Source organism: Janthinobacterium leeuwenhoeki, from assembly GCF_051380795.1.
Lineage (GTDB): Bacteria > Pseudomonadota > Gammaproteobacteria > Burkholderiales > Burkholderiaceae_D > Janthinobacterium.
On record NZ_JBNYXT010000004.1, the window covers coordinates 55871 to 169058 of the forward strand.

A 113188-nucleotide genomic window follows, 5' to 3' on the forward strand; every position below is an offset into this window, starting at 1 on the left:
TGACCACGATCGTGCTGGGCATTATCGCCGTGGTGCTGGGCATCGCCTTTGAAAAGCAGAACATCGCCTTCATGGTCTCGCTGGCGTTCGCCATCGCCGCTTCGGCCAACTTCCCCGTGCTGTTCATGTCGGTGCTGTGGAAGGATTGCACCACGCGGGGCGCCACCATCGGCGGCTTCCTGGGCTTGACCACGGCTGTCGCGCTGACGGTGGTGTCGAAGTCCGTGTGGGTCGACGTGCTCGGTCATCCGGCGGCGCTGTTCCCTTACGCCTCGCCGGCGCTGTTCTCGATGACGGCCGGCTTCGTTGGCATCTGGCTGTTCTCGGTGCTCGACAAGAGCCCCCGCGCGCGCATCGACCGCGCCGGTTACGAAGCGCAGCAAATGCGTTCGGAGACGGGCATCGGCGCCGCTGGTGCCAGCGCGCACTAAGCTGATCCTCTAGCGCCAGAAATGCACAATGCCCGGCTTGCCGGGCATTGTTGTTTTCGCGCACCGCCTGGCGTGCTTGCTTTCGGACTTACTTGGCCAGATGCAGGGGAATCACGCCCGCCGCCAGCGCGGGCACATTGCCTGCGGGCTCCAGGATGGCTGCCAGGGTCACCGTGTCGAGCACGGCCAGGAAGGCGCCCGTGGCCTGGCCCAGCTTGGCCTTCAGCAGGCAATCGGGCGTCAGCGGGCAAGTATTGTTTTCCTTGTTGAAACATTCCGCCATGAAAAAATCGTTTTCCGTTTCGCGCACCACGGTGCCGATATTGATCTCGGCCGGGTCGCGCGCCAGGCGCAGGCCGCCGTTGCGTCCACGCACCGTTTCCACAATGCCTGACAGGCCCAGCTGGTGCACCACCTTCATCAGGTGATTCTTCGAAATCGCATGCAGTTCGGCGATGTCCTGGATGGTCACGAGTCGGTCGCGGTGCACGCCCAGGTACATCAGGGTGCGCAGGGTATAGTCGGTATAGGCAGTCAGTCGCATGGGGTATCGTTTCTAAACATGTGGATTACATCCTTGTTTCAGTCGCCAGCATACAGCAGAGCGCCTGGCCATGTGTGTTGTGCCGTCACTTTTCAGCGTCGAAAGACAAATTTGATTGCCTTTCGCTTAAATGCGTAGTAAATTTTCATATTGTTGCTCTGGTAAACAGCTCGCAAGCCCTTGTCATCCCTTTGGATAGGATTTTTATTGATGGAAATCAAAAGGATGGTGTAGCAATAAGGTAAATTTACTACAAATTCGACGATGGGCGTTTCCCGGGCCGGGAAGCGCGTACTACGCAATCTGTGCGGTGCCGCCGTGGCCGCCCCAGGAAATGAATACCATGCAAATGAATGAAGTGAAAGACGAGCTGCTGAGCAGCGATATCCGCCAACTGGGCCGTCTGCTGGGCGACGCCATCCGCAACCACCTGGGTGATCCCGCCTTCGAGCGCATCGAACATGTGCGCCAGCTGGCCATCCGTTTCCGCCGCGACAATGATGAAGCGGCGCGCGCGCAACTGTCGGACGCGCTGCAAGCGCTGTCGCAGGAAGAAACCACGCAATTGACGCGCGCTTTCAGCTATTTCTCGCTGCTGGCCAATATTGCAGAAGATCAACACCACATCCGCCGCACGCGCGCCCATTTGATCGCCGGTTCGCCGCCGCGCCAGGGTAGCCTCAGCCATGCCGTCGGCAACGTATTTGACGCGGGCAAGGCCGATGCGCTGGAAACCTTCTTTGAAGATGCCTTCGTCAGTCCCGTGTTCACGGCGCACCCGACGGAAGTGCAGCGCAAGAGCATCCAGAATTGCCAGATGGCTATCGCGCGCCTGTTGAGCGAGCGCGACCGCGTGCAAATGACGCCGGAAGAGGCGGAACAGAACGAAGAAGCGCTGGGGCGCGGCATCGTTACCCTGTGGCAGACCCGTCTGCTGCGCACCAGCAAACTGTCCGTCATGGATGAAGTGGCCAATGGCCTGTCGTTCTACGACCACACGATTTTGCGCGAATTGCCGAAATTGTATTCCTCGCTGGAAACCATGCTGGCCCAGCGCGATGCCCGCTGGGAAGATGCGGAATTGCCCAATTTCATGAAAGTCGGCAGCTGGATAGGCGGCGACCGCGATGGCAACCCGTTCGTCACGGCCGACATCCTGCGCAGCACCCTGCAGACGCAGGCCGACAAGGTACTCGACTTTTACCTCGGTGAATTGCGCAAGCTCGCTTCGCAACTGTCGCTGGCGCAAATACTCAATGCATGCAGCGAGCCGCTGCGCGCGCTGGCCGAACGCTCGGCCGATGCGTCGCCGCACCGCGTCGACGAGCCGTACCGCCGCGCCCTGCATGGCATCCATGCGCGCCTGGATGCCACGCGCGTGGTGCTCTCTGGCAAGGGCAAGCAAGCCGAAGGCGTGCAACCCTACGCTGCGGCAGCCGAACTGCTGGCCGACCTGGACGTGGTTCAGCATTCGCTGGTCAGCAATGGCTTGCGCGCGCTGGCGCGTGGCCGGCTGCGCCAACTGCGCCGCGCCGTCAAGGTGTTCGGTTTCTCGCTGGCGCCGCTCGATCTGCGCCAGAATTCCGACGTGCATGAGCGTGTCGTGGGTGAACTGTTCGCCGGCGCCCAGCCGGGCCTGGTCTATCTGGACCTGGACGAAGAGCAGCGCATCGCCGTGCTGCTGGCCGAACTGGAGTCGCCACGCCTGCTGACGTCGCCGTATGCGCAGTATTCGGAAGAAACCACGTCCGAACTCGACATCTTCCGCGCCGTGCGCGCAGCCCACGTCAAATACGGCCGCGAATCGGTGCCGAACTGCATCATCTCGAAGGCCGCCAGCGTCTCGGACTTGCTGGAAGTGGCTTTGCTGCTGAAAGAAGTGGGCTTGCTGCGCCAGGACAGCCGCGAAGTGGACGTCAATATCATTCCCCTGTTCGAAACGATCGACGACTTGCGCGCCGGCCCCGCCATCATGGCGCGTGCCTTCGGCTTGCCGTTCTACCGTGGCTTGCTGGCGTCGCGCGCGGACCAACAGGAAGTCATGCTGGGCTATTCGGACAGCAACAAGGACGGCGGTTTCCTGACCTCCGGCTGGGAACTCTACAAGGCCGAGATCGAGCTGGTGACGGTCTTCAAGCAAGAACAGATCAAGCTGCGCTTGTTCCACGGCCGCGGCGGTTCCGTCGGCCGCGGTGGCGGACCCAGCTACGAAGCTATCCTGGCCCAGCCGGCGGGCGCCGTGCAGGGACAGATACGCCTGACGGAGCAGGGCGAAGTCATCACGGCCAAGTATGCGAACCCCGAAGTGGGGCGCCGCAACCTGGAAGTGCTGGTGGCCGCCACCATCCAGTCGACCCTGCTGCCGCAGGCACAGCTGCAAGCGAAGGTCTCGGCCGGTGCGGGCCACCTGGCCGCGATGGAAGAGCTGTCCGGCACGGCTTTGAACGCTTACCGCGACCTGGTCTACGGCACGGAAGGTTTCGAACAGTATTTCTGGGAATCGACGGTGATCGCGGAAATTGCCGCCCTGAACATCGGCAGCCGTCCCGCCTCGCGCAAAAAATCCACGTCCATCGAGGATTTGCGCGCCATTCCCTGGGTCTTGAGCTGGGCCCAATGCCGCTTGATGCTGCCGGGCTGGTTCGGTTTCGGTTCCGCCGTGCAAGCCTACCTGGCCGCCCATCCCACCGATGGCGCGGACGTGCTGCGCGGCATGTACACGGACTGGCCCTTCTTCACATCCTTGCTGTCGAACATGGATATGGTCCTGGCCAAGAGCGACATCGCCATCGCCGGCAAGTATGCGGAACTGGTCAAGGACAAGGCCTTGCGCGACGCCATCTTTACCCGCATCCGCGCCGAATACGCGGCCACGCTGGACGCCTTGAAGCTGATCACGGGCCAGGAAGAGTTGCAGCAAGCCAATCCACTGATGCAGCGTTCGATACGCAACCGTTTCCCGTATATCGACCCGCTCAACCACGTGCAGGTGGAGCTGTTGAAACGCTTCCGCGAAGGCAAGCAGGATGCGGCGGCGCGCACGGGCATCCATTTGTCGATCAATGGTATTGCGGCAGGGTTGCGGAATAGTGGTTAATTCTTTTTAACCCAATGGCAAATGCTGGGGTCGGACCTGAAGGTCTGACCCCGGATTTTGCACTTGGGTTAGTTTCAAGCAAAACATCAAGGAGACAGCATGACCATCAAAGTTGCCATCAATGGCTATGGCCGCATCGGCCGCAATGTCTTGCGCGCGTTTTATGAAGGCGGCAAGCAGCAGGATATCGAGATCGTCGCCATCAATGACCTGGGCGACGCCAAGTCGAATGCGCATTTGACGCGCTACGACACGGTGCACGGCAAGTTTCCTGGCGTCGTCACCATCGATGGCGACAATATGCTCGTCAATGGCGACCGCATCCGCGTCTTCGCGCAGCGCGATCCGGCCTTGATCCCGTGGGGCGAGCTGGGCGTCGATGTGGTGCTCGAATGCACGGGTTTCTTCACGACCAAGGAAAAAGCCTCGGCCCACCTGAAGGGCGGGGCGAAAAAAGTCATCATTTCCGCGCCGGGCGGCAAGGACGTGGACGCCACCATCGTGTTCGGCGTCAACCAGCACGTGCTGAAAGCATCCGATACGGTCATTTCGAATGCCTCGTGCACGACGAATTGCCTGGCGCCACTGGTAAAGCCGCTCAACGACGCCATCGGCATCGAATCGGGTCTGATGACCACCGTGCACGCCTACACGAATGACCAGGTGCTGTCCGACGTGATGCATGAAGACTTGCGCCGCGCCCGTTCGGCCACGCATTCGATGATCCCTACCAAGACGGGCGCGGCGGCCGCTGTCGGTCTGGTCTTGCCGGAACTGAACGGCAAGCTGGATGGCTTTGCCATCCGCGTGCCGACGATTAACGTCTCCTTGGTCGACCTGTCCTTCATCGCCAAACGCGACACCAGCGTCGAGGAAGTCAACGCCTTGCTGAAAACGGCGTCGGAAGGCGCGCTGAAGGGTATTTTGACGTACCAGACGGAGCCGCTCGTTTCCATCGATTTCAATCACAACCCCGCCTCGTCGAACTTCGATGCGACCCTGACCAAGGTCTCGGGCCGCCTCGTGAAAGTGTCATCGTGGTACGACAACGAGTGGGGCTTCTCGAACCGCATGTTGGACACCACGGTCGCCCTGATGGCGGCCAAGTAAGAAAGAACCACCGCTGATCCAGCGCACCAGGACGGCCGGCCCACAAGGCTGGCCCTTGTAGTAACTCATTATAGAAAGCAGCACACCATGACCATGCAAGTACAGCAACGCGCTACCAAGATCGTTTCCACCATCGGCCCCGCTTCGAACGATATCGATACCCTGGTCCGCATGTTCAAGGCCGGCGTCGACGTCGTGCGCCTGAACTTTTCGCATGGCAAGGCGCAAGACCATATCGACCGCGCCCGCATGGTGCGCGAAGCGGCAGCCCTGTGCGGCCGCGAAGTGGCCATCATGGCCGACTTGCAAGGCCCAAAGATTCGCGTCGGCAAGTTTGAAGAAGGCAAAATTTTCCTGGAAAACGGCGCTTCCTTCATCCTCGACGCGAAATGGGGCGAAAACGGCGAGCTGGGCAATATCGAGCGCTGCGGCCTCGACTACAAGGAATTGCCGCGCGATTTGCGCACGGCCGATGTATTGTTGCTCAATGATGGTCTCATCGTCTTGACGGTCGACAAAGTCGTCGGCAGCGAAATCCACACCACCGTCAAGATCGGCGGCGAATTGTCGAACAACAAGGGCATCAACCGCCAGGGCGGCGGCCTGTCGGCGCCGGCCCTGACGGCGAAAGACATGGAAGACGTGAAGACGGCGATGAGTTTTCAGGCCGATTACGTGGCCGTGTCCTTCCCGAAAAACGCCACCGACATGGTGATGGCGCGCCAGTTGGCCAATATCGCCGGTGAAGCGTGGGACCACAAGCCGATGATGATCGCCAAGATCGAGCGCGCGGAAGCCATTCCTGCGCTGCAAGAAATCCTCGACGCTTCCGACGGCATCATGGTGGCACGCGGCGATCTGGCCGTGGAAGTGGGCAATGCGGCCGTGCCGGCCTTGCAAAAGCGCATGATCAAGATGGCGCGCGCGTCGAATAAACTGGCGATCACGGCCACGCAGATGATGGAATCGATGATCGTCAACGCCGTGCCGACCCGCGCGGAAGTGTCCGACGTGGCCAATGCCGTGCTCGATGGCACGGACGCCGTCATGACGTCGGCGGAAACGGCCTCTGGGCGTTACCCGATTGAAACGGTGGAAGCGATGGCCGCCATCTGCCTGGACGCGGAAAAGTGGGATACCTGCAAGCTGGACGCCGATTTCCTCAACGCCACGTTCTCGCGCATCGACCAGTCGATCGCCTACGGCGCCCTGTTTACGGCCCATCACCTGCGCGTCAAAGCCATTGCCACCCTGACGGAATCGGGCTCCACGGCACTGTGGATGAGCCGTTGCAATATCGATATCCCCATCGTCGCCCTGACCCCGAGCGTGGGCACGCGCCGCAAGCTGGCCCTGTACCGCAACGTCAGCACCCTGGAACTGACCTCCGGCACGGACCGCGACAAGGTCTTGCAGCAGGCGGAAGACTTGCTGGTGGAACATAAAGTCGTGGCCAAGGGCGACACGGTCGTACTTACCTGGGGCGAGCCGATGGGCAAGGTCGGTGGCACGAACGCGCTGAAAATCATGAAGATCGGCCAGCATTGACCGTGTATTATTGAGCACATCGCTGGCCAGCCGCCGCCCGCAGCCTTAAGACTGGCTGAAAGGGCGGCCGTTGGCCTGGCAGATGCCCAATCTGCCATTGTGGTGGCCACATTTCCGTGTCAGCATGGTTTTCCTGCCTTTCAGGGCGCATCCGGAGTTCATGATGACTGCATACCTGCCTGCCTTGATCTGGTCGCTGTCGGCCTTCGCTTGCCTCTTCATTGCCAAACGCCGCTCCTTGAAAACAACTGCTGTCAGGGCCATCCTGGTGGTGTTTCTGGGGCCGCTAGCCATTCCCTTCGTGCTGGCCGCAAAGCCCGTAACATCTACTCTGGCATAATCGCCCGCGACCACCTGGTGACGGCGTTAGTATATAAAGCGCTGGCAGCCACGCTGAAACAACAGTTTCCGAGGAGAGGCAGGCGCCGGCATTGACGCCGGAGGCAATGATTTGTGATAATGAGAATTATTATCAATTAGCCGCGCCCTGCCTTGAGCGCATCGGAATCCCTAGTGAACATTGCGCAGTCCAGCGAATCGATCGCAGTCATTTACAGCAGCCACCACGGCTGGCTGATGCGCTGGCTGCGCGCCAAGCTGCAGTGCGCCGACCATGCGGCGGACCTGGCGCAGGATACGTTCGTGCGTCTGCTGACGGCGCCGCCTGAGGGCCGGCAAACCTTGCGCGAACCGCGCGCCTACCTGACGACGGTGGCGCAGCGCCTGCTGATCGACCATTACCGGCGCCTGTCGCTGGAGCAGGCCTGGCTGGAAACCCTGGCGCAGCAGCCCGATCTGCTGATGCAGTCGCCGGAAGAGCGCTTGCTGGTGCGCGAAGCCTTGCAGCGCATCGATGCCATGCTTGACGGCTTGCCGCCGCTGGTGCGCAGCGCCTTCCTGCTGGCGCATGTGGACGGCCTCGCGTATGGGGAAATCGCCCGGCGCCTGGACGTGAGCGAGCGCAGCATCAAGCGCTACATGGTGCAGGCGTTTGAGCGCTGCATCCTGCTGATCCTGTGAATGCCAGCATGACCGCCATCGATCCCCGCGTCGCGCGGGCGGCGGCGCAATGGCTGGTGCGCCTGCACGGGGGCGCCTTGACTCCCGATGAGCAGCAAGCCTTCCTGGCCTGGCGCGCCAGCGATCCCGCGCACGAAGCGGCTTGGCAGAGGGCCGAGCTGGTCTGCAGCACCCTGGCCAGCGTGCCGCCCGCGCTGCGCCAGACGGCGGACGCGGTGCCAACATCGCCACACCGGCGTGCCGTGCTCTACGGCCTGGCCGGGCTGATCGCGGCCGGGCCGGCGCTGTGGCTGGCCAGCCAGTCGGCGCCATGGCAAGCGTGGCGCGCCGCCATCCGTACGGGCAGGGGGGAAATCCGCCATATGGCATTGCCTGACGGCACGCAACTGGCGCTCAACACGGACACGGCCATCGACGTGCATTTTGACGGCGTGGCGCGGCTGCTCGTGCTGCATGCCGGGGAAATCCATGTCGCCACGGCGCACGACGGGGCCGTGCCGGCGCGCCCGTTCCTCGTGCGCAGCAGCAATGGCACCGTGCGCGCGCTGGGTACACACTTCAGCGTGCGCCACGCCGGCACTGTGCTGGCACCGCGCACCGAGGTGAGTGTCAGCGAAGGCGCCGTCGAGATCCAGCCAGCGCAGGCCCCCGGCGCCTTGCGCACGGTCGATGCGGGCCGGCAGGGCAGTTTCGATGATCATGCCGTTTCTGCCTTGGCGCCGCTGGCGCCGCACGCTGCCGGCTGGCTGCAGGGCGTGCTGATCGCCGAGCGCATGCCGCTGGGTAAGGTGCTGGAACAGGTGGCGCGCTATCGCTATGGCGTGCTGCGCTGCGATCCGGCACTGGCGGCCATGCCCGTGGACGGCATCTTCCAGCTGAACGACCCGGACAACATCCTGCTCTTGCTGCAGCGCTCCTTGCCGATCCGGCTGGCGCGCCGCACGCGCTACTGGATCAGTGTCGAGGCGGCTTGAAATTGTCGGCTTACGCGTGGCCTTGCCACGCTAAGCCGACCTACGCCTGTCGGGTATGGTAGGTCGGCTTAGCCCGCAGGGCGTAAGCCGACATGCTCCAATTTACTTCTTGCCTGTCCCTTTTTGCGGATTGCTTCGTCATACAAGGTAGAGAACGAACAATCCGAACCATCGAAAGGGTCCACATGGCTTTGCAGCACCGCATTACCGCAGCACGAATGACGCTCCATCCCACCACCGGCGCCGTGCGCGCCGCGCTGGTCTTGCTTCTCGCCGTGGGCGCGACCGGCACCGGCTTGCCGCAGGCGGCGGTGGCTGCCGAGTCCGGCGCGGCCGCCAGCGTGCGCGACTTTCATATTCCCGCCGGCAGCTTGCGCGATGCGCTGCACGCGTTCGCCATCGCCGCTGGCGTCAACCTGTCCACCCAGGGCGTGGCGCTCGACGGCCTGGTGACGCCGGGCTTGCAGGGGCGCCATGGCGTCTCCGCCGGCTTGCAACAATTGCTGCAAGGCAGCGGCCTCGAAGTGCTTGAAAACGGCAATGGCAATTACCTGGTGCGCAAGATCAATACCAGCATGGCCGATGGCGGCCTGGCCAGCATGCCGGCCGTGGTTGTCAGCGCCGAGGCGGACCGTGCCACGGAAGGCACGGGCTTATATACGGCGCGCGCCATGTCGACGGCCACCGGGCTGAATTTGTCGCAGCGCCACACGCCGCAAACGGTCAGTGTCATTTCGCGCCAGCAAATGGAAGATTTTGATTTGACCACCTTGCAGGACGTGGCGCGCGCCACACCCGGCCTGTATGGCAAGACGCAAGGCGTGTCCGACCAGGAAACCACGTATTTTGCGCGCGGTTTTGCCTTGAGCCACGTCAACGTGGATGGCTTGCCGCTCGATGTGACGGGTTTTAATGAGCGCAACGTCTCCGCCGACATGCTGATGTACGACCGCGTGGAAGTGGTGCGCGGCGCCACCGGCCTGATGGAAGGGGCGGGCGCGCCGTCAGGCAGCATCAATATGATACGCAAGCGCCCCACGGCCACGCCCTTGCTGAACGCATCCATCCACCTTGGCAGCTGGAAGGACCGGCAATTGACGGTGGACGCCAGCAATGCCCTGAACGCGTCGGGCAGCGTGCGGGGGCGTGTGGCGGCCAGCTGGCGCGATAGCGACAGTTTTGTCGACGTGGTCAACAATACCAACGGCACCGTGTATGCGATCGTGGAAGCGGACCTGACGCCATCGACCACGGCCGGCATCGGTTTTTCGCGTCAGCACAGCCGCACCGACGGCGTCTTCGTCGGCTTGCCGACCTTGCTTGACGGCCGTCACATGGACTTGCCCCGCTCGACTTTCCTGAATAATGCCGATTCCTTCCAGAAACGCGACAACAACGTCGTCTTCGCCGACCTGGAAACAAAGCTGGAGAAGGGCTGGCGCAGCCGCTTCGCCATCATGCGCATCGATGCCTCGTCGAGTACGCGCAACACCACCAACAGCCGCATCGATGGCGAAACGTTTCTGCTGGAACAGTCGGAAACGGGCTGGAAGTACAACACACAACAAGTGGTGGCGGACTGGCGCTTGAGCGGCCCCGTCAGCTGGTTTGGCCGCCAGCATGACGTCATCATCGGCGCCAGCTACCGCCATGACGATTCGGACGCGGCGCAGAGCTGGGAAGGTGCCGGAAAGCGCGTGATCGACATCCGCAGCTGGAATCCCCGCGCCTACCCGATGCGCGGCGGGCCATTCGAGCCGTACAACTGGGGCCGCAAGACGGATGAGAAGGGCCTGTATGCGGCCGGCAACTTCAGCCTGGCCGATCCGCTGCGCCTGGTGCTGGGCGGGCGCTTCGGTTGGTATGCGCAGGACGTCACGGGCTGGTATGCCACCAACCCCGCATGGCGCCGCGACCTGACGGAAAACGCGAAGTTCACGCCGTACGCGGGCCTGGTCTACGACCTGGACCGGCACCATTCCGTGTATGCGAGCGGCACGCAGATCTTCCAGCCGCAAAGCGTGCTCGATGTAAAGGGCAATACCTTGCCGGCTTTGAGCGGCACCAACCTGGAAGCGGGCGTCAAGGGCGAGTATTTCGGCGGCAGGCTCAACGCCAGCGGCGCCTTGTTCCGCATCCGGCAAAACAACCGCGCCATGGCTGATGAAGTCAATTGCCCCACGGGCGGCGCCATCTATTGCGCCCGCGCGGCCGGGCAGGTGCAGAGCGAAGGCGTCGATCTGCAATTGTCGGGCTCGCCGTTGCCGGGCTGGCAGATCGCGGGCGGCTACACCTATGTGCTGGCCAAATATACGAAGGACAGCGTGTCCGCCAACATCGGCCAGCGCATCGCCACCGATGAACCGAAGCAATTGTTCAAGCTTTACACGAATGTGCAGCTGAGTGGCAGCCTGGCGCGATGGAATCTGGGCGCTTCCGTCTACGCGCAGGATAAAATCTACCGCCGCGAAACGCGCTTCGAGACGCGGCAGGGCGCTTACGCCATCGTCGGGCTGACGGCCGGCTACCGGATCAGCGAGCAGCTGCAGCTGCGCGTGAATGTCGACAATGTGCTCGACCGCCGCTATTACCAGGGACTCGGCTATTCCTGGTCGGGCGGGCTGGAGCGCTACGGCGCGCCGCGCAGCGTGCTGCTGTCCTTGAACTACAAGCTGTAGCCGTGGCGCCAGCGGAGCGCGCCCGTCGGGGCGCCTCTGCTACACTGCCGCCGTCTTCACTTTCACACTGTTCCCATGTCCGCCACGCCTGTCCTCACGCCCCTGAAAAACGCCTTCCAGCTATCGCGCGCCGAGAATAACATCGAGCTGATCTTGCCCGAACTGCTGGCCGCGCAATTGCACGTCGTCATCGGCGGGCAGAGCGAGCAGATCGACCTGTTCCTCGTGCCGTCGCCTAATCCCGAGCGCCGCTGCGTGACGGTGGCGGAAGACCCGGCCTTCCTGGCCGGCATCGCGTTCCCCAACATTCCCGTGACGGGCGCGCAATTGCTCGCCTCGATTCCGTCCGAGATCGAGATCGTCATCCTGCATGGCGACGGCGCCAACTACCTGACGCGCGAGCAACTGGCGTGGTTCCGTGGCATGCTGACGCCCGGCGCTTGAAGCGGCGCGCGCCGGGTGGATTCGTTTTCGCCGGCCGACGATGCACGTTCTCATGCGGCGATGATGGCCGATCTGCGTCCCGTGCTGTGGCGCAGCGTGGCTCGCTGTGCCAGATCAAGGACGAACTGAGCCGCCGCTGTAGACTGGCCGGTATCGCTGTCAGCAAGACGACAGGCCCGATCGGCCAGCAATCCGGGGCCATCCGCGCACGCTGGCCGCAGGCACAGGCGGCCATTGTCGCATCGCCGCCGCAATAAATATCATTTTTGATAACTGTATTGCTGAAGTCCTATGAATATGTTCGCAAAGCAACTATACTCATGGCTCATTAAAAAATCATCGTCACGCTGGCGGCCAGACATCCGCGCCAGAGTTCGTACGCTTTCCGCTTTTTCACTCCGTAAAAAGCACCTTTCCCCCGCGCGGCAGGCGCGGGCGTGATGACCGAGCCTTGCCCTGGTCGACCGCTACCGTTGTCATTTCCGCTGTGTTGCCGCTTTAGTAAAAAGCGTGGCACCGGCGCGCGCGGTGCGCCGTCATGTTTTGCGACGTCACGTTTCACTCACCTTATGCCACGACAGTATGCTTAGTTCCATGTTTGATGTATCGAACAACACGCTTGCCTATATCTATGGCACGCACAATGCCTGGCTGGTGCTGTTTTCCATCGCTATCGCCATCTTCGCCTCGTTCATGGCCCTGCAGATCGCCGGCATGGCGCGCAGCAGCGAGCGCGGCTTCCAGCGCCAGACGGCCATCATCACGGGCGCCATCGCGCTCGGCGGCGGCATCTGGTCGATGCACTTCATCGGCATGCTGGCCTTCGACATCTGCACGCGCGTGTCCTTCGATCCCAGCCTGACCCTGCTGTCCATGCTGCCCGGCGTGGCCGCCTCGTGGGTGGCGTTGTACATGCTGGCGCGCCCGAGCATCAACTGGCGGCAACTGGTGGTGGGCGGCGTGCTGGTGGGGCTGGGCATCGGTTCCATGCATTACAGCGGCATGGCCGCCATGCAGACTTCGCTGACCCTGCATTATCAGCCCTGGTTGTTCGCCCTGTCGCTGCTGGTGGCTGTCGTCATGGCCATGCTGGCGCTGTGGATACGCTTCGGCCTGAGCGCCATGCGCCAGCGCCTCAGTCCACTGGCATCCTTGCTGGTCAGCAGCGTCGTCATGGGCCTGGCCATTTCTGGCATGCATTACACCGGCATGCTGGCGGCGCGCTTTTCCGGCACCCCCACGGCAGGCGAGAATACGATTACGGTGCAGGCCTCGTTCGTGGCCCTGGCCGTGGCCCTGATCACCGTCACACTGACCGTCTTCGTGGCCGCCGCGAACGGCTTGCTGCGCTACCGCCAGCTGCTGCGCCACGCCAGCGCCAGCGAATCGCGCCTGCGCGCCATTGTCGATACGGCGGCCGATGGTCTGATCACCATCGATGGCCAGGGCAAGGTGCGCTCCTTCAATCCCGCTGCGGAAAGCCTGTTTGGCTGGCGCGAAGCGGAGATCGTGGGGCGCGACGCCAGCGTGCTGCTGCAGCCGGCCGACGCGGCCGAGTACGAGGGCTTTCTGCGCGACTACCTGGAAACGGGCGCCTCGCGCATCCTCGATAGCGGACGCGAACTCGATGGCTGCCACAAGGAAGGCGCCGTGCTGCCCATGCGCGTGGCGATCGGCAAGATCGACACGCCGGGCCAGCCCCTGTTCGTGGCTTTTGTCACGGACATGCGCTCGTCGCGCAGCCTGGAGCAGGCGCTGAAGGATAGCGAGCGCCAGTACCGCACCCTGATCCGCAATATCCCCGGCGTGTCCTTCCACTGCAGCTTCGCGCCCGAATGGCAGATGATCTTCATCAGCGATGCCGTTTTCAACCTGACCGGCTGGATGCCGCAGGACTTCGCCGAAGGGCGGGTCAGGCTGTTCGACCTGGTGCACCCGGACGACCGCCAGCGTGTCAACGACACCTGCGTGCAGGCGGCCGGCGAGAAGCGCGACTTCGAGAACGTCTACCGCATGATTCACCGCGACGGGCGCGAGCGCTGGGTGCGCGAAAGCAGCGGCCCCGTGCTCGATAACGATGGCGTGGTGCGCTGGATTGACGGCGTCATCCTCGACATCACGGAAAGCGAATTGCGCAACGCCGAATACGAAGGCAAGGTGACAGCCATCTCGCGCGCGATGGCCGTCATCGAGTTCGACCTGCAAGGGCGCATCCTGGCAGCCAACGAGAACTTCCTCAACCTGGTCGGCTACCAGCTCGACGACGTGCTGGGCCTGCACCACAGCATCTTCTGCGAACCGGCTTATGTGACCTCGCCAGACTACATCGCGTTCTGGCAGCAGCTGGCGAGTGGCCAGTTCAATACCGGCGAGTACAAGCGCATCGACAAGGATGGCCGTGAAGTGTGGATACAGGCCTCGTACAACCCGATCTTCAACACGGACGGCAAGCCGTTCAAGGTGGTCAAGCTGGCCACCGACGTCAGCGAGCGGCGCGCCATGCAGGAAAATCTGCGCGCGGCAAAAGACCGCGCCGAGTTGGCCGCCGAATCGAAGACCAGCTTCCTGGCCAACATGAGCCATGAAATCCGCACGCCAATGAACGCCATCATCGGCTTTACGGAAGTGCTGCTGGGGACCGCCCTGGACAGCCTGCAGCGCCGCCATCTGGGCACGGTGCGCCAGTCCGCCCGTTCCCTGCTCGAGCTGCTTAACGACATCCTCGACATGGCCAAGCTGGAAAAAGGCGCCACCGAGCTGGAACTGGTGGACTTTTCGCTGCCCGACCTGGTCGACCATGTGGCCGCGTCGCTGCGTATCACGGCGCAGGCGCGCGACCTGGTGCTGCATGTCGATGCCGACCCGGGCATGGGCCAGTTCTTCCTGGGCGACGCGCGCCGGGTGCAGCAGGTGCTGACGAATCTGATCGGTAACGCCGTCAAGTTCACGGAAGTGGGCCATGTGCGCGTGGCCGTCGGCATGCAGGGCGAGCAGGTGCATATCGCCGTGCACGACACGGGCATCGGCATCCCCGCCGATCGCCTGGATAAAATCTTCGCCCCTTTTACGCAAGCCGATTCCTCGATGAGCCGCCGCTTTGGCGGCACGGGCCTGGGCACCACGATTTCGCTGCAACTGGTCGAACTGATGGGGGGCAGCATCACGGTGGAAAGCACCCTGGGCGTGGGCAGCGTGTTTCACGTGCTGCTGCCGCTGGCGCCGGGCAAGGCCGTGGCGCGCCGCAGCGAGCAGCCCGTGGTGGCCTTGCCGCCGCTGCGCATCCTGGCGGCCGACGACGTGCCGCAGAACGTGGAGCTGCTGCTGATCAGCCTGTGCGCTGCCGGCCACCAGGTGATCGCCGCCAGCGATGGCGAGAGCGCCGTGCGCGAGTTCAGCAAGGGCAGCTTCGACATCGTCCTGATGGACGTGCAGATGCCGCGCATGGATGGCCTGGAGGCGACGCGTCTGATCCGCGTGCACGAGCGCGAACAGGGTCTGAAGGCGACGCCCATCATCGCCCTGACGGCCAGCGTGCTGGAACAGGACCGACGCGCCGCGCAGACGGCGGGCATGAACGGCTTTGCCTCGAAGCCGCTGGAGATGCACAAGCTGACGGCGGAAATCGCCCGCCTGCTCGATATCGCCGTGGCCATGCCGCCGCCGGTGGCCGGCGCTGCGGCGCGTGCGGCGGCCGGCCAGGTGGACTGGCAGCGCGGCATCGCCCTGTGGGGCGGCCGCGACGCCTTGCAGCGGGCGATCAGCCGCTTCGTGCAGGCCAATGGCGATTGCGCCGCCATGCTGGCGGCGGAACTGGAACGCGGCGGCAGCAGCGTGGCGGGCCATTTGCTGCACCGTATCAAGGGCGCGGCGGGCAACCTGTGCCTGGTGCAGGTCGAAAGCCTGCTGGGACGCATCGAGCAAGCGATTGCGCGCCAGTTGCCGGTAACGGAATTGCTGGTGCAACTGGCGGCCGCCTTCATGGCGCTGGCCGGCGAGCTGGAGGCGGGCGTCGAGGCGCCTTTGGCGCCAGCGGGCGAGGCACTCGCCAGCGTGCCGCTTGATGTATCCGCTGCGGGCGCCTTGCTGCTGCAAGCCATCGCCAGCCTGGAAGGCGGGCAGCTGGACGACGCCCTGATGGCGCAGATCGCCGCCATGCTGGCGCCGCACGGCCAGCAGCCACGCCTGCAGGCGCTGGCCAGCGCCATTGACGACTTTGAATTTGCGCGCGCCGCGGGCGTGCTGCGCCAGCTGCTGGCGTGGCTGGAAGCGCCAGCGCCAGCCGACCTTTCCTGATATTGGGCCAACGATGACCTTACACGAAGACAAACCGATCCTGCTGCTGGTCGACGATGAAGCGACGAATCTGCAGGTGCTGCGCCAGGTGTTGCAGGACGATTACCGCCTGCTGTATGCCAAGGATGGCGAGAAGGCGCTGGAACTGGCGCAGAACAACCCCGTCGAGCTGATCCTGCTCGACATCATGATGCCCGCCATGACGGGCTATGAAGTGTGCCGCCAGCTCAAGGCCATGCCGGCCACCGCGTCCATTCCCGTCATTTTTGTGACCGCCCTGTGTGACGTGAAGGACGAGGCGGACGGTTTTGATGCCGGCGCCGTCGACTACATCACGAAGCCTGTCAGCCCGCCCATCGTGCGCGCCCGCGTGCGCACGCATTTGTCGCTGGTCGACGCCGAGGAATTGCGCCGCTCGCGCCTGCAAGTGATCCAGACCCTGGGCCAAGCGGCCGAATACAAGGATAACGAGACGGGCATGCACGTCATCCGCATGAGCTATTATGCGCGCCAGCTGGCGCTGGCGGCCGGCTACAGCGCGGGCCGGGCGGAAGATTTATTGAATGCGGCGCCGATGCACGACGTGGGCAAGATCGGCATCCCCGACGCCATCCTGCAAAAGCCGGGCAAGCTCGATGCGGACGAATGGCAAGTCATGCGCCGCCACGCGGAAATCGGCGCGGCCATCATCGGCGAGCACGCGGGTGGCTTGTTGAAAATGGCGCGCACCATCGCCTTGACGCACCACGAGAAATGGGATGGCAGCGGCTATCCGCACGGCTTGAAAGGCGAGGAGATCCCACACGAAGGCCGCATCGTCGCCATCGCTGACGTCTTCGACGCCCTCACCAGCGAACGCCCGTACAAGCCCGCCTGGACGGTGTCGGACGCGATCGCCACCATGCAGCGTGACAGCGGCACGCACTTCGATCCGGATTTGCTGGCGCTGTTTGTGGAACACTTGCCGGCCATGCTGGAGATCAAGGATCAGTGGCGCGAGCCGGTGTAGGGCGTATCAAGTCAGGGCGGGTTCACGCGCAGGTGATCGGCAAGCAGGCGCGCGTATGCATCAGTGTTGCCGAATTGCACGTTTGAGCATGCCATGCTTTTGCCCAATGTTGCCATATGGCGTGACGATATCGCATAGGCCAGTTTGCCGGGCTGGCGGCGCGATGGGTACATGAAGCCATGGATCTGGCCTTTCTCCCGTGCAATGATCTGATCCAGCTGCCAGCCCAGCCATTGGCACCAGGCGTGATCGGGACTGCGCGATTGATCGTAAATACCCAGCCGGCTGGCTGCCAGCCCTGTCAGGTCGAGCAATTGCAGCGGAACACTGAAGGACAAGGTTGCGATCAGGGCATGTTGCGCAGCGTGCGCGATATAAAACGTGCCCGGGCGCGTGACATCGTTGCAGCAAAGCTGAGCTTCCCAGGCCGCCGTGTAGGCATCGTCCGCGATATATACCCAGTGACAGGGGAAACCGTCCGGGCCGGCCAGATGGATGCCGCGTTCCACGCCGCGCGCATCAGGCGCTGGTCTGCTTGATGGGTGGCAAGATTGCTCAATAATTCAGCACGCAGCAAGGCCAGCGCCGGCAGGCGCGCAGCCATTTCTGGCGGGATAGGTGTTTCTTCCAGTTCAGGCCTCATGCCGGACTAGCCTACGATGTCAGCCATCCCCCTATGCTGCCACTTGGCCGCCGTCAGCACCTTGCGCAATCTCGCGTTTGCCGGCAGATCCAGCAGCGCTTGCTGGCTTGGATGGATCTCGGCTCGCGTCTCGAATGATTTGCCTGCAAGCATCTCTGCTGGCGACAGTTCGTTAAATTCGTCGACACTACTGACCCAGAAGGCATGGATTTCACTAGTCGGCTGGTCGGAAAGGACGGCCAGTACCGGTTCAATCAGTTCCGGCACGGGCTGGACAAATTGCCAGGCTGGAAATTCCTTGCCGATGCTGCGTCCCTTGGGCGTCACGCAATAAAACCGCCTGCTTTCCACTGCGCGATACAGCGACGCCTGCGACAGTTCCACCCATCCTTGTCCAATGACATCGGACACCTTGAGTTTTGACACGGGAAGCTGGAGCGGCGCGAGCGGCCGCGCGGCGCCCAGCGAGGCGCGCGCCTGATGGAGTGCGCGCGTGGCCAGGTCGATCAGGCGCTGGCGCTCGGGGCCTTGCGCCAATATGTCGAGTTGTGCGGTCACGAGCTGCGAGAATTGTTCCACCACCCGCAGGTCGCTATCTGTTGATGCCTGACGGTCGGGCGCCAGAGTATCGTGATGCAGATGCGCTGTCATGATGATTCCTTTGCAGTAGCATGGTAAAGAACATCTTATACAAGATTCTCATGTTTCGCAACTTTATCATGCGGCGCAACTTTCTTATCCAACGGTAAGCCATGCGGGGGAGAATGCCAAGTGCCTTAAGGCAAAGTGTCCGGCAGACGCAGAATGCGCCGTATCTCCAGGATCGCCTGCGGGCTTTCCTGCACGCTGTGCCAGGAGGGGATGACTTTTTCCGACAGGGCGCCGTCCAGGTGGGCGCTGGCGTAGGGCACCACGCCATCGCTCGATAGCGCCAGGGGTAGCTGCGGCGTGTCGTTGCCCATGATGGAGTAGTAGCGCACTTTCGGGCTGATCGGCAGGTCGGCCACCAGGCGCACGAACGGGTCTTTGTCGCTGAGGTTATCGATGCTGTTGGGGATGCGCAGTGGCTCGCTGCTGCCCGTGTCGAGCTGCGCCAGGCTGCCGGCCGCGTCGGACAACTGGTCGAGCATGTTGATGGGCAGTGTGATCAGGTTGGCGATCCAGCGCGCCACCTTGTGGTTGGCGAACGAGGTGCCGCGGTGCGGCGCGGCGATGAAGATGGCGCGGTTCACCTGCGGCATGGCCGTGAAATTGAGGTAGGGCGCCAGTCCGGCGCGTACGTTTTCCGCCTTCTTGCCCTTCAAATTGTATTCTTCCGTGATGGCGTCGAGCAGGGTGTTGCTGGCATCGGACACCATCAGACGCGCCAGCACGCCGCCCATGCTGTGGCCGATCAACACCATGTCGTTCGCGGCATCGGCCTTGGCCGAAGGGTCGAATTGCGCCAGCGTCGCGTTCAGCGCCTGGCGGATGGCGGCGTTGTTGGCCGCCAGTGGCGCATTGCTCGGGTAGTACACCTGCCATATCTGGTAGCGGCGGCGCAGCTGCTCGTCGCCCATCAGTTCATTCGCCACATTGATCCACGCTTCCGGGCTGCTGGCCAGGCCGTGCAGCATGACGATGGTGCGTTTGTTCGGGTCGTAGGGCTGCATCAGGTGCACCTGCGGGCGCGATATGCCGTCGGCGCGGCCGAACAGGGTGCGCAGCGCCTGCACGCCAAAGCCGGAACGGGCCAGCCACAGGCCATAGCCGGCCGTAAAATTGGCCGCCACGGGCAGTTCCTGGCCCGCCATGCGCGTCGATTCGCTGCGCGTCGGGTCGACCAGCATCACCAGCAGCTGCTGCGTGGCCAGCACTTCCTGCAGGCTGTTGCCGTCGAAGCGGATCAGCGCCGTGACGACGGGGAAGCGGGTTTCCTGGTAGGGTACATACTCGCCTTTCGACGCCCGGGGCTTGGGCATGACGGCCACCAGGTCGGCGCCGAAGCCGTCGCGCCGGTACACATTGCGCAGGCCGGAAAACGACAGCGAGGTGGCCGGCAGCAGTTCCTCGGGCAGGGTGCCGTCGTCGGGCAGGCGCAGGGCCGACAATTCGCTGTCGATTTCCCAGCCGGCGACGCGGATCACATGGCCGTCGGGACGGTATTCGCCGCGATGGCGGAACAGGTTGCCGACGGCCTTTTGCACGGCATAGTTATAGTAGTCGCGGATTTGCGTCTGGCGTTCCTCGAAGGCGCGCTGGCCCGGCGTGCGCGTGGTGTAGAACAGGTAGGCATATGCATAGCGGGCCGATTCGAGCCAGGCGGCCAGCGTTTCGGCACTCGGGTGGCCGCCCTGTTTTTCTTCCTCTAGCGCGCTTTCCAGCCACAATTCGGACAGTGTGGCCAGGCGCTGCTCGTCGCTGAGCAGCTGGGAGCGGGCCAGGTCTGCGCGGCAACTGCCCGTATTGGCTACACAGGCGGCGATGTCGCTGCCGATGATGCGTAGCACCTCGTTGGCCGAGGCACTGAGTTTGCCGGTGGTGAGGATGTCGCCGCGCCGCTGCTGCAGGTAGTCGGCTGGCGAGATTGCGCTGACGGTGACGGCGGCGCAGCCGCTCAGCAGCGCCGCCGCGCACAGGAGGGCGCATACGCGCAGACGCCGCATCAGCATGGCCGCTGCGCGCCTAGAACGAGTAGACCAGGGTCAGCGAGGTTTGCGTATCCGTGTTCTTCTTGTCGTCGGGTACGCGCGTATCGTTACGGGCGCTGAAGGCGGCCTTCATCTGCATGGTGCCGTTGATTTTCGTGCTGAGGGCCGTTTCGGCGATCGAGTGGGTGTTCGAGGTGCCCCGTTCCACGCTGACCGTCTGCGTAAACATGGCCGACTGGCTGATTTTCCATTTCATGGCGGCTGCGCCGCGCACCGTCAGGCCGTGTTCCGATTCGCCGGCATCATTGGTGCCGCTGAAATAGCCTGGACCGACTTCCACGTCGACGCTCTTGTCGCTCGACTGGTACCAGCGCGAACCATGACCGACGGCCAGGGTCGAGTACTTGGTGTAGGCGCCGAACTTGTCGTTCACGTGCGAGGCCAGCACGAACAGTTTTTCATGGTTGGCCATCAGCTTGTAGGCTGCCTTGGCAGAGGCGGAAAAGCGCTCGGCCGAGCGTTCGCGCACTTTTTCGCCGTCGTCGTTGGTCGTTTCGTCTTCCTTGAAGTAGCCGCTGAAGATGTACTGGTTGCTCCAGTCATCGAGTTCCTGGCGCGCGTCGATCTTGCCCGTGACAGAGGTGCCGACCGTATTGCCCGAGGTAGTGATGGCGCCCAGTTCGGCGGAAGTGCTCCAGCTGCCGATGGGGATTTCATCGAACAGCATGCTTTGCTTGGGGTCTTTGGTGTCTTTGGCGGCGGCGTTGCCGCAAGTGACGGCCATGGCCAGCGCCAGTGCGAGAGAGTGGATCGATTTCATGGCTGTATTTGTCTGTGGCGCGCGTCAGGCGTGCCTGCTGTTCGTTAATGGCAGTGGTGGCGATGCAGGCCGCAGCAAGCCGCGAGGCGCCAATAAAACCTGCGCATATGCGCGCGCGGGCGCGGCCAAAAATTGTCGAGGCTGTATTGTACCCGACCCTGTCATCGTGCGCCGCACGCCGCAGGGCTGGCACGTGGCGCGCGCCTGGCGTATGCTGCGCCTATTTGCTGCCTGATCTTTACAAGGAACTCCCGTGCGCTGCCTGGTCATCGAAGACGAAGCTGAAACTTCCCGCTATATCTGTGCCGGCCTGCGCGAGGCGGGCCACGACGTCACCGCCTGCGACAATGGCATCGACGGCATGCGCCTGGCCTGCGGCGAAGACTGGGATGCGCTGGTGCTCGACCGCCTGCTGCCTGGCGAGATCGATGGCCTGGCCATCGTCGCGCGCCTGCGCGGCATGGGCCGCAACACGCCCGTGCTGGTGCTGTCGGCCCTGTCCAGCGTCGACGAGCGCGTGCGCGGCTTGCGCAGCGGCGGCGACGATTACCTGTCAAAACCCTTCGCCATCGCCGAACTGCTGGCGCGCATCGAAGCGCTGCTGCGGCGCGCCGCGCCCGTGCCCGAAGCGACGCAGCTGCAGGTGGCCGACCTGGTGCTCGACATGCGCACCATGCGTGTGACGCGCGCCAACCGGCAGATCGCCCTGCAGCCGCGCGAATTTCGCCTGCTGGAATACCTGATGCGCCACCAGGGCCAGTCCGTCACGCGCGCCATGCTGCTCGAAGCCGTGTGGGACTACCATTTCGACCCGCAGACGAACGTCATCGACGTGCAGGTGAGCCGTTTGCGCACCAAGGTGGACAAGGAATTTTCGCCGCCGCTGATCCACACGGTGCGCGGCGTCGGCTACACCCTGGGCGTGATCGACAGTGCGTAACTGGCACCGCTCGATCGCGGCCCGCCTGGCGCTCGGCTATGGCGTGCTGGTGGTCGTGTCGATCAGCATCGTCTGCGCCGTCTTCTATTTCGGTACCATCGGCGTACTCGATCGCAGCGTGGACCGCAAGCTGACCCTGCTCTCGGAACGCCTCGCCGCGCTATACGAGCAGGGCGACAGCAGCCGCACGACGGCGGAAATTGCCCATTTGCTGACCGATCGCACCGACAGCGACACGGAGATCTTTTTGCTGGTGGGCGCCGATGGCAGCCGCGTGGCGGGCAATCTGTCGTCCTGGCCTGACCTTGGCAGCCCCGTGGGCCGCTTGCTGCACCGCGACGTCACGCGCGAAGGGCGCCGGGTGCCCGCGCGCATGCTGATCCGCGACCTGGCGGGCGGCGCGCGCCTGTTCGTCGGACGCGACATGGAAGAGGGCAAGTCCATCCGTACCTTGGTGCTGCGTTCGCTGGCCTATGGCGGCGGCGTGGCCATCTTGCTGGTGGTGGCGGGCGCGTGGCTGTTCCGCCGCCAGCTCGAAGCGCGCATCGGGAAAATCCGCCGCACGGCGGGCGAGATCGAGGCCGGCGACCTGAGCCAGCGCATTCCCGTCTCCAGCGAAGATGAATTCGGCTTGCTGAGCCGTGACATCAACCGCATGCTCGACCGCATCGAGCACTTGATGGAAGGCGTGCGCCACGTGTCGAACGCCATCGCGCACGACCTGCGTACGCCGCTGGGCCGTATCCGCAACAAGCTCGATGGCGCTCTGCGCCAGCAGCAGGGCGTGGCCGGCTATGAGAGCGCGGCGCAGGCGGCCATCGACGACATCGACGACCTGACGCGCGTGTTCGACAAGCTGCTGCAGATTGCGGCGGCCGAATCGGGCATGCGTCCCGAAAATTTCGACGACATTGATCTGCAGCAGATCGGTGCCGACATCGTGGACATGTACGAGGCCACGGCCGACGAGCAGGGCGTGCTGCTGGTGCAGATGGTTGGCGAGGGCGTCCCGGCGCGCGGCGACCGCAACCTGCTGGGCAGCGCCCTGGCCAGCCTGGTCGACAACGCCATCAAGTATGCGGGGCGGGGCGCCACGGTGGAAGTGTCGGCCGGCAGCGATGAACAGGGCAACTGGCTGGCCGTGCGTGACAACGGCCCCGGCGTGCCGACGGAAGAACTGCCGAAACTGACGCAGCGTTTTTACCGGCTCGACAAGAGCCGCCACCTGCCCGGTAATGGCCTGGGCTTGTCCATCGTGGCGGCCATCGCCGCCCTGCATGGCGGCAGCCTGGAGATCGAAGATGCGGCGCCGGGTTTGCGGCTGCGATTGCGGTTGCTGCGCTAGCGCGGTCAGGCAATGCCTTGGCAACTTGTAACCCTTTCATTTTCGTCTCGCCCATCATCCGCTGTGCCCGGCGTGGAGCGGCTGCCCCCTGTACGCGCTATGACGCTGCAGGGCGGCGTTTCTTGACCTGCGCGGCTTTTTTACCGGGCGGCCCGGCGCAAGCGGCGTGATCGGCGTATACTTATCGGCGTTGTTAACCTGAAGCCAGTCACCCCATGCCAGCACACTACCCAACTTCGCGCATGCGCCGCCTGCGCGCGACCCCGCAACTGCGCGAGCTGTTCCGCGAAACCGAGATCAATCCGCGCGACCTGGTCCTGCCGATCTTCGTCGACGAAGGCAGCAGCGATTTCATCGACATCAAGTCCATGCCCGGCGTGCGCCGCATTCCCGAAGCGAAGCTGGCGCAGGAAGTGGAGCGCTACGCGCGCGCCGGCCTGCGCTCCGTCATGACCTTCGGCATTTCGCACCACAAGGATAGCCACGGCACGGATACGCTGAACCCGGATGGCCTGGTGGCGCGCATGTCGCGCATCATCAAGGACGCCGTGCCGGAAATGGTGGTCATGTCCGACACCTGCTTCTGCGAATACACGGACCACGGCCATTGCGGCATCCTGCATGGCGACACGGTCGACAATGACAGCACGGTGCTGAACCTGGGCAAGCAAGCCGTCATCGCGGCCCAGGCGGGCGCCGACATCATCGCCCCATCGGCGGCCATGGATGGCCAGGTGGCGGCGATCCGCAGCGCGCTCGACGCAGCCGGTTTCCACGACACGCCCGTGATGGCGTATTCGACCAAGTTCGCCTCCGGCCTGTATGGCCCCTTCCGCGACGCTGCCGGCAGCACCCTCAAGGGCGACCGCAAGACGTACCAGATGGACCCGATGAACCGCCGCGAAGCGATCCGCGAGTCGCTGATCGACGAAGCCGAAGGCGCCGACGCGCTGATGGTGAAACCGGCCGGTGCCTACCTTGACATCATCCGCGACCTGCGTGAAGTGACGCGTTTACCGATCGGCGCCTACCAGGTCAGCGGCGAGTACGCGATGATCAAGTTCGCCGCGCAAGCCGGCGCCATCGACGAGCGCCGCGTGGTGCAGGAAACCCTCGGCGCCATCAAGCGCGCGGGCGCGGACATGATCTTTACGTATTTCGCGATGGATGTGCTGAATAATCCGTATTGAAGCTTGTCTCTGGCGCACAGCTAGCATCCTTTTTTACCCCAAAGGCAAAGTCTGGGGTCGGACCCTCAGGGTCCGACCCCGGTATTTCCGCCGCTGGGTTTATTTAGCTTATCTATGCCCCTGAAAATCTCCCGCATCCTGCACGCCGGCTATGTCTTCGAATGCGAAGGCACGGCCATCGCCTTCGATCCCATCGTCGAAAATCCGTTCAGCCGCAACTGCCACGCGTTTCCGTCCGTGCGCTTCGACCTCGACGCCGTGCGCCGGCTGCGCTGGGATGCCGTCTTCATTTCGCACTTCCACGACGACCACTGCTCGCTCGACAGCCTCGATGTGCTCGACCGCGCCACGCCCATCTACCTGTACTGCGTCTTCGACGAACTGTTTTCGATGCTGCGCGCGCTGGGTTTTACGCATGTGCAGCGGCTGCACGTGGACGTGCCCGTGCGGGTGGGCGCCATCGAGGTGATCCCGCGCCGGGCGCTGGACGACGATGTCGACTCGCTGTTCCAGGTGCGCGCGGCGGGCCTGAATGTGCTCAATGTCGTCGATTCCTGGATCGGCCCCGAGACGCTGGCGCAGCTGGCCGCCTTTGCGCCGTGGGACATGGTGCTGTGGCCATTCCAGACCATGCGCGAGATCGCCGTCATCGCGCCGTCGCAGGCCGAGCAGGGAGCTGTGGCACTCCCCGATGACTGGATTGCGCAGCTGCGCGCCTTGGCTCCCCGTTACCTCGTGCCCAGTTCCTGCCAGTTCGTGCAGGAAGACTGGTCCTGGTACAACCATGCGATGTTCCCGATTACCTACCGCCAGTTCGCGCAGGAGATCGGCGCCGCGCTGCCGGAGGCACACATCTTCCGCCTCGATCCATCGACGGCCGTGCGGCTCGATGCGCACGGCATGGCGCCGGCCGCGCCGCTGCCCTGGGTCATCCCCGTGGGCCCGCAAGACGTGGATTTCGACTACCGCCCGGAGCTTGTTCCGCCAGCGACCGCCGACATCGCCCGGCGTTTCGCTCCCTTGAGCGCCGCCGACACGGCGCTGGTGCTCGATTTTTGCCAGAACGGTTTACTTGAGCGCTACCGCGACATGGAACTGCCCGAGGACAGTTACTTCCAGGCCCCCCGTTTGTGGCGCCTGGCCCTGTACGGCCATGACGGCGCCGCCACGGTCTTACATTACCGCACGCATGGTGATTTGATCGATCTCGTGCCCGACACGGGCGAGGCGCCCTGCTGGACCACCGAGCTGCCGCTGGTGAAATGCCATGCGGCGCTGGTGCTGGGGGAATCGCTGACGTCGATGTACATGCGCATCAACGATGGCCCATTCGATGCGGCTACGCGGGCCGCACTGGAGGAAGCCGACATCGTCGACGACCCCTTGATACGCTGCCTGTTCAACGACGCCATCGGCGCCTACCAGGCGGCGCAGCTCAAACGCTTGCTGGCCCGCTGAAGAAAGTCGCGCGACAGAGTAAGATAGCTGCTTCTGACTAGAACGGGAAAGACACCATGGCACAAGACAATGAAACCGCGATCCTGGCCGGCGGCTGCTTTTGGGGCGTACAAGACTTGCTGCGTCGTTATCCGGGCGTGATCGCCACGCGCGTGGGCTATAGCGGCGGCGACGTGGCCAACGCCACCTACCGCAACCACGGCACGCACGCGGAAGCGATCGAGATCATCTTCGACCCGAACACCATCAGCTACCGCAAGATACTGGAATTCTTCTTCCAGATCCACGACCCCAGCACGCCGGACCGCCAGGGCAATGACCGGGGCACGAGTTACCGTTCGGCCATCTTTTACACCACCGAAGAGCAAAAACGGGTAGCGGAAGACACCATCCGCGACGTCGACGCTTCCGGCCTGTGGCCCGGCAAGGTGGTGACGGAAGTGGCGCCGGCCGGCCCGTTCTGGGAAGCGGAACCGGAGCACCAGGATTATCTGCAGCGCTTGCCGCATGGCTATACCTGCCACTACATCCGGCCCGACTGGGTCTTGCCGCAGCGCACGCAGTAAGCGAAGAGGAAGAGGGGGGAGCGGGCATGCGTTACTGGCGCGTCGAGCGGCGGCAGGCGGAAGGGCAGCTGGACTTCGGGCGTACCCTGGAGCTGATGGCGGCCATCGGCCATGCCGACGTGAATGCCGTCGCCGGGGCCATCCTGAAAACGGTCAGCACGGTCGCGCCCATTGCCCAGTGCACGATCTTTGCCTATGAATTTGGCAACCGCCCCCGCACTGTCGCCGTGGCCGACCGGCGCGGGGGCCGTTTCCTGCAAGACATTGCCGAGAGTTACGCGCGCCACTACTACGCGCTTGATGGCAACCAGCGCGTGATTGCTGCGGCGCCGGGGCGGAAACTCGATCCCGCCATTGTGCTGCACCAGCAGGCCAGCGACGAGATCGACCATCCGGGCTACCGCGCCACCTGCTATCAAAAACCGAATGTCTCGGACCGTTTATCCCTGCTGGTGCAGCCAGCCGGTGAAATCTGGCTGTCCGTCAATTTCTACCGCGACAGCAGCCAGGGCCAGTTCCAGCCCGGCGAAATCGCTGCCGTCGAAACCTTGTCGCCGCTGCTGGCGTATGCGGCGAAACACCACTACAGCCTGAAGGGCCAGCCCGCGCTGGGCGTCTCGCCCATGATGCTGGCCCGGCTGCGCCAGCATGGCCCGCAATTGAGCAAGCGCGAGCTTGACGTGTTGCGCGGTGTGCTCGAAGGGCTCACGGCTGTGGAAATTGCCGAGAGCATGGGCGTGCAGCCGTCCAGCGTCATCACTTATCAAAAACGCGCCTATAAACGCCTGGGCATTTCCAGCCAGCGTCAATTGTTTGCGCTATGTCTGGGGCCGCCAGCGATATAGATGCTGTGTACAGCATAAAATTTCTGAAATTCAAGGCAATAATGTGAGCATATTGGCACGAAAATAAGGGCTATGCTACTGGCAGAGTGTTGATGCGCCACCGAATAACGGCCATCGGCAAGGCTGATAGCCAGTGCCTGTCGCCGCGCGCGATCTCCACCTTTTCATGGCTCAGGAAGCATTCCCCGAAGGAGTCCATTGTGTCCTCATCTGAACTGAATGCGGTAGAACACGTCTATCTGATCGCCGGCAATCTCGGCCTGCCTGGCGCACCCATCCTGAATCTGGCCCTGTTTTACAATCCCGCTGACGGCAGCGTCAGCGGCGAAGCCCTGATCACGCAATCGATCGCGCCGCCGAATGGCCGCGTGGTGATCCGTCCCGTCAGCGGTCCCGTGCACGGCCTGGGCATCGGCGGCGCCACGCGCGTCTTCAGCCTGAGCGGCGAATACGTGGTGTCCGTGCCGCCACCGGCCATCGGCAGCTACCTGGCCAAGTTCGAAGCGACCTTTGTGACCGACAACAACTGGAGCGGCCACGGCTCCTTCATCTATGGCAACCAGAAGATTGACAACGTGCCCATCAAGAAACGCGGCTAGGCACGCCGGCTAGTTCTTTTGGCCAAAGGCTGTCCCAAAAATGGGGACAGCCTTTGGCGTAGTCGTCTGCATACTGTGTCTCAAGCCGGAGCATCCGGCAACTCTTACCCAATAAAATCAACAAGGGAAGAGTGACACCTTATGGAGACAAGCATGACCATCACCCAGGCGGCTACCCCCGCCATTTCCGCTACTACTGCGCCCGTTCCTGACGCGGCCACCGTCCAACTGGAACAGCAGGTGATGCGCAAGGTGTCGCGCCACCTGCTGGGATTTTTGTTCCTGCTGTTCGTGTTTTCCTTTCTTGATCGCATCAATATCGGCTTCGCCGGCCTGACCATGATGCAAGACCTGGGCCTGTCCGGCACCCAGTTCGGCTTTGCCACCACCCTGTTTTATATCGCCTATATCGCGTGCAGCATTCCCAGCAACATCGTGCTGGCCCGCATCGGCGCGCGTAAATGGATCGGCAGCATGATGATCGCCTGGGGCCTCGCCTCGACGGCGACCCTGTTCGCCAGCGGGCCCGCCAGCCTGTATGCGCTGCGCTTTCTCGTCGGCGTGACGGAGGCGGGCTTCCTGCCCGGCATGCTGCTGTACCTGACCTACTGGTTCCCCAGCGCCTACCGGGCGCGCGCCAATGCCCTGTTCATGATCGCCATGCCCGTCACGGCCGCCATCGGTTCGGCCTTGTCGGGCCTGATCCTGGGCCTCGATGGCCACTGGGGCTTGAAGGGCTGGCAATGGCTGTTCTTGCTCGAAGGCATGCCTTCCGTGCTGCTGGGCCTGGCCGTGTACGGCTACCTGGACGATTCTCCCAACAAGGCGAACTGGCTGGGCAGGCTGGAACAGCAAGTGCTGGCGCGCATGCTGGCGGCCGAGCACAAGCCTGCCGCAGTGCACATCGCGCCACAGCAAAAGATCTCGGTGCTGGCGGAAATGCTGTCTCCTACCGTGCTGAAATTCGGCATCGCCTATTTTTGCCTGGTCAATACCCTGGCCATGGTAGCCGTGTGGACGCCGCTGATCGTGAAAAGTTTTAATAGCAACGCCAGCAACACGCAGATCGGTTTGCTGGCCGCCATCCCGCAAGTATGTACCGTGATCGGCATGATTCTGTGGGGCCGCCGCTCGGACCGCCTGCAGGAGCGCCGCTGGCACATCGTCTGGCCCATGCTGCTGTCGGCCGCCGGCTGGCTCTTCACCGCGTATTCCGGCAATCCCGTGGTGCAGTTGCTGGGCGTGTGCATGGCCTCGACGGGCGCTTACACGGCCATGTCCGTCTTCTGGACGACACCGGACCGTGCGCTGAGCCTGGGCGCGCGCGCCATCGGTATCGCCGTCATCAATGCCACGGGCAATATCGGCTCGGCCCTGAACCCCGTCGTCGTGGGCTGGCTGAAGGATTTGACGCACAGCTTTGCCACCGGCTTGCTGTACGCCAGCGTGCTGCTGGTGGCAGGCGCGGCCATCGTGCTGACCCTGCCCATCGCGCGTGCCGGTAAAACACATTCTTGAAGAGGAACCCATCATGAGCGACACATTTCACCCTTATCCCCATGTGCCGAAGGTGTATCCGCCCGGCAAAGCAGTTGGTACCGGCACGCAGCATGTGCCGGTCCTGATCGTCGGCGGCGGTCCCGTGGGGCTGGTCACGGCCCTGGGCCTGGCGCGCCACGGCGTGCGCTGCGTGCTGATCGAAGCGGACGATGGCGTCTGCACGGGCAGCCGCGCCATCTGCATCTCGCGGCGCAGCCTGGAAATCATAGCCCGTCTGGGCGCGCTTGACGGTTTCCTGGCCAAGGGTTTGCCCTGGGCGGGCGGACGCAGCTTTTACCGCGATGCGGAAGTGCTGCACTTCACGATGCCGCAAGACGCGAACCAGAAGCTGCCGCCCATGGTCAACCTGGCGCAATACCATATCGAGCAATTCCTGCTCGACGCGGCTGAGCGCTTGCCGGAGCTGATCGATATCCGCTGGCAAACGCGGGTCACTGGCGTGGACCAGCGCGCCGACGGCGCCACCGTCACCGTGGCAACGTCCGATGAAACCTACAAAATCGAGACGGACTGGCTGGTGGCGGCCGATGGCGGGCGCAGCGTGGTGCGCGAGGCGTTGGGCCTTAAATTGCAAGGCACCAGCTATGAAGGGCGCTATGTGATCGTCGATATCCACCTGCAGAGCGATCGCCCGACGGAGCGCCTCGCGTATTTCGACCCGCCGTCGAATCCCGGCTCGACCGTGCTGGTGCACAAGCAGCCCGACGATATCTGGCGCATCGACTATCAATTGCGCGACGACGAGGATGCGCAGGCGGCTGTGCTGCTGGAAAGCGTGTCGCCCCGCGTGGACAGCCTGCTGGCCATGATGGGGGAAAAGGCGCCGTGGCATCCCGTGTGGATCACCATCTATAAAGCCAACGCGCTGACCCTGGAGAAATACCGGCATGGCCCCGTGCTGTTCGCGGGCGACGCGGCCCACCTGGTGCCCATCTTCGGCGTGCGCGGAGCGAACTCGGGCATCGACGATGCGGACAATCTGGCCTGGAAGCTCGCGTATGTCGTCAAGGGCCAGGCGCCGCATGCCTTGCTGGACAGCTATTCGGACGAGCGCGTGTACGCTGCCCGTGAAAACCTGCGCCACGGCACGAAAAGCACCGAATTCATGGCGCCGCCCACCTTTGCCTTCGAGCTGATGCGCACGGCCGTGCTGGGCCTGGCGGGCAAGCATGCGCACGTGCGCTCCCTGATCAACCCGCGCCAGACCAGCGCCATCGCCTATGCGCAGTCGCCCCTGAATGCGCCAGAGAGCGCGACGTTTGCCGCCGGCCCGGCGCCGGGTACGGTCTTGCCGGAATGTCCGCTGGCGCTGCCGCACAACGGCGCGCAAAAAGCGGGGTATATTACCGATCTGGTGCAGCGCGCCGACGGCGATTTTACGGGACTGTACTTCAGCGACGATGGTGCCGTGCCCGCGGAACTGCTGGCGCTGGGCGACATGTTACCGTTGACGACGGTGGCGATCGCCCGCAGCGGGGCGCAAGGGTGCGCCTGGGACCACACGGCGCAGGTATTCTCGCTGTTTGATGCGCTGCCAGGCACGTTTTACCTCGTGCGTCCCGATGGCCACGTGCTGGGCCGCTGGCGCGAGGTGCAGGCGGGGCAGGTGGCGGCGGCGCTGGCGGCGGCCGGCATCGCCCAATCAAAGTAACAAGGAGACAATATGACCGATATCGAACTGGACAATCTTTACACCGAGCTGTGCCACACCATGGGCGGCCTGGGCGAACAGCGTTCGCCCCTGTTCCTGGCCCGCTTCGCCTTGCTGGCCATGGGCGCCATCGGCAAGGCTGACGTGGTGCAGGGCTTGCTGCGCGACGCGGCCGACGGTTTGGGGGAGCGCGCATGATAGGCGCCGGCTACCAAAGCGGCTTCGGCAACGAATTTGCCACGGAAGCCGTGCCCGGCGCCTTGCCGCAGGGGCAAAATTCGCCGCAGCAGGCGCCGCTGGGCCTGTACGCGGAACAATTGTCGGGCACGGCCTTTACGGCGCCACGCGCGCAGAACCGGCGTTCATGGCTGTACCGCATCCGTCCCGCCAGCCAGCATCCGCCGTTTACCTTGTTGGCAAACACCCGCATCGTCAGCGATTTCCACGCCATGCCGCCCACGCCGCCGAACCAGCTGCGCTGGGACCCGCTGCCGCTGCCCGACAGCAGTACGCCGGTGGACTTCATCGATGGCTGGCAAACGATGGCCGGCAATGGCAGCGCCGAAGCGATGAGCGGTTGCGCCATCCACGTGTATGCGGCCAACCGCGCCATGCAGCGCTTCTTTTATTCGGCCGATGGCGAATTGCTGGTCGTGCCGCAGGAAGGCCGGCTGGCGATCGCCACGGAGCTGGGCTTGATCGAGCTGGAACCGCAGGAAATCGCCGTCATTCCCCGCGGCGTGCGCTTCCGCGTGACCCTGCCGGACGGCACGGCGCGCGGCTATGTGTGTGAAAACTTCGGCACGGCTTTCCGCCTGCCCGACATGGGCCCCATCGGCTCGAACGGCCTGGCCAATAGCCGCGACTTCCTCACGCCGCATGCGGCGTATGAAGACATCGATGGCGAGTGCGAACTGGTGGCCAAGTTCGGTGGCCATCTGTGGCGCACGACCCTCGACCATTCGCCGCTGGACGTGGTGGCCTGGCATGGCAATTACGCGCCCTACAAATACGATTTGCGCCGCTTTAACACCATCGGCTCGATCAGCTACGATCATCCTGACCCGTCGATCTTCCTCGTGCTGCAGGCGCCCAGCGAAAATCCTTTATTCGGCGCCATCGACTTCGCCATCTTCCCGCCGCGCTGGCTGGCCGCCGAACATACCTTCCGCCCACCCTGGTTTCACCGCAACGTGGCCAGCGAATTCATGGGCCTGATCCACGGCGTGTACGACGCCAAGGCGGCCGGTTTCGTGCCGGGCGGGGCCAGCCTGCACAACTGCATGTCCGGCCATGGTCCCGATGCGCAGACGTTCGAAAAAGCCTCGCGCAGCGACACGTCCGCGCCCGTCAAGGTGGGCGACACCATGGCCTTCATGTTCGAGACGCGCACCATCCTCAAGCCGACGCCGTTCGCCTTGAATGGAGGCCTGCTGCAAAACGATTACTTCGCATGCTGGCAAGGCTTGCGCAAGCATTTTGATCCGGATCCGCTGTGACCCCTTGGCTGCCTGGCAATAATCGTACGGCCCATATTGCCAGGCGTGCTCTACAATTACGGAATAAGAAACTGTCGGCGCACGTGCGCCGCCTTACTCCGTAGTTGAAGGGAAAAATAAGTCTGTGACTTCCAAGCCGATCAAGATCGCCGCCACCGTCGTCGTGGCTCTCGCCGCTGGGGCCGGCATTTATACCTACACCCGTCCCGCCGCCACCGCCACGCCGGGTGCTCCCGCTTCGGGCAGCCCGGCCGCCGCACCGCAGTCCACCGTTGATACGGCCGCCGTGGCCGCCCAGTTCCGCGACTTGCTGGGCAATTTCCGCAAGATTATCGTGCTGCTGGCCGACGAGCAAAGTCTGCCGGAAGGCGCGCGCGATGAAGCGCGTAAAGTGGGGCAGGCGCTGTTCCATGAAAACCAGGAACGCATCGCCAAGCTCGATCTTGCGCTGGATCAATTGACTGCGCCCACCAATCCGGGCCGCTTCGAGGCGCTCGACAGTTTATTGACGTATGTCGAATCCGACCCCGGTCTGTATGACGCGGACCGCCTGGCTTTCCGCGAGCTGCTGCAAAGCATGCTGGCCGACGTGGCCAAGGATACCTCCTTGCCGGCCATCAAGCTGCACAAGCGCATTTCCGAAGATATCGACGCGCTGGGCGAGATCGAGCGCAATTACGAGAAGGAAATCCGGCAAATCTTCGGCAACCTGGGCCAGCGTGCCATCGAACTCAAGCGCGAACGCTGGGACGATTACGTGGCGCAGCTGAAAAAGCTCTACAGCCGCGAACAGATTTTGAAGGAAAACGGCATCGTTGTACCGTATGCCGTGCCACCGGCCGCGCCGTCAGCTGGCACGATACCCGAAGCCAAGCCGGCGCCAAAAAAAGATGAGGCGGAAATCTTCGGCCTGGGCTTGCCGAAGAAAACCATCGTGCTGACCTTCGACGACGGCCCACACCGCCGCTACACGGAAGAAATCAGCGCCATTTTGAAACAATATGGCGTGCCGGCCGTGTTCTTCAACGTGGGCCGCAACCTGGGTTCGCTCGACGCGGAAGGCCACGCCAAGCTGAACGCGGGCGCGGAAGTGAGCCGCAAGCTGATGAAAGAGGGCTATGCCGTGGGCAACCACAGTTTCAGCCATGCACAGTTATCCAAGCAGACGGGCGACAAGCTGAAAGGCGAAATTCTCGGCACGGACACCCTGTTGAAAGCCATCAGCCCCGAGCGGGCTGCGCTGTTCCGCTTTCCGTATGGCGCGCGCAATAGCGAAGGCATGGCCGCGCTGGCCGATGCGCAGTTGAAATCCGTGATGTGGAATATCGATTCGCTGGACTGGGCCGACCCCGTGCCCAGCTCCATCACGAATCGCGTGCTGGCGTCCGTCGACAAGGCGGGACGCGGCATCATCTTGTTCCACGACATCCACGAACGCACGGTGAAAGCCTTGCCGGCCGTACTCGACAAGCTGATCGCGGAAGGCTACCAATTCGCGGGCTGGGATGGCACGAGCTTCCAGGTGGCAAAAAGCACGGCGCCCGCGCCGGAAAAAGTGCCTGTGACCACCGGTTATGCCAATTCCTGGGCCGTGGTGATCGGCATCGACGATTATGCAAAGTGGCCTAAATTGCAATATGCCGTGCGCGATGCGCAAGGCATCCGCGAAACCCTGATCGAAAAATTCGCATTCGCGCCCGAGCGTGTCGTGACCCTCAAAAATGGCGAAGCGACGCGCAACAATATCCTGGCCGCCTTCCACGACAAGCTGGCGCATGGCGGCGTGCAAAAGAATGACCGCATCTTCGTCTTCTTTGCCGGCCACGGCGCCACGCGCAAGCTCAGCTCCGGGCGCGACCTGGGCTACATCGTGCCCGTCGATTCCGATCCGGCGCAGTTCGCCACGGATGCGATCCCGATGACGGAAATCCAGAATATCGCCGAGTCCCTGACAGCCAAGCATGCGTTCTTTGTCATGGACGCCTGCTACAGCGGCCTGGGCCTGACGCGGGGCGCCGGTTCCAGCTCCTTCCTGCGTGACAACGCCAAGCGCATCGGCCGGCAAATGCTGACGGCTGGCGGCGGCGACCAATTGGTGGCCGATGGCGGGCCGAACGGCCACTCCGTATTTACCTGGACCCTGCTGCAGGGTCTGGCGGGCAAGGGTGACCTGAACGGTGATGGCCTGATCACGGCCACGGAACTGGCGGCTTACGTGGCGCCGGCCGTGTCCAGCGTCTCGAACCAGACGCCCGCGTTTGGCAGCCTGCCGGGATCGGAAGGGGGCGATTTCGTCTTTGAATTGCCGGGCGAGACGGAATTCCTCAGCCCGAACACGGCGCAGCTGTCGACGGAAGCCATCGCCCTGAACAGCAAACTGGACGCCAAGCCGCAAGCGGCCAGCGTGACGGTAAAGGACTTGCAGGGCGGCGAACAGAAGATAGTCACGCCGGGCGCCGTGCCGACGTCCACGCGCCAGCTGGCGCAGCGGGCCAACGACCGTGGCTTGCAGCTGTACAAGGAGAAACAATATGCGGCGGCGGAAGCGCAATTTACGGAAGCGCTGAAATTGCGCCCCGACTTCGCGCTGGCGGCCAACAACCTGGGCTTTGTCTTTTACAAGCAGGAAAAATACCGCGAAGCGGCCCGCTGGTTTGAAAACACCGTCAAGATGGACCCGTCGCGCGCCATTGCTTACCTAAACCTGGGCGACGCGTATGCCAGGGCTGGCGATGCCGCCAAGGCCAAGGCCGCGTACAAAACCTACCTGGAACTGGCGCCGACGGCCTCGACGGCCCCAGCCGTGCGGCAAAAGATGGAGAAGCTGTAGGCTTGTCTCGCACCGTGACCACCGTCCACGTGTTTGCCTGCAACGGCCACTTTGCCGGCTGGGAAGCGCTGCAGGCATATTTGGCGCCCACGTACACGGAGGATGGCGATGCCGTGCCATCGCCATTCTTCCTGGAAACGGGCCTCACCTGCTACGAGCCGGCCTGTGTTGAAAGCGCGATGCTGGCGTCGGCCGCGCCGCTGGCGCAATTGCTCGATGGCGTGTCGTATGGCGACAGCTGGCTGGCACAGGCGTGCGCGGATGCCGAGGTTCAGGGTGTGCTTGCCGACACGAGCGTGTGCGTGTTTGCGCCGAATCAGCTGGCGCACCCGCAGCGCAGTTCGCTCCATTACGTGGGCAGCTACCGTTACCGGCTGGATTGATCGGCGTCCCGGCGTTCTTCATGTAATAGCTTGTTGACGGCCGCCAGCAGGCTGGTGCCTGAGGTGGTGATGAAACGTGCGCCAGCCGCTTCCGCTTGCGTGCCGTAACTGGCGAGCGTATCCTTGCTGCAATACACGATGATGGGCAACGCGGGCTGGGCCTGCCGCACGTCGCGCACCGTGCGCACGCCCGCATCCTTGATGCGCCGGCGGTTCTCCACCCGTGCCATGTCCGTGATCAGCAGCGCATAGTGCTTCTGTTGCAACATGTCGAGTGCCTGGCGCGTCGACACTGCCTGGTCTACCTTGATGTTTTCCCGTTCCAGCTGTTCCACCAGCAAGGTATTGTTGCGCGGATGGTCGTCCAGCCACAGCACCAGGCTGGCGGGCTTTTTCTCTGCCGGCATGCCGGCCAGGGCCGTGGCTGCGGCGCCCCCGTCCGGGGGATGGGCCAGCAGCAGCTGCGTCACGGCTTCTTGCATGTCCTCGAGCGATTTTTGCTGTAAGCGGCTCAGTTCCGTCACTTCGATTTCCTTGCCGCTTTCGAGGCGCACGGATTCGTTCTTGACGAGGCTGTCGGCGCGCTTGATCATGATGGACAGATAAATGCGCGTGAGCAGGTAGCCGATCAAAAAACCATGCACGGAGAAGAACAGCATGATGCCGCCCACGACGGCCATGGCCGTACCCATAGCGGTGTCCAGGCTGGGTGCGATGAAGGCGGCCATGCTGCGCGCGCTGCCGGGCAGGCTTTTGAGCTCGATCAAGCCCACGCCGACGATGATTTTCGTCAGCCAGTCCGACACTTCCACCAGATTTGAATTGATTTCCATGGGCGTGGGCGTGCCCAGGAACAGGGTATTGCTGGCGTTGCCCGGCGCGGTATCAGCCCCGGCGGCGGGTGGCTCGTCCGTGGGCCGGCTCTTGCCATTGGTGCGCTCGTCGGGCGGCGCCAGGTTGACGGTGCCCGATGGCAGGGAGCGCGGTATGCCGAAAAGAAATCCCAGCAGCATGCCGCTGACGCAAAAGCCCAGGCTCCACAGCAGCGCCGGCACGGCGTGGTAGTAGGGTGGCAGCAGGGCGCCGGCCAGCACGGCCAGCAAGCCCGCCAGCAGGATGAGCAGCAGGATATACGGCAGCACATCGCGCTTGCGCACGGCGGCGTCAGTGCTGGTTGCCTTGCCGGCGCTGTCATTCAAGTCCACGGTCGCTCCTTGAAAAAAGCTGAATCCAGGCAGCCAGCCTGCCGCGTATATAGTCCTTGGGAGCCTGTACTGACATCATAAAAAGGGAAGACGCGATGCGATTGATAAAACGCAAACAAACGGCAGCTTGTGCGCTGATCATGTTGAGCACGGGTTGCCTGGCAGCACCGGTCGACGCAACTAGCGTCGCCGACGAGGCCCGTACCGTGCGGGTGACGGGCCACTATGACAACGCCGTCGGCACGTCGGACGCGGCCAGCCAGGGTGTCATCACCAGCGAATTGATCGTCAACCGGCCCGCCTTGCGCACGGGGGAGTTGCTGGAATTCGTGCCGGGCCTGATCGTCACCCAGCACAGCGGCGACGGCAAGGCCAATCAGTATTTTCTGCGCGGTTTCAATCTGGATCACGGCACGGATTTCGCCACCCACGTCGACGGCATGCCCGTCAACATGCGCACGCATGCCCATGGCCAGGGCTATTCCGACCTCAATTTCCTCATCCCCGAGCTGGTGCAGCGCATCGATTACAAGAAGGGGCCGTACTTCGCCGGCGAAGGCGATTTTTCCTCGGCAGGGAGCGCCCGCATCCGTCTGGCCGACAAATTGCCACAAGGCCAGGCCAGCATGTCCATCGGCCAGCACGGCTATGTGCGCGGCGTAGCAGCCGATTCCTTTGATGCAGGACAAGGTACCTTGCTGTACGGCCTGGAATTACAGCGCAACAATGGCCCCTGGGACGTGCCGGAAAAGGTGCGTAAATATAGCGGCATGCTGCGCTACAGCCAGGGCACGCAAGACGACGGCTTCAGCGTGACGGGCATGGCCTATAAAAATAGCTGGAACGCCACCGACCAGGTGCCGCTGCGTGCCGTGGAGTCTGGCCAGATCGGCCGTTTCGGCTCGCTGGCGCCCAGCGACGGCGGCGATACGTCGCGCTACAGCCTGTCATACGCCATGCGCAAGCGCACGGAGAACCGGCTGTTCGAGCTCGATGCTTACCTGATCCGCTCGCAGCTTGAGCTCAACAGCGATTTCACTTATTTCCTGGCCAACCCGGCAGCGGGCGACCAGTTCCAGCAAAGCGAGCGGCGCACGGTGGCGGGCGTGAATGCCAGCGAAAGCTGGACCACGCAACTGTTCGGTCTTCCCCTGCGCAACAAGCTTGGCGTGCAGGCGCGTGTCGACCGGTTGTCGCCCGTGGGCCTGTACAACACGCTGGAGCGGGTGCGGCAAGGTACGGTGCGCGAAGACCGGGTGCGCGAGGCCAGCGTTGGCCTGTATGGTGAAAACACGGTGCAATGGCTGCCCTGGCTGCGTTCCGTGGCGGGCCTGCGCTACGATGCCTACCGTTTCAAAGTTGACAGCAGCGTGGAGGGCAACAGCGGCACGGCGAACGACCACGTGGTGTCGCCCAAGCTGTCATTGATTCTTGGGCCATGGAGCAAGACGGAATTCTTCGTGAACTACGGTAAAGGATTCCACAGCAACGATGCGCGCGGCACGACGCAGACGCGCTTGGCTGATGGTACGCCGTCCGCGCCCGTGACGCCCCTGGTGCCGACCAAGGGTATGGAGCTGGGGGCGCGCACGGAATGGCTGCCGGGCCTGCAAAGCTCGCTGGCCCTGTGGCGCCTCGACATCGCGTCGGAGCTGCTGTTTGTCGGTGACGCAGGCGAAACGGAAGCGAGCCGCGCCAGCCGCCGCCACGGCATCGAGTGGAACAACCATTACATCGCCGCGCCCTGGCTGCTGTTCGACCTGGACCTGGCCGTCTCGCGCTCGCGCTACACGCAAAATGATCCGGCCGGCAATTTCATCCCCGGCTCGATTGACAAGGTAGCCTCGTTTGGCGTGACGGTGACGGACCAGGGCCCCTGGTCGGGCGCCTTCCAGCTGCGCCATTTCGGCCCCCGTCCCTTGATCGAGGACAATAGCGTGCGCTCCGCCGCGACCACCCTGGCGTATGCGCGCCTGGCGTATCAGCTTAACCGCAAAACGCGGCTGTCGCTCGACGTGTTCAACCTGTTCAACAAGCGCGCCAGCGACATCGACTATTACTATGCCTCGCGCCTGCCCGGCGAGGGGGCGGACGGGGTGGACGACCGGCATTTTCATCCGGTCGAACCCCGTTCCGCGCGCCTGAGCTTGTCATATTCGTTCTGATAACGGTAAACTGGGACATGACAGATAATTTAGTACATACCAGTAAATTTCTTTCCCTCATACTGCGCCACGCCCCCGAGAAAATCGGCCTCGCGCTCGATACAAACGGCTGGGCCGACATCGCCCAGCTGCTGGCGCTGGCGGCCCAGCATGGCCGCCGTCTTTCCCGTGAACAATTGGATGACGTGGTGGCGCGCGACAGCAAGACGCGCTACGCCATCAGCGACGACGGCTTGCGCATCCGCGCCAACCAGGGCCACTCGCTGGCTGCCGTCGATATCGCTCTCCCGCCCGCAATACCGCCCGCCGTGCTGTACCACGGCACGGCCAGCCGCTTTGTCGAAGCGATCCGCGCTGCCGGCCTGCTGCCCGGATCGCGCAACCACGTGCACCTGTCCAGCAAGCACGAAACGGCCGTGGCCGTCGGCGCGCGCCATGGCAAGCCCGTCGTGCTGACGGTGGCGGCAGCCGCCATGCAGGCGCAGGGCCACGTGTTTTACGTGTCGGATAATGGCGTGTGGCTGGCGGACGCCGTGCCACAGGCGTTTATCGGCTTTCCTTGAATCGGCATGCACTGATGCGCTGGACCAATGCATGGCCAGCTCATGCCCTCATGCACTGATCAGCTTGATATCGGCTAGCCGCTCGACGAGCCATACGGCAGCCACCAGGGCGATCGCCAGCGAACCGACGGTCAGTACTTGCCGGTAGAACCAGGTCTTGCGCAGCAGCCAGGCGACGGGAAGGAAGGCGGCGACGATGGCCAGTTGTCCGATTTCAACACCCACGTTGAAGCCCAGCAGGCTGGCCAGTAGCGAGCCCTGCGGCAAGCCCAGGTCGCGCAGCACGCTGGCAAAGCCGAAACCGTGGATCAGGCCAAATACGAAGGCGGCCACGGGGCGCTTGCCCCGGAACAGCGGCAGCAGGTTGTTCAGCGCGGCCAGGATCACGGAAGCGGCAATCGCCGACTCCACCCAGCGCGACGGCAGGGAGACGAGTGACAGGCTGGCCAGGGTCAATGTGATGGAGTGGGCGAGGGTAAAGGCGGTGACGACTTTAAAAACGTCAATAAACGCTGCGTTCAAACCCGGATGCAAAGTCTGGGGTCGGACCCTCAGGGTCCGACCCCGGCTCTCCGCCGTTGGGTTTAAACGGTCCGTGTCATTTGGACTTTTTAGCAGCACGGCCGGCAGCAGCAAAGACAGCAAAAACAAAATATGGTCGTAGCCGATCCAGATATGCCAGATGCCGTGTTTGACATAGGCGCCGAACTGCGCCAGGCGGTCGGGCGCGGCAAGTGAAATCGTCTGGCGCGGGCTGTCCGGATCGAAGATGGCCGTTTGCGTGGCGCCGCCGCTATTGATCTTGAATAAGCCCTTGTGCTGCGGATCGAGGTCGGCGAACAGGGTGTAGCCGATGGTGAGACTGGCCGGGGCAGCGCCGGGGCAGCTGGCCTGGAAGCGCAGCACGCTGTAGGCGCCGTCCGTGTGATGGTCGATCAGTTGTTCGGCGACTGTCAAGGGGCACACGCCCTGGTCGCTGGCCACCTGCAGACGCTGCAGCGCGTAGGCGGCAATCGCGGCGTGGCGCGCGCGGATTTCATCCCACGTCAGGGCGCCGTCACCATTGCCATCGAGGCCGATGGCGAAATCGAGGTCGCGCAGGGCGATATCCCATTGCCCTTCGATCTGCTGGCCGTGGACGGCCAGGCTCACATAGCTGTCGCTGGGCTTGTGCGCCTGCGCAGGAGCGAGCCAGGCGCACAGCAGGAACAGGCACAGGGCGAGTCGGGCGTTCACAGTGGCCCCGCTTTCTTGATAAAACTGATCTTCTGCGCATCCTGCTGGCCCAGTTGCCTGATGAGGCGTTGCAGGGCCACGTCTTCCACGCCATTGGCCGCGATCCAGGCCAGCACAGGCTGTGCCGCCGCATAGTTGCGCGCGGCCAGCGATGCTTCCAGCAGGATGCGCATGTCGGGAACTTCCTTCTGGATGGCCCAGTTTTGCTGCGCCAGTTGCAGGGCGGCGGGAATATCTTGCTGCAGGAACAAGGCAAAGCGCGCCTGTTCGCGCTGGTGCACGGTATCGCCACGCTGCATGGCCGCGTTGAAGCGGGCCGCCAGTTCCGCTTTTGCCGCCAGGAATGCCGTTTTCTGGTCGGGCAGAGATTGCAGCGCCAGCGCGTAACGCAGCAGCAGGGCGTCGATGCGCTGCTGGTCTTTCAGCAATTTGACGACTTCCTGCGGACGCTGCTGGTCGAGCAGGAAATCCGCGTAGGCGCCCAGCAGATAGCTGTCGCGCGGCTGCCGCGCCAACGCCTGTTTATAGCGCGCCTCGGCGATGGCGTTCTCGCCGCGCCTTGTGGCCATTTCCGCCAGCAGGGTTGCGGCCCAGCTATCGAGCTCGGGCGCCGCGCCGGCGCTCCTCTGCAAGGTCAGGTCCAGCAAACGCTCGCTGCTGGCGGCACGGCCCGTGACGCTGGTCACGTTGGCAAGGCAGGTGACGGTGACCAGCTGTGTTGTCAGGGCTGACAGGCGCGCGCAGCTGGCCGTCGCTTGCGCGTAGTCGCCCTGCACGGTGAGCACGCTGGCGCGCGTCAGCCAGGCCTGGGCATTTTGCGGCTGCTGCGCGATGACGGCGTCGAGGTCTTGCAGGGCGGCGCTGAAATGGTGGGTGCTTTGCAATATGGTGGCGCGCAGCACGCGCACGGGCAGCGGTGGCGCCGCTTGCCGCCACCAGGGCGCCAGCGCCGCTTGCGCATAGCCGAGGTAGCGCGGATCCGTTTCGCTGCGTGCCAAGGAAATATAGCGCTGCGCCAGGCTGGTGGCCAGGGCCATGTCTTGTGGCGTCGCATCGAGTTGCTGGCGCAGGCCGCGCAGGGCGAGCTGCGTGGCGTCGGCGCGGCGCGGCAACTGTTCGATGATGGCGTTGCCATCTTTCGGCGTGTAGGGCGCGGCCAGTGCGAATAAAGGCAGGCAGGCGCACAGCAGGGAAATCGGTGTTTTCATGGTGGACGCCATCGACAGGAATTGGCACGGGCGCCGGAGAGCGGACTCCCCGGCGCCCGCAGGGGCTTAGAGCGGCACCGGCTCCGTGTTTTCCGGAGACGTCGCCATGATGGCGTCGATGCCCACGCCATCCTTGTCATCGCTGGTGGTCAGGATCACGTTGCTGACGGCCACATAAAACGCATCGAGCAAGACCACGGGGGGCGGGTTGACGCCGCCATTGCCGTTATCGCCGCCGTGGCTGCTGCCACCGCCGCCGCAGCCGGCGAGCAGGGCCGTGAGCGCCAGGGCGCCGATTACATAGAGCTTTTTCATCGCGTTCTCCTTGTTACAGCTGCGGCGAGCCGGCCACGGGATTTTTCAGGTAGGGAAAACCTGCCGTGAACGATGTTTCGTCGAGGAAGGCGCCATCCGTGAAATGCAGAGCGCCGGCGGGAGCGTCGGCCGGGGCGCAGCCGATGTTCAGGGTGCACAGCTTGCCCATCGCCACGCGCAGCACCACGTCGACCACGTCGTCGCCTGGGCGGCGGCCGTTCGGGAAGCCCGCGTTATCGCCGCCGATGACGCCGAGGCGGTTTTGCGCACCGACATTGGTGGCGGCGATCGACGTATTCAGGCGCAGCATTTCCGATGCCGTCACGGTGACGGGCTGGTTCACGCCCTTGATGCCCGTGAGGAAAGTGGCCACCAGGTCGTTGCGCGGAAAGTTGGTGGGCGCCTTGGCGCCTGCCGAGCCAAACAGTACTTCCACCAGGGCCGGCGCCGTCGGGTTGGTGACGTAATCGGCAAATTGCGCGTCGCCGGACGGCTTGCTGGCATTGAAGCGGTCCTTGTCCTTCAGGCCGATGACCAGTTCATTCACCAGCGGCATGCCCAGGCGCGACACTTGCACCCACGCGCCGCCTTCCTTCGAGGCCCCCGTAGCCGTGCCGGGTGCCGGGTTCAGCAGTCGTCCCTGGCGCAGGCTGGCCGTGGTCCAGCCGCCGATGACAGGATCGCTGCCCGCTGTCAGGCAGGTGGTCGGCACTTCCATTTCGATAGCCGTGACGTTTTTGCGGGCCAGGTCATCCTTGGCAGCAGACTCTGCATTCGCGGCAAACTCCGTGGCAGGCGCCTTGATGTTGATCAAGTCGAACGTTTCGCCCAAATTCACCACGAAGGGATCCTTGCGCTGGCCGACGAACAGGCGTGCCGGCGTGGCGCAGCCGGGAATGTTGACGGCGTATACATGCTGCGCGGCATACGCGGCATAGTTGGGGATGGCCTTGTTGCCGATATTGTCGACGGGCTTGTCGAAGGTTGTGCCGCCACCTGTGGCGTTGGTGACGCTGCTGCGCGTACCCGTGCGGCGGTCGCCCCGCACCACCGTCACGCTGTAGGTTTCGCGCACGTTCAGGCCGGCCGGATTGACGGAATCGATGGCGCCGCCGTTGATCACCAGCGGAATCGAGACTTTCTTGCCGCCCACCGTGAATTGGCCATCCTTGATGGTGTTGGTGAAGCGGAACTGGAAGGTGAGGTCTTCCTTGCCGTCGCCATTGTTGTCGATATGGATTTCGTACAGGGCGTTGGGATCCATGGCGAAGTAATTCGGGCCGCCGTAGGCGTCTTGCAGGGGAATATAGTCGGCCACCAGGGTGGTGTAGGCGCTGCGGCCCGTTTCATAGCTGCGGAACATATAGAAGTCGGTGGCGTCGACTTTGGGGGCTTGCGTGATGAACGGCGCTTCGCGGTGGCTGGAAGCGTAGGCGGCTGGCGCGATGGCCAGGGCCAGCAGGTTGCCCAGGAGTGCGGCGCCCAGGGTGGTTTTCGACTGTGATAAAGACATTTCGATTCTCCCGATTTTTGTTAGCGTTGACAGACAAGTCCAAGAAACTGCAGGCTGCCTGACTTATACGAACGGTTACAAAGAACGGATTCAACTCTTTATCAAAGTGTGCAGATGAGCTTGCCGGCCCCTTACCAGGCCAGCACTGTGGGGCCAAGGGCCGTGCCGATGGCGGTCGGCACCAGTATGCCCAGCACATACCAGAAACCGACGAAGCTGGCCGCCAGCTCCGGGCAGTGCAGGCAATACACGAGGGCTGCCATGGCGCCGGCGGCAAAGCCGGCAGCCGCGCCCGCCAGGCGCAGGCGCGTGGGCGCCAACTGGCGCATCAGGCGCAGCACGGCGGCCAGTATGGGCAGCGACAGCAGGGCGATCAGCAAGGGGCAGCTGCGCCAGGTGGCGCCCCAGAACAGTTCGGCCCGTTGTTCGGGCGGGGCCTCCTGCAGGACGATGGCGCCCAGCGCCCACATCAGCAGCAGGGGCATGGCGAGCAGCAGGGGCAGGGCGCGCGTGGCGGCGCCCGGCGCGCATAGGCGGCGGCCGACATGCCAGGCCGCCAGGCAGAGGCAGACGACAAAGCCGACCTTGATCCAGAAATCGGGCAGCAGTGCCAGCTGTTCCAGGTTGGGCCGCACGCCCAGCTGCATGGCCATCAAGGCCACGCTGGCCAGCAGGCCGGCGCCCAAGGTGGCGGGGGCGCGCCAGCGGGCGCCCGGGGGCGGCGCGGCGGCCACGTCGGGGCCGCTGGCCAGCATGGCGATCAAGTCATCGGTTTTCATGATGTGCTTCCTTCTATCCTTAAATTGGCCGCCAGTGCCTTCAAGCCGCGATGCACGGCCACCTTGACGCTGGCTTCCGATATCTGCATGGCGGCCGCCGTGTCGCGCACGGACCAGCCGTCGAGCTTGGTATGCACGATGGCGTCGCGCTGCTGTGCCGGCAAGCTGGCCAGCAATTTTCCCAGATCGCGGCTGGCCTCGGCCGCCTCGGCGTCGGCGCTGGAAAACAGTTCCTGCGCGCTGTCTTCTTCGTCATACGGCAAGTGTTGCGCTTCGCGCCGCCCGTGTCGGCGCAGCCAGTCGATCAATTTGTAGCGCGCGATCGCATGAATCCACGACGTCAGCGGCACCCCCGTGTCATATGTCAAGCGCTGGTTGTGGATGGCCAGCAAACATTCCTGTACCAGGTCTTCCACCTCGTCCGGCCAGCGTAGCAGGCGGCGCCGCAAAAACGCGCGCAAATGGCCGCTGGTGGCCTGCAAGAAACTGCGATACGCCAGCGCATCGCCCTCGAGCCCGCGCAGCATCAAGCCGTGCAGCCGCAATTCCGTGCCGTGCAACTGCTCGCTAACAGGTATTCGTTGCATGCAGGCCTTTGGTGACAGACGTTGAGAAAAATAAATCTAAAAATAATGGCAGGTGGTTGTAACCAATTCGGCCATCGCGGCGAATTGACAAGCAAGCACGTTTCTTGATTCACTATAACGGGTAGTCATCATGCATATCAAGCACCGCCTCGCCGCCAGCCTCGTTCCACTCTGTCTGTGGGCCGCGACGGCACCCGCTTACGCGCAGATGGCGGCCGGCCAGCGCTGCGCCGTGCAAAGCGGGCCACGCACGGCGGCGCTGGTGGAGCTGTACAGCAGCGAAGGCTGCTCCAGTTGTCCGCCCGCCGACCGGCGCCTGAACGCCTTGCGCAAGGAAGCGGGGGCGGCCAGCCTGATCGTGCCGCTGGCCCTGCACGTCACGTACTGGGACCAGATCGGCTGGACGGACCCGCTGGCGCAGGCGCAATTCGACGCCCGCCAGGCCGAGCTGCTGCGCCACCAGCCGCGTCAAGTGGCCTACACGCCCCAGTTTTTCGTCGGCGGCATGGAATTGCGCAGCTGGGATACGCAGCTGCCGGCCGCCATCCGCCGCATCAACGCGACCGCTGCGGCCGTCAACATCAGCCTGGCCGCCACCCCGGGGCCGGGTGGCAAGCTGCTGCTGGAAGCCAATGCCAACGCGCCGGACGCGCAGACGGGCGGCCAGTTATATGTGGCCATCAGCGAAAGCGGCATCGTCTCGAAAGTGCTGCGCGGCGAAAACCGCGGCGCCACACTGCAGCACGATGCGGCCGTGCGCCTGTGGCTGGGGCCAGTTGCGCTGGCGCAAGGCCGCGCCCAGCTGCGCCGCGAAGTCAGGCTGCCCGCCAGCTGGCGCCCCGAGAACCTGCAAGTGGTCGCCTTCGTGCAGCGGGCCGACAGCAGCGCCATCCTGCAAGCCGTCAGCACAGCGCAATGCGCGAAAGGAGTGTTGTGATGTCTACGCCTACTGTTTCAAATGCCGTGATCCACCCCGTTTGGCTGCGTCTCACGCACTGGCTCAATGCCGTGGCCGTCGTGATACTGACCACCAGCGGCTGGCGCATCTACAACGCGGCGCCATTCTTCCCGTTCGAGCTGCCGCGCGCCCTGACCCTGGGCGGCTGGCTGGGCGGCGCCCTGCAATGGCATTTCGCCGCCATGTGGCTGCTGGTGGCCAATGGCTTGCTGTATCTGATCATTAATATTGTCACGGGACGGCTGCGGCGCCAGTTCTTTCCCCTCTCGCCGCGCCTGCTGCTGGCCGATGTTGTCGCCGCGCTGAAGGGTAAGCTGGCGCATGCGGACCCGCACCGCTACAACATGGTGCAGCGCGCCGCTTATCTGTTCGTCATGCTTGACTGCATCGTGCTGGTGCTGTCCGGCCTGGTGCTGTGGAAATCCGTGCAGTTTCCCCTGCTGCGCGAGCTGATGGGCGGCTATGAGAGCGCGCGCAGAGTCCACTTCATCTCCATGGCGTTGCTGGTGGGCTTTGTCGGCGTGCACTTGCTGATGGTGGCGCTGGTGCCGCGCACCCTGGTCGCCATGCTGCGCGGCCGTTAACAGGTAGGGTACGGGAGATGAGCATGAAAAAAACCATCATTGTGCAAGAGCCGGGCCAGGCCATGCTGGCGGACGCCTTGCGCCAGATCAAACAGCCGTCGCGCCGCCTGTTCTTGCAGCGCAGCCTGAGCCTGGGTGGCCTGTCCTTGCTGACGGGCTGTAACGTCAGCGACGCTTCCAGCATCGAGACAGCCTTGACGGCAGTTTCGCGCTTCAACGACCGGGTGCAGGGCTGGCTCTTCGACCCGAACAAATTGGCGCCGACGTATCCCGATTCCATGATCACCCGGCCGTTTCCCTTCAACGCGTATTACGGCGAGGACGAGGTGGAAGAGGTCGATGGCGACGCCTGGCGCCTGGAGTTGAGCGGCTTGATCGCCGACAGGAAGCCGTGGAGCTTGCCGCAGTTGCGTGCCTTGCCGCAGGAAACGCAAATCACGCGCCACATCTGCGTGGAAGGCTGGAGCGCCATCGGCAAGTGGGGCGGCGTGCCGTTTTCGCACTTCCTGAAGCGGGTCGGCGCCGACACGACGGCCAAATACATCGGTTTCCAGTGCGCCGACGATTACTTCACCAGCATCGACATGGCCACGGCCCTGCATCCGCAAACCATCATGGCCTTGACGTATGACGGGCAGGAATTGCCGCCGAAATATGGCTACCCGATGAAATTGCGCATGCCCACCAAACTGGGCTACAAGAATCCCAAGCACATCCAGGCCATCTTCGTGACGAATACGTATCCGGGAGGGTATTGGGAGAATCAGGGCTACAACTGGTTTGGCGGTTCCTGAACACTTTTAGCAACACCTGCAGCACCGTAGTCGCTTTCACACCGGGCACTTGCCCATTTAACCTAGAGACAAGGACATATCATGAAAACCACCATCACCGCCATCATCGCTTCCGCCATCCTCATGTCGGGTGCCGCGTTCGCCCAGGACGCCATGAAAAAAGACGCTATGGCCAAGGACGCTTCGGCCGATGCCATGCACAAAGATGCGATGGACAAGGATGGCATGCACAAGCCGATGACCAAGAAACACATGAAGAAGGATCACATGGCCAAGGATGGCATGGCAAAAGATGCCATGGCGAAAGACGGCATGAAGAAGGATGCAATGAAAAAGGACGAGATGAAAAAGGATGCGATGGGCAAGTAAGGCCGGAGCAGATCGGGGCGTGGTGACTGCCTGTCACCACGCTGCCGGGTTGATCACGCCGATGGCCATCAATGCTGGCTTGCAAAATAGATATCCCTGCATCAAGTCGATGCCCATCGCCCGCAAACAATCGCGTTCGGCGGCCGTTTCGATGCCCTCCGCCAGGACTTGAATGTTGAGTTCCTTGCAAATGGCGATGATGCCCTTGACGATCGCCTGCCTGGGCGCGCTGGCCTCGATGCCGCGCACCAGTTCCATGTCGATCTTGATGATGTGCGGCTGATACTCCGCCAGCAGCGTCAGTCCCGCGTAGCCTGCGCCGAAATCGTCGATGGCAGTCTGAAAGCCGAAGCGCCGATACTCATGGAAGATGTTGACGAGGTGGGGCCGGTCGCGCACTTCTTCGCCCTCGGTCACTTCAAAAATAATGCGGCTGATGGGGAAATTGTATTCGCGCGCCGCAGCAAAAGTGGCCTGGATGCACGCCTCGGGGCGATACACGGCGTTCGGCAGAAAATTGATGGACAGATATTCCTGGATGCCCAGCCGGGCCGCACCCTCGATGGCGCGCACGCGGCAAGCCTGGTCGAATACATAGCGGTTTTCGTCGTTGACCTGGGACAAGATCGAGTATGCCGATTCGCCGTTGGGACCGCGCACCAAGGCTTCATGGCCAAAGATCGAGCGTGTGGACAGGTTGACGATCGGTTGATAGGCAAAGGTGAAATCGAAGCCCAGTGGCTCGGCTTGCTGGCACTGGCTGCAGCCGGCCTTTTTCCCGGCTTGGCCCGGGGTGTCGCTGGAGGACGTCATGGTAGTGCTGGCCTCAGATAAAAGGTACAAGGTGTATATGGCATTTATACCACGGCCCTGCGCCAGTGGCGCTATATTTATGCCCCGCAAAACAGGGGAGGGCTGTGCCAAGGGGGGTGAAATGCGACAGAAAATGATGCAAGTTTCCTCATAGCAATAATTGACTGGCTAATTGCCGACAGGCGCTGTACTATTTCCTTTAAGCAATTTACCAGTTCCGATGCGTCATGTTGTCACCATGACCCGCCCATCGGAACAACTGACCGCCCGCCGCCCATCCCCCGCGGTACTTCCCCGCCTACCGGCCCTTGCGCGCAGTCGTACTGGCTTGCTGCATTCGACGATATCGTTTCAGGTGTTTCACCTCTGCTGCCTGCCGCTTGTCGCGAAACGACCATTCTTTCTCAAGTTGGCCATGATGGCCCGGGATACGCTGCGCGCTTTTTTTCGCGGCGCCTTCCTCAAGCCGTCCCGGCATACGCACGTGACTCCATTCATGCGCAGGCTGCGCAAAAAGAATCCCATGAAATTGCCTCCATCGACACTGGCGCTGCTCGTTACGCTGGCATGCACTGCCGCGCAAGTCCACGCCGAAGGCGTGCCCCTGTTTGGCCAGTCGCTAGCTGGCGCTTCCGTGTTTGCACTCACCTATGCCACCACCGGCGCCAACTCGACCGTCACGGGCGATATCGTCTCGGGCGATGTCGCCACCATGGGCGCCGCGTCGCAGCTCAGCGGCAATCTGCTGTCTCTGGGTGCATCCACCATCGGCGCCAATGCGGTGGTGAGCGGCAATATGCTCAGTGGCGGCGCCGCTACCGTCGGCGCCCATGCCACTGTGGCCGGCAAGGTGGCGGCGCTGGGAGCGGTTACCTTGTCCGCCAGCAGCACCACCCATGGTGCAGGCCCGCTTGCCGCGCTGCCGGGGAACGTGCTGAGCAATGCGCAACAGATCGGCGCCGCGCAGGCCGCACTGAAGAATATGCGGCAGGGTACCGCCCTGGGTACGACCATGACGCTCGACACCACGCTGTACCCGGGGGTATTTACGGCGGCCAATCTGTCGACCACGGCCGGCATCACGCTGACCCTGGATGGACAGAACCGGCCCAATCAATCCTGGGTGTTCAATATCGACGATTACCTGGTCACGGGGGCGGCCATGAAAATTGTCTTGATCAATGCCGATGCCAGCAACAGCGTCATCTGGAACAGTGGCGGCTACACGAGCCTGGGGGCCAGCGGCGAGTTCATCGGCACCGTTCTGGCAAAGGACTATGTCAGCGTAGGTGCGGGCACCAGCGTGACGGGCGTGGGAAGCGCATGCGGCGGGCTCTATTCCGCCACCTCGTATGTGTCGACGGGCGACGGCGCGCGCATCGGCGGCAATGGCTGCAGCGGCACAGGCAGCGGTTTCGATATCGTGGACGGTACCGCTGTTCGCAACGTCGACATACCGGCAGTGCCGGAACCGTCCACCTACGCCATGCTGCTGGCCGGTCTTGCCCTGCTTGGCCTGATGCGGCAGCGCAAGCAGGCGCGCCTGTAAGGGGACGCCAGGCGAGCAAGATGCCAGTTTGCAATTTGTAGTAAGCTGGTCGCCTCCTGATTTCCTGCATGCACAGTCATGACCGAACCATCCGCCGCCGCGCTGTCCCCGGAAGCACCTCCCTCCGACAAATCGATCCGCCGCCGCTCGCTGTTCGCCGCCTGTAGCGCACATGCCGTGCATGACGGCTTGACAGACGTGATCTATGTGCTGTTGCCCATCTGGCAGGCGCAGTTTGCCATCAGTTACGCCATGGTGGGCCTGTTGCGCGGTTCCTACTCGGGCATGATGGCCGGTTTTCAATTGCTGGCCAGCCGCCTGGCCAGACGCTGGGGACGCGAGCGCATGCTGGTGGGCGGTACGGCGCTGGCCGGCGTCGCTTACCTGATCGCGGGGCAGGCGGGTGGCCTGGCCGTGCTGCTGTTCGCCTTGCTGCTGGGCGGTCTGGGGGCCAGCACCCAGCATCCGCTGGCTTCGTCCATCGTCACCGATACGCACGAGGCGGGCGGCGGCGTCAAGGAAGCGCTGTCGCACTACAACTTCGCCGGCGACATCGGCAAGACCCTGATTCCCGCGCTGGTGGGCTTGCTGTTGCTGGTGTGCAGCTGGCAAGCCAGCGTCTCGCTGTTGGGGCTGCTGGGCCTGGCGGCGGCCGGCTTGCTATGGTGGTTGCTGCCGAAGCCGGGCGAGCTGCGGGCCGGCAGCAGGAAGGCGGGCAAGACCATCGGGGGCAGCGGCTCGAAAGGCAGCTTTCGCGCGCTGCTGGCCACGGGCACCCTGGACAGCGCCGTGCGCATGGGCTTTCTCACTTTCTTGCCATTCTTGTTGAAAAGCAAGGGCGCGGGCACGGCCGGCATCGGCGTGGCCCTATCGCTGCTGTTTGTGGGCGGCGCCTTCGGCAAGCTGCTGTGCGGCTATCTGGGCGCGCGCATCGGCATGATGAAGACTGTGTGGCTGACCGAATCGATGACGTCCGTGCTCATCGTCGCGGCCCTTTGGCTGCCGCTGGCAGGCATCATGGCCATGCTGCCCCTGCTGGGGCTGGCGCTGAACGGCACCTCGTCCGTGCTGTACGGCGCGGTGCCGGAACTGGCCCAGCCCGGCAAGCGCGAGCATGCATTCGCCCTGTTCTATACGGGCAGCATCGGCGGCGGCGCGCTGTCGCCCGTGCTGTTCGGCGCGCTGGGCGACCATACCAGCGTGCCCACGGCCCTGCTGGCGCTGGCGGCCGTATTGCTGCTGACCTTGCCGCTGGCGTGGAAAGTGCAGCGGGGCGTGGCGCACGGTGGCGAGGCAGCGTGACTTGCCCGCCAGCACCCCATCGTCTACACTCGCCGCATGAAAAATTTTGAAAAGCGGCGCGACCGCTATGACTTGTTCCGGGCGTTTGACAATCCCCTCGTCAACATCAACTTCCAGCTCGACGTGCCGGACTTCCGGCCCTGGTGCAAGGAACGGCACATTCCCGTGTTCCACTTCTTCCTGTTTTGCCTGCTCAATACGGTCAGGGAAATCGACAACTTCATGTACCGCATCTACCAGGGCGAAGTGATCAGGATTGACGATTTCCCCGCTTCCTATACCGTTATCAACGGCGACGATAACCTGAACTACACGCGTTTCACGATGACGGACCAGCTCGATCTCTTCATCGCACGCAGCCTGGAAGCGAAACGCTTCGCCGAAGCGAGCAGCGCGCTGATCAATACGGGCGAGGGTGAGACGGAGCGCCAGCAGCGCAACAACATCTTCATCACCTGCCTGCCGTGGCTGGACCTGGCGGCCATCGAACACCCGATCTACCGCCACTGCGACGCCGACATCCCGACTTTTACCTGGGGCAAGTTCGGCCCCGCGCAGCCGGATGGCCGCATGCGGGTGCCGTTTTCCGCGCAGGCCCACCATGGTTTTGTCGACGGCTACCATGTGCAGAAACTGGCGCAGGCGCTGGCGCAGCGCATCGCCGCGATTATTTCCTAGTCTAGATAATCGCTGGGCGCCTGGCCCAGCACGCGGCGGAAGGCGGCCGTGAAGGCGCTGGGGCTGGCATAACCGAGATCGAGCGCGATCCTGGTGACGGCTTGCCCCTCGGCCAGGCGCGTGATGGCTGCCAGCAGGCACGCTTGCTGGCGCCATTGGGCAAAGGCCAGTCCCGTCTGGGCGCGGAACTGCCGCGTAAAAGTGCGCCGGCTCATGCCGGCCTGCATCGCCATCGCATCCAGGCGGCTGTCCAGGCTGGGCTGGCGCAGCATGTCCATGCACAGCCGCGCCAGCCGGGGTTCCTGGGGCAGGGGCGCGCTCAGGGGCAGGGGCCTGGCAGCGGCAATTTCGTCGAGCAGCAAGCCCATCAGTCGTCCGGCCCGCGATTGCTCCGCATACAAGGCATCGATGGTCACGGCCTCGGCCAGCAACTGGCGCAGCAGCGGCGAGGCGTCCAATACCTGGCAGTGGAGCGGCAAGCCGGCCCCGACGATGGCGGGAGGATCGATAAACACGTTGTGCATGGTCACGGCGCCATGCATGCGCATGCCGTGGATGAGATGGGCCGGTACCCAGCAAGCCCGCTGCGGCGGTACCAGCCAGTTGCCTTGCGGCGTGTACACGCTGATGACGCCGCGCGCCGCATACGCAAATTGCCCACGCGCATGGCTGTGGCTGGGGAACATCTGGCCGGGGGCATGGTCGCGCGCGGTGGCGATCAAGGGGCGCGGCACTTCCGTATAAAAATCATCCATGGCCCGTACTCTACAGTATTTGACCTGCTATCGAAGGCGGGCCGCCTGCTGTCCGCTTACCATCACACTCTTTTTCAGGAGTGTGTATGCACAATACCTATCATCGCGTGGGCCATGGCTCCCACGCCGTCATCGTCCTGCACGGCTGGTTTGGCGACGCGCAGGCCTTTGCGCCGATGGAAGCGGCCCTCGATGGCGGCGCTTTCAGCTATGTCTTCATGGATAATCGCGGCTATGGCGGCATGCGGGGCGCAGCAGGAGAATATTCGATGGAAGAGGTTGCCCGCGACGCCCTGGCCTTGGCCGATGCGCTGGGCTTTGCCACCTTCAGCGTGGTCGGGCACTCCATGGGCGGCATGGCGCTGGAACGGCTGGCCTTGCTGGCGCCCTTGCGCCTGCGCAAACTGGTGGCCGTGGCGCCCGTGCCCAGCTGCGGCGTGGCGCTGGACGGGGCAGCGCGGCAACTGTTTCTCGACGCCAGCGGCAACCAGCAAGCGCGGCGCGCCATCATAGATCGCAGCACGGGCGGACGCTTGCCAGCCACATGGCTGGACTGGAAGGCGCAATACTCGTGGGAAAGGTCGGATCCGGCCGCGTTTGCCGCCTGTTTTCTGGCGTGGAGCGGGACGGATTTCAGCGGTGAAGTGATGCGGGCGGCGTCGCCGTTACCCTTGCTGGCGCTGGTGGGAGAGCACGATCCCCGTTTCGACGCGGCCCTGATGCGCCGCACCTACCTGGCGTGGTACCCGCAAGCCCGGCTGGAGGTGCTGGGCAATGCGGGACACTATCCGATGAATGAAACGCCGCTGGCCCTGGCGGCCAGCATCGAGGCGTTTTTATCGGCGCAGTGACTTTACGCCGTCTTGGCGCGCAAGCGCAGCAGGCTCAGGCCCAGCAAGACGAAGGCGCCGCCCGTGATGCGGTTGAACAGCCTGGCGCGGCCCGGCGTGGCCAGCTGGGTTTTCAGCAGGCGCGCCAGGTTGGCGTAGAACAAGTGGGCCAGCATGGCGCAGGCGACAAACGAGGTGGTCAGCACGGTGAACTGGATGGCCACCGGTTCGCCTGGCGTGATGAATTGCGGGAACAGTGCCGAGAAGAACAGGATGGCTTTCGGATTGGTCAGCGCGACCGTCAAGCCCTGGCGGAAGAGTTTCCAGAAGGAATTCGGATTCGCCGCGCCAGCCACCACGGGCGCATCGGCCACGACGCTGGTCTTGCTGCGCCATTGCTTGATGCCCAGGTACACCAGATACAGGGCGCCAGCCAGTTTCAGCAGCATGAAGGCCGTGGCCGAGGTAGCCAGCACGACGCCCATGCCGGCCATGGCCACGCCGGAAATGATGAACAGGCCAAAGCCATTGCCCATGCTGCTGATCATCGCGCGGCGCGGGCCGACGGCGATGGCGTTCGAGATGGCCAGCAAGACGGCCGGGCCGGGAGAAAACGTGACGAGCAGGGCGACGCTGCAGAAAAGCAGCCAGTTCGAGAGATGCATGGGTGTTCCTGGGTGGGGCCGAAGCCGGATTGAGAGTCAAAACACGCATATTGTACGAAGTTTTCGGCTCCCGCGTCGGCTAGCCTGGCCCGAAACTGGCCAAGTTCATGCAAACAGACTGGCGACCCCATGGTTGATGGCGGCGCCACCGGCGATCAGCCAGCAGAACAGCAGGCCCGCCAGCAGCAGGGGCTTGATGCCGGCGCGGCGGATGGCCGACATGTGCGTCGTCAAGCCCAGGGCCGCCATGGCCATGGCCAGCAAGGCCGTGTCGAAGTCGGTAATGGTGGACACTGCGCTCGCTGGCAGCAGGCCCAGTGAATTGAAGGCGACGACGCCGATGAAGATGAAGGCGAACCAGGGAATGGCCAGTTTGGCTGCCTTGTCGTGGCCACTGTTGCCTCCTTTGGCCGTGCCGCGCGCCAGCACCGCCGACAGGATGACGAGAAACGGCGCCAGCATCATTACGCGCACCATTTTGGCGATCACGGCCGCGTTCGCCGCTTCTTGCCCGATCGACTTGCCGGCCGCCACCACTTGCGCCACTTCATGCACGGTCGAACCGATATACACGCCGAAGGCCTCAGGCGTGGCGCCCAGCACCTGCCAGTCCAGATTCCACCGGTATAGCAAGGGGTACAGAAAGATGGCGATGGTGCCGAACACCACGACGGTGGAGACGGCGACAGTCACATCTTCGCTGCGCCCCTTGACGACGGGTTCCGTCGCCATCACGGCCGCCGCGCCGCAGATCGAGCTGCCCGCGCCGATCAGAATGGCGCTGTTGCGTTCCAGCTTGAACACCTTGGTGCCGAGCAACATGGCCAGGCCAAACGTGGACGCCAGCACCAGCGCGTCGATGGCGATGCCGGCCAGGCCCACCTGCCCGATATCCTGGAAGGTCAAACGAAAGCCGTAGAGGATGATGCCGAGTCGCAATAATGTCTGTTTGGAAAATGCCACGCCCGCGCCGCAAGCGGGCGCCAGGCGGCCATACACGCTGTTGCCCAGCACAATGCCCAGCATGATGGCCAGGGTCAGGGCGCTCATGCCGTGGCTTTGCATCCATTCCAGCTTACCCAGCGCGATGGCCCCATAGGCGATCGCGCCGCTCAGCAGCAGGCCCGGAAAAAGGCGGCCATAGCGGTCGCTGAAACTTGTTGTGTTGCTTGTTGAGAGAGTAGACATGCCGTACTCCATGGTTCTTTGTTCGTATGGCATGACTGTACAGTTCGTAGATTAAATGGTAAAACGGATTGTTTTTGTATGTTTAACCAATTAAATAGATAGATTTGATGGCCTTAACTTTGCGGCAACTGCAGATTTTTCTGGCCGTGGCGGACACGGGCAGCACCAGCGCGGCCGGCGAGTTGATTGCACTATCGCAATCGGCCACCAGCGCTTCCCTGAATGAGCTGGAAACCTTGCTGGGCGCGCAACTGTTCGACCGGGTGGGCAAGCGTTTGCTGCTCAATGACAATGGCCGTTTGCTGCTGCCGCAGGCGCGGCAAATGCGCGACGGGGCCGCCAGCATCGAGCGCCAGTTTGCGGGCGCCGAGCCGTCCGTGCCCGTCAGCCTGCAAATCGGCGCCAGCACGACGATAGGCATTTATTTGCTGCCGCAGATACTGGCCCAGGCGGCGCAGCAGTACGGGCGCAGCATTCCACAGGTGACGATTGCCAACACGGCCGACATCGCGTCCGCCGTGGCGGAGTTCCGTGTCGATATCGGCTTGATCGAAGGGCCGTGCCACGAAGCGGGCTTGCTGGTGGAACCATGGCTGACGGACCAGATGCTGATCGTGGCCGCGCCCACGCATCGGTTGGCGCAACTGCGTCATCTGCTCAGTTTTACGGAATTGAACCAGGCGGGCTGGCTGCTGCGCGAAGCGGGCTCGGGCACGCGTGAAGCCGTGGAGCAAGCCTTGGTGCCGTACTTGCATTATCTGCGCCCTGCGGGCGAGTTCAGCAATTCGGAAGCCATCAAATATGGCGCCGCGGCGGGGCTGGGCATCGCCTGCCTGTCCCGCGTGGTGGTGGCCGATCTGCTGGCCAGCGGGCAACTGGTGGAACTGGAGACCATGCTGCCGCCATTGGAGCGCAACTTTTACCTGATACGCCAGTCCAAGAAGATACTCTCGCCCCGTTTGACGGGTTTCCTGGAATTGTGCCGCCACGCCTCGCGCATGGCAGCTTAGGTGCGTGCTTCATTTTGGCCGCGGAGCTTGTAATGCCGCATCGGGCGGCGCCAGCGCACCTGCGCGCAGCCTTTTGACGGCTACGGCCACGGCACGCGCCACGTTGCGCACTTCTTCCTGCATATTCGTATCGCGGTCCAAGGTCTCATGGCTTTGCGCATAGCTGTCGTAATAGCCGATGTAGCGGTCCAGTCGTGATTTCGCGCCCGCGTCGACCAGGCCCATCCAGTCCAGCCAGTCCGACAGGCCGCGCCGTACCCCTTCGATGCCGGCCACGTCGCCGTGCACGACGAGGCCATACGCGCGCCCGGCCAGGTGTTTCGGGTAGTTCCAGCCTTGCAATTCCAGCGCCTTCGCTTCCATGGCTTTCTTGCCATGCGTGGACGTGGGGTCCGGGTTGCCGCCGTCGGCGCAGACGAGCCGGTCTATCATCAGTTTCAGCACGCTGGGCGTCTGGTACCAGTACACGGGCGTGAGGATGATGACGGCGTGCGCGGCCGTCCAGCGCTCGTAAATGTCCGCCATCCAGTCATTCGTCTGGCGTTCGCCATGGTTCGGGTAGCAACTGCACGGCCAGTGGCACAGGGGCATGGCCGTCGAGACGCAGCCCTTGCATGGATGAATGTGCAAGTCATACGCAGAGGTCAGCAAACTCAGGTCCAGCACGTCCGCTTCGATGGCGTCCGCCTGTAGCACTTCTTTTGCCCATTGCGTCATGCGCCAGGTCTTCGAAATTTCACCAGGGCAAGAACCGTCGTTGCGTGCCGCGCCGCAGATCAGCAGCACGCGCGACGGCGTGGCCGGATCTTTCTGACGCGCCTCGGCGGCCAGCAGGCGGTCGCGCGTGGCGAGCCACTCCACGGATAAATCGTAGTCGGGGTCGGCAAAACCCGGTCCTGCCTTCTGCGTGACGGGCGCCTTGCGGCCATCCTGGTAATTCTTCCACGCCACTTCTTCCACCTGCACCAGGGCGCCGCGCACGGCGTCGAACGTGGGGTCGGCAAACGAGCGGATGTATTGCAAATGAAATTCGACCCTGCCCAGCGGTGCGGGCGCCTGGCCCTGGCGCGGCTGGGGAGAGGGGGGAGTGGCGGACATGGCTTCTCCTTGAAGTGATGATGCGATCTTGCTGGAGGACCGGCAGCAGGTCTGTGCGCTGAACAACTGTGCAGCGATTACTTGTCATATTCCCGTTTATGGGATAAGTTCCCATATATGGAAAATTCAATCGTCACAGAGAACGATACGGAGCAGCGGCTGGCGGCGCGCCTGAAACAGTTGCGCGTGGAGCGGGGCTGGTCGCTGGACCAGCTGGCCAGTGCCAGCCAGGTCAGTCGCGCGACATTATCTCGCCTGGAAAATGGCGAGGTCAGCCCGACGACGGTCGTGCTGGGCAAGCTGTGCGCCGCGTATGGCCTGGCCATGTCGCGCCTGCTGCGCATGGTCGAGGACGATTTCCCGCCCCTGCTGCTGCGGGCCCAGCAAAGCGTGTGGACGGACCCAGCTACCGGTTTTATCCGCCGTTCCGTCTCGCCCCCGTCACGCGCGCTGGCTGGCGAAGCGCTCGAATGCGAGCTGGCCGCAGGCGTGACGATCACCTACGCGGCCTCGCCCCGGCCCGGCATGGAACACCATCTGTTGCTGCAGGAAGGCAAGCTGAACGTGACGGTTGACGGCCGCTCGCACGATCTGCTGGCCGGCGACTGTCTGCGCTACCAGCTGCACGGCGCCAGCGCGTTTATGACGTCGCCAGACAGCGGTGCCCGCTATTTTCTCTTTCTTGTCTGAGGTTGATATGTCCGCATCGCTACGCCACTTTTCGTCCACCGATATTCTGGAACGCTTGCCGGAACTGGGCGCCTTGCTGCAAGACTGCGTGCACGACGGCGCCAGCATCGGTTTTATCTTGCCGTTCGACACGGCGGCCAGCCAGGCGTTCTGGGTGGATAACGTGTTGCCGGCCGTCACGCGCGGCGTGCGCCTGCTGCTGGTAGCCGAAGTGGACGGGAAGGTGGCCGGTGCCGTGCAGCTGGACTGGGACACCAATCCCAACCAGGCGCACCGGGCCGAAGTGCGCAAGCTGCTGGTCGCGCCCGCTTTCCGCCGGCGCGGCCTTGCGCGCCAGCTGATGCAGGCGCTGGAAGAGCAGGCGCGCCTCTTGCCGCGCAGCCTGCTGACCCTGGATACGCGCAGCGGCGACCATGCCGAACCGTTGTATTTGTCGCTCGGCTACGTGGTGGCGGGCAGCATCCCCGGATATGCGCTGGCGCCGGCCGGCGACCGGCTGGATGCCACCACCGTCATGTACAAGCAGCTGCGGCGATAGCATATTGAGAGCGGCGCAGCGATGGCGGGGGAACTCAGGCTTTCAGCCGCGCTCTAACGTTTGTGGCAGGCAGGTTTGCCGGCGTCGTGACGGTGTGGCTGGCCTGTGCGGCCACCAGGCTGATGCCGTGCGGCGCCTGGGCAGGTGCCTGGTCACGGCTCAGCTTGAAGATGTCGACTGTGCCCGACAGTCGCGTGGCGCGCTGCTGCATGCCGGCCGCCGCCGTCGATGCCTGCTCCACCAAAGCCGCGTTTTGCTGCGTGACCTGTTCCATCTGCACGATGGCGGCATTGACTTGTTCGATGCCGGACAATTGCTCGCCGCTGGCCATGCTGATTTCGCCCATGATGTCCGTTACGCGGTGCACGCTGGCGACAATCTCGCGCATGGTGGCGCCGGCCGTGTCGACCAGGCGCGCGCCGGCGTCGACCCGCTCCACGGAGTCGCCGATCAATTGCTTGATTTCCTTTGCCGCACCGGCTGAGCGTTGTGCCAGGGTACGGACTTCAGCGGCCACGACGGCAAAACCGCGCCCTTGTTCGCCGGCCCGTGCCGCTTCCACGGCCGCGTTCAAGGCCAGGATATTCGTCTGGAAGGCGATGGCGTCGATGACGCCGATGATGTCAACGATTTTTTTCGACGAAGCGTTGATCGAGCTCATGGTGTCGACCACTTGCGCCACCACCGTACCCCCTTTGCCGGCCACCGCCGCAGCCGATTGCGCCAGTTGATTGGCTTGCCGTGCGTTATCGGCATTTTGCTTGACGGTGCCCGTCAGCTCTTCCATCGAGGCGGCCGTGCGCTCCAGCGAGCTGGCTTGCGCCTGCGTGCGCTGCGACAAGTCCTGGTTGCCAGCCGCAATCTGTCCCGAGGCGCCCGCGATGTCGTGTGTGCCGCCGCGCACCTCGCCCACGATATTGATCAAGCTGGCATTCATGTCTTTCAGGGCTTGCAGCAATTGCCCCACTTCATCACGGGAATCGACGCGGATATGCTCGCTCAAGTCGCCGCCAGCCACCTTGCGCGCCACCTTGACGGCATGCCGCAAGGGTCGCACGATGCCGCTGCTGATGAACCAGGCCGTCGCCAGGCTCAACACGCCGCCGACCAGTCCCAGCGCAATGATCAGCATGCTGGTATCGTGCGCGCGGGCCATCGCGGCCTCGGCCGCCGTGCGCATCTGCGCCGATTGCGTGGCGATCTGCTGGTCGAGTTCGCGCAGGGCAGGCTGTTCTTGCGTGCTGTTGCGCGTGGCCTGCAATTGCGCAATACGCGCATAGCGCTGGTTCACGCTGCTATCGATTTCCCCGCTCACCGCCGACAACTGCCAGGTGCTGATGACCACCACCACGGCCAGTAAAAGCGAAGTAAGCAAAAATCCTGTGGTCAGGCGCACACCGATACGTATGTTTGAAATATTCATGTCCCCTCAGCTGTTGTCCCATGGTCGCCGTCTTCCATACCGGCGGCATGGCGTGGCGCTTGTCCCCTGAAGTTGCCGGGGTGAAATGAGTGTAGCAGCGCGTTACTAAGTAATCTATAAATATTTCCATATTGGAATTGGTCACTGCTTGTTTGGCAACAGCGGCTAAATATTGTCGAAATTGTTGCCAGATAAAATCACCCGCCGTATTCCAGACTCGTCCTACCTCGATCCCCGGCATCGTCCGACTGGCGCATGCCGCTGCCGCGCCTACACTATTCCTTGCACGGACCCGGCGGCGGGTCTTTCTTCTTATACACAGGGGGCTGAGATGGCGGATATACAGGCAGGGTCGGACGGCGCGGCAAAACAGGAAATGACGGCCAAGCGCCAGAATGTGGTCGACTGGATTTCCATGATCCTCTTGATCGTGGGCGGCTTGAACTGGGCGCTGGTGGGCCTGTTTGATATCGATATCGTGGCCCGCATCCTGGGCGCGATGTCGACGGCGTCGCGCGGCGTGTACATGCTGGTGGGGCTGGCGGCGCTGTATTCCATCTATCTGTGCGTGCGCAAGCTGCCAGCCAAGCCCTAAGGGAAGCAATGCCTGTCCGTGCCCATCCCTGGCGCGAATGCGAATTCAAGCAGCTGGAACGGGGCTTCAAGCATGAAGGGCGTTATCCGGGCGGCGCACAAGAAGCGTAAGGGCTGGCTGCAAGCGCTGAAGGCTTGAGCTGCTGTCATGGCTTGATGGGCCGTGCCTGTCTGCCTGTCCGCACGCGGGCAGGCCAGTGCCTGACCTGCTTGCTTATTGCTTGCTTACTGCGTGCGCAGATAGGCCAGCAAGTCGGCCACTTGCTGGGCGTTCCCAATGCCCCAGAAGCGCATGTTATTGCCAGGAATGAAATCGCTGGGGGCTTTCAGGAAACCGGCCAGATTTTGCTCGGTCCAGACAATATTCGCGTTTTTCATGGCCGCCGAGTATTTATAGTCGGTGGTGGCACCGGCCTTGCGGCCGATCACGCCCGTCAGCTTGGGGCCGAAGCCGCCGCGCGCCGATGGCCCCACCTGGTGGCAGGAGGCGCACTTGCGAAACGCGGCCTTGCCCGCTTCGGCATTGCCGATCAGGGTGGCGGGAGCGGCGGCTGCGTGCGTGATGGCAGCGTGCGTCAGCAGCACACCTGCGGAGGCAAGAGAGAAGAGAGAGCGAAAGGTGGATGTCATCGGTGCGGCGGGCATGCAATGTGTGGCAATGTGTGGCGAGCGATGAGGCATTTTACAGGCGCACATCAAAACCTGCTCGCCAGCACGGACATGGATGCCAGGAAGCGGCGCAGGCAGCGCTCCAGGAGGGGGGAATGCCGCTAGCGCTTGCCGCCTTGGGCGCCCAGCGCCGCCATGGCCGACGCGAACACGATGCAGGCGATGGCCAGCCATTGGGTCAGGCTCAGCAGTTCTCCCAGCACGGCCATGGCGGCCAGCGCGCTGACGGCGGGTGCCGCGCTGCTGAACATGCCGAACACCCCTTGCGGCAAACGGCGCAGGGCAAAGATTTCCAGCGAATACGGCAGGGCGCTGGACAGCATGGCGATTGCCAGGCCCATCAGCGCAATCGATGGCGCCAGCAGGGCCGTGCCCGAATACGCGACGCCGATGGGTACCGTCACCATGGCCGCCACCGTCATGCCCCAGGCCACGGCTTGCCCGCCCTGCAAGGTCGAGGCGCGCTTGCCGAAGATGATATACAGCGCCCAGCACAGCGCCGCCCCCAGAGCGTAGGCCACGCCGACCGGGTCCAGGCTGCCCGGGCTACCTTGCAGGGGCAGCAATAAATAGAGACCGAACACGGCGCACGCCACGGCCAGCAAATCGCGCGGCCGGCGCGACGACAGCATCGCCACGGCCAGCGGCCCCGTCACTTCGATGGCCACGGCGATGCCGATCGGTATCAGCGCAAACGCCCGGTAAATCAGCAAGTTCATCAGCCCCAGCACGGAACCGTAGACCAGCAAGTTCAGCACATCCTTGCGCGTCAGGCGGTAACGCCACGGCCGGAAGATCGCCAGCAGGATCAGCGCCGAAAACCCCACGCGATACGCTGTAATCCCCTCAACCCCGATGACAGGAAACAGATTCTTCGCAATCGCCGCCCCCAGGTTGACGGAAATCTGCCCTCCCAGTACGGCCAGGGAAGGGAGCAGGATGCTGTCGGGGAGGGAGGAGGTCGAGGCGGGGGAGGTCATGGAGCGGTATTCTAATATGCAACAGGCCGTTAGTCGCTGGCCGATCTGCTACGGATGGCATTTATTCGCCCGTACTGGCTGCGATGTGGAGCGGGCACTGTTGTAATAGTGCAAGTATTATCTGGTAATGCTATTCTGCCAGTACACCTCTGATCAGTGGGGTGCCGCCACCGATTCTTTGTCTCTATGGAGCCGCTCTATGAATTGCAAAAGCATGGCAGTGACCGTCACCTTGATGTTTGCCGGCGGCATGGCTGGAGCACAAGCTTTGCCGCCGCAGGCGCAATTGCCGGCCTGGGCAACGCACCAGTTCGATAGTCTGGCCAAACGCGAATCGGTCGAAGTGAGCGCGCGCATGAACCCGTTTGTCCTGCGCGGCGATTTCGATGGCGATGGCAAGGGTGATCTGGCCGTGCTCGTCAGGAACAAGGACAGCAAGAAGGCGGGCATCGCTTTCCTGTTCAGGCAAAATATGGTGCCCCTCATCGTCGGTGCCGGACATGCCTTGTCCAACGGCGGCGACGATTTCGCCTGGCTGGAAGTGTGGCAAGTGGAAGACAAGGGTTCGCTCCAGCACAGCTACCCTGAAAAATCGCTGAGGCTGAAAGCGGACGGGATCGTCGTGGCAAAAGAAGGTTCCGCCAGTGCATTGATATATATGAAAGGCGACAAGGCGATATGGCAACAGCAGGACGATTGAGGAATTTGCCGACTGGTAAACAGACCACGGTAGCACACTATATCAAAATAAGGCTTGTAATTGAGAAATATCTATTGCAACATTGCCATATTCGAGGGCTGTCACATTAATGTTGCGCTTCATTGGTAGCTTCATTTTTTTTGAGATTTTTTCAGCGCGCTGATTGCCATAGGCATAGTCAGTCATGTTAATTTACAATCTCCGCTGTCGCACCGTCAGTAGGATTATCCGCGTAACAAAGGCATGCTAGTACTTGCGACCTATCAGCATAGTGTCAATCCAAAGCTGAATGTCTTTGATTTCTGTTGATGTTATGCGTATTGATGGGGTATTAAAAGATTGTTTGTTTTTTAAATTTAAAATAATAATTGCATTGGAGTAAAATGGAACATTTGAAAATAGAAAATTTTTTGACTGTAAAGAATGCTGAAATAGAGATTAAAAGCATAAACATATTGATAGGGCCGCAGGCAAGTGGTAAGAGCGTAATAGCAAAACTTGTTTATTTCTTTAAGACTTTTATTGCTGAGTCAATTATTGATGCCGCGAGAGAGAATTTAGCAAGAGATAAGATTTGCAAAAATGCAATTTCTGATTTTTGTGAGATATTTCCTAAATATAGCTGGGATGGTCAACATTTCCTTATTGAGTATAAATTAAATGATGTCTTAATATCAATTAAGAATTTTGACAAAAATGAAAGTGGAAATTTAAAAATATATTTCGAATATTCGAAAATAATTGATCAGGTAAAAAAGAAGATTGTTGTGGCGGCAAGAAGGAATGAAAGTGAGTTGGAGATTGGTTCTGATATGGCCACCTCTAAGATATTTAAAAATCCAGAAATGGAGTTTTTGAGTTTGGCCAAAGAACAAATTTTAAGGAATTTAGAAATTGGTTTTCTTGAACATTCAACTTTCATACCGGCAGGCCGTTCGTTTTTTTCTAATTTGCAGAAAAATGTTTTTTCATTTTTGGCGGGAAATATTCCAATTGATCCATTCCTTAAAGAGTTTGGTTCAGCATATGAGAGATCTAAAAGTTTATTGCGTCATAGGCCGGATTTTTTGAGAGGAAGAGATATTTCTCTTGTTGAAATAGATAATCTAATTGAATCTATCTTGAAAGGGCGTTATAAGTATGCGGATGGGCAAGATTGGATTGAATCGGAACGATGCAAACTCAATGCGGCAAATTCTTCATCGGGGCAACAAGAAGCTTTGCCAATGCTTGTTGTATTGTCTCTACTCCCGTTTTTCTATGGAGAAGATAAGAAAAATATATTTTTCATAGAGGAACCTGAGGCGCATTTATTTCCAGAAGCTCAACAAAAAATAGTTAAAATTATAACGTCGATATATAACCTGACTGATAGAAATAACAGATTTTTCATAACAACTCATAGCCCATATGTGTTAAGTGTATTTAACTCTTCAATCTTGGCTAGTGAAGTAATAAAAAATCCAATAAATTCCAAGGCATGGAAATATGCGTCGTCGCAATGGAAGAACTCCTCGATTAATTTTGACGAGGTAACGGCGTACTCTGTTGAGAATGGCGTAGTTAAGTGTATATTGGATAAGGAATTGCGCCTTATAGATGCAAACGCTATTGATGGAGCATCTGATGATATAAATTCTGATTTTGATAATCTTTTAAACTTAAAATATGCAAATTCCTGATCGCTGTATAAATGATTCTAAAGATAAAATTGTGGTGTGCGGTGAAAATGGTAGAGCTTTTCGACTGAATAATAAAGGGCAATTATCTGTTTCGAAAATATTGGTCGATGATTGCCTTATTACAGGAGGCGAAATACGCTGTGATTACTTATTGGAAGTGGCGCCTCATCAAGTGGGGAAAGGCGTAGCCATATATGTTGAATTGAAAGGTATTGATATAAAGCATGCTGTGAATCAATTGGAGAATACCCTAAATAAGCTAAAGGTTAGGCATGCCGATTATACAAAGAAATGTTTTGTTGTTTCTTCTCGAGTACCAAGATCGAGTATTAATATTCAAATGGTAAAAGTGAAATTTATGCAAAAATGGAAATCATCTTTTGATGTTAAAAATATTATGGCGCAGGTTGAATTATAATGTTTCCATGGCATTGAGTGAGAGAGGTACTTGGCTATTTTTTGTGATTGTTTAGATGAATTATATTGATAAATTCCATATGTTAATGAAACTATTTTTAGGATTATTCATTAACTTCTGGTATTGTAAGTGGAAGTGACCTAAGTGTGATGTGTTGTGATTCGCACATCCTCTTGGTTGGCTGGGGGAATATATAATTTTATGTTATGGAATTTGGCATGAAATTAGCACGTTAGATTTGATTATCTCTATTTTTCGTATGATCGTTGAATTTAGTTTGGCTGTGTCGTATTCGTTGAAGCCATACTGAGTGGCTTAGTTATTTGTACTTTAGGAATAGTATTGATGGGAATTTTCAGTATCGGCGACACCAATTTTGAAGTGGATGTAGCGAAATCAAGCATTAGTCTGGAAGCTCATGGCAGTGGCATGCTGGAGCTCAATATCGATATCCACGGCGACGATGATGTGTTTATGCGCTTGACCGAGCCGGAGGATGCGGAATGGTCGTGGGCGCTGTATCCGCCGGCCTTTTTCCTGCACGGCTTGCGCATACCGGAAGGGCAGGAAGGGGCGCTGGCGATCGGGATGCTGGATACGCATCCCGAAGCGGAGGAATCGGGTATCTATATGATGGAATATGGCGACGTGTCGGCCGTCAATATTATCGAATTGTCCGCACGGCGCCTGCTCGTGTCTGGCATGGTGGACTTGTTCGGCAAGCGCCTGCCATTTCATATTGATATGCCGCGCAGCTAGTGCCGGGGCTGGTTCCCTCGTGATTGAATGCACCCCATTGTGGCGCATTCCCTCGCGGAGCCGGCCCCCGCTCCTGCCTGATTACTCCAGCCCCAACGCCTTCGCCACATCCCCCCACGCCACATACTTGAAGTTCTGCGGCCCATCGGGCAAGCGCTTGTAGCCGTCCTGGATCACCAGCATGCCTTGCGAATACGCGCCGCCCAAGTTGGCGGAGGTGACGTCGAGGCCATCCGTTTCCGAGGTGCCGTCGATGCCGGCTGGTAAGTTGAAGCCCACTTTGAAGCGGCCGCGCACTTTATAAGGGGCTTGTGCGTCGAGCACCACGTAGCTGTTGTCGCCCTGGCTGGAGACGATCAGGTAGCCGGTGTTGGGCGCGCCTCCCGGCTTGCGGTAGATGGCCATGCCTTCCACGTCCGCCGCCAGGTTCGCGCCCACCGGCAAGACCATGCTGAGGGCGTCCGGCTTGGCGGCGTTGGCCGAGGTGGTCCAGATGCCGCGCGTTTCCTCGCCCAGGAACAAGCGGGCGTTGGCGTCGTCGGCCACGCAGCCTTCCGGTTGGGTGGCGACCTTGAAGCTGCGCAAGAGGGTGGCGCTGAACTTGTCGCTTTTCAAGCCGATGCTGTATTGCTGGAAAGTGCCGTCCTTGTCATTAATAAACGCCTCCACGCCGCCGCTGGCAGGCTGGTACAAGCACATGCCGTAGATGCTTTTCAGGCCGGTAGGAAAACGGCCTGCTTCCGCCACGTCGCCGCTGGCATTGATGGTGAACAACATCATGCTGTTGTCGTCGCGCTGGGTGGCCACGGCCAGGTCGACCTTGCTACCACCGAACTGGATATGCTGCCGCACGTCGACGTTGTTCAGGCGGCCCACTTCCAGCAGCTGCGTTTGCTTGCCTTGCAAGTCGTAGACCAATAGCCCCTGTTTCTTGTTGGTGCCGAGGATGCGTGCGTCGGCCGGGTTGCTGGACAGCCAGATGGCTGGATCGTCGGCCGCGTCGCCCTGGCGCGCCATCGGCGCCGTTTGCGCTTGCGGCGCGATGATGGCCACCGCAGGCTGCGTTTCCGCCTTGCCATTCCACTGCAAGGTCCGCGCTTGCCAACCGTTCTTGCCGCGTAACATCAACGAATTCCCGTCGAGCGCCAGCTGGCTGTCGCCCTTGCGCACGTTCAAGGCGAGGGCTTGGGCTGGCTGCGCCGTCCATTTACTGCCCTGATGGGTGACCAGGTGCAGCTTGTCCGCCTTGCCGTCGAGTACCGCCACGCCGCCCGGCAGCACGGCCAGCGCGCCGGCGCCGCCGTCCAGCCGGCCATACGGTTTGCGCAGCGCGACCACTTCGCGCTTGCCCATGCCTTCGGAATCGGCCTCATATGCCCAAACGCCCATGCCGGACTCGCTCACCAGCAGACGCTGCGCGCCATCGTCGACTCTGCAATGCTTGGCGTGCGGCGGCAAGGCGAGTTTGCGCACCAGGCTACGCTGCTCGCCCTGCATCACCCACTGTTCCGCTTGCCCATCCTTGCCGATCAAGAACAGATGATCGAGCTGCTGCGCGTCGCGGTACAGGCAGGATGCTTCCACGGAAAACATGGGCACGGGAAACGGCGCCAGCTTGACCAGCTTGCCGGCTTGCACATCGACGGAGACGGGCAGGGGGCGCTGCGTGTCCGCTTCCAGGAACACGGCAATCACGCGATTGCCATCGATGCGCGTGTCAAGCTGCTTGGCGCGCACGGTGATGCGGTCCTGCTCCTGGCCGCTTGCATTGAACAGGCGCAAGCCGTGCTTGTCCAGGGTCAGCCAGCCACCGCCGGGCAGGCGGGCCAGCTCTTCCGCTTCCTGCGTAAAGGAAGGTAAAGCGTTGGCGGGGGCGGCCTGCGCGATGCCGCTGAGGCAGAAAGCAGCCAGCAAAGCGCTGCAGAGTACGGTTTTTTTCATGGTATTTGCAGTCATCATCAGAAGGCGCTGGCTTTCAGGCTCACTTTGAAAGTGCGGCCATATTGTTCGTTCTGCACGTTGTATTGCTTCGTACCCTGGTAGACATAGTATTTCTCGTTGTTCAGGTTGGCCGCTTCAAAGACCACCTGGAACTGCTTGTTGATCTGGTACGACAGCGAGAAATCGAGCTGCTTCTGGCTGTCGACGATATGGTCCTGGCTTTGGTCCAGGATGTCGCCGCCCATTTCCAGCAAGTACGGCGACTTGTAGTTGAGGGCCAGGCGGGCGCTCACAGGCCCTGTTTCATAGCCCAGCATCAAGTTCATCACCTGGTTTGACTGGCCCGGCAGGCGGATGTCGCGGTTCATCTGCTTGTTGCTGGCCTTGTCGTAGCGGCCGATTTGCGCGCTCGAGGTGCTCAAGGTGCCATTCACGCCGACAAGAAACTTGTTGAATGGCGCCGGCAGCATGCGCAGCGGCTGCATATAGGCCAGCTCGATGCCTTTGACCTTGGCCGCGTCGCCATTCGCATACGAGGTGGCCGTCGTGTAGCCCGCCCATGATCCCGTGCCGGCCAGGTTGGTCGTGTAGGTAAAATTCTTGATGTCCTTGTAAAAGCCGTAGGCAGACATCACGCCGTCGTTGCCCAGGACTCTTTCGATACCCAGATCGAGGTTGTTGGCTTTCAAGGGTTTCAAGTCCGGGTTGCCGATCACGGCTTCCGTGTTGCTGGTCAGGCTGATGCCCGGCGCCAGCTGGCTGAAGTTGGCGCGCACCACGGCTTGCGTCCAGGCGGCCCGCACGCTGGTCTTTTGATCGACGTCATAACGGGTTTGCAGGTTCGGCAGCCAGTTGGTGTACGAGCGTTCGCGCATCAAGGGCGTGGCCAACCCTGCGCTGTCCACCTGCGAGCCGGTCGCTTCAAAGCTGGTGCGTTCGGCACGCACGCCGCCCAGGATGTGCCAGGCGTCGAAGTCGTAGCTGTTTTGCACATACATGGCGTTGATGTCTTCATGCATGCGGTAATCGTTGATGATGGACTCGGTGGCCAGGCGCGCCTTGTCGCGGTCCAGGCCTGCCACGCGGGCGCGGATCAGGGCGGGGTCCAGCGCCACGCCAATGTTGCCCAGATCGTAGTCGAGCTTGTGGCCCTGCACGAAGTTGCTCATCGAGGTGGCGCCAAGCCCCCAGTAATTGCCGCTCGACGCCTTGCTGCTGTTATACGCCCATTGATCCGTGTCATTGCTTTTTTCGCGGCGGCTGACTTTCGCGCCGAATTTCAGGGTGGCGATGTCGAACTTGCGCGCCAGGTCGATGCGCGCGTGGTGTTCATTGTCCTTCGAGTAGCGCTTTTGCAGGGTGATGGCGTTGAGCGCATAGTTGGCCGGAGCGTACAGCGAGGCGGGGCCGCTCAATTTCGGCTCCTGCGTATCCGTGAAGCTGATGCCGGCGAAATTGCTGGTGCCACGGAAACGGCCGTCGTTCAGCGATTCCGGCGTGTTTTCCGTGGCGCGGCTCATGCCGCCTTTCACGTCCAGGGTCCAGTCGCCCGATTTCTGCTGCGTGCCCAGCACCAGCGAGCGCACTTGCTGCTTGTACTTGCGCTGGCGGATGCGGCGCTCGGCGCGCGCGCTGGCCGTGTCGCCTTCTGCCAGGCTGCCGCCCGCGATATTGCTGATGGTCAGGCGGTCGCGCACTTCATCGTCGGAAAATTCGCTGACAAACGAGCGCAAAAACCAGCTGTTGCCCGCTTCGGGGCGGTAATCGAGGTTGACGGCCAGCGCGCCGCGTTTGCGCACAGGAAGGTAGTCGCGCAATTCCAGGCTAGATAATTTACCCTTGCTCCAGGCGCCGCCCGTTTCCACGTCATCGGAGCCGAAAGAGCGCTTTTCCGCGCTCAGGCCGGCGGCCACGCCCAGCTTGCCGTCGAGGAAGCGCTGGGCCCACAGGGCGCCGCCGCTGGGGCTGGTCTTGCCCGTCTTTTCGTCGTAGCTGGCGCCCACGTTGGCCGACAGCAGCTTGCCCGGCAAGTCGAAGGCGGACAGCGATTTGACTTCGACGGTGGCGCCCAGCGAGTTGGCGTCCATTTCCGGCAGCAAGGTCTTCGACACTTCCAGCGTGCGGATCAGGCCGGCAGGCAGGATGTCGAGCGCCACGGCGCGGCGGCCCGCTTCCGGCGATGGCACCAGCGCGCCGTTGATGGTGACGGCGTTCAAGTCCGGGCCCAGGCCGCGCACCGTGATGTAGCGGCCTTCGCCCTGGTCGCGCTGCACCGATACGCCCGGCAAGCGGGCCAGTGCTTCGGCTGCGTTTTTATCGGGCAAGCCGCCGATATCGTCGCTGCTGATGACGCTGATGATGTTGTCGGCCTTCTCTTGCGCGGCGATGGCGTTGCGCAGGCTGGCGCGCTGGCCGCTGACGACCACGGTGGCGGCCTGCTGGCCGTCCGCATCTTGCGCTTGCGCGTGGCTTTGGCCGCCGAAGATGGCCATGATGGCCAGGGCCGGGGCAGTCAGGCGCAGCGCGGAGGGGAAGGACGTATGCATGGTTTTCATGAAGAGCTCGGTTAGGGGTAGGGAACCGGGCGGATTCTAGGCAGCAAATATGACGGTTGCGTGACAGGCAAGGGCTTGCCACCCTGAAAACAACGGCAGGGGAACGCATTCCGGGCGGAAATGGGCCGGGGTGAGCTGAAATGACCTGCCAGCGCAGGGCGCATGGGGCGCGGCAGGCCGTATTTGCAGGATTGTAACTACTAATGCTGATCCGTTTGCACCTGCCGCAGGGGCGTGGAACATGTCATCGTGCCGTCACGGGCGGGCGCTATCGTGGCAACAGGATCACTTTTAAAGGTTCCCCACATGCTGCCGTTGCACCGTAACAGTCTGATTGCCGCCGGGCTGGCCTTGCCCCTGTTCTTGTTCCTGTACGCCACACTGGGGCACCTTAAACCGTTTGCCATCTGGAAGTGGATGGATATCGTCTGTGAAGGCGGCACGGCCGTCATGGCCGGCATCTGGTTTTTGTTTACCCTCAGCAGCCGTCCACGGGGACGGGTGACGAGTTTGATCGCCGGCGGCCTGTGCGCCATCATGCTGGGCTCCTGGGCCGATTGCCTGGACGAATTCTTTGCCGTCGACAAGAGTGCCGTGTGGGACAACTGGCTGGAAGGCCTGATTCCGTTTGGCATGCTGCTGCTGACGATCGGCATGTATTACTGGCGCCAGGAACAGTTCCGCCTGAACGAGCACCTGCAAAAGCGCGAACGCCTGTTCCGCGACCACCGCGCCTTCGACCGCATCACGCAACTGGCCGACGCCAGCTACCTGCGCACGCAAATGCGCCTGGAGCAGGAGCGCCGGCCCGGCCTCGATTGCGCGCTGGTCTTGCTCGATATCGACAGCTTTCATTTGATCAACCGCGAGTACGGCCACCGCGAAGGCGACCGCGTGCTGCAAGCCGTGGGCCACATGTTGCTGCTGAACTTGCGCAATGACGATTTGCTGTGCCGCTATGCGGGCGACCGCTTCGCCGTGCTGATGCCGGGCGTGTCGCGCGAGGATGCGGCCGTGAAGGCGCGCCACTTGTGCGCCATGGTGGGGCAGATGCGCCACCACGCCAACGACAACCGCGAAATCCGCCTGAGCTTGCGGCACGCGTGCTCGCTCACCGATGGCGTGCCGGAAGTGGTGCTTGCCGAGCTGAGCCGGGCCGTGGAAACGCCAGGCCGGAGCGCCAGTCCCAGTTCCAGTCCCAGGGCCGGCACCGCCGCGCCTGCCTGATGCTGCTGAACCAGCAAGGCGACCCCAGCATCGCGGCCCATCACCAGCCGGCGCTGGTGCTTGATTACGCGCGCAGCCGCGAACTGGCTGTGGCGCCGCTGCTCAAGGGCACGGGCCTCGATGGCGGCGCGCTGCCGTCCGCCGAAAGCCAGGTCAGCGCCGCGCAATACCTGCAATTGCTGGCCAACGTGGCGCGCGGCCTGGACAGTGCCGACACCAGCTTCATGCTGGGCCAGCAAATGCTGCCCGGCCACTACGGCGCCGCCAGCCACGCCTTGCTGCAGGCGCAGAATCTGCGCCAGGCCTTGAGCATCCTGTGCGATTTTCATACCTTGCTGTGTCCGCTTCTGCAGCCGCGTTTGCGCGAAGCGGGCGACATGCACGTGCTGTACTGGGTCGTTGCGTTCGGCGCGCCCAGCCAGCTGCCTTTTCTGGTGGAAATGCACATGACGGCGCTGGCGGCCATGTGCCGCTGGCTGGCCGGCGAAGCGCTGCCGTGGCGCTTCTGCTTCAACCGCGCGCGGCCCCGCCACGTGGAGCAGCATGAAGTGCACCTGGGCCAGGCGCTGCGTTTCGATTGCCAGGTCGACGCGATGCTCATCGATTCCAGCTGGCTCGACAAGCCCTGGCCGCGCGGCAATGCCACGGCGGCGGCGCTGGCCTTGCGCGCAGCCGCCCTGGCGCCCGTGCCGGCAGCGAGCCTGCTCGGTGCGCTGTACGACTATCTGCTGGCGAACATTCGCTGCGCGCCCACGCTGGAGCGTACTGCGCAGGAGTTTGGCGTCAGTCCCGCCACCTTGAAACGCCACCTGGCGCGCCATGGCACGCATTTCCAGGCCGAGCTGGACCAGGTGCGCGCGCACAAGGCGATTTATCTGTTCCAGGCGCATGGCTACGACAACGATGCCGTGGCCGCCTACCTCGGCTTTCATGATGCCACCAACTTCCGCCGCTCATTCAAGCGCTGGACGGGGCAAACGCCACAGTTGCTGCGTCACGCGCTGGCCTTGTTTGTTGCTGGTTAAAGACGTTCTGCACGCAACGTTGCGCTCCAGCGCGATGGACAGTCGTTCCAGAGGGAACAATTGCCCGTTCTGCCACATCCATAGTACACTCGATCAGAGAGCGAACAGACGCGCTTTGAGGCGCTCCGGCACGGCGGCAAACGACCGGTGTGCCGTGCCTTAACCCAGCCTGGAAACTGGCGTGCCCAGCATGGTGCGCCGGCAACCGGGTAACTTGATAATGCTCAATCGTGTATTCACAATCGCAGATCGATCCAGTCGTCAGTTTCCGCAACACCCAGGGGGAGGCGGTGCGTGGCACGATTTTCAACTTGCAGCGCAATTCGCTGGTCATGGAAATCTATAATCCATACTCGATTGTGCAGGTCAGCGAGGTGCTCAATGACGTGACGGTGCGCATGGGAGCGAAAAACGCCTACGTCGGCAAGGCCGTCGTCATCAGCAGCGTCAACACGGGCCTGACCGCCATCGTTTCCGTGACCCTGATCGACGAGTGGCGCGAGCTGAGCGACGTGGTCGTGGTCAAGGGCGCCGTGGCGAAAGAGTCCAGCGCCTTTGTCGCCGGCTGGGGCGAGCGCTTCCGCATCCGCCGCGACTACCAGATCGTCGTCAACGAAATGCGCGCCTTCCTGTCGGAAGTGGCGCGCTGGGTCGAGCAGGTCGACTTGTCGGACTCGCTGCCGAAGGAAAACGGCCGCCTGCGTCCCGATATCTTCGATGAACTGGCCTTGCCGCTGATGGAGCAGACCCAGCTGTACCTGCGCCAGCTCGAGGTAGAAGCATCGCTCGTCGAGGAAGAGCGGGCGCCGGCCCATCGGGCCTTCGCCCAGGCGGCGCTGCACCCATTGATCCTGCGCGCACCCTTCGTTTTCCGCACGTTTACCAAGCCGCTCGGCTATGCGGGCGACTACCAGATGGTCAACCAGCTGCTGGACGATCCGCGCCAGGGCCCGAGCACGTATTTTCAGATCGTCAATGCGGCCTTCTTGCAGGCGGCCGTGGCGACGGCGCACCGCAACCGCATCGATATCCTGACGGAATTTTTGGCGCAGAAGGCGGCCGCGGCGCGCACTGCCGGGCGCGTCTACAAGGTGCTCAACGTGGGCTGCGGCCCGGCCATCGAGGTGCAGCGTTTCCTGGAAACGTGCCCGGATGCGCAATGGCTGGCCTTCGAACTGGTCGACTTCAGCAGCGAGACGCTGGACTGGACGCGCGCGCGCCTGACCACCATCATGCAGCGCACGGGGCGCGTGGTGGAGATCGATTATGTGCACGACTCCGTGCATAACCTGCTCAAGCGCCGCCATGGCGCTGGTATCACGGGCTTGCCCGGCAGTTACGACGCCGTGTATTGCGCCGGTCTGTTCGACTACCTGTCCGACAAGGTGTGCGCGCGCCTGCTGATGCACTTCGCTTCACGCGTGGGACCGGGCGGCCGCCTGCTCGTCACGAATGTGCACGCGAACAATCCGGGCAAGTTCGGCATGGAGCATTTGCTGGAATGGCATTTGATCTATCGCAATGAAGCGGGTCTGTCGGCCTTGCTGCCCGAACAGGCAAAGGATCCGCTGATCTATGTCGACGCGACGGGCGTGAATGTGTTTGCGGAAGTGAGCATACCTTGATGATGGATACTCCAGGCCTGCACGCCGGCTACGCGGCCGTGCTGCGCGATTTCCGCCTGGAATTCAGCCGCGGCGGGGCCTACACGGGCATCGTGCTGATCCTGCTGGGCATGGGCCTCGATTCGGCCCTGTATCCGGATAAACAGTCGGCGTTTACCAGTGCGCGCATCCTCGTGTCGGCGCTGATCTTTTGCGTCGTCCTGGCCATGCGCACGCGCTGGGCGCAAGACCGCATCCAGGGGCTGACGTTTGTGTGGCTGATCCTGCCGCAAATCATGATCGCCTGGATGATCGCCGTCACGGAAGGCGCCACCTCGATCTATTATGTGGGCATGACCCTGGCCATTTATTCATCGGGCATCGTGCTGGCCTTCGGCCTGTGGCAGAACATGGTCTTCGGCGCCGTTTCCTGCCTGCTGTACGTGGCCGCCTGCGCCTGGCATGCGGGCGGCTTCGACTTGCCGGGCACGTTTGTCGTCAACTGTTTGTTCCTCATCATGTCGGCCAGCATCAGCGCCGTATTTACCTATTTCAACGAGCGCGCCCGTTTCATGTTGTTCCAGCTGAAGGCGGAAGTGGCGCAAAAGAATACGCAGCTGGAAGAAACCAACAAAAGCCTGGCCGATATCAAGGGGCAGATGCTGCAGCAGGAGAAAATGGCCGCTCTCGGCACCCTGGCCGCCGGCATGTTGCATGAGGTGAACAACCCCGTGAATTTCTGCATGATGGCCATCGAGGTGGCCATCGAAGACCCGGCCGCCAGGCAAAGCGCGCTGGTCAGCGAATGCCTGGCCGACGCCAAGCAGGGCATGCTGCGCGTGCAGCACATCGTGTCCGACTTGAAGACTTTTGCCTACCGCAAGAGCGGCAACCAGCTGGAAACGGGACATTTCCAGTTCCGCAGCGCACTCGACGCGGCCATCCGGCTGGTAGGGCATGAAACAAAAAATGTCAGCATCAGCCACGACTTGCCGGTCGACACCCTGGTGCGCGGCGACGAGGCGGCTATCGTGGGCGTGCTGATCAACTTGCTGGGCAATGCCGTGCTGTCCATGCGCAAGGGCAATGCCCCGCCGTTCGAGATACGCATCACGGCCCACTGGAATGACGAGCGCCTGCGCATCAGCGTGCGCGACAATGGCCCCGGCATTGCGCCGGAAAACCTGGCGCGCGTGTTCGAGCCGTTCTTTACCACGCGTGAAGTGGGGCAGGGCCTTGGCCTGGGCCTGAGCATCAGCTATGGCGTGATCGAGCGCCACGGCGGTACCCTCAGCGCCGAAAGCGAACTGGGTGAATGGGCCAGCATGAATTTCGACCTGCAGCGCTCCGATTGGGAGGGCCGCTAGCATGGAAAACGATAGCCGCGCCAGCGTGCTGTACGTGGACGATGAAACGCTCGCCTGCAAGTATTTCGAGCGTGCCGTCGGGCCCCGCTACCGCGTGCTGACGGCCCTGAGCGTCGATGCGGCGCTCGCCTTGTTGCAAGACGAAGCCGGTCAGATTGACGTGCTCGTCACCGATTACCGCATGCCGGATCGCCTGGGCAGCGAGCTGCTGCAGGAAGTGGCGCAGCGCTATCCGCACATCGTCTGCATGCTCGTCACCGCCTATGCGGACAAGGACGTGCTGCTTGAGCTGATCAACGGCGGCGCGCTGTTCCGTTTGCTGGAAAAGCCGCTCGACCTGGCCGCCATGCAAACGGCGCTGCAGCTGGCCGTGCAGACAGGACGCGAGCGCGCCGCGCGCCGCCAGGGCCTGGTGGCGATGGAGGAATCGCTGGCCTTCCTCGCGCATGAATTGAACACGCCGCTGGCGGCCATCGCCAATTTTGCGCGCGGCATTGCGCGGCGCGCGCAGGCGGACGCCGCACCGCAGGCCGAGATCGGCGAAGCGGCCACCTTGATGCACGACAATGCGCGCTATTGTTTGTCGGTGCTGGCCAGCTTTATCGACACGGTGCGCCTGGCCAGCGCCGGGCCGGGCATGCAGGGCGGACGCCGCGCCGGCAGCGCGCGCCAGTTGCTGGATGCCTTGCTCGACAGCTATCCCTTGAGCACGGCCCAGCGCGCCGCCATCACGGTCGACGTGGGCGACGATTTCTCCATTGCCGAGTCACCCAATTGCGTCGCACTGATTTTATCGTCCGTGCTGGCGAATGCCTTGCGTTCGGCCGGGGAGCAAGCCCATCCGGCGATCGGCATCCGCATCGATGCAGGCAGCATCACGCTGCGCGACAATGGCGCCGGCATCGCCCCCGAGATTGTCGAACAGCTGTTGATCGACCCCGTCAGTGCAGGCGGCGGCGAAGGCAAGGGCTGGGGCATGGTGTTTTGCCACCGCATGATGCAGTCGTTCGGCGGCAACCTCGATATCGTCACCGAGTTTGGCACTTCCACCACGGTAACTCTGAATTTTCCAGTACATATAAGGAACGAGCATGATTGACGCCAATCTGCGTTTGCCGGCTCAGCGTGAGCCGGCGCAAGGCTTGCCGACGATACTCTATGTCGATGATGAGGCCAACGCCCTCAAATACTTCCAGCGCGCCATTGCGCCGCTGGCCGACGTGCTGACGGCCACGTCGGTCGAGGAAGGCAAGCGCATCCTCGACGAGCAGGCCGGCCGCATCGCCGTGCTGGTATCGGACCAGCGCATGCCCGGCGCCTACGGCAACGAGTTGCTGTCGTATTGCTGGGACCGCTATCCGCACATCGTACGCATACTGACCACCGCGTATTCCGAGCTGGAGCATACGGTGGAAGCCGTCAACCAGGGGCAGATCCACCGCTACATCCAGAAGCCGTGGGATATCGCGGCCCTGCGCATGGAGTTGAAACAAGCTCTGGAACTGGCGCGGCTGCGCAACGAGCACGCCCAGTTGCTGCGCGAAAAGCTGATGGTGCGCCAGCGGCAAGCCGTCGCCAACCGTATCGGCACCCTGTACGCCCTGTGCGCCAGCCTGGCCGGCCCGGAACAGCAACTGCCCGTGGAAGCGTATTTGTCGGCGGCCCTGACGGCCGGCGTCACGCCGCCCGAGCCGGACTGGCTGCTGATGGACTATGCCGACCTGGTTAGTTCGGAAGCCTTCCGTGGCACGGCTTTTGCCGCCGCCGTGCGCCAGCAACTCGACACGCTCGAGCGCGAGCATCCGGGCCGTAGCGTGGAGCAGGCGATCGACATGCTGCTGCCCGTGTTTGGCGCTGCGCTGCAAAACCAGGGCGTCACGGCGCTGTTCCTCGACGGCCGGCTGTTGACGGAATTCCTGGAAACGCCGACTTCCACGCCCGTCTCGGCCATCCACTCGTTCTGGCTGGCCAGCTTGCTGTGGCTGGCGCGGCGCGGCTGGTCATTGCAGCTCAGCAAGACGGAACTGGGCTTGCAGGGCAAGGTGGTGCAGGCTGAACCGGCGCTCACGCCAGACCACCTGGCGGCCTGGATCGAGCAGTTCTAACGGAGCACCAAGTGAAACAGGGCCGCGCGGGCCCTGTTTCTGCTTGCTGCGAGCGGGCCTAGCGCTCCGCGGCCGCCTTCAGGTTGTTCAAGCCCTTTTCAAAATCCTTGCCGATCATCCTGTCCATGCTGACAAACACCGTCATGACCTTGCTGACGTAAGGGCTGGGGCCCGTCATGGTCCAGTTCACCTTGGTGCTGTCGCCCTCGGGCGTCATGGCAAACGTGGTGGTGTTATGGCTTTCAAAAGGCTTGAGGAAGTCCAGCTTGATGACGGTGCGCTCGGGCTGGGCAGCTTCCGTGATTTCCATGCGGCCGGCGCCCACCTTGTCATTGCCCGTCCAGGCATACTGGGCGCCCAGGCCATTGGCCGGCCCCGTAAACGTGCGGCGCATGGCCGGATCGAGTTTTTCCCACGGCGACCAGGCGGCCCAGTAATGGAAGTCCGTGATCAGGGCGGCGATCTTCTCGGGCGGGGCCTTGATGGTGATTTCGCGCTGGACACTGAAGGTGTCGGGTTTGGTGGTGGCATAGCCGAGGATGGCGGCGACGACGACAACGATCAGCAGCAGGGTTTTTTTGATCATATGCTCTCCAAGTCTTGAATGGTCGATGCGAACGAATCCAGGCAATCTTAGCAGATATGAATGGCTGTGCGCCGCCTGTCGTCCTTTATTTGCGCCAGCTTTGCGCAGTGCCGCCTGTACGCCCGTTTCCAGACGCGCAGAGGCGCACACGCCAGGTTTGTGCAAGTTGGTGGTGAGGGTCGGCGTCCGCTAGAATGCTGGCCTGCAAAGATTTCAGAGGGAAATATGATTCAAGGAATGATCGCCAGGCTGACCCTGGCGTGCGGCTTGCTGGCTTCCGCCTTTGCCGCGAACCCGGCGCATGCCGATGCTTGCCCGGGGCATTACGTGGATGGCCGCAAGCCGGAAATCACCAACCCCAAGCTGGACGTGGCGACCAAGGAGCTGTGCTACAAGGTGTTTGGCGTGATGCATTCGGGGATCACGCGCACGCCGCTGTGGTCGGCTGAACACTTGACGGCGAACAAGCTGGAAGCGGCGCAGGACTTGTCGCGCGAAAACTCTTTTCATGCCGAGCGCAAGCTGCCCGCCGCCCAGCGCGCGGAACTGGCCGATTATGCGCGCAGCGGCTTCGACCGTGGCCACATGGCGCCCAACGGCGACATGCCGGACCGCCAGAGCCAGCACGACAGCTTTACCCTGGCCAATATGGTGCCGCAAGACTCGCGCAACAACCGCTATGTGTGGGCTGGCATCGAGGGCGCCGTGCGCAAGATGGCGAAGAAGGAAGGCGATTTGTACGTGATCACGGGACCGGCTTTTATTAGCGGCAACCTGCGCAAGGTGGGAAGAGTCATTGTGCCCAGCCATCTGTACAAGGCCGTGTACAGCCCGCGCCAGCGCGCCGGCGCCGCCTATTTCATAGAAAACGTCGACACCAAGGCGTATGAAATGCTGAGCATTGCGCAACTGGAAGACAGGATAGGCATCGATCTGTTACCGTCGCTGACGCGCCAGCAAAAACTGCGCATGCTGAGTTTGCCGAAGATCAATAGCAAGTCCAGGAAATAAGACCGTCAAAAAGGAAATCCCATGTGCGCAAAGAAATTCGTCCCGTATGCCAATGAAAGCGATGTGCTGGACATTGGCAACCTGAGCATCGAAAACCGGATCGACCGCATCAGCATCAGCGGCGACATCGACCTGACCCTGGACAAACCGGGCCTGGCCCTGGCGAAACAGCTGCAAAAACTGCTGGCCGACGTGGTGGCGCAGCTGGAAAAGCAGGAACTGCCCGAGCAGCTGCCGCCGCCCGAAGTGACGTCGGTGGCTAATCCCTTCGAGTGAGTTGACAAGCGCGGGCGCAGTTGATCGTCCCCCGGGCTTACAGTTGGCGCGGCCCCTGCGGCGTATTGATGTGGGCCACCAGGTGGGCGCCGCGTTCCCCTGTCGATGGGTGCACAGCCAGCTGGCGATCAAGGCCCAGCGATAGCAGCAAGCGGGTAATGCGTTCCGGTTCGGGATGAAACAGTTCAAGCTTGATGAGGGACAGCCCATGATCCTGCAGCCTGGCCGCCGGGTGCGCTTCGGCCTGCCACTCGATGAGTGCCGGGGCGACGCCATTCAGGCGCAAGGCGCCATCGTCGGGAATGGTGATCAGCCAATTCAGGGTACCCCGGTTCATGGTTTCGATATGGCCAAGTGACTCCGAACAAGCCGCAACGCTTGCCTGGATATCGGCGGTGCGGGCTATCCAGGTGGCGAGTACCGGCGCCGCATCGGCGGCCAGAGTGTCAAGCGAGAACCAGCGGGGCCTGGACGGTCGCGGCGCCTTGGGGTCGGGCGCGATCACTTCCAGATAGACCGAATCGCCAAGGCGCAGCAGAAGGTTATGCGTCCCCATGCGGGCATGCGCTCCGCCAGCCTGAGGTTCCACACCCAGCGCCAGCCGTACCATCTCCGCCCCCGCTTCCAGCGTTGGCGCCGTGATGGCGATATGGTCAATATGGCAGCGTGGCATTGCAGATCCTTCACCGTTGGGTGGTGGACGTGTTCAAGCCTGCTCATTCTGGGAGGCAACCCCATCCGACATGCTTCGTCAGATGAGGTTGATCCAGCGCAAGCCCTTACTTCGCGAACGCCTGCGCCGCTGGCGTCACGGTGACGGCTGCCGGCTGGATGTTCAGCTTCATCGCGCCGATGACCTTGTCTTCATCGAGCAGGGCCTGCGGCTTGTTGCCGTCGTACTTGATGGGCGAAAACGCGTCGCTGACGAGTTTTTCCTTCAAGCCGGCCGCATCCTTGGCGACGATCACCACGGACAGGTTCTTTGCCGACAAATGCTGTTTGATGGCGCGGTTGACGTCGGCCACCGTCAGTTTCGACAAGCCATCACGCATCAGCTTGGTGAACTCGGGCGTGCCATACCATTGCGAGTCGAGCGCATAACCCAGTTGCTGGTCTTGCGTCGAGGTCATGACGAAGACGTTCTTCATCAGGTAGTCGCGCGTGGTGGCGAAATCGTCCTGCGTCAGGCCGTTGTCGATGAGCTTACCCAATTCCGTCAGGGCCACGCGCAGGGCGAAGTGGGCGTTGTCGGGCGCCACGGGGCGTATCCAGATTTCGAACAGCTGCGCCTTGCGGCCCAGGTTCGGATTCGGGAAAAATTGGACCATGCCGCGCGGGAAGGCTTCGATATACGCGTAATCGCCATAGTTCATGCCGCGGATTTCACGGATGCGCTGGTACAGGTAGGAATTCGAGGCGCGGTGCTCGCCCAGCCAGGTTTTCGCCAGCCACAGGGCGGGGAAGTCCGGATGCGTGCGCGTCACCTCCAAAGGCAGGCCGAAGGAAATCGCCGTGGCGCGCGTGTTTTTCTCGATGATTTCCACCTCCAGGCCCTGCGCCTTGCGGCCTGCGGGTTTCACCGTGGCCGGCAAGCCGGGGCCGGTCGGCAGCGTCGCCAGCGCCTGCGTCAGCGCCGCCGTCATGGCGTCGGACACATCGCCGGAAATGCCCACCTTGACGGCGCCTTGCGCATATGCGCTCTTCCAGAACTGTTTGACATCGTCGAGGGTGATGGCCTCGATGCCTGCCACCGTGCCCAGCACGGGGTGGCCGTAAGGCGTGCCCGCATACACATTAGTTTGCAGGCGTTCCTTGGCGAATTCCTCTTCGTTATTGTCCTTCAGGTCCAGCAGCAGCGCATTCTTTTGCGCATCCTTCAGGCGGCGGAAGTCGTCTTCGCGGAAGCCGGGCGAGAGCAGCAGCGGCAGGGCGATGGCGTTGAACTGCGTCCAGTTATCCTTGTGGATGGAGCCCGTAAAGGTCGTCATTTCCTTGTCCGTCTGCTGGCTGAAGCTGCCGGCCAGCGGGAACAGGGCCTGGTTGACCTCGTCGATCTTGCGCTCGGACGAGCCGCCGGACGCCACCATGGCGGCCGTCAGCGCGGCCAGACCTTCCTTGCCTTTGGGGTCTTGCGCGGAACCGGCCATAAACAGCAGCTTGTAGCGGATTTGCGGCAGCGCGGACTTTTGCACCAGCACGTCGAATTTGGCGTTCGAGGCGGCCGGCAGCAGGCTGGCCAGTTTTGGCGTGGTGGCGATGGCGGCCGCCATTGGCTGGTGCGACAGGGTCGTCACCACCAGGCCGTCGTCCGTCAGGTATTTGCGCGCGGCCGCCTGCAGGTCGGCCGGCGTGAGCGTATCGATGAGGCGGTAGTACTGGTTGATGGTGGCGTACGAGCGGTCGAAATGCACGAAGGAAGCCAGGGTGCCGGCGATCTGCTCCGTGTTGTCGAGCGAGCGGATCAGCCCATACTTTTCGGCCGACTTGGCGTCCGCCAGGTCTTTTTCGCTCACTGGCGTGTCGCGCAACTGCGCCACGGTAGCCAGGATGGCGTCGCGCACATAGACGGCGTCATCGATGTTTTTCACGCGCGCGCCGAGCACGGCCAGCGTCGGGTCGACCCGCTCCGGCGTCATGTCGAACAATTGATCGACCTTTTGCTCGTTTTGCACCAAGCGCTTGTACAGGGGCGAAGTGCGGCCGAACGACAGCGACAGCAACGTTGCCAGCGCGGCCTGGTCCTTGTCCTTCACGGAAAACGCGGGCGCGTGGAAGCCCACGGCCACCCACGGCAGGGTCGGCGTGGGCCAGGCCACGTGCTTGTAGACGGGGCCGCGCGGCTTAGGCTCCACGGGTACGCCCGCCTGCTGCTTGCCGCGCTGCCAGTTGCTCCAGTATTTTTCCACCAGTGCGATGGCTTGCTGCGGTTCCACGTCGCCGGCGATGATGATGGTGGTGCGCTCGGGACGGTACCAGCGGTCGAAGAAGATCTTCGAATATGCATACTGGTTTGGCATGTCTTCGATGTCCTGGATGAAACCCATCGTCGTGTGCTTGTAGGTATGCGTCGTGTAGGCGCTGTCGCGCATCACTTCGAACAGTTTCGAGACGGGATTGGCGCTGTTCTTGTTGTATTCGCCCAGCACGGCCCGCGATTCCGTCTTGAACGCGTCTTCCGCGTAGTCGAGGTGCTGGAAGCGGTCCGCCTCCACCTTCAGCACGGTTTCCAGGTCTTGCTTGGCAAACGTGGTGTGGTAATTGGTCAGGTCGTCGCTGGTATACGCATTCTGGCGCGCGCCGGCGCGGGTGATGACTTCCTGGTATTTCTCGGGCGGATACGCCTTGGTGCCGCGGAACATCATGTGTTCGAAGAAGTGGGCGAAGCCGGACTTGCCCGGCTCGACTTCATTGCGCGAGCCCGTCTGCACGGGAATCTGCAAGGAAACGAGGTTGGGGAAGCCGGTCGGCACGATGATGATTTTCAAGCCATTGGGCAGGGTCTTTTCCGTGGCCTTGAACGGCAGCAAATCGGCCTTGCTGGCGGCGGCACTGTGGGCGGCGGCCGGTTTGACGGGCGCGGCGCCCAGGTTCGACGAGGCCATGGCCGACAGGGCCAGGGCGAAAGCGGGTAATAAAGCGGGCATGATTCTTGACACGGGGGCTCCTTCTTTTTTGGATGTTATGAAAGTGCAACGCCGCAGCATAGAATATTCGTGCCGCCCTGCATAGGGGCTAAAAGTCAGGCCGCAGGATGCGCGTGGTGAGATGGGTCAGGAAATCGCGCCGGGTCGGCAGGAACATGCGTATGTATACGATGTCGTGCGCGCGGTCATGGTGGTAGACGACGCGGATCTCTTCGCACAGGCGTTGCCGCACATCCATGCCAACTTCGCGGGCGGCCTCGATGGGGGCGCCGCTGTCGGGAAAGGCTTTCAGGTCAGCGAACAGTTGCCGGAAAGCCAGGAGGAACTGCGCCTGGGCGGCGGCCGTATGGCGCGCCTGGAAGTCGCTGCGCAATTCCCTGAAATCGGTTGCGGCGCTGTTCAGCACGACGATGCGCGCCATCTCAAGCCTGGTCAAGGCTGGCCAGGAAGTCTTCTTCGGACACCACGTCGCCGCGCGCGATGTCCTGGTTGCCCATGGCGATCAGTTTCATGAATGCATGCTGCTCCTGCATCTGCCGCGCTTGCTGCTTGCCTTCCTGATACGCGTGCATGGACAGCACGACCATCTTCGCTTCGCCATTTTGCGTGATGATGATGGGTTCGTCCTGGCCTGCGTCGAAGCCGTTGACGATTTCCGTCGTATTGGCCTTCAGGTAGGAAATCGGCTTGATGCGTTCCTTGAGGTTCATGGCGGCTCCGCAATTGAAAAGTAGGGTAGGACTAAATATACACCAAATTTGGTCGTGCTTCCTTGTTGCCTATGTGAGCGTCGTTTCCGGCAGGCTGATGCGGTTGCGGCCCAGGTGCTTGGCGCGGTACAGGGCGCAGTCGGCCGTGTGGATCAACTGGCCCAGTTCCGTGCCGGGGCCGGGCAGGGCCGTGGCGGCGCCGATGCTGACGGTGACGCAGGCGCAGGCACTGCTAGCATCGGGGCGCTGGCGCGGCAACTGCAGCCGCTCGACGCGCTGGCGGATGCGTTCGGCCACGATGGCCGCGCCCTTGAGCGACTGGTTCGGCAGGATGACGGCAAATTCTTCGCCGCCATAGCGGGCCACCAGGTCGTTCGTGCGCATTTCGCTGGCCACGGCACCGGCCACCTTGCGCAGGCACAGGTCGCCGCCCTGGTGGCCGTGGCTGTCGTTGTACTCCTTGAAATTGTCGACATCGACCATCAGCAGCGACAGGGGCTGGCCCTGGCGCTGGGCGCGCCGCCATTCGGCAAGGATGGTGTCGTCGAAGCAGCGCCGGTTTGCCAGCCCCGTCAGGCCGTCGCGCGTGGCCAGGCGTTCCAGTTCCACCTGCGCGCGCTTTTCCTCCGTCATGTCGCGCAAGGTTTCCACCACGGCGATCAGTTCGCCGTGATTGCCATAGATGGGGCTGGCATCGACGGCCAGGTAGCGCCGCCGTCCCGTGCGCGGCATGTCGCACCAGTTTTCCGCGCACAGATTGCTGCCCGTGCTGCTGCGGTATTGCTGCTGCGCGTGCAGCGCGCGCATGTCGCCGCTGCGCCCGGCCAGCAGCAGGTCGGCCAGGGTGGGGCGCTCGTCGTTGTAGAAGCAGCGGCCCGGCTCGCGCGTGCGCAGCACTTCGGCCGCCGGCACGCCCGTCAATTGCTCGCAGGCGCGGTTCCAGATCATCACCTGGCCATGCACGTCGAGGACAAAGGTGGGCACCACCAGCAATTCCATCATCTTGACGGCGAAACCCTGGGCTTCATCGCAGGGCGGTGTGCTGGCGAGTACATGGCTATCCGGCATGTAAGCATCCTTTTTGGGGTGAATGGGGCTGGCTCGCTGGCCATGATGCAGTGTGGCGGGCCGATGGTGTTGATATTGAGCAATATTTTCAGTGATGCACCATCGCCTCGTCGTGGCAGCCTGGCAGGGGCAGCGACAGGCGCAAGGTGGTGCCGGCGCCGCTATGGCTTTCAATGTGCAGGCTGCCGCCGGCGGCGGCCACGCGCTCATGCATGCCGGACAGGCCGCAACCGAGGCGCGGCGGCGAACCCGACAGTCCGACGCCGTCGTCGCTGATGCGGCATGCCAGGGTGGCGCCCACTTGCTGCAGACATAGCTGGACATGCGTGGCGCGCGCATGGCGGGCGATATTGGCCAGCGCTTCCTGCAGCGCGTGGTATAGCAGTGAACCGTGCGCGCTGCCGGCGGCGGCGTCGAGCCGGTAATCGCAGCGGCAATCGATGCCCGTGCTGCGCTGGAAGTCCGCCAGCAAGCCGTCGCACGCCGTTTGCAGGCCCGCGTCGAGGGCGGGCGGGCGCAAATCATGGATGACGCAGCGCAGCGCCGCGATGCTGAGGTCGACATTGCGCGCCATCATGGCCAGTTGCCGCGCCAGCAAGGGCGCCGCGTCATGCGTGCTGGTCTGCAGCATGGCCAGGTCGATTTTCAGTGTCAGCAGATGCTGGCCCAGGTCGTCGTGGATGTCGCGCCCGATGCGCAGGCGTTCCTGTGTGCGCGCCTTGTGCTGCCCGCTGGCCATGCGCGCCTGCTCGGCGTCCGCGCGCAGCTGTTCCAGCGCCTGCAGGCGCAGCGCCAGACGGCGCTGGCGCCACAGCAGCAAGGCCAGCACACCCAGCAGGACGGCACAAGCCGCTATCAGGTATGCGGGGGTGCCGGCCAACACCATGGGCCAGGCGGCATGGCCGGCGTGCAGGGAAGCGAGTGCGCCGGCAGCCAGGCAGGCCAGAATGCTCAGGCGGTACGGCGGGCGTAGCCAGCGTTGCAGCATGTCCATGCTCCCTAAAAAATATTTTCCATCAGGCAATGTTCTTACAGAAAATATATTAACTGGGGGCTATTTATATTGTCTAAGCGCAAAAGCTGCGCAGTTATGCCTGCGGATATGGCTTTCTTGCGCCCTGGATGGCGCAGCGGCAGGTAGCAGGCACGGCATTTGCACGGAAAATGTCGTGGCGGCATATAATAGAGGGTTGTCAATCGGCTTTTGCGGTGACGGCGCGCTGCGCCAGCCAGCTCTTAGGAAATACAGTGACTTATAGCATCAAAGAGATTTTTTACACCCTGCAGGGCGAAGGTGCGCACGCGGGCCGTCCGGCCGTGTTTTGCCGCTTTTCCGGCTGCAACCTGTGGACGGGCCGCGAAAGCGACCGCGCCACGGCCGTGTGCCAGTTCTGCGACACGGATTTCGTTGGCACGGACGGCGAACTGGGCGGCAAGTTCAAGACACCGCAGGAATTGGCCGCGCTGATCGACAGCCTGTGGCCAGCCAGCTACGCGCCCAGCAAATACGTGGTGTTTACGGGCGGCGAACCGCTGCTGCAACTGGACACGGCCCTGATAGCCGCCATGCATGCGGTGGGTTTTACCATCGCCATCGAAACCAATGGCACCTTGCCCGTGCCGGCCGGCGTGGACTGGATCTGCGTCAGCCCGAAGATGGGCTCCACCCTGGTGGTGCACAAGGGTAACGAAATCAAGGTGGTCATTCCCCAGTTCCAGCAAGACCTGGCCGCCTACGAACAACTGGACTTCGAGAACTTCTTCGTGCAGGCGATGGACGGCCCCCTGGCCGCGCACAACATGCAGCTGGCCATCGAGACGTGCAAAAGCAACCCGAAGTGGAAGCTGAGCCTGCAAACCCATAAACTCCTGCAAATACCTTAATAAAACAATATGCTGACTATCACACGCAAGCTCGAATTCGACGCGGGCCACCGCATTCCCGACCACAAAAGCCAGTGCCGCAATCTGCACGGCCACCGCTACACGGTGGAAATCACCCTGGTCGGCAAGGTCATCGAAGCGGAAGGCAATTCCGACAATGGCATGATCATGGACTTTTCCGACGTGAAAACCCTGGCCAAGCAGCACCTGGTCGACGTCTGGGACCACGCCTTCCTCGTGTATGAAAAAGACACGGCCGTGCGCGACTTCCTGGCCAGCCTGCCTGACCATAAAACCGTCGTCATCGACCGCATTCCGACCGTGGAAAACCTGGCGCGCATCGCTTTCGAGATCCTGAAAGCGGCGTTCACCGACCATTTCGGCACGGGCTTGCATCTGCATAAATTGGTGCTGCACGAAACGCCGAATTGCTGGGCAGAAGTGACCGATGACTGAAACGCACGCTAGCGCGCAGGACGCGCGCTACATGCAGCTGGCCCTGGAGCAGGCCCAGCATGCGTGGGACCTGGGCGAGGTGCCCGTCGGCGCCGTCGTCGTCAAGGATGGGGAAGTCATCGCCGTGGGCTGCAACCAGCCCATCGGCCGCCACGACCCCACGGCGCACGCGGAAGTGATGGCGCTGCGCGCGGCCGCCGAAAAGCTGGGCAACTACCGCTTGCCCGGCTGCGAGCTGTACGTGACGCTGGAACCGTGCGTGATGTGCTCGGGCGCCATGCTGCATGCGCGCCTGGCGCGCGTGGTGTACGGCGCGGGCGATCCGAAGACGGGCGCCTGCGGTTCCGTGCTGAACCTGTTCGAGCAGCCGGCGCTGAACCACCAGACGGCGATCGTTGGCGGCGTGCTGGCCGACGAGTGCGGCGCTTTCCTCAAGCGTTTCTTTGCCGAGCGCCGCCGCGCGCAGGCGCAAGCGCGCAAGCTGGCCCATCCGCCAGCGTAGTATTGCCCAGCCTGCCATCCGTGCCAGCCCTCCAGGCTGGCATTTTTGTAATTGTTGCGAAATAACATCTGTCTAGACTACTTTGCCATTCTCAAATGAGAATGATTCGTGTTACAGTATTGTTTTCGCCAGCAAACTTCCCTTGCGTATCGTTATCGATCCGGGTTCAAGAGCCAGCCTTTACTCTTAGACCGGATCATCATGACTACTGTGCTTCCGCAGCGCACCGCTGCACCCGCCGTATCTCCAGCTTATCTGCCTGCCCGCCGCCACAACCTGGTGCTGCGCGCCGCCTTGCTGAGCCTATTCGCCGCGCCGCTGCTGCCTGCCTTCGCGCAAACGGCCGCCATCAATGCGGGCACGGCCGCCCAGGAAGCTGCCAAGCTGCCTGTTTTCCCTGAAATCGTCGTCAACGCCAAGCAGGATTACGAGCGCCGCGCCGGCACCAGGACGGTGATCCGCAGCGACGACCTGGAGCGCCGTGGCGTCAGCGACATGGCCGGTGTCGTGCGCTATCAGCCGTTGATCAGCACGCCAATGGCGGCCTCGGGCGGCGGCGGTATCTGGGATGGCGCGGGCAACACGGGCTACAACATCCGTGGCCTGGAAGGCAACCGGGTCAGCCTGGACGTGGATGGCATTTCCCTGCCGGACGCGGCGCCGAAGCCCGATGGCACCACCCTGAACGCCTTCGGCACGGGCCGTGACTATTTTGATCCAGAAACCTTTCGCGAAGTGCGCATCGAGTCGGGCACGACCTCCGTCAGTGGCGCCAATCCCGGCCTGGGCGGTGGCGTGGCCTTCATCACCAAGTCGCCCGAGGATTACCTGGGCGAAGGGCAAGACCATTACGTGGCGTATAAATACGGCCGCGCGACCGCCGACCGCAGCAATGCGCACACCCTGACGGGCGCGGCCAAGATCGGCGCCAATCTGCAAGGCCTGGCCGTGTACGTGCACCGCGATGGCGAGCAGCTCGACAGCCGCGGCAGCGCCACCGTCAACCCCGACGACTGGCATTCGAACGCCTTGTTGTCCAAGCTGGTGTGGGCCTTGCCGGGCGAACAAAAGCTGGACTTGACGGTTGACATGTTCGAACGCAAGAACAAGCGCGATCTGCGCAACAAGGTCAGCACGTATTATCCGACGGGCGTGCAGCAAGATTCCACCACCAGGCGCACGCGTGTCAGTCTGGGCCACGATGTGGCACTGAAAAACTTCGCCCTGTTCGACCGCCTGACGTCGAAAGTGTATCTGCAGAATGCGAAGATCGATGACAAGACGCAAGGCCGCTACACCTTCGGCAGCCCGTCCCAGCGTGCCATAGACACCAGCTTCAAGAATGACAGCATCGGCCTGAGCTCGGAAGCGTTCAAGCAGCTCAATGCCGACAACGCGCTGCTGTATGGCGTGCAACTGGAACAGGCGCAATCGCGCCGTCCATGGGTGGAAGACCGCACCATCATCGCCACTGGCGTGCACCAGATCACGCGCAAGAACCGTATGGCGGACATGGACACGAGCAAGCTGGCCCTGTACGTGCGCGACGACCTCAGCTTTAATCTTGCTGGCAAGAAAGCCGTACTGACGCCGGGCCTGCGCGCCGACTACCGCAAGCTGAAGCCGAAAAACCTGCAAAACTATGTGATCGCCGTACCCAGCGCGGCCAAGGAAGTGCGCAAGGATAGCGACACCTATTTCACGCCCAGCCTGAGCCTGTCCGTGGAAGTGCTGCCGCAAATGCATGCCTATGCCAGCGTGACGCGCGGCACGCGCCTGCCGACGGCGGCCGAGCGCACGGGCACCTATGACTCCTTCAGCTATACGGGCGCAGGCAAGGGTTATGCCGTGCTGGGCAATGCGAATTTGCGCAAGGAAACCAGCCAGGCCTATGAACTGGGCTTGAAGGGCGACGTGACCAGGGGCTTGAGCCTGCACGCCTCCGTCTACCAGACGGAATACAAGAACATGATCGAGTATGTGATGCAGGAAGATGACCCGGTGAACTATCCCACCATCACCCAGGGCTTGTTCCGTCCGGAAAACATCGGCAATGCCCGCACCTGGGGGGGCGAGCTGAGCTTGCACGCGGAACTGGGCGCCTGGTCGCCTGCCATGCAGGGCTACCGCATCGATCTGGCCACGGGCGTGGCCAAGGGCCGCTCTTTCAATACCCGGACGGGCGAGAGCGGCGGACTGGCCTCGGTGGCGCCGGCCAAGACGGCGCTGACTTTCGGCTACGACCATAGCAACAATTTGTTCGGCCTGGAGCTGACAGCCTTGCATGCAGGCGATAAACAGGCGCCGAACGACTTGTTGATGGGCACGACCGCGCCGCGCTTCAAGGTGCCGTCGTACACCATCTTCGACCTGTCGACCTACTGGAACGTGCACAAGAACGCCAAGATCATCGTCGGCGTGTACAACTTGACGGATCGCAAGTACTGGGATTACGCCGCCGCGCGCAGCCTGTCTGCCGGCACCACGGCCGCCAACCGCGCAGAGATCGAGCGCTATGCCAAGCCAGGGCGCAACGTTGCCGCCAGCCTCAGCGTCAACTATTGATTTTTTACCGGGGAGGGGTGCTTGCCCCTCTTTTTTTCCATGTTTGATTGAATGGTCTATTTATGAAGTTATCCAAACTCGTTCTATCCCTGCTAGGCAGCCTGCTGATTGCAAACGCAACCGCGGCCCCAGCCACCTTGGCGGAACGCTGGTCCACCTTGCGCACGGAACAGCCGAAGCTGCAGATCCGCGACGCGGCGCGCGCGCTGGGTGTGTCTGAAGCGCAATTGTTGGCAACCAACATTGGCAAGGGCGTCACGCGCTTGCAGGCCGACGGCAACGGGCCACGCGAAATCATGCGCGCCGCGCTGGACCTGGGCATCGTGCAAGCGATCACCCGCAATGAAAATGGCGTCATCGAAACGACAGGCGTCGCCAGCAAATTCAAGCAGGCGGGCGATAAATCCGAGCAAGCCGATGCCAAGGACCCGGAAACGCAAGCGCGCCAGCGCAATATCGCGGGCGGCTACCTGGGCGGATCGATCGACCTGCGTTTCCACTTTGAACACTGGAAATACGCATTTGCCGTGGAACAAGCAGGCCGCGATGGCAAGCCGACCCGCAGCCTGCAGTTTTTTGATGCCAACGGCACGGCCGTGCACAAAATCTATCTGCGCAACGAAGCGGGCGTGGCCGTCTACGATAAATTGGTGGCAACCTTCCGTATGCCACAGCAAAGCGCGGAATTGAACGTGCTGGCCGTGGCGCCGAAAGCGGCGGAAAAGCCGGATGCCGAAATCGACGTCAAGGAATTCCAGCTGGCCTGGAAAGACATGACGGACGTGCACCAGTTTGCGCAAATCATGCGTGAATTCCATTTGACGCGCGAACAGGCCCTGCGCCTGGCGCCGGCCGGCGTGGTCGAGCGCGTGACGCCTGCCGCGTTGCGCACCCTGCTGGAAAACGCGGCGAAGGACAAGGTCGCCATCATGGTGTTCCTGGGCAATGATGGCTTGACGCAGATCTATAGCGGCAAGATCGAGAAAACCATGGCAGCCGGCGGCTTCTTCAACGTGCTGGATCCCGATTTCAACCTGCACATCCGCGACACGGCCCTGCGCAGCGGCTGGGTCGTCAAGCGCGGCGGTGTCACCTCGGTCGAATTCTTCGATAACGATGGCACGCAAGTGGTCTCCTTCTTCGGCGTGCGCGAACGGGGCAAGCCGCAGCCGCAAGCGTGGGTGGACCTGGCCGATTCCTTGCCAAAAGCCAAATAAATAGCAGCACCGTTGCCGCCCGGCGTACCGGCGCGGCAACACTTTATATCGACTTACGCATGAGTCATGATGGCAAGATCACAATAGTGGTATGCTGATTGCAAGGCCGCAGCGATCGTGCCTGCGTGCTGGTTCCTGGAAGAGAGGCAATCATGGCAACCATCATGGCGAACGGCCTCAACATAGCTTATGAGAGCCACGGCGACCCCAACGATCCGTGCGTGCTGCTGGTCATGGGCCTGGGCATGCAACTGATCGCCTGGCCGGCGGACTTCGTCGAAGGCATCGTCGAGCAAGGCTTTCGGGTGGTGCGGTTCGACAACCGCGACAGCGGCCTGTCGAGCAAGATGGCGCAGGCGGGCAAACCGTATTTGCCGCTGGCCTACGTGAAAAACCTGGTCGGCTGGCCCCTGAAAACTTCCTATACCCTCAATGACATGGCCGACGACGCGCTGGGCTTGCTGGCGGCCCTGCGCATTGCGCAGGCGCACGTGATCGGCGTGTCGATGGGCGGCATGATCGCGCAAGTGATGGCGGCGCGCGCGCAGCAGCAGGTGCTCAGCCTGACTTCCATCATGTCGAGCAGCGGCCGGCGCGGCTTGCCCGGCCCCACGCGGGCAGCGCGCAACGCTTTATTGCAACGTCCGAAACGCAACGCCAGCCGCGCCGAGCTGATGGCGCACATGGCGTCCACCGTGCGCGTCATCGGCAGCCCCGCCTATCCCGTCTCGGAAAAACTGCTGTACCAGCGCATCGAAGCGGCGTTGCAGCGCGGCAGTTGCCCGGAAGGCGTGGCGCGGCAAATGGTGGCCATTGCCGCCTCGGGCGAGCGCACGGCTTTGCTGCCGAGCATCAGTTGTCCGGCGCTGGTGATCCATGGCGCGGCCGACCCCCTGATACCCGTCGCCTGCGGCATCGATACGGCGGCGCTGATCCCGGGCGCCCGGCTGGAAGTGATCGAAGGCATGGGGCACGACATGCCGCCCCAGCTGATCGAGCGCCTGCTCGCCTTGATCGATGTGCATCTGCAAGGTAAGATGGCGCCCCAGATGCGCTCCCAGCCAGCTTGAGCCAGGCGCGCGCACCACTTGACTAGCCGGGCATATTTTGAAGACACCTGAGATTGGCATCGCCATCGTCGCGCCGGGCGGTTATGCGCCCGACGAGGCGGCTTTGGCGCGCGGCATCGCCCGCTTGCAGGCGCAAGGCGCCACCGTCCACAATTACTACGACCACGAACAGAAATTCCAGCGCTTCGGCGGCACGGATGCGGGGCGTCTGGCGCAGCTGAACGCGGCGGCAGCCGACCCGGCCGTGCAAGTGGTGATCGCCTTGCGCGGCAGCTACGGCCTCAGCCGCATCCTGCCCGACATCGATTTTCAGGCCATGGCCGACAGCCGTAAACTGTTTGTCGGCTATAGCGACTTTACGGCCTTCCACATGGGCTTGCTGGCTAAAACGGGCCGCGCCAGCTTTGCCGGCCCCATGCTCTGCGACGATTTCATCCGCGATGAGCCCGAGCAATTTACGCTCGATCAACTGTGGTCGTGCCTGGCTGGCCCCACGCACACGGTCACGGGCACGGCAGCGGGCAATCCGCAGGTCGCGGTCAAGGGAACATTATGGGGCGGCAACCTGGCCATGCTGGTGCACTTGCTGGGCACGCCATATTTCCCGGAAATCGATGGCGGCATCCTGTTCCTGGAAGACGTCAATGAACACCCGTACCGGGTCGAGCGCATGCTGCTGCAATTGCTGCACGCGGGTGTCATTGGCCGCCAGCAAGCGGTGGTGCTCGGTGACTTTTCCGGCTATAAATTGAGCCCCATGGATAACGGTTATGATGTAGACGCCATGCTGGCCTACGTGCGCCAGCGCTTGCCCGTGCCCGTGTTGACGGGACTCGAATTCGGCCACATCCGCCGCCGAGTCACCTTGCCGTTCGGCGGCCAGGCGAGCCTGCAATCGGATGCGTCCGGCTTCAGCCTGCAGGTGGGCGACTATCCCACCCTGGCGCGCCCCTGAACGCCCTGAACTCCATGTCCGCCAAACCCGGACGCCTGCTGCAGCTCGATGTGCTGCGCGGCATCGCCGTGTTTGGCATCTTGCTGGTGAATATCTGGGGCTTTGCCTGGGGCACGATTTCCTTGCGCTACGGCACCTTGCCGGCGCAGCCGCCCGTGCTCGACCAGCTGGTCATTTTTTCGGTTGCGGCGCTGGCGCAATTCAAGTTTTATCCCATCTTCGCGTTTTTGTTTGGCGCCGGCTTTGCCTTACAGACACGTTCCCTGCAACGCCAACTGGGCAGCTGGGAGCAGGCGCAAGCGGTTTATCGACGCCGTTTGCGCTGGCTGCTGGCATGCGGCCTGCTGCACGGTTTCCTCATCTGGAGCGGCGACGTGCTGACCTCGTATGCGGTGGCCGGCATGCTGATCCTGCCCCTGGCATCCGCCAGGCTCAGCCGCGTGCGCAACCGCGTCTGGCTGGTGGCGGCCGGCTTTCTATTATTCATGTGTCTCTTGATCCCTGTGGGCCAGCAGGGCGGCGCGCCGGATATCGCGGGCGACCTGCAAGGCTTCGCGCAGCGTTACGCCACCTACACGCAGGGCGGCGCGTGGGCCGTGGCCAGGCTGCGCGCCAACGATTTCCTCGTCTCCTTGCTGTACGCCGCCGTCATGCTGCCGCATATCATCGTGCTGTTCCTGCTGGGCATTTTGTCCGTACGCTGCGGTTGGCTGACGCAGCCGCGGCGCCACCAGCGCCTGTGGCGCCGCGTGTGTGCCGTGGGGCTGGGCGTGGGCTTGCCGTTCAACCTGCTGGCGGCGGGGGCTATCGCGTGGCAGGTGGCCGATCCGTATCAAACCGTGTTCGACACGGCCCTGTTCGAAGTGGGCCTGTTCGCCGGCGGCCCCTTGCTGGCGGCCGGCTACGTGGCCGCGCTGATGCTGGCCGGACCGTTCATGCTACGCTGGCTGGGCGCATGGCTGGCACCTGTGGGCCGCATGGCGCTGAGCAATTATCTGTTGCAATCGCTGATCGGTACCTGGCTGCTGCAGGGGCCGGGCCTGGGCTGGGGCGCCCGTTTGCGTCCGGCCGAGATGCTGGGCCTGGCCGTGCTGATCATGGCGGGGCAGATGCTACTCAGCCGTTACTGGCTGCAGACCTTCCGCCAAGGGCCGATGGAAGCGCTGTGGCGCCGGCTGGCGCGGCTGCCTTAATCCGTTCCCCAGTCAAAGGCGCCCTGCGTGGCGGCTGCTGGCGGTGCCTTGGCCTTGACGGACGGCGCCAGCGGATGATCGACGGCATGCCACTCGAACAGGCCCACGTCCAACATGCAGGTTCGCGCCAGGTGCAGCGCTTGCTCGGCAGTGAGCGTGGGGTCAAGCCAGCGGTGCGCGTCTTCCAGGCTGACGGTCACGGGGCGGCGGTCGTGGATATCGACCATGCCGCCCAGGCTGTCGGCCGTCACCAGCACGAAGCCGGCTTCCTCGCGGTTGTGCTTGTAGGGACCGAACTGGGCCAGCGCCAGCAGGAACAGGCGCGCGCGGTCGCGGCGGTGGATGTGCCAGGCTTGCTTGCTGCCTTTTTCTCCCGTCCATTCATACCAGCCGGAAACGCTGACGATGCCGCGCCCCGCGCGCAGCAAGGGCTTCCAGTAGGCGCCAGCCAATTTTTCCAGGCGGGCATTGATGGCGATGGGAATTTTTTTCTTGCCGGGGACGGGCACGGCTTGCGCGGCCCAGGCGGGGCGGTAGCCCCAGAAGACATCATCGACCCGGTGTACGCCAGCCTGGATATGCAGCACGGGCCGGTAAGCGCCAGGCGACACGTTCAGGTGCGGCTCGGCCTCGCTGTCGAACACCGCGTCAGTCCAGCCGAAGGATGACGCCAGCACGCGCGCCGTGTCATTTTGATCGAATCGTCCACACATGCTGAAATCATACCCGATGCCCCGCGCCGCGTGGGCAGGCGCGTGCGCTCTTCCTGTGTGTGGTCAAACGTACAGACTGGGGGCGGCAGGTGGCGCACAGTGGAGACCAGTCAGCTTCCTGACGTTTCTTGCACCGGAGGAACTATGTTGTTTGAAAATCCCACCATCCACAAAGGTTTTACCATCAGCGCCACGGCCAGCCAGCGCCGCGATGGCCGCTGGGTCGGCTCGTACATCAGCCAGAACCAGGCGTGCGGCGCGTATGCGGACACCTGCGACTATGACGATTGCAGCAATGAGAAAGAAGCACAGCAACTGGCCCTGTCGATAGGCTGGCGCCTGGCCGATGGCGTGCCGGCACGCTGAGTGGTCTTAGCGCTTGCGCCGCAGGGCCAGCAGCAGGCCTGCGAACGGGAGCAGCAGGGCGGCGCCCAGCCGTACGGAGGTCAGGGAAGCGGTCTCCACGCCCAGCACATGGGGCAAGGCCAACAGTAGCAGCGGCGCGGGCACGGCGATGGCAAAGAAAAGCAGGTACCACGAGTAGCCATTTTTCTTCGCCAGCAAGGCGATCAGCGCGCAGCCGACCAGAAACACCAGCGGTAAATTCACAAATTCCATGGTTCTGAGTTTTTATCCGGGAAAGCGCGTCATTATACGCGCCAGCCCGGGTGGCCGGATGGACTTGCCAGCGTCAGTTGCCAACGAAATCTTGCGGCTGCGGCAGCTGTTTTCCGGCGAGCGGCGCATCGGCCGGCAGCAACGCCTTGATGGCGCCGTTATAGATCAGTTCCTGGGCATACGCCGATGCCTCGATCAAGGCCGCATGCGCGGACTTGAAACTGCTGGCCGTCTCGATCAGCACGGGCTTGGCGTACACCTGCAGCGTATCGCCGCGCTTGCTGATCAAAATCATGCCCCGATAGCGCCCATCCTTCTCCAGCGCCCCTGCCACATGAAATTCGTAACCCCTGATCCGGTGTTTTTGTTGCTGATCCATGTCTCCCGCCTCCAGATCTGATTGTCGTGGCCCAGACCTTTTTACGCGTATCGAACAGCTGAGTAATTGATCTCGCTCAATACTCAAATTCTTGACGACGATCCAACGCACGTCACGACGGCTGCTGCAAGCGTAGCGAGCGGAGGGGATGTGTGGCTGAGAAGCGCAAGCGCACTTTGGTGCGGTGAGCATCGCCAGCCGCAAAGCCCCCCGCGCAGTAGCTTGCGGCAGCCGTCATCATCCCGCGCGAATGGCGCGGATCTGTTGGGCTGTCTCTTCGATCTCCCGATACGCTTCCTGGATATAGCCATTCACCGGATGCTCATCCATCCACTCGAAATAGGCGCGCTCGTCGTGTTTAATGGCAAAAGGGACGTGGTGGTCGCGTATCGATTCGGCCGTTTCGCGCACCAGCGAGGCAAAAAGCAGCTCAAGAGTTTCCATGGTGGTCACCTTGCGAGACAGGATTGCAGAGCCTTGAATGTAGCACAAAGTGGAGCTTGGTCCATGCCGCTTGCCGTGGCGTGCGTGGTCCTTGCCAGGCTTCAGGCGGCGTGGCCGATATGCTCGTACAGGATCACGCAGCCGATGACGATGAGTACCAGGCCACCCACCAGCTCGGCGCGCCGGCCTGCTACCGTGCCCAGCACGCGGCCCAGCATCACGCCCAGCGTCACCATGACGAAGGTGGAAAAGCCGATGGCCGCCGCCGTGACGACGATGTTGGCGCCCAGCAAAGCCAGGCCCGCGCCGACCACCATGGCGTCGATGCTGGTGGCCAGGCCGGTCACGGCCAGCACCCAGAACGAGTGCGACTGGGCCGGCGCTTCCTCTTCGTCGGTGTCGCCAAGGGCATTGCGTATCATCAACAGGCCGATGATGCCCAGCAGGCTGAAGGCAATCCAGTGGTCCCACGCTTCCACGTAAGGCGCGGCCACGCTGCCCAAGGCCCAGCCGATGATGGGCGTAATGGCTTCGATGACGCCAAAGATCAGGCCTGTGCGCAGCGCCTCGCGCCATTGCGGCTTGTGCAGGGCGGCGCCCTTGCCCACGGCGGCCGCGAAGGCATCGGTGGACATGGCAAGCGAGAGGGCGGCGGTGGCGGCGAAATTCATCGTTGGCTTTCAGTGGAGCTGGCTGGGATGGTTATTGAGAAACCCGGCGATTTTACCCCACGTACAGCACGACCATGGAAGCGGCCAGGCAATAGGCACCAAAGAAATGCCAGCGTCCCTGTTCCAGCCAGCGCGACAGCCAGCGCAAGGCCAGCAAGCCGGCCAGGAAGGAGAGCAGCATGCCCAGCAGGCTGGGTGCCAGCAGGTGCAGCAGGCTGCTGCCGTGTTCCAGATGCTCCAGGCTGCCATTTGCGACGGCCTGGTAAAAGCGCCAGCCTTCCTTGGCCAGCACGGCCGGCGTCAGCACGACGGCCAGGGCAAAGCTGAATTCTTCGGCTCGGCGCTGCGGCACGCCCATGGCGATGCCGGCGGAAATGGTGGCGCCCGAGCGGGAAAAGCCGCGGAAGGGCAGGCACAGGCCTTGCACGGCACCGATCAGCATCGCCTTGCCGATGGACAAGGTGCCATGCTGGCGCGCTTGCAAGCGCGACGACACGATGATCAGCACACCGGCGGCGGCCAGCGCGGCAGCCATCAGTTTCGCGTTGCCGAACAGGTGCTCGATTTCAAAACCGGGCGCATCCTTGCTCATGATGTGCGTAATCGCTTTCAGCAAGCCGAAGCCGACGATGCCTGTCAGCGCCGTGGCGACCGCGAGCAGCAGCACATTGCTGCGGAAGGCGGCGGTCGAACTGAAATACGTGGCGCGCCAGGATGCCCAGAAATACACGATGACGGCGAACATGGTGCCGGTGTGCAGCATCACCAGCAGCATGGTCAGCTCGGGCGATGTGGGATCCAGGCCCATTAGTTTTTCCGCCATGATGACGTGGGCGGAGCTGGAGACGGGCAGCAGCTCGGCGAAGCCCTGGATGATGGAAAGAATAAATAGTTGCAAGAAGCTCATGGGTATCTGGACGCAGGCGGGAAAAGCAAGGCCGCCGATTTTACCCGCCCGATCCTGTGGGCGCGTCCCTTGCCAGATTACAGTTTGTCCATGTTGCTTTAGTTGGCCGGTCCTTGCGGCTTGAACACGGCGCGGAAAGCCTTCAGGGCGGCCGGATGATAGATCGTGCCATGGGTCTCTTCCGGCATCTTTTCCAGGTGCCATTGCAAGCCGGGTGGCGCCTGTTTTTCCAGCACCCCGGCCAGGCGCTGTACCTCCACGGCGATGCCCGCTTCGCTGCTGGACGCCAGGTACAGGCTGCGCTTGCCTGGCGCGCCTTTCGCCAGCAGGGCTGCCGCCTGGCGTGCCAGGGCGCCCTGATTCCACCACAGGCTGGGGTCGAATGCCAGGTAATGGTCGAACAACTGCGGTTCCAGCAGATAGGTTTCCACCACGAACAGGCCCGCCAGCGACTCGCCGACGATGGCCGTTTCGCCCGTCGTGCGGTAGCGCCGTTTGATTTCCGGCATCAATTCATCGCGGATGAAGACCCGGTAGGCGGGAGCGCCGCCTACCACGGGGGCGATCTTGCGGTCTTCGGCGCTGTCTGTCGGGCCCGTCAAATCGCGCCGGCGCTGCGTGTTTTGCATGCCGACCAGCATGAAGGGGCGCATCGTGCCATTCGCCACCGACACTTGCAGCAAGCCGGCCACGTGCAGGAAATCTTCGGCCACGCCGCCGTCCGGCATGTACAGCACGGGCAACGGTGAATCGGGCGGCGTATCCCAGGCGCGCGCCATGTACACATTGATGTGGCGTTTTTCCTGCAGTGCCTGCGAATCGATGCTGAAGCTTTCGCCGATCATGAGCGGCGTGGCCGCGCTGGAGGTAGCGGTGGCGGCGGGCGCGGCGGTGGCGAGGTGGAAGGGGCTGGACAGCAGCAGGGCGGCGGTGAGGTGCAGTGCAAGGCAAGAGCGGCGCATGGTTTCCTGTGATAAGTAGTGGATCGATGGCATGTACTCGTACATGCCATCGGGCAATTTTATCTTATCTTTGATGCAGCCTTACTTGATCGTCAAGAGTTTTCGCTCGCGCACGATACCGGCCTTGTCGATCGTGTAGGCGACCAGCAGGGCGCCATCCTCGGCGCAGGCGTGGCAGGTGATCAGGGGCGTGGAAAACAGCACGCTCTGGCCGCCATCGCCGGTGGCCGTGCTGCCGACGAAGTCGGCGGGCGCAAACGGCACGGCGTCCGGATGGGCGGCGGCAAACGCGCGCCAGGCGGGTGTGGCGCGGTCTTCCTCGCGCACGGACCCCTCGTCGACGTCGATGGCCGCGCCATCGCTGCCGATCAGCAAGGTGCCTTCATTCGTGTTGGCACGGAATGGATAGGTGACGGTGGCCAGCGCTGCCTTGCCCAGCGGGCGCCAGGCGGAGATGAAGCCCGCCTTGTCCGCTTTCACCAGCATCCTGGCGGCGGTGATGGCTTGCGGGTGCGCACCGGAGCGCTGCATGGTGCGCAGCAGGCAGACATCGGGCGCAGTTTGGGATTGTTCGCTGCGGCAGGCCGACAGCGAGCGTTCCTGCCACACGGCGTGCGCGTCGATGGGGCCTGTCGGCTGTGACTGGGCATGGGCCGCTTGCATGGTGGCCAGAGCGGAGAAGGCAAGTACGGCGCAGCCGACTACATGGCGGGAAAATCGTGTGGGCATGGGGAGTCCTTTCAGTGCGGGAAATAATGTATTGTCACCGATTATAGAAGGAGGGCCGTGCCCGCCCGCGCACCGCAGACCCGCTCAGCGTTTCTTTGCCGCTGCCTGGCGCAAGGCCTTCGCTTCCTGCTTGTTGGGGATGTGCGGGCGTGTGGCCAGCTCCGCCTTGACGGCGGCGATGGCGGCGCCGAACAGCTGTTCGGCCTGCTCGACGCTGGCGCCCGCATAATCCTGCTGGTTGGATTGCGCGGCACGCAGCCGGCGCAGCAGCGCCAGCAATTGCTTGCTGTGCAGGACAGGCAAGTCTTGTGCCAGCGCTTGCTGGACCACCGCCCCCTCCACATAGTCGGGATCGAGCAGGCGCAGCAGGGCCAGGCCTGCTGGCTGGGCGACTGGGGTCAGTTTGGGTTCATCCATCGGCGGTTTATCGATCCGTGAAGGATTACAGGTATTCCCAGATTTCATCGAAGGTTTCGCGCGCGAAATCGTTGCGCCAGGCTTCCGAGTTCTTTTCGCGGCTGACGGCAAACACGGCGCGCCAGGTCTGCTTCGGCGAGCTTGTGTAGCTTGCGGCGATCTTTTGCAGGCCGGCCTTGCATTGCTCGACCTTGCAACCACTTTTCGCCAGTTGCTGCGCGGCAGCCGCCCATGCCACAGGCACCTTGACGACCTGGCATTCGAAGCTGACGGCGGCCGTCTGCATGCCGTTTTCCACCGTCACCGGGTCCGCCTTGGTGGCCTGGCACACGGCGCCGTTCTTGGCGGCGATGACATTCGCGGCCAGCAGTTCGGCGGCCGGCGTCACGGCCGCGTGCATGGCGGCGGGGAACAGGTCGGCGATCAGCTTGCCGGTTTCCTTTGGAAACTTGGCGTCCGTTTCCTTCAAGCCGCTGTACGACGCGTACTCGGCGCTCTGTTGGCCCGCCAGGCGGGTGGGGCGCAGGTAGGCGTTGAGCTTGGCGACGCTGGCTTCATCGTGGTTGATGATGGTCTTGATGTACAGATTGGCCACGTCGACCGGCACCAGCTCCACGGCTGGTGCTTCGGCGGCGATGGTGGGCTGGGCCATTGCCACGGCGGCGGCAAAGACGGTGGCCATCAGGGCGGTGTGCGATGTTTGTTGTGTTTGATGCATGTATTTTCTCCACGATTCAATGTCAGGCGCCAAAAAATGCTTTGAGGCAATTCTGGCGCCCGCATTGTATATGGTGAAAGTCATAACGTTGCGCACTTTAGGCGTCCGCCTTGCTCGCCGCCGCCAGCAAGGCCAGCAGCAGCTCCTTGCGCCGGCCGTCCGCCTTGCGCGCCAGGGTTGCCAGTTTTTCCAGTTTGCCCCAGACCGGATACAGCATGTGTTCGATCAGATAGCCTTCCAGCCCTTGCAGTTGCTGGTAGAACAGTTCCAGTTTCTCCACGTCTTCCAGTTCTGCCTGGATTTTCACCTTTGCGTTATCCGTGCAGGCGCGCAGGCACGCCGCCAGCACGGGAATAGAATCCGTCGTGACGCCATGCTGTTCGGCAAAGGCGGCCGTGAACTGGTCCTGCACGCACTGGTGTTCCTCGTCGACGTTGGCCATGTAGTGCTGCACCAGGGGGAAAAAGCGAGAGTCGAGCAAGCCCAGCCCAAACGTGGCGTAACTGCCTGGCATGCAATTCTTTTCGCCTTCCGTGTCGGCATAGAATTCGAATTCTTCGATGGCCGCGCGCGCATACGCTTCCAGCTGTGGCTGCAGGGGTGCATAGGCGAGGGCGTTGGCAAAGAAGCGGTGCGTGTCCGATTTCGCCAGTCCCTTGATGGGCAGATAGGCCTTGGCCTTGGATTTGAGCTTGATCTGGTAGCTTTTCGGGAAACCGTTTTGCAGCAAATGCGTGATGAAGGCCAGCGCCTGCGCATACGCGCCTTCCTCTTCCTGGGCGATGGTGATGCTGATCGTGGCAAACACATCGTTGGCGCGGCATTCCAGCAGCGCATTTTTCACGTGGATGTCGGCATCGGGGAAGGTGCCGCTGCCTTCCTGGAGCATGCGCACGGCCCGTTCGCTGCCCAGTTCGCGCGCGATTTCCAGGAATTTGAGGCCCTTTGATTTGGCGTAGCTCGGTTCGTGACGCAATATCATCACGGCGCCATACAGCAGCAAGTCGATCGGCTGCAGCGCCTGTGTATCGTTCGCCGCGCCCGTTTTCAAGGTGTATTCGGTGGCGCGGTAGCTTGATTTCTGCACGTCATAGAACTGCGGCAGAAACTGCTTTTCCGCCCAGGCCGACACGGCCTGGATGATATCGCCGCGATGTTCTGCCAGCGCTTGCGGGCGTGACTTGTTGAGCTGCTCGATGCGCTCGAATTGTGCGATCGTCCAGGCGATATCAGGCTGCGGAAACAGGTGGGGATCGAGCAGGTGACGTGCCAGGAAGAAGGTTTCCAGCTTTTTCGTCGGCCGGTTGCCGCCCTCGAGTTTTTGCGTGATGTACGTGTGTATGCGTTCGAGCAAGCTTATGCGCTTGCCTTCGTTGACATAGTCGAGCAGGTTCAGGTGCAGCTTGCCCTGTGCCGTCTGGAATTTCCCGCGAAAGCTGAAGCGGTAGTCGATCAGGGGCGTGTCGGCCAGTGTTTCCAGCTTCGCTTGCACCATGGCAACCAGCTGGGGTGCGATGCTGTCGCGCACGACGGCTTCATCGAGGCGCGATGGCGTCTTTGGTGCGAATGCATCGGTATCAGTCAGCTGGAAATCGTCAGCCGTGGTGCGTCCGGGTTTGTAGTCAAGCAAAAAATCACTGAAGATGCCCATCTGCAAGGTGGTGCGATTCACGGCGCTTTCCAGGTCGGTGCGCTGTAGGCGCTCGACAAACCACGCCTCTACGGCCGCCATCATTTCTGTCGTTGCCTGTTCTTGAAGTGTGCTCATCTATTTTGTCTTCTCATGCATTGCACGTGACAAAGCCAACGCATGGCGTCACGCGCAATATTTAATATAAATCACTATTTTAAGTGGCCAGGCCTGGCCGCAACAAGGGGCACACGGTTGTCAGGAAGGGGCGGTGAGGAAGCGCACATCGATGTCATCGGACAGCGGTCCCACGGTGATCGTGGTGTGCCAGCCTGAAGGCTTGTCGTTGCCATCAAACAGGGCGATGCGTGTGTGGATGAACAGCACCGAATACACGCCGGACTTCATGTCGCGGTTCAAGTCCCAGTGCATCAGTTCGATCGCTTCGCCCATGCGCGGCAGATGGGCGCCCGGTGGCAGCAGAATGTTCTGATTGATGAATTCCCGGCTCGGGCCCGGCTCCTTGTGGCGCGGATCGATGTAGCGGAACGAGACGCTGGTAACAATGTTGTGCATGCTTGACACCTGCGTGATTAAGTACATGCTGACAATAGCACAGTAGATGGCCGGCGCGTGCGCTGCACGGCGTGAGGCGGGTGTGCGCGCAACTATGTTCGGTAGCAGACGGTACTTGACAGCTCACCACGCTAGGCTTGCTTATTCTTAATCATTGAGATTGCTGGAAACGCCATGATGCATACATTCCTAGCCGAAAATCGCGCCGAGCTGGAGCGCCGTTGCCGAGAGAAAGTCGCCAAGAGGCCGTTGCGCTTGCCGACCGATCAACAGTTGCAACATGGCATACCCATCTTTCTGGATCAGCTGATCCGCACCCTGAAGGCGGAAGAGGCGGGCCAGATGGGGCAAAGCCTGGCCATTTCCGGCTCCGCTGACGGCAATGCGGCTGGCATATCGGAACTGGCCGGCAGTGCCAGCACGCACGGCGGGCAATTGCTGGCGCTCGGCTATTCTATCAGCCAGGTAGTGCACGATTATGGCGACCTGTGCCAGGCGGTCAGCGATCTTGCCGTGGTGCTCGATGAACAATTCGCCGTCGAGGAATTCAGGACGCTGAACCGCTGCCTCGACAACGGCATTGCCGAAGCGGTGTCGGAATTTGCCCAGCGGCGCGACGTGCTGATTGCCAATGAACAGGCATTGGCATTGAGCCAGCGCATCGGCTACTTTGCCCATGAACTGCGCAATCACCTGGGAACGGCCGGCCTGGCTGTCTCTGCGCTCAAGCAGGGTGGCATGGGTGTAGCGGGCGCGACCGGGGCCGTGCTGGACCGTAGCCTCGTGGGTTTGCGTACCCTGATCGACCGCTCCCTGGCGGAGGTGCGGGTAGAGGCGGGCCTGAGCTTGCAGCGTTCAGCCTTCTTCTTGAGCAACTTCATCAGTGAACTGAGCTATTCGGCCAGGCTGGAAGCGGACTTGCTGCATTGCACCTTGATCGTGGAAGAGGTCGATCCCTCGCTGCAGCTCGCTGCTGACAAGGATTTGCTGCTCTCTGCCGTGGGCAATTTGCTGCAGAATGCCTTCAAGTTTGGCGCGCCGAAGGGCACGGTGGTGCTGCGCGCGTATGCGAAAGGGGAGCGTATCCGGATCGAAGTAGAAGATAACGGCTCCGGTCTGGCGCCCGAGGTCGCGGATGACATGTTTCTGCCATTTACGCAAGCCGGCGCCAACAAGACCGGCCTGGGACTGGGCCTGTCGATTGCCCGGCGCAGCGTGGAAGCGAATGCTGGCACCTTGAGCGTGGAAAGCGTGGTTGGCCATGGCTGCGTCTTCATTATCGACCTGCCCCGGCATGCGGGGGGCGTCACCACCCCCGTGCCATGAACGGGCGCGCCATCCATGTCCTATGCCATGGCGCGACTGCTAGCGCCCGCCCTGTGCCAGCCAGTCGCGTGGCGACAGGCCGGTGCATGCGCGGAAGGCCCGGGTGAAGGCCGGCTGGCTGCCATAGCCTACTTCCAGCGCGACATCCTGCACCAACCAGCCTTGTTTGAGCAGCGCCTGGGCGCGCAGCATGCGCTGGCTGGTCAGATATTGGGCTGGCGGACAAGCGATGACCGCGTGGAACTGGCGCGCGAAGCGGCTGCGTGACATGCCGCACAAGCTTGCCAGCGATGCCACGCTCCAGCGGCGCCCGGGATGGTCGTGCATGGCTGCCAGGGCTTTGGCGAGGGCCGTATCGGACAGACCGAACAGGCGCGAGGCCGATATCAGCTTGCTGGCCAGTGCATGGCGCAGCAACTGGACGAGCAGCACGTCGCACAGGCGATTGAGCACCAGTTTCTGCCCCAGCCCCCCAAGCTGCGCTTCATCGAACAGCAGGTCGAGCACGCCGGCCATGGCCGGTAGTTGCGCCAGCGGGATGTGCAGGCAGGGCGGCAGCTTATCGAGTACGGCATCGCCATCGCCCGCCAGGCGGACGGTGGCGCACAGCAGCCGTGCCGTGCCGGCGCCCGTGTCCAGGCCATGCGCCAGCGAGCGCGGATAGAACACCAGCGAGGGCACGTCGACCTGCAGCAAGTTGCCATCGGCGTGGGTGAAGGTCGCAGGTCCCCGCCGCACCAGGTGCAGGTGGCCCGTTCCAGGCTGGGCCGGAAAGTGGTTGCTGCCGCAAAACGCGCCCTCGAAGAAGGTGTCGGCAGAGAGTTCCATGCGCATCAACAGGGCAGACAGACGATCCATGGTTAACAAAGAGACGGAAAGATATAAATTGTAGACTAACGGCAACTAATGTTTCCATTTTTATCGCTATGATGATGGCCCGATGTTTGTCCTGGACAACATTTCTTTACTACGCCACCTGAATGGAGAGTCACCATGGCATTGTCCAACGCATTGTCCAACTTAAAGATCGGCACCCGCCTGTATCTGGCCTTTGGCGCCGTCGTCGCCTTGCTGGCGATACTGGTCGCGTCCGCACAAACGAATTTGTCGCGGCTGGGCGAGGCGAATGGCTTGAACATCCATACCTACGAGGTACTGGCCGAGGCAAGCAGCCTGCTGGAAAGCCTGATCAATATCGAAACGGGCCAGCGGGGCTTTGCCCTGACCGGCAAGGATAGCTCGCTGGAGCCGCTGGTCGCGGGCCAGCGCAGTTTTGGCGAGCATTTGCAGAAGATCCGCGCTCTGACGGCGGACAACCCAACGCAGCAGGAGCGCCTGGCGGTGCTGGAGCGTACCCGGCAACAGTGGCAGGCGAGCGCCATCGAGCCCGTGATCGCCCTGCGCCGCGCGGCGGCCGCCGATGGCAACCTCGATGCGGTCGTGGCGGCCGAGCAGGCGGGCAAGGGCAAGTCGGCCATGGATGCGATGCGCGTCTTGCTGGCCGACATAGGCAAGACGGAAAGTATGCTGCTGGCGCAGCGCGCCGACGAGGCTGCCGCCCTGAAGACGCGCACCACGCTGGTGCTGTTGGGTGGAGGCGCCGTCGCCGTCCTGCTGGCGGCAGTCCTGGCCATCTGGTTGACCCGCAACATCACCGTTCCCCTGGGCGCCGCCGTGGCGCTGGCCAAGCGCGTGGCGCAAGGCGATCTGGGCAGCCATATCGACGTGCGTTCGCGCGATGAAACGGGGCAGTTGATGGCCGCCCTGCGCGACATGAATGCGGCCCTGGTACGCATCGTGGGCGAGGTGCGCGGCGGCACGGAGACGATTGCCACGGCATCAAGCCAGATCGCGGCGGGCAATATGGACTTGTCGTCGCGCACGGAACAGCAGGCCAGTTCGCTGGAAGAAACGGCGTCTTCAATGGAAGAGCTGACTGCGGCCGTCAAGCAGAACGCGGACAATGCGCTGGCGGCGCGCTCGCTGGCATCGGCCGCATCCGCCGTGGCCGTCAAAGGCGGGGCGGTGGTGTCCGAAGTGGTACAGACCATGGGTTCGATCAATGATTCCTCGCGCAAGATTGCCGACATCATCGGCGTCATCGACGGCATCGCCTTCCAGACCAATATCCTGGCCCTGAATGCGGCCGTAGAGGCTGCCCGTGCGGGCGAGCAGGGACGCGGCTTCGCCGTGGTTGCCACGGAAGTGCGTAACCTGGCCCACCGTTCTGCCAGTGCCGCCAAGGAAATCAAGGGCTTGATCGATGATTCGGTGGACAAGGTGGGCGCGGGCAGCAAGCTGGTCAACGAGGCCGGTACCACCATGCAGGACGTCGTCGACAGTGTGCAGCGCCTGAGCGCCATCATCGGCGAGATCACGGATGCAAGCGAAGAGCAGCGCCTCGGCATCGAGCAGGTCAATGAAGCCATCAGCCAGATGGACCAGGTGACGCAGCAAAATGCGGCCCTGGTCGAGGAAGCGGCGGCCGCGGCCAATGCCATGCAGGATCAGGCGGCGCAGCTGTCGCAGGTCGTGCAAGTATTTCGCCTGACGGACGCGCCGCCGGCCACGCAGCACGGCGCGCCACGGCTTGCCACGCGCCCGGCCCTGGCATCGAACATGCGCTGCTAAGCTCCGTCGCCGTGGCGCTGGGGATGGCGGCGTATGGCATTTCCGCACAGATCGTCAAGTAAATGCAGGTATGGCTGGACGGAAATGTGACATCTGGGTATTCTGCGCATGATACTTATTTCTATACAGAAAAAGGTAAGAGGGCGGTTCGTGCCAGCGGCAACGCGGCGCGCGCTGCCACGCAAGGTCAGGCATGCAAAGGTGAAGTCGTCCGACAGCTGAGCGAAACGGTCGTGTTTCGGCGCGCGGCGGGCAGGGAAACAGTGCTGTCATCTTTAAAATAGTTGGAGAGGTTGCTCATGGATGCAGAAAAGGATGTTGTGTACGGTACAGAAGATTTGTTGATGAGTTTGTGCAACTCGGTGGTTCGGGTGCTCAACGTTGCAACGCAAAGTAGAGTCAATTATTCAGGCATGGTGCAGCGCATCACCAAGACCGGCCTGAAACCGGACATCGGTTGCTTCGTCATGTTCGATGGTGGTTTCACGGGCCTGGTGGTGCTCAATTTTGCCGCCGATACGGCGATGGAAATCTACGAGCGCTACATGTTGCACATGGGTATGCCGAAGTCGGAACTGGCCAATTTCTACACGTCGGACGAAGTGTCGAACATCATGGGCGAGCTGATGAACCAGATCGTGGGCGACTTCACGGGCAAGGTGCGGCGCGAACTGCAAACGAATATCACCCAGAGCCAGCCGAAGATGCTGGTGCTGAACAAGCAGGTGATGCTGAGTGTCGATACGCCGCTGGACCGCCCGGAAATGCGCCGCGTCACTTTCTACACGGAAAAGAACAATATTTTCTATCTGGAACTGGCGATCGACCGTACCGAGTTTATCAAATTGCACGATTTCGATTCGCGCGAAGTCGATGCCGACTCGCTGATGGATACGGAATACGCGAACCGCGAACGCGACGCCGCCCCGGCGCCTGCAGCGCAACCGGAAGACGACGATAACGCCGACCTGCTCAAGTCCCTGGGCATGTAAGCAACGGTGTCTGAACGTGGCCGGCGGCAAGTTTGCCGCCGGCCACTGCCGTTTACGGCCGACTAGGCTTTGCTCCGGGCTCGTCCCTGCAAGATCACTTCTTTTGTTGTTGTGGTAACGCCAATGTTTCCATGCGGCGCATGCCGACCATGCCGCTCTGCTGGCTGTCATCGAGCGACCAGTACTCAAGCGCATACACATAACTGCCATCGATGATGGTCAGCGTTTCCTTCTGGCGGCCACTGGGCGCCTTGTAATACAGGCGCCGCGCGGGCTTGCCAGCCACCGTCTGCTTGAACGACTGCGGTGAGATGCTGACGCGCTTGCCCGTCTTGCCCGCCATCGACATGGCCGTGATCGTCACGTAAGCTCTGTCCGGGCAGCGGGCCAGCAGGTGTGCGCCGCTCAGGAGGGTCGGCTGCGTTTGATCGAGCGGGAAACCGAACGGCTGCACGCCGACAATATCTTGGCACCCCATCTGTTGCACCAAGGTACTCAGCGCGGCCGGGTCGAGCGCGCTGCTAAAGTGTTTTTCGGCGGCCTGCGCCTGGCCCAGCGCCAGGCGGCGTTCCAGTTCGGCCAGCGAAATGTCGCTGGGCACGGGCAGCGGCGCAGGAGTTCGCGGATCGGCGGCGCTGGACGTTTCCGCCTGCATGCGCGAGGCGACGGAGTGGCTGCGCTCGGCGGCAGCAGTCCCATCGATGGCATGGGCGGATGGTGTGGCGCTGGCAAGGGCCATGGACAGCGATAAGGCCGTGTGTTTCAGCATGAAATCTCCTGCAATCTGATACAAGTGACACGCATTGTGTATCAGATTGCTTGCGCATGCGCGCTCCCTGCTAACGCGCGGCCATCGCCGACGCAATCTCGATCGAACTCAGTTTCCAGCCCCACACGCCATGGCGCAGCAAGACCAGTGCGCCTTCCTGCGCAGTGCCATCCTTGGCGCGCACGACGAAAGTGTTCACGCCGGCATAGCCTGCCGAATAGTCGGCCTTCTTCCCTGCGCCATCGGCCGTCGCATCCGGTTTTGCGCCCGTATCCGCATCTGCTTGCGGGCTGACGGCGCTCTTGTTGACCAGCGCCACCACGCCGGCGGGCGAGACCATGGTGTCGACCATCTTGCCCAGCATGGCGCTGGCGACCCTTTGCCCCAGGGCTGCCAGCGGGTTGTCGCTGCCGGCGGTTGCCGCAATGCTGCGCGCCATGCTGGCCTCCAGTTGCGTCTTGACACTGGCGCGCAGGGCGGGGAAGTCCAGGTGTGTGGCCAGGGCGTCGGCGTTGCGCTCGGCCAGTGCGGTCTTGATCTGGTGCAAGGTGTAGTAGGGCGAAGCGTAGGCGGTGGCGGCGACGGCAATGACGGCGACGGCGACGGCGAGGGTGATTTTTTTCAAGTGATACCTATAGGGTGGGAGAAGAAAAACGCTGCCAGCGCAGCGTAGCTGTTAAATGAAAGTACGGCAATAATATTTTCTTGCCATCATCCTCATCCTGCTTTTCTCCGTCGCGCCTGGTGGGCTGCCTGCGGCCACCATAGAGTGATGAGGGTGGGTGCTGTATAATGGGAGAAAAGTACTTAACTAGCTGTTTTAACTCAATAAAGACCCAATATCACATGCTATCTACAGCAAATATTACGATGCAGTTTGGCGCCAAGCCATTGTTTGAGAATATCTCCGTCAAGTTCGGCGACGGCAACCGCTATGGTTTGATCGGCGCGAACGGCTGCGGCAAGTCGACGTTCATGAAAATCCTGGGCGGCGACCTGGACCCGTCGGGCGGCAACGTCATGCTCGATACCAACGAGCGCCTGGGCAAGCTGCGCCAGGATCAATTTGCGTTTGAAGACATGCGTGTGCTCGACGTCGTCATGATGGGTCACACGGAAATGTGGGCCGCCATCCAGCAACGCGACGCGATCTACGCGAACCCGGAAGCGACCGACGACGACTACATGCAGGCGGCCGATCTGGAAGGCAAAGTGTCCGAATACGACGGCTACACGGCCGAATCGCGCGCCGGCGAGCTGCTGCTGGGCGCCGGCGTCGCCATTGAGCTGCATCAAGGCCCGATGAGCAATGTCTCGCCAGGCTGGAAGCTGCGCGTACTGCTGGCGCAGGCGCTGTTCTCGAATCCGGACATCCTGCTGCTCGACGAGCCGACGAATAACCTGGACATCAACACGATTCGCTGGCTGGAAGACGTGCTCAACGAGCGCAATTCCACCATGATCATCATTTCCCATGATCGCCACTTCCTGAACCAGGTGTGCACCCACGTGGCGGACATGGACTACGGCACCCTGAAGATTTACCCGGGCAACTACGACGAATACATGTTCGCCTCGACCCAGGCGCGCAACCAGCAACTGGCCAACAATGCGAAAGCGAAAGACAAGGTTGCCGAGCTGCAGGAATTCGTGCGCCGCTTCGCCGCCAACAAATCCAAGGCGCGCCAGGCGACATCGCGCGCCAAGCAGATCGAAAAGATCAAGGTCGACGACATCAAGCCATCGTCGCGCGCCTATCCGTTCGTGCGTTTCGACGGCGAAAAGAAATTGCACCGCCTGGCCGTGGAAGTCGAGAACATCTCGAAAGGCTTCGACCGCCAGCTGTTCAAGAATTTCAGCATCATGGTCGAAGCGGGCGAGCGCATCGCCATCATCGGCGCCAACGGCGCCGGCAAGACCACCATGCTGCGCTGCATCGCGGGCGACATCGCCGGCCTGCAGCCGGACCAGGGCCGCGTGAAGTGGGCGGAAAACGCCAACGTGGGCTACATGCCGCAAGACCCGACGGAAGATTTCGCCAAAGACACGAACCTGACCGACTGGATCGGCCAGTGGACGAAAGAGGGCGACGACGACCAGGCCGTGCGCTCCATCCTGGGCCGCTTGCTGTTCGGTGGCGACGATGTGAAAAAGGCCGTGAAAGTACTGTCCGGTGGTGAAAAAGGCCGCATGATGTACGGCAAGCTGATGCTGGGCCGCCACAACGTGCTGATGCTTGATGAGCCGACCAACCACATGGACATGGAATCGATCGAGTCCTTGAACATCGCGCTGGAAAAATACGCGGGCACCCTGATCTTCGTCTCGCATGACCGCGAATTCGTGTCCTCGCTGGCCAACCGCATCATCGAGATCAAGGAAGATGAAGTGGTCGATTACCGTGGCAACTACGAAGACTATTTGAAGAGCCAGGGTATTGATTAATATCTAAGGCAATATGCCGGATGGCGCGTCAGCCTCCCATCCGGCAGCAGCACACCGACGCGCCGCGGTACTTTCGTTCCGGCGCACCAGCTTCATTGCGTTCGTGCCGGTCTATCCCGTTTTTGTTTGACACAGCCATGCAAACTTTAGCCATCAAATCCGTCGAGTATGAACATCCACAAGACGGAGCCAGCTGCACTGCCCACGCCTGGGCACGCACGCCAGCGACGCCTTCCCCGGCCGAAAAAGCCGAACTGATCACGCGCATCAAGCGCCTGCTGATCGAGCGCGAAGCCGTGCTCGTTGCCCACTATTACGTTGATGCCGACCTGCAAGACCTGGCCGAAGCCACGGGCGGCTGCGTCTCCGATTCCCTGGAAATGGCCCGCTTCGGGCGCGACCATCCGGCCAAGACCCTGGTCGTGGCCGGCGTGCGCTTCATGGGCGAAACGGCCAAGATCCTCAGTCCCGAGAAAACCGTGCTGATGCCCGACCTCGACGCGACCTGTTCGCTCGATCTTGGTTGCCCGGTGGACGAATTCACGGCCTTTTGCGACGCCCATCCAGACCGCACGG

109 protein-coding genes (2 of these 109 cut by a window edge) are annotated in these 113188 nt (G+C 62.4%); 64 read left to right on the top strand and 45 right to left on the bottom strand.

What is annotated here, in order from left to right:
• On the top strand, positions 1-431 hold the end of the coding sequence (locus ACQ4WS_RS05000) for a cation acetate symporter (protein ID WP_436474206.1). It extends 1255 nt beyond the left edge of the window; the window shows 431 of its 1686 coding nt (coding positions 1256-1686); its start codon lies beyond the left edge, outside the window; its stop codon occupies positions 429-431.
• A gap of 88 nt (positions 432-519) precedes the next feature.
• On the opposite strand, the gene ACQ4WS_RS05005 is transcribed toward ACQ4WS_RS05000, so the two are convergent.
• Entirely contained in the window at positions 520-975 is a 456-nt protein-coding gene (locus tag ACQ4WS_RS05005; protein WP_436474208.1) for an RrF2 family transcriptional regulator, read from the bottom strand.
• A gap of 343 nt (positions 976-1318) precedes the next feature.
• Between ACQ4WS_RS05005 and ppc the strand changes: the two genes are divergently transcribed.
• The 10 genes from ppc (at position 1319) to ACQ4WS_RS05055 (ending at position 17148) form a co-directional block, all read left to right on the top strand.
• Positions 1319-4072, top strand: a complete 2754-nt coding sequence (gene ppc, locus ACQ4WS_RS05010) for a phosphoenolpyruvate carboxylase (RefSeq protein ID WP_436474210.1) — start codon at positions 1319-1321, stop codon at positions 4070-4072.
• A 99-nt stretch (positions 4073-4171) separates the two neighbouring features.
• Positions 4172-5182 carry a type I glyceraldehyde-3-phosphate dehydrogenase gene (gene gap / locus ACQ4WS_RS05015; RefSeq protein WP_436474212.1) on the top strand — a complete coding sequence of 337 codons (1011 nt, stop codon included), beginning with the start codon at positions 4172-4174 and terminating at the stop codon, positions 5180-5182.
• Positions 5183-5269: 87 nt separating this feature from the next.
• Positions 5270-6730: a pyruvate kinase gene (pyk, locus tag ACQ4WS_RS05020; RefSeq protein WP_436474214.1), complete on the top strand. Its 1461-nt coding sequence runs from the start codon at positions 5270-5272 to the stop codon at positions 6728-6730.
• A gap of 82 nt (positions 6731-6812) precedes the next feature.
• Entirely contained in the window at positions 6813-7070 is a 258-nt protein-coding gene (locus ACQ4WS_RS05025) for a hypothetical protein (protein WP_436474216.1), read from the top strand.
• Between the two features lie 173 nt (positions 7071-7243).
• The gene (locus ACQ4WS_RS05030; RefSeq protein ID WP_436474218.1) at positions 7244-7750 is read left to right on the top strand and encodes a sigma-70 family RNA polymerase sigma factor; all 507 of its coding nucleotides are present in this window, start codon (positions 7244-7246) and stop codon (positions 7748-7750) included.
• A gap of 8 nt (positions 7751-7758) precedes the next feature.
• Complete coding sequence (locus ACQ4WS_RS05035; RefSeq protein ID WP_436474220.1) at positions 7759-8724, top strand: FecR domain-containing protein; 966 nt, start codon at positions 7759-7761, stop codon at positions 8722-8724.
• A 218-nt stretch (positions 8725-8942) separates the two neighbouring features.
• Positions 8943-11402, top strand: a complete 2460-nt coding sequence (locus ACQ4WS_RS05040) for a TonB-dependent siderophore receptor (protein WP_436474222.1) — start codon at positions 8943-8945, stop codon at positions 11400-11402.
• 75 nt (positions 11403-11477) lie between these two features.
• Positions 11478-11846 carry a hypothetical protein gene (locus ACQ4WS_RS05045; protein ID WP_436474224.1) on the top strand — a complete coding sequence of 123 codons (369 nt, stop codon included), beginning with the start codon at positions 11478-11480 and terminating at the stop codon, positions 11844-11846.
• A 594-nt stretch (positions 11847-12440) separates the two neighbouring features.
• On the top strand, positions 12441-16139 hold the full coding sequence (locus tag ACQ4WS_RS05050; protein WP_436474226.1) for a PAS domain S-box protein: 3699 nt from the start codon (positions 12441-12443) through the stop codon (positions 16137-16139).
• Positions 16140-16152: 13 nt separating this feature from the next.
• Positions 16153-17148 carry a response regulator gene (locus tag ACQ4WS_RS05055; RefSeq protein WP_436474228.1) on the top strand — a complete coding sequence of 332 codons (996 nt, stop codon included), beginning with the start codon at positions 16153-16155 and terminating at the stop codon, positions 17146-17148.
• Between the two features lie 11 nt (positions 17149-17159).
• Here ACQ4WS_RS05055 and ACQ4WS_RS05060 read toward each other — a convergent pair whose 3' ends face one another.
• The 4 genes from ACQ4WS_RS05060 to ACQ4WS_RS05075 form a co-directional block, all read right to left on the bottom strand.
• Positions 17160-17657, bottom strand: a complete 498-nt coding sequence (locus tag ACQ4WS_RS05060) for an RES family NAD+ phosphorylase (protein WP_436474230.1) — start codon at positions 17655-17657, stop codon at positions 17160-17162.
• Between the two features lie 140 nt (positions 17658-17797).
• Positions 17798-18442: a hypothetical protein gene (locus ACQ4WS_RS05065; RefSeq protein ID WP_436474232.1), complete on the bottom strand. Its 645-nt coding sequence runs from the start codon at positions 18440-18442 to the stop codon at positions 17798-17800.
• A 125-nt stretch (positions 18443-18567) separates the two neighbouring features.
• The gene (locus tag ACQ4WS_RS05070; protein WP_436474234.1) at positions 18568-20442 is read right to left on the bottom strand and encodes an esterase/lipase family protein; all 1875 of its coding nucleotides are present in this window, start codon (positions 20440-20442) and stop codon (positions 18568-18570) included.
• A 13-nt stretch (positions 20443-20455) separates the two neighbouring features.
• Positions 20456-21241, bottom strand: a complete 786-nt coding sequence (locus tag ACQ4WS_RS05075; RefSeq protein ID WP_436474236.1) for a DUF481 domain-containing protein — start codon at positions 21239-21241, stop codon at positions 20456-20458.
• Between the two features lie 253 nt (positions 21242-21494).
• Between ACQ4WS_RS05075 and ACQ4WS_RS05080 the strand changes: the two genes are divergently transcribed.
• The 13 genes from ACQ4WS_RS05080 to ACQ4WS_RS05140 all read left to right on the top strand — a co-directional run bounded on the left by ACQ4WS_RS05080 (position 21495) and on the right by ACQ4WS_RS05140 (position 36107).
• Positions 21495-22181 (top strand): winged helix-turn-helix domain-containing protein, encoded by a 687-nt coding sequence (locus ACQ4WS_RS05080; RefSeq protein WP_077405092.1) that lies wholly within the window; start codon positions 21495-21497, stop codon positions 22179-22181.
• Positions 22174-23526: a sensor histidine kinase gene (locus ACQ4WS_RS05085; protein ID WP_436474239.1), complete on the top strand. Its 1353-nt coding sequence runs from the start codon at positions 22174-22176 to the stop codon at positions 23524-23526. Before ACQ4WS_RS05080 ends, ACQ4WS_RS05085 begins: the two co-directional genes overlap by 8 nt.
• A 215-nt stretch (positions 23527-23741) precedes the next feature.
• Complete coding sequence (hemB, locus tag ACQ4WS_RS05090; RefSeq protein ID WP_099763596.1) at positions 23742-24716, top strand: porphobilinogen synthase; 975 nt, start codon at positions 23742-23744, stop codon at positions 24714-24716.
• A 114-nt stretch (positions 24717-24830) separates the two neighbouring features.
• The gene (locus ACQ4WS_RS05095; RefSeq protein ID WP_436474241.1) at positions 24831-26174 is read left to right on the top strand and encodes an MBL fold metallo-hydrolase; all 1344 of its coding nucleotides are present in this window, start codon (positions 24831-24833) and stop codon (positions 26172-26174) included.
• A 56-nt stretch (positions 26175-26230) separates the two neighbouring features.
• On the top strand, positions 26231-26740 hold the full coding sequence (gene msrA / locus ACQ4WS_RS05100) for a peptide-methionine (S)-S-oxide reductase MsrA (protein ID WP_436474243.1): 510 nt from the start codon (positions 26231-26233) through the stop codon (positions 26738-26740).
• A gap of 26 nt (positions 26741-26766) precedes the next feature.
• Positions 26767-27585 (top strand): helix-turn-helix domain-containing protein, encoded by an 819-nt coding sequence (locus ACQ4WS_RS05105; RefSeq protein WP_436474245.1) that lies wholly within the window; start codon positions 26767-26769, stop codon positions 27583-27585.
• Between the two features lie 200 nt (positions 27586-27785).
• Complete coding sequence (locus ACQ4WS_RS05110) at positions 27786-28184, top strand: DUF1842 domain-containing protein (RefSeq protein WP_436474247.1); 399 nt, start codon at positions 27786-27788, stop codon at positions 28182-28184.
• A 153-nt stretch (positions 28185-28337) separates the two neighbouring features.
• Positions 28338-29702, top strand: coding sequence for an MFS transporter (locus tag ACQ4WS_RS05115; RefSeq protein ID WP_436474249.1), 1365 nt, complete (start codon positions 28338-28340; stop codon positions 29700-29702).
• 13 nt (positions 29703-29715) lie between these two features.
• The gene (locus tag ACQ4WS_RS05120; protein WP_436474250.1) at positions 29716-31395 is read left to right on the top strand and encodes an FAD-dependent oxidoreductase; all 1680 of its coding nucleotides are present in this window, start codon (positions 29716-29718) and stop codon (positions 31393-31395) included.
• 12 nt (positions 31396-31407) lie between these two features.
• Positions 31408-31593, top strand: coding sequence for a DUF2783 domain-containing protein (locus ACQ4WS_RS05125; RefSeq protein WP_034785812.1), 186 nt, complete (start codon positions 31408-31410; stop codon positions 31591-31593).
• Positions 31590-32894 (top strand): homogentisate 1,2-dioxygenase, encoded by a 1305-nt coding sequence (gene hmgA, locus ACQ4WS_RS05130; protein ID WP_436474252.1) that lies wholly within the window; start codon positions 31590-31592, stop codon positions 32892-32894. Before ACQ4WS_RS05125 ends, hmgA begins: the two co-directional genes overlap by 4 nt.
• A gap of 124 nt (positions 32895-33018) precedes the next feature.
• Positions 33019-35724, top strand: a complete 2706-nt coding sequence (locus ACQ4WS_RS05135; RefSeq protein WP_436474254.1) for a polysaccharide deacetylase family protein — start codon at positions 33019-33021, stop codon at positions 35722-35724.
• Positions 35725-35726: 2 nt separating this feature from the next.
• Positions 35727-36107, top strand: a complete 381-nt coding sequence (locus tag ACQ4WS_RS05140; protein WP_436474256.1) for an immunity 22 family protein — start codon at positions 35727-35729, stop codon at positions 36105-36107.
• On the opposite strand, the gene ACQ4WS_RS05145 is transcribed toward ACQ4WS_RS05140, so the two are convergent.
• Positions 36092-37312 carry a response regulator gene (locus tag ACQ4WS_RS05145; protein WP_436474258.1) on the bottom strand — a complete coding sequence of 407 codons (1221 nt, stop codon included), beginning with the start codon at positions 37310-37312 and terminating at the stop codon, positions 36092-36094. The genes ACQ4WS_RS05140 and ACQ4WS_RS05145 overlap by 16 nt on opposite strands.
• Positions 37313-37452: 140 nt before the next feature.
• On the opposite strand from ACQ4WS_RS05145, the gene ACQ4WS_RS05150 reads away from it, so the two are divergent.
• Both ACQ4WS_RS05150 and ACQ4WS_RS05155 read left to right on the top strand, forming a co-directional pair.
• A complete protein-coding gene (locus ACQ4WS_RS05150) occupies positions 37453-39477 on the top strand; it encodes a TonB-dependent receptor (RefSeq protein WP_436474260.1) in 2025 nt (674 codons plus the stop codon).
• 17 nt (positions 39478-39494) lie between these two features.
• Positions 39495-40040, top strand: a complete 546-nt coding sequence (locus ACQ4WS_RS05155; RefSeq protein WP_436474262.1) for an RNA 2'-phosphotransferase — start codon at positions 39495-39497, stop codon at positions 40038-40040.
• A 48-nt stretch (positions 40041-40088) separates the two neighbouring features.
• On the opposite strand, the gene ACQ4WS_RS05160 is transcribed toward ACQ4WS_RS05155, so the two are convergent.
• From ACQ4WS_RS05160 to ACQ4WS_RS05185, 6 genes are all read right to left on the bottom strand, one after another.
• The gene (locus ACQ4WS_RS05160) at positions 40089-41276 is read right to left on the bottom strand and encodes a HupE/UreJ family protein (protein ID WP_436474264.1); all 1188 of its coding nucleotides are present in this window, start codon (positions 41274-41276) and stop codon (positions 40089-40091) included.
• The gene (locus tag ACQ4WS_RS05165; RefSeq protein WP_436474266.1) at positions 41273-42484 is read right to left on the bottom strand and encodes a tetratricopeptide repeat protein; all 1212 of its coding nucleotides are present in this window, start codon (positions 42482-42484) and stop codon (positions 41273-41275) included. Before ACQ4WS_RS05165 ends, ACQ4WS_RS05160 begins: the two co-directional genes overlap by 4 nt.
• Positions 42485-42550: 66 nt before the next feature.
• Positions 42551-42799 carry a hypothetical protein gene (locus ACQ4WS_RS05170; protein ID WP_436474268.1) on the bottom strand — a complete coding sequence of 83 codons (249 nt, stop codon included), beginning with the start codon at positions 42797-42799 and terminating at the stop codon, positions 42551-42553.
• 13 nt (positions 42800-42812) lie between these two features.
• Complete coding sequence (locus tag ACQ4WS_RS05175; RefSeq protein WP_436474270.1) at positions 42813-44312, bottom strand: DUF4331 domain-containing protein; 1500 nt, start codon at positions 44310-44312, stop codon at positions 42813-42815.
• A 131-nt stretch (positions 44313-44443) separates the two neighbouring features.
• Positions 44444-45091, bottom strand: a complete 648-nt coding sequence (locus tag ACQ4WS_RS05180) for an NrsF family protein (RefSeq protein ID WP_436474272.1) — start codon at positions 45089-45091, stop codon at positions 44444-44446.
• The gene (locus tag ACQ4WS_RS05185) at positions 45088-45678 is read right to left on the bottom strand and encodes a sigma-70 family RNA polymerase sigma factor (protein WP_436474274.1); all 591 of its coding nucleotides are present in this window, start codon (positions 45676-45678) and stop codon (positions 45088-45090) included. The genes ACQ4WS_RS05180 and ACQ4WS_RS05185 overlap by 4 nt, the downstream gene beginning before the upstream one ends.
• A 130-nt stretch (positions 45679-45808) precedes the next feature.
• Here ACQ4WS_RS05185 and ACQ4WS_RS05190 point away from each other — a divergent pair, with 130 nt between their 5' ends.
• The 4 genes from ACQ4WS_RS05190 (at position 45809) to ACQ4WS_RS05205 (ending at position 48383) form a co-directional block, all read left to right on the top strand.
• A complete protein-coding gene (locus ACQ4WS_RS05190) occupies positions 45809-46615 on the top strand; it encodes a DUF1223 domain-containing protein (RefSeq protein WP_436474276.1) in 807 nt (268 codons plus the stop codon).
• A complete protein-coding gene (locus ACQ4WS_RS05195; protein WP_436474278.1) occupies positions 46615-47220 on the top strand; it encodes a cytochrome b/b6 domain-containing protein in 606 nt (201 codons plus the stop codon). Before ACQ4WS_RS05190 ends, ACQ4WS_RS05195 begins: the two co-directional genes overlap by 1 nt.
• A gap of 62 nt (positions 47221-47282) precedes the next feature.
• Complete coding sequence (locus tag ACQ4WS_RS05200; RefSeq protein ID WP_436474572.1) at positions 47283-48014, top strand: molybdopterin-dependent oxidoreductase; 732 nt, start codon at positions 47283-47285, stop codon at positions 48012-48014.
• Positions 48015-48095: 81 nt separating this feature from the next.
• Positions 48096-48383, top strand: a complete 288-nt coding sequence (locus ACQ4WS_RS05205; protein ID WP_436474280.1) for a pentapeptide MXKDX repeat protein — start codon at positions 48096-48098, stop codon at positions 48381-48383.
• A gap of 33 nt (positions 48384-48416) precedes the next feature.
• On the opposite strand, the gene ACQ4WS_RS05210 is transcribed toward ACQ4WS_RS05205, so the two are convergent.
• On the bottom strand, positions 48417-49196 hold the full coding sequence (locus ACQ4WS_RS05210) for an EAL domain-containing protein (protein WP_436474281.1): 780 nt from the start codon (positions 49194-49196) through the stop codon (positions 48417-48419).
• 523 nt (positions 49197-49719) lie between these two features.
• On the opposite strand from ACQ4WS_RS05210, the gene ACQ4WS_RS05215 reads away from it, so the two are divergent.
• The 3 genes from ACQ4WS_RS05215 to ACQ4WS_RS05225 all read left to right on the top strand — a co-directional run bounded on the left by ACQ4WS_RS05215 (position 49720) and on the right by ACQ4WS_RS05225 (position 52725).
• Positions 49720-50745, top strand: a complete 1026-nt coding sequence (locus ACQ4WS_RS05215) for an ice-binding family protein (RefSeq protein ID WP_436474282.1) — start codon at positions 49720-49722, stop codon at positions 50743-50745.
• Between the two features lie 78 nt (positions 50746-50823).
• Positions 50824-52047, top strand: coding sequence for an MFS transporter (locus ACQ4WS_RS05220; RefSeq protein ID WP_436474283.1), 1224 nt, complete (start codon positions 50824-50826; stop codon positions 52045-52047).
• Positions 52048-52083: 36 nt separating this feature from the next.
• Positions 52084-52725, top strand: a complete 642-nt coding sequence (locus ACQ4WS_RS05225; RefSeq protein WP_436474285.1) for a CatA-like O-acetyltransferase — start codon at positions 52084-52086, stop codon at positions 52723-52725.
• On the opposite strand, the gene ACQ4WS_RS05230 is transcribed toward ACQ4WS_RS05225, so the two are convergent.
• Entirely contained in the window at positions 52722-53480 is a 759-nt protein-coding gene (locus tag ACQ4WS_RS05230) for an AraC family transcriptional regulator (protein WP_436474287.1), read from the bottom strand. The genes ACQ4WS_RS05225 and ACQ4WS_RS05230 overlap by 4 nt on opposite strands.
• Positions 53481-53566: 86 nt before the next feature.
• Between ACQ4WS_RS05230 and ACQ4WS_RS05235 the strand changes: the two genes are divergently transcribed.
• Positions 53567-54331, top strand: a complete 765-nt coding sequence (locus ACQ4WS_RS05235) for an alpha/beta fold hydrolase (protein WP_436474288.1) — start codon at positions 53567-53569, stop codon at positions 54329-54331.
• 2 nt (positions 54332-54333) lie between these two features.
• On the opposite strand, the gene ACQ4WS_RS05240 is transcribed toward ACQ4WS_RS05235, so the two are convergent.
• Both ACQ4WS_RS05240 and ACQ4WS_RS05245 read right to left on the bottom strand, forming a co-directional pair.
• A complete protein-coding gene (locus tag ACQ4WS_RS05240; RefSeq protein ID WP_436474290.1) occupies positions 54334-54975 on the bottom strand; it encodes a LysE family translocator in 642 nt (213 codons plus the stop codon).
• A 105-nt stretch (positions 54976-55080) separates the two neighbouring features.
• Positions 55081-56163, bottom strand: coding sequence for a YeiH family protein (locus tag ACQ4WS_RS05245; RefSeq protein ID WP_436474292.1), 1083 nt, complete (start codon positions 56161-56163; stop codon positions 55081-55083).
• A gap of 107 nt (positions 56164-56270) precedes the next feature.
• Here ACQ4WS_RS05245 and ACQ4WS_RS05250 point away from each other — a divergent pair, with 107 nt between their 5' ends.
• A complete protein-coding gene (locus ACQ4WS_RS05250) occupies positions 56271-57173 on the top strand; it encodes a LysR family transcriptional regulator (protein ID WP_436474294.1) in 903 nt (300 codons plus the stop codon).
• A 9-nt stretch (positions 57174-57182) separates the two neighbouring features.
• Here ACQ4WS_RS05250 and ACQ4WS_RS05255 read toward each other — a convergent pair whose 3' ends face one another.
• A complete protein-coding gene (locus ACQ4WS_RS05255) occupies positions 57183-58271 on the bottom strand; it encodes a flavodoxin family protein (protein ID WP_436474296.1) in 1089 nt (362 codons plus the stop codon).
• Between the two features lie 117 nt (positions 58272-58388).
• Here ACQ4WS_RS05255 and ACQ4WS_RS05260 point away from each other — a divergent pair, with 117 nt between their 5' ends.
• The gene (locus ACQ4WS_RS05260; RefSeq protein ID WP_436474298.1) at positions 58389-58961 is read left to right on the top strand and encodes a helix-turn-helix domain-containing protein; all 573 of its coding nucleotides are present in this window, start codon (positions 58389-58391) and stop codon (positions 58959-58961) included.
• Between the two features lie 7 nt (positions 58962-58968).
• A complete protein-coding gene (locus ACQ4WS_RS05265; RefSeq protein ID WP_436474300.1) occupies positions 58969-59499 on the top strand; it encodes a GNAT family N-acetyltransferase in 531 nt (176 codons plus the stop codon).
• A gap of 34 nt (positions 59500-59533) precedes the next feature.
• Here the strand turns inward: ACQ4WS_RS05265 and ACQ4WS_RS05270 are convergent, their stop codons facing one another.
• A complete protein-coding gene (locus ACQ4WS_RS05270) occupies positions 59534-60922 on the bottom strand; it encodes a methyl-accepting chemotaxis protein (RefSeq protein ID WP_436474302.1) in 1389 nt (462 codons plus the stop codon).
• Between the two features lie 331 nt (positions 60923-61253).
• On the opposite strand from ACQ4WS_RS05270, the gene ACQ4WS_RS05275 reads away from it, so the two are divergent.
• Positions 61254-61517, top strand: a complete 264-nt coding sequence (locus tag ACQ4WS_RS05275) for a DUF378 domain-containing protein (protein WP_436474304.1) — start codon at positions 61254-61256, stop codon at positions 61515-61517.
• A 224-nt stretch (positions 61518-61741) separates the two neighbouring features.
• Here ACQ4WS_RS05275 and ACQ4WS_RS05280 read toward each other — a convergent pair whose 3' ends face one another.
• Together ACQ4WS_RS05280 and ACQ4WS_RS05285 are read right to left on the bottom strand one after the other, a co-directional pair.
• Positions 61742-62146: a c-type cytochrome gene (locus ACQ4WS_RS05280; protein ID WP_436474305.1), complete on the bottom strand. Its 405-nt coding sequence runs from the start codon at positions 62144-62146 to the stop codon at positions 61742-61744.
• A gap of 140 nt (positions 62147-62286) precedes the next feature.
• Positions 62287-63165 (bottom strand): EamA family transporter, encoded by an 879-nt coding sequence (locus ACQ4WS_RS05285; protein WP_199534278.1) that lies wholly within the window; start codon positions 63163-63165, stop codon positions 62287-62289.
• 214 nt (positions 63166-63379) lie between these two features.
• On the opposite strand from ACQ4WS_RS05285, the gene ACQ4WS_RS05290 reads away from it, so the two are divergent.
• A complete protein-coding gene (locus ACQ4WS_RS05290; protein ID WP_436474307.1) occupies positions 63380-63865 on the top strand; it encodes a hypothetical protein in 486 nt (161 codons plus the stop codon).
• 42 nt (positions 63866-63907) lie between these two features.
• On the opposite strand, the gene ACQ4WS_RS05295 is transcribed toward ACQ4WS_RS05290, so the two are convergent.
• Positions 63908-64051, bottom strand: a complete 144-nt coding sequence (locus tag ACQ4WS_RS05295) for a hypothetical protein (RefSeq protein WP_436474308.1) — start codon at positions 64049-64051, stop codon at positions 63908-63910.
• Positions 64052-64248: 197 nt separating this feature from the next.
• Between ACQ4WS_RS05295 and ACQ4WS_RS05300 the strand changes: the two genes are divergently transcribed.
• The 3 genes from ACQ4WS_RS05300 (at position 64249) to ACQ4WS_RS05310 (ending at position 66724) form a co-directional block, all read left to right on the top strand.
• On the top strand, positions 64249-65547 hold the full coding sequence (locus ACQ4WS_RS05300) for an AAA family ATPase (RefSeq protein ID WP_436474310.1): 1299 nt from the start codon (positions 64249-64251) through the stop codon (positions 65545-65547).
• Positions 65534-65965, top strand: coding sequence for a hypothetical protein (locus ACQ4WS_RS05305; RefSeq protein WP_436474312.1), 432 nt, complete (start codon positions 65534-65536; stop codon positions 65963-65965). Before ACQ4WS_RS05300 ends, ACQ4WS_RS05305 begins: the two co-directional genes overlap by 14 nt.
• A gap of 342 nt (positions 65966-66307) precedes the next feature.
• Entirely contained in the window at positions 66308-66724 is a 417-nt protein-coding gene (locus ACQ4WS_RS05310) for a hypothetical protein (RefSeq protein WP_436474314.1), read from the top strand.
• 81 nt (positions 66725-66805) lie between these two features.
• Here the strand turns inward: ACQ4WS_RS05310 and ACQ4WS_RS05315 are convergent, their stop codons facing one another.
• Complete coding sequence (locus tag ACQ4WS_RS05315; RefSeq protein ID WP_436474316.1) at positions 66806-68665, bottom strand: phytase; 1860 nt, start codon at positions 68663-68665, stop codon at positions 66806-66808.
• A gap of 17 nt (positions 68666-68682) precedes the next feature.
• On the bottom strand, positions 68683-71220 hold the full coding sequence (locus ACQ4WS_RS05320; RefSeq protein ID WP_436474318.1) for a TonB-dependent receptor: 2538 nt from the start codon (positions 71218-71220) through the stop codon (positions 68683-68685).
• A gap of 306 nt (positions 71221-71526) precedes the next feature.
• Here ACQ4WS_RS05320 and ACQ4WS_RS05325 point away from each other — a divergent pair, with 306 nt between their 5' ends.
• The 6 genes from ACQ4WS_RS05325 (at position 71527) to ACQ4WS_RS05350 (ending at position 78548) form a co-directional block, all read left to right on the top strand.
• Positions 71527-72447: a GGDEF domain-containing protein gene (locus ACQ4WS_RS05325; RefSeq protein WP_436474320.1), complete on the top strand. Its 921-nt coding sequence runs from the start codon at positions 71527-71529 to the stop codon at positions 72445-72447.
• Positions 72447-73472: an AraC family transcriptional regulator gene (locus ACQ4WS_RS05330; protein ID WP_436474322.1), complete on the top strand. Its 1026-nt coding sequence runs from the start codon at positions 72447-72449 to the stop codon at positions 73470-73472. The genes ACQ4WS_RS05325 and ACQ4WS_RS05330 overlap by 1 nt, the downstream gene beginning before the upstream one ends.
• Positions 73473-73702: 230 nt before the next feature.
• Positions 73703-75097 (top strand): class I SAM-dependent methyltransferase, encoded by a 1395-nt coding sequence (locus ACQ4WS_RS05335; protein ID WP_436474324.1) that lies wholly within the window; start codon positions 73703-73705, stop codon positions 75095-75097.
• 2 nt (positions 75098-75099) lie between these two features.
• Positions 75100-76443 carry a sensor histidine kinase gene (locus ACQ4WS_RS05340; RefSeq protein ID WP_436474574.1) on the top strand — a complete coding sequence of 448 codons (1344 nt, stop codon included), beginning with the start codon at positions 75100-75102 and terminating at the stop codon, positions 76441-76443.
• Position 76444: 1 nt separating this feature from the next.
• Positions 76445-77542 carry a hybrid sensor histidine kinase/response regulator gene (locus ACQ4WS_RS05345; RefSeq protein WP_436474326.1) on the top strand — a complete coding sequence of 366 codons (1098 nt, stop codon included), beginning with the start codon at positions 76445-76447 and terminating at the stop codon, positions 77540-77542.
• Positions 77535-78548 carry a response regulator gene (locus ACQ4WS_RS05350; protein WP_436474328.1) on the top strand — a complete coding sequence of 338 codons (1014 nt, stop codon included), beginning with the start codon at positions 77535-77537 and terminating at the stop codon, positions 78546-78548. Before ACQ4WS_RS05345 ends, ACQ4WS_RS05350 begins: the two co-directional genes overlap by 8 nt.
• A gap of 58 nt (positions 78549-78606) precedes the next feature.
• Here ACQ4WS_RS05350 and ACQ4WS_RS05355 read toward each other — a convergent pair whose 3' ends face one another.
• Positions 78607-79134, bottom strand: a complete 528-nt coding sequence (locus ACQ4WS_RS05355; RefSeq protein WP_436474330.1) for an SRPBCC family protein — start codon at positions 79132-79134, stop codon at positions 78607-78609.
• A 225-nt stretch (positions 79135-79359) separates the two neighbouring features.
• Here ACQ4WS_RS05355 and ACQ4WS_RS05360 point away from each other — a divergent pair, with 225 nt between their 5' ends.
• Positions 79360-80145 carry a DNA/RNA non-specific endonuclease gene (locus ACQ4WS_RS05360; protein WP_436474332.1) on the top strand — a complete coding sequence of 262 codons (786 nt, stop codon included), beginning with the start codon at positions 79360-79362 and terminating at the stop codon, positions 80143-80145.
• A 21-nt stretch (positions 80146-80166) separates the two neighbouring features.
• Positions 80167-80421 (top strand): hypothetical protein, encoded by a 255-nt coding sequence (locus tag ACQ4WS_RS05365; protein WP_436474334.1) that lies wholly within the window; start codon positions 80167-80169, stop codon positions 80419-80421.
• A gap of 37 nt (positions 80422-80458) precedes the next feature.
• On the opposite strand, the gene ACQ4WS_RS05370 is transcribed toward ACQ4WS_RS05365, so the two are convergent.
• The 6 genes from ACQ4WS_RS05370 to ACQ4WS_RS05395 all read right to left on the bottom strand — a co-directional run bounded on the left by ACQ4WS_RS05370 (position 80459) and on the right by ACQ4WS_RS05395 (position 86831).
• Positions 80459-81094: a VOC family protein gene (locus ACQ4WS_RS05370; protein ID WP_436474335.1), complete on the bottom strand. Its 636-nt coding sequence runs from the start codon at positions 81092-81094 to the stop codon at positions 80459-80461.
• A gap of 106 nt (positions 81095-81200) precedes the next feature.
• Positions 81201-84077, bottom strand: coding sequence for a M16 family metallopeptidase (locus ACQ4WS_RS05375; protein ID WP_436474337.1), 2877 nt, complete (start codon positions 84075-84077; stop codon positions 81201-81203).
• 76 nt (positions 84078-84153) lie between these two features.
• The gene (locus ACQ4WS_RS05380; protein ID WP_436474339.1) at positions 84154-84501 is read right to left on the bottom strand and encodes a type II toxin-antitoxin system RelE/ParE family toxin; all 348 of its coding nucleotides are present in this window, start codon (positions 84499-84501) and stop codon (positions 84154-84156) included.
• Positions 84488-84775, bottom strand: a complete 288-nt coding sequence (locus ACQ4WS_RS05385; RefSeq protein WP_436474341.1) for a type II toxin-antitoxin system Phd/YefM family antitoxin — start codon at positions 84773-84775, stop codon at positions 84488-84490. The genes ACQ4WS_RS05380 and ACQ4WS_RS05385 overlap by 14 nt, the downstream gene beginning before the upstream one ends.
• A 69-nt stretch (positions 84776-84844) precedes the next feature.
• On the bottom strand, positions 84845-85843 hold the full coding sequence (locus tag ACQ4WS_RS05390) for a sensor domain-containing diguanylate cyclase (protein WP_436474343.1): 999 nt from the start codon (positions 85841-85843) through the stop codon (positions 84845-84847).
• An 88-nt stretch (positions 85844-85931) separates the two neighbouring features.
• The gene (locus tag ACQ4WS_RS05395) at positions 85932-86831 is read right to left on the bottom strand and encodes a sensor histidine kinase (protein ID WP_436474345.1); all 900 of its coding nucleotides are present in this window, start codon (positions 86829-86831) and stop codon (positions 85932-85934) included.
• A gap of 260 nt (positions 86832-87091) precedes the next feature.
• Here ACQ4WS_RS05395 and queE point away from each other — a divergent pair, with 260 nt between their 5' ends.
• The 8 genes from queE to ACQ4WS_RS05435 all read left to right on the top strand — a co-directional run bounded on the left by queE (position 87092) and on the right by ACQ4WS_RS05435 (position 95685).
• A complete protein-coding gene (queE, locus tag ACQ4WS_RS05400) occupies positions 87092-87727 on the top strand; it encodes a 7-carboxy-7-deazaguanine synthase (RefSeq protein WP_436474346.1) in 636 nt (211 codons plus the stop codon).
• Positions 87728-87736: 9 nt separating this feature from the next.
• Complete coding sequence (gene queD / locus ACQ4WS_RS05405; protein ID WP_035819191.1) at positions 87737-88183, top strand: 6-carboxytetrahydropterin synthase QueD; 447 nt, start codon at positions 87737-87739, stop codon at positions 88181-88183.
• Entirely contained in the window at positions 88176-88685 is a 510-nt protein-coding gene (gene tadA / locus ACQ4WS_RS05410) for a tRNA adenosine(34) deaminase TadA (RefSeq protein ID WP_436474349.1), read from the top strand. The genes queD and tadA overlap by 8 nt, the downstream gene beginning before the upstream one ends.
• Before the next feature lie 201 nt (positions 88686-88886).
• On the top strand, positions 88887-91250 hold the full coding sequence (locus ACQ4WS_RS05415; protein WP_436474351.1) for a TonB-dependent hemoglobin/transferrin/lactoferrin family receptor: 2364 nt from the start codon (positions 88887-88889) through the stop codon (positions 91248-91250).
• Positions 91251-91312: 62 nt separating this feature from the next.
• Positions 91313-92467 (top strand): hemin-degrading factor, encoded by a 1155-nt coding sequence (locus ACQ4WS_RS05420; protein ID WP_436474353.1) that lies wholly within the window; start codon positions 91313-91315, stop codon positions 92465-92467.
• Positions 92468-92619: 152 nt separating this feature from the next.
• Positions 92620-93537, top strand: a complete 918-nt coding sequence (locus ACQ4WS_RS05425; protein WP_436474355.1) for an alpha/beta fold hydrolase — start codon at positions 92620-92622, stop codon at positions 93535-93537.
• 37 nt (positions 93538-93574) lie between these two features.
• Entirely contained in the window at positions 93575-94492 is a 918-nt protein-coding gene (gene ldcA, locus ACQ4WS_RS05430) for a muramoyltetrapeptide carboxypeptidase (protein ID WP_436474357.1), read from the top strand.
• Between the two features lie 14 nt (positions 94493-94506).
• On the top strand, positions 94507-95685 hold the full coding sequence (locus tag ACQ4WS_RS05435) for a DUF418 domain-containing protein (protein WP_436474359.1): 1179 nt from the start codon (positions 94507-94509) through the stop codon (positions 95683-95685).
• Here the strand turns inward: ACQ4WS_RS05435 and ACQ4WS_RS05440 are convergent.
• The gene (locus ACQ4WS_RS05440) at positions 95682-96398 is read right to left on the bottom strand and encodes an SOS response-associated peptidase (RefSeq protein ID WP_436474361.1); all 717 of its coding nucleotides are present in this window, start codon (positions 96396-96398) and stop codon (positions 95682-95684) included. The two genes, ACQ4WS_RS05435 and ACQ4WS_RS05440, sit on opposite strands and share 4 nt — an antisense overlap.
• Positions 96399-96542: 144 nt before the next feature.
• Between ACQ4WS_RS05440 and ACQ4WS_RS05445 the strand changes: the two genes are divergently transcribed.
• Positions 96543-96764: a hypothetical protein gene (locus ACQ4WS_RS05445; protein ID WP_436474363.1), complete on the top strand. Its 222-nt coding sequence runs from the start codon at positions 96543-96545 to the stop codon at positions 96762-96764.
• Positions 96765-96770: 6 nt separating this feature from the next.
• Here ACQ4WS_RS05445 and ACQ4WS_RS05450 read toward each other — a convergent pair whose 3' ends face one another.
• The 11 genes from ACQ4WS_RS05450 to ACQ4WS_RS05500 form a co-directional block, all read right to left on the bottom strand.
• A complete protein-coding gene (locus ACQ4WS_RS05450; protein WP_436474365.1) occupies positions 96771-97016 on the bottom strand; it encodes a hypothetical protein in 246 nt (81 codons plus the stop codon).
• Positions 97017-97089: 73 nt separating this feature from the next.
• Positions 97090-97395 (bottom strand): hypothetical protein, encoded by a 306-nt coding sequence (locus ACQ4WS_RS05455; protein ID WP_436474367.1) that lies wholly within the window; start codon positions 97393-97395, stop codon positions 97090-97092.
• Positions 97396-97632: 237 nt separating this feature from the next.
• Positions 97633-97839 carry a hypothetical protein gene (locus tag ACQ4WS_RS05460; RefSeq protein WP_436474369.1) on the bottom strand — a complete coding sequence of 69 codons (207 nt, stop codon included), beginning with the start codon at positions 97837-97839 and terminating at the stop codon, positions 97633-97635.
• Between the two features lie 101 nt (positions 97840-97940).
• Positions 97941-98510 carry a manganese efflux pump MntP gene (mntP, locus tag ACQ4WS_RS05465; protein ID WP_436474371.1) on the bottom strand — a complete coding sequence of 190 codons (570 nt, stop codon included), beginning with the start codon at positions 98508-98510 and terminating at the stop codon, positions 97941-97943.
• A gap of 52 nt (positions 98511-98562) precedes the next feature.
• The gene (locus tag ACQ4WS_RS05470; RefSeq protein WP_436474373.1) at positions 98563-99417 is read right to left on the bottom strand and encodes an undecaprenyl-diphosphate phosphatase; all 855 of its coding nucleotides are present in this window, start codon (positions 99415-99417) and stop codon (positions 98563-98565) included.
• A 98-nt stretch (positions 99418-99515) separates the two neighbouring features.
• Positions 99516-100379: an alpha/beta hydrolase gene (locus ACQ4WS_RS05475; RefSeq protein ID WP_436474375.1), complete on the bottom strand. Its 864-nt coding sequence runs from the start codon at positions 100377-100379 to the stop codon at positions 99516-99518.
• 81 nt (positions 100380-100460) lie between these two features.
• On the bottom strand, positions 100461-101108 hold the full coding sequence (locus ACQ4WS_RS05480; protein ID WP_436474376.1) for a hypothetical protein: 648 nt from the start codon (positions 101106-101108) through the stop codon (positions 100461-100463).
• An 84-nt stretch (positions 101109-101192) separates the two neighbouring features.
• Positions 101193-101525 carry a hypothetical protein gene (locus tag ACQ4WS_RS05485; RefSeq protein WP_436474378.1) on the bottom strand — a complete coding sequence of 111 codons (333 nt, stop codon included), beginning with the start codon at positions 101523-101525 and terminating at the stop codon, positions 101193-101195.
• Between the two features lie 25 nt (positions 101526-101550).
• Positions 101551-102243 (bottom strand): hypothetical protein, encoded by a 693-nt coding sequence (locus ACQ4WS_RS05490; RefSeq protein WP_436474380.1) that lies wholly within the window; start codon positions 102241-102243, stop codon positions 101551-101553.
• Positions 102244-102340: 97 nt separating this feature from the next.
• A complete protein-coding gene (locus ACQ4WS_RS05495) occupies positions 102341-104011 on the bottom strand; it encodes a DUF6138 family protein (RefSeq protein WP_436474382.1) in 1671 nt (556 codons plus the stop codon).
• 120 nt (positions 104012-104131) lie between these two features.
• Positions 104132-104449: a hypothetical protein gene (locus ACQ4WS_RS05500; protein ID WP_436474384.1), complete on the bottom strand. Its 318-nt coding sequence runs from the start codon at positions 104447-104449 to the stop codon at positions 104132-104134.
• A gap of 174 nt (positions 104450-104623) precedes the next feature.
• Here ACQ4WS_RS05500 and ACQ4WS_RS05505 point away from each other — a divergent pair, with 174 nt between their 5' ends.
• Positions 104624-105775, top strand: a complete 1152-nt coding sequence (locus tag ACQ4WS_RS05505) for a sensor histidine kinase (RefSeq protein WP_436474385.1) — start codon at positions 104624-104626, stop codon at positions 105773-105775.
• 39 nt (positions 105776-105814) lie between these two features.
• Here ACQ4WS_RS05505 and ACQ4WS_RS05510 read toward each other — a convergent pair whose 3' ends face one another.
• The gene (locus ACQ4WS_RS05510) at positions 105815-106633 is read right to left on the bottom strand and encodes an AraC family transcriptional regulator (protein ID WP_436474387.1); all 819 of its coding nucleotides are present in this window, start codon (positions 106631-106633) and stop codon (positions 105815-105817) included.
• Positions 106634-106768: 135 nt separating this feature from the next.
• Here ACQ4WS_RS05510 and ACQ4WS_RS05515 point away from each other — a divergent pair, with 135 nt between their 5' ends.
• Both ACQ4WS_RS05515 and ACQ4WS_RS05520 read left to right on the top strand, forming a co-directional pair.
• Positions 106769-108406 carry a methyl-accepting chemotaxis protein gene (locus ACQ4WS_RS05515; RefSeq protein WP_436474389.1) on the top strand — a complete coding sequence of 546 codons (1638 nt, stop codon included), beginning with the start codon at positions 106769-106771 and terminating at the stop codon, positions 108404-108406.
• A gap of 299 nt (positions 108407-108705) precedes the next feature.
• Entirely contained in the window at positions 108706-109398 is a 693-nt protein-coding gene (locus ACQ4WS_RS05520) for a DUF3334 family protein (protein WP_436474391.1), read from the top strand.
• 94 nt (positions 109399-109492) lie between these two features.
• Here the strand turns inward: ACQ4WS_RS05520 and ACQ4WS_RS05525 are convergent, their stop codons facing one another.
• Positions 109493-110167, bottom strand: a complete 675-nt coding sequence (locus tag ACQ4WS_RS05525; RefSeq protein ID WP_436474393.1) for a hypothetical protein — start codon at positions 110165-110167, stop codon at positions 109493-109495.
• Positions 110168-110237: 70 nt separating this feature from the next.
• The gene (locus ACQ4WS_RS05530) at positions 110238-110792 is read right to left on the bottom strand and encodes a DUF2939 domain-containing protein (RefSeq protein ID WP_436474395.1); all 555 of its coding nucleotides are present in this window, start codon (positions 110790-110792) and stop codon (positions 110238-110240) included.
• Positions 110793-111013: 221 nt separating this feature from the next.
• Between ACQ4WS_RS05530 and ACQ4WS_RS05535 the strand changes: the two genes are divergently transcribed.
• The gene (locus ACQ4WS_RS05535) at positions 111014-112612 is read left to right on the top strand and encodes an ABC-F family ATPase (protein WP_436474397.1); all 1599 of its coding nucleotides are present in this window, start codon (positions 111014-111016) and stop codon (positions 112610-112612) included.
• Positions 112613-112749: 137 nt separating this feature from the next.
• Positions 112750-113188, top strand: partial view of a quinolinate synthase NadA gene (gene nadA / locus ACQ4WS_RS05540; protein WP_436474399.1) — the beginning only. Its footprint extends 695 nt past the window's final position; only the first 439 of its 1134 coding nucleotides appear in the window; the start codon lies at positions 112750-112752; its stop codon lies beyond the right edge, outside the window.

What these genes read in the sequence shown, in the direction of transcription:
- ACQ4WS_RS05005 (WP_436474208.1), bottom strand. Translation starts at nt 975, where the DNA reads ATGCGACTGACTGCCTATACCGACTATACCCTGCGCACCCTGATGTAC.
- ppc (WP_436474210.1), top strand. Translation starts at nt 1,319, where the DNA reads ATGCAAATGAATGAAGTGAAAGACGAGCTGCTGAGCAGCGATATCCGC.
- gap (WP_436474212.1), top strand. Translation starts at nt 4,172, where the DNA reads ATGACCATCAAAGTTGCCATCAATGGCTATGGCCGCATCGGCCGCAAT.
- pyk (WP_436474214.1), top strand. Translation starts at nt 5,270, where the DNA reads ATGACCATGCAAGTACAGCAACGCGCTACCAAGATCGTTTCCACCATC.
- ACQ4WS_RS05025 (WP_436474216.1), top strand. Translation starts at nt 6,813, where the DNA reads ATGCCCAATCTGCCATTGTGGTGGCCACATTTCCGTGTCAGCATGGTT.
- ACQ4WS_RS05035 (WP_436474220.1), top strand. Translation starts at nt 7,759, where the DNA reads ATGACCGCCATCGATCCCCGCGTCGCGCGGGCGGCGGCGCAATGGCTG.
- ACQ4WS_RS05040 (WP_436474222.1), top strand. Translation starts at nt 8,943, where the DNA reads ATGACGCTCCATCCCACCACCGGCGCCGTGCGCGCCGCGCTGGTCTTG.
- ACQ4WS_RS05045 (WP_436474224.1), top strand. Translation starts at nt 11,478, where the DNA reads ATGTCCGCCACGCCTGTCCTCACGCCCCTGAAAAACGCCTTCCAGCTA.
- ACQ4WS_RS05050 (WP_436474226.1), top strand. Translation starts at nt 12,441, where the DNA reads ATGTTTGATGTATCGAACAACACGCTTGCCTATATCTATGGCACGCAC.
- ACQ4WS_RS05055 (WP_436474228.1), top strand. Translation starts at nt 16,153, where the DNA reads ATGACCTTACACGAAGACAAACCGATCCTGCTGCTGGTCGACGATGAA.
- ACQ4WS_RS05065 (WP_436474232.1), bottom strand. Translation starts at nt 18,442, where the DNA reads ATGACAGCGCATCTGCATCACGATACTCTGGCGCCCGACCGTCAGGCA.
- ACQ4WS_RS05070 (WP_436474234.1), bottom strand. Translation starts at nt 20,442, where the DNA reads ATGCTGATGCGGCGTCTGCGCGTATGCGCCCTCCTGTGCGCGGCGGCG.
- ACQ4WS_RS05075 (WP_436474236.1), bottom strand. Translation starts at nt 21,241, where the DNA reads ATGAAATCGATCCACTCTCTCGCACTGGCGCTGGCCATGGCCGTCACT.
- hemB (WP_099763596.1), top strand. Translation starts at nt 23,742, where the DNA reads ATGCCAGCACACTACCCAACTTCGCGCATGCGCCGCCTGCGCGCGACC.
- ACQ4WS_RS05095 (WP_436474241.1), top strand. Translation starts at nt 24,831, where the DNA reads ATGCCCCTGAAAATCTCCCGCATCCTGCACGCCGGCTATGTCTTCGAA.
- msrA (WP_436474243.1), top strand. Translation starts at nt 26,231, where the DNA reads ATGGCACAAGACAATGAAACCGCGATCCTGGCCGGCGGCTGCTTTTGG.
- ACQ4WS_RS05105 (WP_436474245.1), top strand. Translation starts at nt 26,767, where the DNA reads ATGCGTTACTGGCGCGTCGAGCGGCGGCAGGCGGAAGGGCAGCTGGAC.
- ACQ4WS_RS05115 (WP_436474249.1), top strand. Translation starts at nt 28,338, where the DNA reads ATGACCATCACCCAGGCGGCTACCCCCGCCATTTCCGCTACTACTGCG.
- ACQ4WS_RS05120 (WP_436474250.1), top strand. Translation starts at nt 29,716, where the DNA reads ATGAGCGACACATTTCACCCTTATCCCCATGTGCCGAAGGTGTATCCG.
- ACQ4WS_RS05125 (WP_034785812.1), top strand. Translation starts at nt 31,408, where the DNA reads ATGACCGATATCGAACTGGACAATCTTTACACCGAGCTGTGCCACACC.
- hmgA (WP_436474252.1), top strand. Translation starts at nt 31,590, where the DNA reads ATGATAGGCGCCGGCTACCAAAGCGGCTTCGGCAACGAATTTGCCACG.
- ACQ4WS_RS05150 (WP_436474260.1), top strand. Translation starts at nt 37,453, where the DNA reads ATGTTGAGCACGGGTTGCCTGGCAGCACCGGTCGACGCAACTAGCGTC.
- ACQ4WS_RS05155 (WP_436474262.1), top strand. Translation starts at nt 39,495, where the DNA reads ATGACAGATAATTTAGTACATACCAGTAAATTTCTTTCCCTCATACTG.
- ACQ4WS_RS05165 (WP_436474266.1), bottom strand. Translation starts at nt 42,484, where the DNA reads ATGAAAACACCGATTTCCCTGCTGTGCGCCTGCCTGCCTTTATTCGCA.
- ACQ4WS_RS05170 (WP_436474268.1), bottom strand. Translation starts at nt 42,799, where the DNA reads ATGAAAAAGCTCTATGTAATCGGCGCCCTGGCGCTCACGGCCCTGCTC.
- ACQ4WS_RS05175 (WP_436474270.1), bottom strand. Translation starts at nt 44,312, where the DNA reads ATGTCTTTATCACAGTCGAAAACCACCCTGGGCGCCGCACTCCTGGGC.
- ACQ4WS_RS05180 (WP_436474272.1), bottom strand. Translation starts at nt 45,091, where the DNA reads ATGAAAACCGATGACTTGATCGCCATGCTGGCCAGCGGCCCCGACGTG.
- ACQ4WS_RS05185 (WP_436474274.1), bottom strand. Translation starts at nt 45,678, where the DNA reads ATGCAACGAATACCTGTTAGCGAGCAGTTGCACGGCACGGAATTGCGG.
- ACQ4WS_RS05190 (WP_436474276.1), top strand. Translation starts at nt 45,809, where the DNA reads ATGCATATCAAGCACCGCCTCGCCGCCAGCCTCGTTCCACTCTGTCTG.
- ACQ4WS_RS05195 (WP_436474278.1), top strand. Translation starts at nt 46,615, where the DNA reads ATGTCTACGCCTACTGTTTCAAATGCCGTGATCCACCCCGTTTGGCTG.
- ACQ4WS_RS05200 (WP_436474572.1), top strand. Translation starts at nt 47,283, where the DNA reads ATGCTGGCGGACGCCTTGCGCCAGATCAAACAGCCGTCGCGCCGCCTG.
- ACQ4WS_RS05205 (WP_436474280.1), top strand. Translation starts at nt 48,096, where the DNA reads ATGAAAACCACCATCACCGCCATCATCGCTTCCGCCATCCTCATGTCG.
- ACQ4WS_RS05210 (WP_436474281.1), bottom strand. Translation starts at nt 49,196, where the DNA reads ATGACGTCCTCCAGCGACACCCCGGGCCAAGCCGGGAAAAAGGCCGGC.
- ACQ4WS_RS05215 (WP_436474282.1), top strand. Translation starts at nt 49,720, where the DNA reads ATGAAATTGCCTCCATCGACACTGGCGCTGCTCGTTACGCTGGCATGC.
- ACQ4WS_RS05220 (WP_436474283.1), top strand. Translation starts at nt 50,824, where the DNA reads ATGACCGAACCATCCGCCGCCGCGCTGTCCCCGGAAGCACCTCCCTCC.
- ACQ4WS_RS05225 (WP_436474285.1), top strand. Translation starts at nt 52,084, where the DNA reads ATGAAAAATTTTGAAAAGCGGCGCGACCGCTATGACTTGTTCCGGGCG.
- ACQ4WS_RS05230 (WP_436474287.1), bottom strand. Translation starts at nt 53,480, where the DNA reads ATGGATGATTTTTATACGGAAGTGCCGCGCCCCTTGATCGCCACCGCG.
- ACQ4WS_RS05235 (WP_436474288.1), top strand. Translation starts at nt 53,567, where the DNA reads ATGCACAATACCTATCATCGCGTGGGCCATGGCTCCCACGCCGTCATC.
- ACQ4WS_RS05240 (WP_436474290.1), bottom strand. Translation starts at nt 54,975, where the DNA reads ATGCATCTCTCGAACTGGCTGCTTTTCTGCAGCGTCGCCCTGCTCGTC.
- ACQ4WS_RS05245 (WP_436474292.1), bottom strand. Translation starts at nt 56,163, where the DNA reads ATGTCTACTCTCTCAACAAGCAACACAACAAGTTTCAGCGACCGCTAT.
- ACQ4WS_RS05250 (WP_436474294.1), top strand. Translation starts at nt 56,271, where the DNA reads ATGGCCTTAACTTTGCGGCAACTGCAGATTTTTCTGGCCGTGGCGGAC.
- ACQ4WS_RS05255 (WP_436474296.1), bottom strand. Translation starts at nt 58,271, where the DNA reads ATGTCCGCCACTCCCCCCTCTCCCCAGCCGCGCCAGGGCCAGGCGCCC.
- ACQ4WS_RS05260 (WP_436474298.1), top strand. Translation starts at nt 58,389, where the DNA reads ATGGAAAATTCAATCGTCACAGAGAACGATACGGAGCAGCGGCTGGCG.
- ACQ4WS_RS05265 (WP_436474300.1), top strand. Translation starts at nt 58,969, where the DNA reads ATGTCCGCATCGCTACGCCACTTTTCGTCCACCGATATTCTGGAACGC.
- ACQ4WS_RS05270 (WP_436474302.1), bottom strand. Translation starts at nt 60,922, where the DNA reads ATGAATATTTCAAACATACGTATCGGTGTGCGCCTGACCACAGGATTT.
- ACQ4WS_RS05275 (WP_436474304.1), top strand. Translation starts at nt 61,254, where the DNA reads ATGGCGGATATACAGGCAGGGTCGGACGGCGCGGCAAAACAGGAAATG.
- ACQ4WS_RS05280 (WP_436474305.1), bottom strand. Translation starts at nt 62,146, where the DNA reads ATGACATCCACCTTTCGCTCTCTCTTCTCTCTTGCCTCCGCAGGTGTG.
- ACQ4WS_RS05285 (WP_199534278.1), bottom strand. Translation starts at nt 63,165, where the DNA reads ATGACCTCCCCCGCCTCGACCTCCTCCCTCCCCGACAGCATCCTGCTC.
- ACQ4WS_RS05290 (WP_436474307.1), top strand. Translation starts at nt 63,380, where the DNA reads ATGGCAGTGACCGTCACCTTGATGTTTGCCGGCGGCATGGCTGGAGCA.
- ACQ4WS_RS05295 (WP_436474308.1), bottom strand. Translation starts at nt 64,051, where the DNA reads ATGACTGACTATGCCTATGGCAATCAGCGCGCTGAAAAAATCTCAAAA.
- ACQ4WS_RS05300 (WP_436474310.1), top strand. Translation starts at nt 64,249, where the DNA reads ATGGAACATTTGAAAATAGAAAATTTTTTGACTGTAAAGAATGCTGAA.
- ACQ4WS_RS05305 (WP_436474312.1), top strand. Translation starts at nt 65,534, where the DNA reads ATGCAAATTCCTGATCGCTGTATAAATGATTCTAAAGATAAAATTGTG.
- ACQ4WS_RS05315 (WP_436474316.1), bottom strand. Translation starts at nt 68,665, where the DNA reads ATGAAAAAAACCGTACTCTGCAGCGCTTTGCTGGCTGCTTTCTGCCTC.
- ACQ4WS_RS05320 (WP_436474318.1), bottom strand. Translation starts at nt 71,220, where the DNA reads ATGAAAACCATGCATACGTCCTTCCCCTCCGCGCTGCGCCTGACTGCC.
- ACQ4WS_RS05325 (WP_436474320.1), top strand. Translation starts at nt 71,527, where the DNA reads ATGCTGCCGTTGCACCGTAACAGTCTGATTGCCGCCGGGCTGGCCTTG.
- ACQ4WS_RS05330 (WP_436474322.1), top strand. Translation starts at nt 72,447, where the DNA reads ATGCTGCTGAACCAGCAAGGCGACCCCAGCATCGCGGCCCATCACCAG.
- ACQ4WS_RS05340 (WP_436474574.1), top strand. Translation starts at nt 75,100, where the DNA reads ATGGATACTCCAGGCCTGCACGCCGGCTACGCGGCCGTGCTGCGCGAT.
- ACQ4WS_RS05345 (WP_436474326.1), top strand. Translation starts at nt 76,445, where the DNA reads ATGGAAAACGATAGCCGCGCCAGCGTGCTGTACGTGGACGATGAAACG.
- ACQ4WS_RS05350 (WP_436474328.1), top strand. Translation starts at nt 77,535, where the DNA reads ATGATTGACGCCAATCTGCGTTTGCCGGCTCAGCGTGAGCCGGCGCAA.
- ACQ4WS_RS05355 (WP_436474330.1), bottom strand. Translation starts at nt 79,134, where the DNA reads ATGATCAAAAAAACCCTGCTGCTGATCGTTGTCGTCGTCGCCGCCATC.
- ACQ4WS_RS05360 (WP_436474332.1), top strand. Translation starts at nt 79,360, where the DNA reads ATGATTCAAGGAATGATCGCCAGGCTGACCCTGGCGTGCGGCTTGCTG.
- ACQ4WS_RS05365 (WP_436474334.1), top strand. Translation starts at nt 80,167, where the DNA reads ATGTGCGCAAAGAAATTCGTCCCGTATGCCAATGAAAGCGATGTGCTG.
- ACQ4WS_RS05370 (WP_436474335.1), bottom strand. Translation starts at nt 81,094, where the DNA reads ATGCCACGCTGCCATATTGACCATATCGCCATCACGGCGCCAACGCTG.
- ACQ4WS_RS05385 (WP_436474341.1), bottom strand. Translation starts at nt 84,775, where the DNA reads ATGAACCTCAAGGAACGCATCAAGCCGATTTCCTACCTGAAGGCCAAT.
- ACQ4WS_RS05390 (WP_436474343.1), bottom strand. Translation starts at nt 85,843, where the DNA reads ATGCCGGATAGCCATGTACTCGCCAGCACACCGCCCTGCGATGAAGCC.
- ACQ4WS_RS05395 (WP_436474345.1), bottom strand. Translation starts at nt 86,831, where the DNA reads ATGCTGCAACGCTGGCTACGCCCGCCGTACCGCCTGAGCATTCTGGCC.
- queD (WP_035819191.1), top strand. Translation starts at nt 87,737, where the DNA reads ATGCTGACTATCACACGCAAGCTCGAATTCGACGCGGGCCACCGCATT.
- tadA (WP_436474349.1), top strand. Translation starts at nt 88,176, where the DNA reads ATGACTGAAACGCACGCTAGCGCGCAGGACGCGCGCTACATGCAGCTG.
- ACQ4WS_RS05415 (WP_436474351.1), top strand. Translation starts at nt 88,887, where the DNA reads ATGACTACTGTGCTTCCGCAGCGCACCGCTGCACCCGCCGTATCTCCA.
- ACQ4WS_RS05420 (WP_436474353.1), top strand. Translation starts at nt 91,313, where the DNA reads ATGAAGTTATCCAAACTCGTTCTATCCCTGCTAGGCAGCCTGCTGATT.
- ACQ4WS_RS05425 (WP_436474355.1), top strand. Translation starts at nt 92,620, where the DNA reads ATGGCAACCATCATGGCGAACGGCCTCAACATAGCTTATGAGAGCCAC.
- ACQ4WS_RS05435 (WP_436474359.1), top strand. Translation starts at nt 94,507, where the DNA reads ATGTCCGCCAAACCCGGACGCCTGCTGCAGCTCGATGTGCTGCGCGGC.
- ACQ4WS_RS05440 (WP_436474361.1), bottom strand. Translation starts at nt 96,398, where the DNA reads ATGTGTGGACGATTCGATCAAAATGACACGGCGCGCGTGCTGGCGTCA.
- ACQ4WS_RS05445 (WP_436474363.1), top strand. Translation starts at nt 96,543, where the DNA reads ATGTTGTTTGAAAATCCCACCATCCACAAAGGTTTTACCATCAGCGCC.
- ACQ4WS_RS05450 (WP_436474365.1), bottom strand. Translation starts at nt 97,016, where the DNA reads ATGGAATTTGTGAATTTACCGCTGGTGTTTCTGGTCGGCTGCGCGCTG.
- ACQ4WS_RS05455 (WP_436474367.1), bottom strand. Translation starts at nt 97,395, where the DNA reads ATGGATCAGCAACAAAAACACCGGATCAGGGGTTACGAATTTCATGTG.
- ACQ4WS_RS05460 (WP_436474369.1), bottom strand. Translation starts at nt 97,839, where the DNA reads ATGGAAACTCTTGAGCTGCTTTTTGCCTCGCTGGTGCGCGAAACGGCC.
- mntP (WP_436474371.1), bottom strand. Translation starts at nt 98,510, where the DNA reads ATGAATTTCGCCGCCACCGCCGCCCTCTCGCTTGCCATGTCCACCGAT.
- ACQ4WS_RS05470 (WP_436474373.1), bottom strand. Translation starts at nt 99,417, where the DNA reads ATGAGCTTCTTGCAACTATTTATTCTTTCCATCATCCAGGGCTTCGCC.
- ACQ4WS_RS05475 (WP_436474375.1), bottom strand. Translation starts at nt 100,379, where the DNA reads ATGCGCCGCTCTTGCCTTGCACTGCACCTCACCGCCGCCCTGCTGCTG.
- ACQ4WS_RS05480 (WP_436474376.1), bottom strand. Translation starts at nt 101,108, where the DNA reads ATGCCCACACGATTTTCCCGCCATGTAGTCGGCTGCGCCGTACTTGCC.
- ACQ4WS_RS05485 (WP_436474378.1), bottom strand. Translation starts at nt 101,525, where the DNA reads ATGGATGAACCCAAACTGACCCCAGTCGCCCAGCCAGCAGGCCTGGCC.
- ACQ4WS_RS05490 (WP_436474380.1), bottom strand. Translation starts at nt 102,243, where the DNA reads ATGCATCAAACACAACAAACATCGCACACCGCCCTGATGGCCACCGTC.
- ACQ4WS_RS05495 (WP_436474382.1), bottom strand. Translation starts at nt 104,011, where the DNA reads ATGAGCACACTTCAAGAACAGGCAACGACAGAAATGATGGCGGCCGTA.
- ACQ4WS_RS05500 (WP_436474384.1), bottom strand. Translation starts at nt 104,449, where the DNA reads ATGCACAACATTGTTACCAGCGTCTCGTTCCGCTACATCGATCCGCGC.
- ACQ4WS_RS05505 (WP_436474385.1), top strand. Translation starts at nt 104,624, where the DNA reads ATGATGCATACATTCCTAGCCGAAAATCGCGCCGAGCTGGAGCGCCGT.
- ACQ4WS_RS05510 (WP_436474387.1), bottom strand. Translation starts at nt 106,633, where the DNA reads ATGGATCGTCTGTCTGCCCTGTTGATGCGCATGGAACTCTCTGCCGAC.
- ACQ4WS_RS05515 (WP_436474389.1), top strand. Translation starts at nt 106,769, where the DNA reads ATGGCATTGTCCAACGCATTGTCCAACTTAAAGATCGGCACCCGCCTG.
- ACQ4WS_RS05520 (WP_436474391.1), top strand. Translation starts at nt 108,706, where the DNA reads ATGGATGCAGAAAAGGATGTTGTGTACGGTACAGAAGATTTGTTGATG.
- ACQ4WS_RS05525 (WP_436474393.1), bottom strand. Translation starts at nt 110,167, where the DNA reads ATGCTGAAACACACGGCCTTATCGCTGTCCATGGCCCTTGCCAGCGCC.
- ACQ4WS_RS05535 (WP_436474397.1), top strand. Translation starts at nt 111,014, where the DNA reads ATGCTATCTACAGCAAATATTACGATGCAGTTTGGCGCCAAGCCATTG.